The 110130-nt window shown below is 68.1% G+C and carries 107 protein-coding genes and 1 tRNA gene (1 of these 108 only partly in view); 43 read left to right on the top strand and 65 right to left on the bottom strand.

Translation table 11 applies throughout. The features are described from left to right. The 6 genes in view from JHD82_RS04600 to JHD82_RS04575 are tightly spaced (at most 28 nt apart) and all read left to right on the top strand, a layout consistent with a single transcriptional unit that may run on beyond the window. Positions 1-644: the 3' portion of an acyl-CoA carboxylase subunit beta gene (locus JHD82_RS04600; protein WP_199135545.1), read on the top strand. Its footprint begins 904 nt before the window's first position; only the last 644 of its 1548 coding nucleotides appear in the window; the start codon falls outside the window, past its left edge; its stop codon occupies positions 642-644. A gap of 28 nt (positions 645-672) precedes the next feature. Next, a complete protein-coding gene (locus JHD82_RS04595) occupies positions 673-1692 on the top strand; it encodes a tripartite tricarboxylate transporter substrate binding protein (protein ID WP_199135544.1) in 1020 nt (339 codons plus the stop codon). Between the two features lie 10 nt (positions 1693-1702). After that, positions 1703-3820 carry an acetate--CoA ligase family protein gene (locus JHD82_RS04590; RefSeq protein WP_199135543.1) on the top strand — a complete coding sequence of 706 codons (2118 nt, stop codon included), beginning with the start codon at positions 1703-1705 and terminating at the stop codon, positions 3818-3820. Next, the gene (locus tag JHD82_RS04585; RefSeq protein WP_199135542.1) at positions 3817-5178 is read left to right on the top strand and encodes an acetyl/propionyl/methylcrotonyl-CoA carboxylase subunit alpha; all 1362 of its coding nucleotides are present in this window, start codon (positions 3817-3819) and stop codon (positions 5176-5178) included. The genes JHD82_RS04590 and JHD82_RS04585 overlap by 4 nt, the downstream gene beginning before the upstream one ends. Before the next feature lie 11 nt (positions 5179-5189). Then, complete coding sequence (locus tag JHD82_RS04580; RefSeq protein WP_012203026.1) at positions 5190-5414, top strand: acetyl-CoA carboxylase biotin carboxyl carrier protein subunit; 225 nt, start codon at positions 5190-5192, stop codon at positions 5412-5414. Beyond that, complete coding sequence (locus JHD82_RS04575; RefSeq protein ID WP_012203025.1) at positions 5411-5848, top strand: PaaI family thioesterase; 438 nt, start codon at positions 5411-5413, stop codon at positions 5846-5848. The genes JHD82_RS04580 and JHD82_RS04575 overlap by 4 nt, the downstream gene beginning before the upstream one ends. A gap of 7 nt (positions 5849-5855) precedes the next feature. On the opposite strand, the gene JHD82_RS04570 is transcribed toward JHD82_RS04575, so the two are convergent. The 3 genes from JHD82_RS04570 to JHD82_RS04560 are packed head-to-tail and all read right to left on the bottom strand — an operon-like array spanning position 5856 to position 8400. After that, positions 5856-6284, bottom strand: coding sequence for a hypothetical protein (locus JHD82_RS04570; protein ID WP_012203024.1), 429 nt, complete (start codon positions 6282-6284; stop codon positions 5856-5858). A 35-nt stretch (positions 6285-6319) separates the two neighbouring features. Beyond that, positions 6320-7714, bottom strand: coding sequence for a heavy metal sensor histidine kinase (locus JHD82_RS04565; protein WP_199135541.1), 1395 nt, complete (start codon positions 7712-7714; stop codon positions 6320-6322). Further along, a complete protein-coding gene (locus tag JHD82_RS04560) occupies positions 7711-8400 on the bottom strand; it encodes a heavy metal response regulator transcription factor (protein ID WP_169807217.1) in 690 nt (229 codons plus the stop codon). The genes JHD82_RS04565 and JHD82_RS04560 overlap by 4 nt, the downstream gene beginning before the upstream one ends. A gap of 165 nt (positions 8401-8565) precedes the next feature. Between JHD82_RS04560 and JHD82_RS04555 the strand changes: the two genes are divergently transcribed. From JHD82_RS04555 to JHD82_RS04535, 5 genes are all read left to right on the top strand, one after another. Beyond that, positions 8566-8970: a hypothetical protein gene (locus tag JHD82_RS04555; protein ID WP_043780713.1), complete on the top strand. Its 405-nt coding sequence runs from the start codon at positions 8566-8568 to the stop codon at positions 8968-8970. A 167-nt stretch (positions 8971-9137) separates the two neighbouring features. Further along, positions 9138-10472 carry a TolC family protein gene (locus JHD82_RS04550; RefSeq protein WP_034390009.1) on the top strand — a complete coding sequence of 445 codons (1335 nt, stop codon included), beginning with the start codon at positions 9138-9140 and terminating at the stop codon, positions 10470-10472. A 30-nt stretch (positions 10473-10502) separates the two neighbouring features. After that, positions 10503-11885, top strand: coding sequence for an efflux RND transporter periplasmic adaptor subunit (locus JHD82_RS04545; RefSeq protein WP_199135540.1), 1383 nt, complete (start codon positions 10503-10505; stop codon positions 11883-11885). Positions 11886-11908: 23 nt separating this feature from the next. Next, the gene (locus JHD82_RS04540) at positions 11909-15094 is read left to right on the top strand and encodes a CusA/CzcA family heavy metal efflux RND transporter (protein WP_012203018.1); all 3186 of its coding nucleotides are present in this window, start codon (positions 11909-11911) and stop codon (positions 15092-15094) included. Between the two features lie 208 nt (positions 15095-15302). Next, complete coding sequence (locus JHD82_RS04535; protein ID WP_088165902.1) at positions 15303-15653, top strand: DUF4148 domain-containing protein; 351 nt, start codon at positions 15303-15305, stop codon at positions 15651-15653. Positions 15654-15715: 62 nt separating this feature from the next. Here the strand turns inward: JHD82_RS04535 and JHD82_RS04530 are convergent, their stop codons facing one another. Then, on the bottom strand, positions 15716-16138 hold the full coding sequence (locus JHD82_RS04530; protein ID WP_063327414.1) for a hypothetical protein: 423 nt from the start codon (positions 16136-16138) through the stop codon (positions 15716-15718). A 118-nt stretch (positions 16139-16256) separates the two neighbouring features. Between JHD82_RS04530 and JHD82_RS04525 the strand changes: the two genes are divergently transcribed. Continuing rightward, positions 16257-17279 carry a hypothetical protein gene (locus JHD82_RS04525; RefSeq protein WP_199135539.1) on the top strand — a complete coding sequence of 341 codons (1023 nt, stop codon included), beginning with the start codon at positions 16257-16259 and terminating at the stop codon, positions 17277-17279. 90 nt (positions 17280-17369) lie between these two features. Here JHD82_RS04525 and JHD82_RS04520 read toward each other — a convergent pair whose 3' ends face one another. From JHD82_RS04520 to purU, 3 genes are all read right to left on the bottom strand, one after another. Then, positions 17370-18881, bottom strand: coding sequence for an FAD-linked oxidase C-terminal domain-containing protein (locus tag JHD82_RS04520; RefSeq protein WP_199135549.1), 1512 nt, complete (start codon positions 18879-18881; stop codon positions 17370-17372). 151 nt (positions 18882-19032) lie between these two features. Next, entirely contained in the window at positions 19033-19956 is a 924-nt protein-coding gene (locus tag JHD82_RS04515) for a LysR substrate-binding domain-containing protein (protein WP_012203013.1), read from the bottom strand. 19 nt (positions 19957-19975) lie between these two features. Continuing rightward, positions 19976-20824, bottom strand: a complete 849-nt coding sequence (gene purU / locus JHD82_RS04510) for a formyltetrahydrofolate deformylase (RefSeq protein ID WP_013804418.1) — start codon at positions 20822-20824, stop codon at positions 19976-19978. 73 nt (positions 20825-20897) lie between these two features. On the opposite strand from purU, the gene JHD82_RS04505 reads away from it, so the two are divergent. Then, positions 20898-22853 (top strand): bifunctional diguanylate cyclase/phosphodiesterase, encoded by a 1956-nt coding sequence (locus JHD82_RS04505; RefSeq protein ID WP_192812306.1) that lies wholly within the window; start codon positions 20898-20900, stop codon positions 22851-22853. A 79-nt stretch (positions 22854-22932) separates the two neighbouring features. Here JHD82_RS04505 and hmpA read toward each other — a convergent pair whose 3' ends face one another. After that, on the bottom strand, positions 22933-24159 hold the full coding sequence (hmpA, locus tag JHD82_RS04500; protein ID WP_199135538.1) for an NO-inducible flavohemoprotein: 1227 nt from the start codon (positions 24157-24159) through the stop codon (positions 22933-22935). A 120-nt stretch (positions 24160-24279) separates the two neighbouring features. On the opposite strand from hmpA, the gene norR reads away from it, so the two are divergent. Continuing rightward, a complete protein-coding gene (norR, locus tag JHD82_RS04495) occupies positions 24280-25851 on the top strand; it encodes a nitric oxide reductase transcriptional regulator NorR (protein WP_199135537.1) in 1572 nt (523 codons plus the stop codon). Between the two features lie 124 nt (positions 25852-25975). Beyond that, positions 25976-27157 (top strand): Fic family protein, encoded by a 1182-nt coding sequence (locus tag JHD82_RS04490; RefSeq protein ID WP_199135536.1) that lies wholly within the window; start codon positions 25976-25978, stop codon positions 27155-27157. 9 nt (positions 27158-27166) lie between these two features. Here the strand turns inward: JHD82_RS04490 and JHD82_RS04485 are convergent, their stop codons facing one another. From JHD82_RS04485 to JHD82_RS04465, 5 genes are all read right to left on the bottom strand, one after another. Further along, complete coding sequence (locus JHD82_RS04485) at positions 27167-28081, bottom strand: DMT family transporter (protein ID WP_074920764.1); 915 nt, start codon at positions 28079-28081, stop codon at positions 27167-27169. 88 nt (positions 28082-28169) lie between these two features. Further along, on the bottom strand, positions 28170-28589 hold the full coding sequence (locus JHD82_RS04480; RefSeq protein WP_016446675.1) for an FKBP-type peptidyl-prolyl cis-trans isomerase: 420 nt from the start codon (positions 28587-28589) through the stop codon (positions 28170-28172). A gap of 33 nt (positions 28590-28622) precedes the next feature. Next, positions 28623-29765 carry an alanine--glyoxylate aminotransferase family protein gene (locus JHD82_RS04475; protein WP_192367361.1) on the bottom strand — a complete coding sequence of 381 codons (1143 nt, stop codon included), beginning with the start codon at positions 29763-29765 and terminating at the stop codon, positions 28623-28625. Between the two features lie 100 nt (positions 29766-29865). Beyond that, a complete protein-coding gene (locus tag JHD82_RS04470; RefSeq protein WP_199135535.1) occupies positions 29866-33159 on the bottom strand; it encodes a carboxyl transferase domain-containing protein in 3294 nt (1097 codons plus the stop codon). A 16-nt stretch (positions 33160-33175) separates the two neighbouring features. Then, positions 33176-34771: an AMP-binding protein gene (locus tag JHD82_RS04465; protein WP_199135534.1), complete on the bottom strand. Its 1596-nt coding sequence runs from the start codon at positions 34769-34771 to the stop codon at positions 33176-33178. Positions 34772-34930: 159 nt separating this feature from the next. Here JHD82_RS04465 and JHD82_RS04460 point away from each other — a divergent pair, with 159 nt between their 5' ends. Next, positions 34931-35653: a TetR/AcrR family transcriptional regulator gene (locus JHD82_RS04460; protein WP_065345981.1), complete on the top strand. Its 723-nt coding sequence runs from the start codon at positions 34931-34933 to the stop codon at positions 35651-35653. A gap of 26 nt (positions 35654-35679) precedes the next feature. Continuing rightward, positions 35680-36963: a branched-chain amino acid ABC transporter substrate-binding protein gene (locus JHD82_RS04455; RefSeq protein WP_199135533.1), complete on the top strand. Its 1284-nt coding sequence runs from the start codon at positions 35680-35682 to the stop codon at positions 36961-36963. 38 nt (positions 36964-37001) lie between these two features. Here the strand turns inward: JHD82_RS04455 and JHD82_RS04450 are convergent, their stop codons facing one another. After that, on the bottom strand, positions 37002-37727 hold the full coding sequence (locus tag JHD82_RS04450) for a YggS family pyridoxal phosphate-dependent enzyme (RefSeq protein WP_097203976.1): 726 nt from the start codon (positions 37725-37727) through the stop codon (positions 37002-37004). A 37-nt stretch (positions 37728-37764) separates the two neighbouring features. Here JHD82_RS04450 and JHD82_RS04445 point away from each other — a divergent pair, with 37 nt between their 5' ends. The 4 genes from JHD82_RS04445 (at position 37765) to JHD82_RS04430 (ending at position 41763) form a co-directional block, all read left to right on the top strand. Next, entirely contained in the window at positions 37765-38808 is a 1044-nt protein-coding gene (locus tag JHD82_RS04445) for a type IV pilus twitching motility protein PilT (RefSeq protein WP_012202999.1), read from the top strand. Between the two features lie 31 nt (positions 38809-38839). Next, positions 38840-39472, top strand: coding sequence for a cyclic nucleotide-binding domain-containing protein (locus tag JHD82_RS04440; protein WP_012202998.1), 633 nt, complete (start codon positions 38840-38842; stop codon positions 39470-39472). A 117-nt stretch (positions 39473-39589) separates the two neighbouring features. Continuing rightward, the gene (locus JHD82_RS04435; protein WP_012202997.1) at positions 39590-40726 is read left to right on the top strand and encodes a PilT/PilU family type 4a pilus ATPase; all 1137 of its coding nucleotides are present in this window, start codon (positions 39590-39592) and stop codon (positions 40724-40726) included. A 125-nt stretch (positions 40727-40851) separates the two neighbouring features. Beyond that, positions 40852-41763, top strand: coding sequence for an NAD(P)-dependent oxidoreductase (locus tag JHD82_RS04430; protein WP_013804430.1), 912 nt, complete (start codon positions 40852-40854; stop codon positions 41761-41763). A 223-nt stretch (positions 41764-41986) separates the two neighbouring features. On the opposite strand, the gene JHD82_RS04425 is transcribed toward JHD82_RS04430, so the two are convergent. The 3 genes from JHD82_RS04425 to JHD82_RS04415 form a co-directional block, all read right to left on the bottom strand. Beyond that, positions 41987-42718 (bottom strand): BON domain-containing protein, encoded by a 732-nt coding sequence (locus JHD82_RS04425; RefSeq protein ID WP_199135532.1) that lies wholly within the window; start codon positions 42716-42718, stop codon positions 41987-41989. After that, the gene (locus JHD82_RS04420) at positions 42715-43323 is read right to left on the bottom strand and encodes an SIS domain-containing protein (RefSeq protein ID WP_012202994.1); all 609 of its coding nucleotides are present in this window, start codon (positions 43321-43323) and stop codon (positions 42715-42717) included. The genes JHD82_RS04425 and JHD82_RS04420 overlap by 4 nt, the downstream gene beginning before the upstream one ends. 73 nt (positions 43324-43396) lie before the next feature. Then, positions 43397-43813, bottom strand: a complete 417-nt coding sequence (locus JHD82_RS04415) for a YraN family protein (protein ID WP_043820402.1) — start codon at positions 43811-43813, stop codon at positions 43397-43399. On the opposite strand from JHD82_RS04415, the gene rsmI reads away from it, so the two are divergent. Then, positions 43813-44754 carry a 16S rRNA (cytidine(1402)-2'-O)-methyltransferase gene (gene rsmI / locus JHD82_RS04410; protein ID WP_199135531.1) on the top strand — a complete coding sequence of 314 codons (942 nt, stop codon included), beginning with the start codon at positions 43813-43815 and terminating at the stop codon, positions 44752-44754. The two genes, JHD82_RS04415 and rsmI, sit on opposite strands and share 1 nt — an antisense overlap. Here rsmI and JHD82_RS04405 read toward each other — a convergent pair whose 3' ends face one another. The 3 genes from JHD82_RS04405 to JHD82_RS04395 form a co-directional block, all read right to left on the bottom strand. Beyond that, positions 44755-46011, bottom strand: a complete 1257-nt coding sequence (locus JHD82_RS04405; RefSeq protein WP_043783186.1) for an Hsp70 family protein — start codon at positions 46009-46011, stop codon at positions 44755-44757. It lies immediately after the preceding gene. 116 nt (positions 46012-46127) lie between these two features. After that, positions 46128-46967 (bottom strand): VOC family protein, encoded by an 840-nt coding sequence (locus JHD82_RS04400; RefSeq protein WP_199135530.1) that lies wholly within the window; start codon positions 46965-46967, stop codon positions 46128-46130. 25 nt (positions 46968-46992) lie between these two features. Next, positions 46993-47544, bottom strand: coding sequence for an OsmC family protein (locus tag JHD82_RS04395; RefSeq protein WP_013804436.1), 552 nt, complete (start codon positions 47542-47544; stop codon positions 46993-46995). A 252-nt stretch (positions 47545-47796) separates the two neighbouring features. Here JHD82_RS04395 and JHD82_RS04390 point away from each other — a divergent pair, with 252 nt between their 5' ends. From JHD82_RS04390 to JHD82_RS04360, 7 genes are read left to right on the top strand one after another with little or no spacing between them, the layout of a single operon-like run. Further along, positions 47797-49470, top strand: coding sequence for a TIGR04028 family ABC transporter substrate-binding protein (locus JHD82_RS04390; RefSeq protein ID WP_199135529.1), 1674 nt, complete (start codon positions 47797-47799; stop codon positions 49468-49470). Between the two features lie 28 nt (positions 49471-49498). Beyond that, positions 49499-50446 (top strand): ABC transporter permease, encoded by a 948-nt coding sequence (locus JHD82_RS04385; RefSeq protein WP_012202987.1) that lies wholly within the window; start codon positions 49499-49501, stop codon positions 50444-50446. Continuing rightward, positions 50443-51399: an ABC transporter permease gene (locus JHD82_RS04380; protein WP_199135528.1), complete on the top strand. Its 957-nt coding sequence runs from the start codon at positions 50443-50445 to the stop codon at positions 51397-51399. The genes JHD82_RS04385 and JHD82_RS04380 overlap by 4 nt, the downstream gene beginning before the upstream one ends. Further along, on the top strand, positions 51396-53087 hold the full coding sequence (locus JHD82_RS04375; RefSeq protein WP_123694346.1) for an ABC transporter ATP-binding protein: 1692 nt from the start codon (positions 51396-51398) through the stop codon (positions 53085-53087). The genes JHD82_RS04380 and JHD82_RS04375 overlap by 4 nt, the downstream gene beginning before the upstream one ends. Then, complete coding sequence (locus tag JHD82_RS04370) at positions 53068-54198, top strand: putative FMN-dependent luciferase-like monooxygenase (RefSeq protein ID WP_199135527.1); 1131 nt, start codon at positions 53068-53070, stop codon at positions 54196-54198. Before JHD82_RS04375 ends, JHD82_RS04370 begins: the two co-directional genes overlap by 20 nt. Beyond that, complete coding sequence (locus JHD82_RS04365; protein WP_199135526.1) at positions 54195-54899, top strand: CMD domain protein; 705 nt, start codon at positions 54195-54197, stop codon at positions 54897-54899. The genes JHD82_RS04370 and JHD82_RS04365 overlap by 4 nt, the downstream gene beginning before the upstream one ends. After that, a complete protein-coding gene (locus tag JHD82_RS04360; protein WP_199135525.1) occupies positions 54896-55483 on the top strand; it encodes an alkylhydroperoxidase domain protein in 588 nt (195 codons plus the stop codon). Before JHD82_RS04365 ends, JHD82_RS04360 begins: the two co-directional genes overlap by 4 nt. 12 nt (positions 55484-55495) lie before the next feature. Here JHD82_RS04360 and JHD82_RS04355 read toward each other — a convergent pair whose 3' ends face one another. Next, positions 55496-57001 (bottom strand): DASS family sodium-coupled anion symporter, encoded by a 1506-nt coding sequence (locus tag JHD82_RS04355; protein ID WP_034389959.1) that lies wholly within the window; start codon positions 56999-57001, stop codon positions 55496-55498. A gap of 294 nt (positions 57002-57295) precedes the next feature. On the opposite strand from JHD82_RS04355, the gene JHD82_RS04350 reads away from it, so the two are divergent. Then, on the top strand, positions 57296-57613 hold the full coding sequence (locus JHD82_RS04350) for a hypothetical protein (protein ID WP_012202980.1): 318 nt from the start codon (positions 57296-57298) through the stop codon (positions 57611-57613). Between the two features lie 81 nt (positions 57614-57694). Here JHD82_RS04350 and JHD82_RS04345 read toward each other — a convergent pair. The 26 genes from JHD82_RS04345 to JHD82_RS04220 all read right to left on the bottom strand — a co-directional run bounded on the left by JHD82_RS04345 (position 57695) and on the right by JHD82_RS04220 (position 75558). After that, positions 57695-57771: transfer RNA gene (locus tag JHD82_RS04345), tRNA-Met, on the bottom strand. A gap of 21 nt (positions 57772-57792) precedes the next feature. Then, complete coding sequence (gene rplQ / locus JHD82_RS04340; RefSeq protein WP_012202979.1) at positions 57793-58185, bottom strand: 50S ribosomal protein L17; 393 nt, start codon at positions 58183-58185, stop codon at positions 57793-57795. 186 nt (positions 58186-58371) lie between these two features. Continuing rightward, complete coding sequence (locus JHD82_RS04335; RefSeq protein WP_012202978.1) at positions 58372-59370, bottom strand: DNA-directed RNA polymerase subunit alpha; 999 nt, start codon at positions 59368-59370, stop codon at positions 58372-58374. 112 nt (positions 59371-59482) lie between these two features. Continuing rightward, positions 59483-60106, bottom strand: a complete 624-nt coding sequence (gene rpsD, locus JHD82_RS04330) for a 30S ribosomal protein S4 (protein WP_012202977.1) — start codon at positions 60104-60106, stop codon at positions 59483-59485. Between the two features lie 90 nt (positions 60107-60196). After that, the gene (gene rpsK, locus JHD82_RS04325; protein ID WP_012202976.1) at positions 60197-60601 is read right to left on the bottom strand and encodes a 30S ribosomal protein S11; all 405 of its coding nucleotides are present in this window, start codon (positions 60599-60601) and stop codon (positions 60197-60199) included. An 18-nt stretch (positions 60602-60619) separates the two neighbouring features. Beyond that, positions 60620-60985, bottom strand: a complete 366-nt coding sequence (gene rpsM / locus JHD82_RS04320) for a 30S ribosomal protein S13 (RefSeq protein WP_012202975.1) — start codon at positions 60983-60985, stop codon at positions 60620-60622. A gap of 22 nt (positions 60986-61007) precedes the next feature. Continuing rightward, positions 61008-61121 (bottom strand): 50S ribosomal protein L36, encoded by a 114-nt coding sequence (rpmJ, locus tag JHD82_RS04315; protein ID WP_003050535.1) that lies wholly within the window; start codon positions 61119-61121, stop codon positions 61008-61010. Positions 61122-61253: 132 nt separating this feature from the next. Then, positions 61254-62573 (bottom strand): preprotein translocase subunit SecY, encoded by a 1320-nt coding sequence (secY, locus tag JHD82_RS04310; protein ID WP_012202974.1) that lies wholly within the window; start codon positions 62571-62573, stop codon positions 61254-61256. A gap of 24 nt (positions 62574-62597) precedes the next feature. Then, positions 62598-63029, bottom strand: a complete 432-nt coding sequence (rplO, locus tag JHD82_RS04305) for a 50S ribosomal protein L15 (protein ID WP_012202973.1) — start codon at positions 63027-63029, stop codon at positions 62598-62600. An 11-nt stretch (positions 63030-63040) separates the two neighbouring features. Then, complete coding sequence (rpmD, locus tag JHD82_RS04300; RefSeq protein WP_012202972.1) at positions 63041-63223, bottom strand: 50S ribosomal protein L30; 183 nt, start codon at positions 63221-63223, stop codon at positions 63041-63043. Positions 63224-63237: 14 nt separating this feature from the next. Then, positions 63238-63759 carry a 30S ribosomal protein S5 gene (gene rpsE / locus JHD82_RS04295; RefSeq protein WP_012202971.1) on the bottom strand — a complete coding sequence of 174 codons (522 nt, stop codon included), beginning with the start codon at positions 63757-63759 and terminating at the stop codon, positions 63238-63240. A 15-nt stretch (positions 63760-63774) separates the two neighbouring features. Continuing rightward, on the bottom strand, positions 63775-64140 hold the full coding sequence (gene rplR / locus JHD82_RS04290) for a 50S ribosomal protein L18 (protein WP_012202970.1): 366 nt from the start codon (positions 64138-64140) through the stop codon (positions 63775-63777). An 11-nt stretch (positions 64141-64151) separates the two neighbouring features. Next, the gene (gene rplF, locus JHD82_RS04285; RefSeq protein ID WP_012202969.1) at positions 64152-64685 is read right to left on the bottom strand and encodes a 50S ribosomal protein L6; all 534 of its coding nucleotides are present in this window, start codon (positions 64683-64685) and stop codon (positions 64152-64154) included. 24 nt (positions 64686-64709) lie between these two features. Next, on the bottom strand, positions 64710-65105 hold the full coding sequence (gene rpsH, locus JHD82_RS04280; RefSeq protein ID WP_012202968.1) for a 30S ribosomal protein S8: 396 nt from the start codon (positions 65103-65105) through the stop codon (positions 64710-64712). 20 nt (positions 65106-65125) lie between these two features. Further along, positions 65126-65431, bottom strand: a complete 306-nt coding sequence (gene rpsN, locus JHD82_RS04275; RefSeq protein ID WP_012202967.1) for a 30S ribosomal protein S14 — start codon at positions 65429-65431, stop codon at positions 65126-65128. Between the two features lie 8 nt (positions 65432-65439). Continuing rightward, complete coding sequence (gene rplE, locus JHD82_RS04270; RefSeq protein WP_012202966.1) at positions 65440-65979, bottom strand: 50S ribosomal protein L5; 540 nt, start codon at positions 65977-65979, stop codon at positions 65440-65442. A gap of 10 nt (positions 65980-65989) precedes the next feature. After that, on the bottom strand, positions 65990-66310 hold the full coding sequence (rplX, locus tag JHD82_RS04265) for a 50S ribosomal protein L24 (protein WP_012202965.1): 321 nt from the start codon (positions 66308-66310) through the stop codon (positions 65990-65992). A gap of 10 nt (positions 66311-66320) precedes the next feature. Next, positions 66321-66689 carry a 50S ribosomal protein L14 gene (gene rplN / locus JHD82_RS04260; RefSeq protein WP_012202964.1) on the bottom strand — a complete coding sequence of 123 codons (369 nt, stop codon included), beginning with the start codon at positions 66687-66689 and terminating at the stop codon, positions 66321-66323. After that, positions 66686-66847 (bottom strand): hypothetical protein, encoded by a 162-nt coding sequence (locus tag JHD82_RS04255; RefSeq protein ID WP_013804445.1) that lies wholly within the window; start codon positions 66845-66847, stop codon positions 66686-66688. Before JHD82_RS04255 ends, rplN begins: the two co-directional genes overlap by 4 nt. 530 nt (positions 66848-67377) lie before the next feature. Further along, positions 67378-68967 (bottom strand): glycerol-3-phosphate dehydrogenase/oxidase, encoded by a 1590-nt coding sequence (locus JHD82_RS04250; protein ID WP_063327433.1) that lies wholly within the window; start codon positions 68965-68967, stop codon positions 67378-67380. A 343-nt stretch (positions 68968-69310) separates the two neighbouring features. After that, the gene (locus JHD82_RS04245; protein WP_012202962.1) at positions 69311-71044 is read right to left on the bottom strand and encodes an ABC transporter substrate-binding protein; all 1734 of its coding nucleotides are present in this window, start codon (positions 71042-71044) and stop codon (positions 69311-69313) included. Between the two features lie 100 nt (positions 71045-71144). Beyond that, positions 71145-71453: a DUF2160 domain-containing protein gene (locus tag JHD82_RS04240; RefSeq protein WP_043820414.1), complete on the bottom strand. Its 309-nt coding sequence runs from the start codon at positions 71451-71453 to the stop codon at positions 71145-71147. Between the two features lie 160 nt (positions 71454-71613). Further along, positions 71614-72429 (bottom strand): carbohydrate ABC transporter permease, encoded by an 816-nt coding sequence (locus tag JHD82_RS04235; protein ID WP_013804448.1) that lies wholly within the window; start codon positions 72427-72429, stop codon positions 71614-71616. 75 nt (positions 72430-72504) lie between these two features. Continuing rightward, positions 72505-73398, bottom strand: coding sequence for a carbohydrate ABC transporter permease (locus JHD82_RS04230; RefSeq protein ID WP_013804449.1), 894 nt, complete (start codon positions 73396-73398; stop codon positions 72505-72507). Next, positions 73395-74477, bottom strand: a complete 1083-nt coding sequence (locus tag JHD82_RS04225) for an ABC transporter ATP-binding protein (protein ID WP_199135524.1) — start codon at positions 74475-74477, stop codon at positions 73395-73397. The genes JHD82_RS04230 and JHD82_RS04225 overlap by 4 nt, the downstream gene beginning before the upstream one ends. A 1-nt stretch (position 74478) precedes the next feature. Continuing rightward, a complete protein-coding gene (locus JHD82_RS04220; protein WP_199135523.1) occupies positions 74479-75558 on the bottom strand; it encodes an ABC transporter ATP-binding protein in 1080 nt (359 codons plus the stop codon). A gap of 270 nt (positions 75559-75828) precedes the next feature. On the opposite strand from JHD82_RS04220, the gene JHD82_RS04215 reads away from it, so the two are divergent. The 3 genes from JHD82_RS04215 to JHD82_RS04205 all read left to right on the top strand — a co-directional run bounded on the left by JHD82_RS04215 (position 75829) and on the right by JHD82_RS04205 (position 79337). Further along, positions 75829-76593, top strand: coding sequence for a DeoR/GlpR family DNA-binding transcription regulator (locus JHD82_RS04215; RefSeq protein WP_012202956.1), 765 nt, complete (start codon positions 75829-75831; stop codon positions 76591-76593). Positions 76594-76666: 73 nt separating this feature from the next. Beyond that, entirely contained in the window at positions 76667-78163 is a 1497-nt protein-coding gene (glpK, locus tag JHD82_RS04210; protein ID WP_012202955.1) for a glycerol kinase GlpK, read from the top strand. Further along, positions 78132-79337, top strand: coding sequence for an esterase-like activity of phytase family protein (locus JHD82_RS04205; protein WP_199135522.1), 1206 nt, complete (start codon positions 78132-78134; stop codon positions 79335-79337). The genes glpK and JHD82_RS04205 overlap by 32 nt, the downstream gene beginning before the upstream one ends. 7 nt (positions 79338-79344) lie before the next feature. On the opposite strand, the gene JHD82_RS04200 is transcribed toward JHD82_RS04205, so the two are convergent. Next, on the bottom strand, positions 79345-80040 hold the full coding sequence (locus tag JHD82_RS04200) for a GntR family transcriptional regulator (RefSeq protein WP_097205430.1): 696 nt from the start codon (positions 80038-80040) through the stop codon (positions 79345-79347). Positions 80041-80136: 96 nt separating this feature from the next. On the opposite strand from JHD82_RS04200, the gene JHD82_RS04195 reads away from it, so the two are divergent. From JHD82_RS04195 to proC, 4 genes are all read left to right on the top strand, one after another. After that, the gene (locus tag JHD82_RS04195) at positions 80137-81834 is read left to right on the top strand and encodes a thiamine pyrophosphate-binding protein (protein WP_199135521.1); all 1698 of its coding nucleotides are present in this window, start codon (positions 80137-80139) and stop codon (positions 81832-81834) included. 64 nt (positions 81835-81898) lie between these two features. Next, positions 81899-82891 carry a tripartite tricarboxylate transporter substrate binding protein gene (locus tag JHD82_RS04190; protein ID WP_012202951.1) on the top strand — a complete coding sequence of 331 codons (993 nt, stop codon included), beginning with the start codon at positions 81899-81901 and terminating at the stop codon, positions 82889-82891. Between the two features lie 39 nt (positions 82892-82930). Further along, positions 82931-83722, top strand: a complete 792-nt coding sequence (locus JHD82_RS04185; protein WP_199135520.1) for a VOC family protein — start codon at positions 82931-82933, stop codon at positions 83720-83722. Positions 83723-83754: 32 nt separating this feature from the next. Continuing rightward, on the top strand, positions 83755-84594 hold the full coding sequence (gene proC / locus JHD82_RS04180) for a pyrroline-5-carboxylate reductase (protein WP_047326326.1): 840 nt from the start codon (positions 83755-83757) through the stop codon (positions 84592-84594). A 72-nt stretch (positions 84595-84666) separates the two neighbouring features. Here proC and ubiA read toward each other — a convergent pair whose 3' ends face one another. From ubiA to recG, 6 genes are all read right to left on the bottom strand, one after another. Continuing rightward, a complete protein-coding gene (gene ubiA, locus JHD82_RS04175; RefSeq protein ID WP_043783182.1) occupies positions 84667-85536 on the bottom strand; it encodes a 4-hydroxybenzoate octaprenyltransferase in 870 nt (289 codons plus the stop codon). 126 nt (positions 85537-85662) lie between these two features. After that, entirely contained in the window at positions 85663-86460 is a 798-nt protein-coding gene (locus tag JHD82_RS04170) for a phosphatase PAP2 family protein (protein WP_012202947.1), read from the bottom strand. A 59-nt stretch (positions 86461-86519) separates the two neighbouring features. Further along, positions 86520-87125 (bottom strand): Dps family protein, encoded by a 606-nt coding sequence (locus JHD82_RS04165; protein ID WP_043822499.1) that lies wholly within the window; start codon positions 87123-87125, stop codon positions 86520-86522. Positions 87126-87245: 120 nt separating this feature from the next. Then, positions 87246-88211, bottom strand: coding sequence for a LysR substrate-binding domain-containing protein (locus JHD82_RS04160; protein ID WP_012202945.1), 966 nt, complete (start codon positions 88209-88211; stop codon positions 87246-87248). Positions 88212-88437: 226 nt separating this feature from the next. Then, positions 88438-89211 carry an MHYT domain-containing protein gene (locus tag JHD82_RS04155; RefSeq protein WP_012202944.1) on the bottom strand — a complete coding sequence of 258 codons (774 nt, stop codon included), beginning with the start codon at positions 89209-89211 and terminating at the stop codon, positions 88438-88440. Positions 89212-89546: 335 nt separating this feature from the next. Next, complete coding sequence (recG, locus tag JHD82_RS04150; RefSeq protein WP_199135519.1) at positions 89547-91793, bottom strand: ATP-dependent DNA helicase RecG; 2247 nt, start codon at positions 91791-91793, stop codon at positions 89547-89549. 194 nt (positions 91794-91987) lie between these two features. Between recG and JHD82_RS04145 the strand changes: the two genes are divergently transcribed. After that, positions 91988-93247, top strand: a complete 1260-nt coding sequence (locus JHD82_RS04145; RefSeq protein ID WP_199135518.1) for an HD-GYP domain-containing protein — start codon at positions 91988-91990, stop codon at positions 93245-93247. Between the two features lie 98 nt (positions 93248-93345). Further along, positions 93346-94446, top strand: a complete 1101-nt coding sequence (gene queA / locus JHD82_RS04140) for a tRNA preQ1(34) S-adenosylmethionine ribosyltransferase-isomerase QueA (RefSeq protein WP_199135517.1) — start codon at positions 93346-93348, stop codon at positions 94444-94446. A gap of 181 nt (positions 94447-94627) precedes the next feature. Here queA and JHD82_RS04135 read toward each other — a convergent pair whose 3' ends face one another. The 9 genes from JHD82_RS04135 to hpf all read right to left on the bottom strand — a co-directional run bounded on the left by JHD82_RS04135 (position 94628) and on the right by hpf (position 104628). Further along, entirely contained in the window at positions 94628-95386 is a 759-nt protein-coding gene (locus JHD82_RS04135) for an ABC transporter ATP-binding protein (protein ID WP_199135516.1), read from the bottom strand. Next, on the bottom strand, positions 95383-96381 hold the full coding sequence (locus tag JHD82_RS04130) for an iron chelate uptake ABC transporter family permease subunit (RefSeq protein ID WP_199135515.1): 999 nt from the start codon (positions 96379-96381) through the stop codon (positions 95383-95385). The genes JHD82_RS04135 and JHD82_RS04130 overlap by 4 nt, the downstream gene beginning before the upstream one ends. Next, entirely contained in the window at positions 96378-97361 is a 984-nt protein-coding gene (locus JHD82_RS04125) for an ABC transporter permease (RefSeq protein ID WP_199135514.1), read from the bottom strand. The genes JHD82_RS04130 and JHD82_RS04125 overlap by 4 nt, the downstream gene beginning before the upstream one ends. A gap of 46 nt (positions 97362-97407) precedes the next feature. After that, a complete protein-coding gene (locus JHD82_RS04120; protein ID WP_199135513.1) occupies positions 97408-98418 on the bottom strand; it encodes a siderophore ABC transporter substrate-binding protein in 1011 nt (336 codons plus the stop codon). A gap of 14 nt (positions 98419-98432) precedes the next feature. Beyond that, positions 98433-100208, bottom strand: a complete 1776-nt coding sequence (locus JHD82_RS04115; RefSeq protein WP_199135512.1) for an enterochelin esterase domain-containing protein — start codon at positions 100206-100208, stop codon at positions 98433-98435. A 4-nt stretch (positions 100209-100212) separates the two neighbouring features. Further along, complete coding sequence (locus JHD82_RS04110; protein WP_199135511.1) at positions 100213-102402, bottom strand: TonB-dependent siderophore receptor; 2190 nt, start codon at positions 102400-102402, stop codon at positions 100213-100215. A 240-nt stretch (positions 102403-102642) separates the two neighbouring features. Further along, positions 102643-103599, bottom strand: a complete 957-nt coding sequence (gene hprK / locus JHD82_RS04105; protein ID WP_012202934.1) for an HPr(Ser) kinase/phosphatase — start codon at positions 103597-103599, stop codon at positions 102643-102645. Positions 103600-103639: 40 nt separating this feature from the next. Continuing rightward, the gene (locus tag JHD82_RS04100) at positions 103640-104113 is read right to left on the bottom strand and encodes a PTS sugar transporter subunit IIA (RefSeq protein ID WP_013804474.1); all 474 of its coding nucleotides are present in this window, start codon (positions 104111-104113) and stop codon (positions 103640-103642) included. Between the two features lie 155 nt (positions 104114-104268). Beyond that, complete coding sequence (gene hpf, locus JHD82_RS04095) at positions 104269-104628, bottom strand: ribosome hibernation-promoting factor, HPF/YfiA family (protein ID WP_199135510.1); 360 nt, start codon at positions 104626-104628, stop codon at positions 104269-104271. Positions 104629-104992: 364 nt separating this feature from the next. Here hpf and JHD82_RS04090 point away from each other — a divergent pair, with 364 nt between their 5' ends. Both JHD82_RS04090 and JHD82_RS04085 read left to right on the top strand, forming a co-directional pair. After that, entirely contained in the window at positions 104993-105916 is a 924-nt protein-coding gene (locus tag JHD82_RS04090) for a phosphoribosylaminoimidazolesuccinocarboxamide synthase (protein ID WP_088165862.1), read from the top strand. Positions 105917-106074: 158 nt separating this feature from the next. Then, on the top strand, positions 106075-106659 hold the full coding sequence (locus tag JHD82_RS04085; RefSeq protein WP_199135509.1) for a DJ-1/PfpI family protein: 585 nt from the start codon (positions 106075-106077) through the stop codon (positions 106657-106659). Between the two features lie 29 nt (positions 106660-106688). On the opposite strand, the gene JHD82_RS04080 is transcribed toward JHD82_RS04085, so the two are convergent. Continuing rightward, on the bottom strand, positions 106689-107549 hold the full coding sequence (locus JHD82_RS04080; RefSeq protein WP_199135508.1) for a DMT family transporter: 861 nt from the start codon (positions 107547-107549) through the stop codon (positions 106689-106691). 94 nt (positions 107550-107643) lie between these two features. Here JHD82_RS04080 and JHD82_RS04075 point away from each other — a divergent pair, with 94 nt between their 5' ends. Beyond that, a complete protein-coding gene (locus tag JHD82_RS04075) occupies positions 107644-108540 on the top strand; it encodes a LysR family transcriptional regulator (RefSeq protein ID WP_199135507.1) in 897 nt (298 codons plus the stop codon). A 3-nt stretch (positions 108541-108543) separates the two neighbouring features. Here the strand turns inward: JHD82_RS04075 and JHD82_RS04070 are convergent, their stop codons facing one another. Beyond that, a complete protein-coding gene (locus JHD82_RS04070; RefSeq protein WP_199135506.1) occupies positions 108544-109455 on the bottom strand; it encodes a LysR substrate-binding domain-containing protein in 912 nt (303 codons plus the stop codon). 96 nt (positions 109456-109551) lie between these two features. Between JHD82_RS04070 and JHD82_RS04065 the strand changes: the two genes are divergently transcribed. Continuing rightward, positions 109552-110130 (top strand): aminotransferase class IV (locus JHD82_RS04065; RefSeq protein ID WP_199135505.1); only part of this gene is annotated, 579 nt, incomplete at its 3' end.

Below are 110130 nucleotides of genomic sequence, written 5' to 3'. Positions count from 1 at the left end.
TGGAGACGGGCCGCCACTGGGGACGGGCCATCGTCACGGGGCTGGCGCGCATCGACGGCTGGCCCGTGGCCGTGGTGGCCAGCGACCCGTACTTCTACGGCGGCGGCTGGGACGGCCCCTCGGCCGAGAAGTTCACGCGCTTCGTGGACATGGCCCAGACCTTCCACCTGCCCGTGGTCAACCTGGCGGACATCGCGGGCTTCCAGATCGGCGTGGAGGCCGAGAAGGCCGGCGTCATGCGCTACGGCGTGCGCGCCCTGGCCGCCGTCTACCAGGCCACCGTGCCCTGGTGCAGCATCCTCATCCGCCGCGCCTACGGCGTGGCGGCGGCCGGCCACCAGCACATGGGCCGCTTCAACTTCCGCTATGCCTGGCCCTCGGCCAACTGGGGCTCGCTGCCCATCGAGGGCGGGCTGGAGGTGGCCTACAAGGCCGAGATCGAAGGCGCCGACGACCCCGTGCAAAAGCGCGCCGAGATCGAGCAGCGCGTGCGCAGCCTGACCTCGCCCTTCCGCACGGCCGAGGCCTTCGGCATCGACGAGGTGATCGATCCGCGCGACACGCGCGCCCTGCTCAGCGAATTCGTGGAACTGGCCGCGCCGCTGCGCGAGGCCGGAGCGCCGCAGTTCGGCCTGCGGCCCTGAACGCATAAAAACCCAAGGAGACAAAGCAATGGCAACCAGACAACCGAGCGCGCCCTCGCGCCGCACCGCCCTGGCCCTGTGCCTGGCGCCGTGCCTGACCCTGTGCGCCGCGACGGCGGCCCAGGCCCAGGCCCCCCAGGAGGACAAATGGCCCACGCGCCCCGTGCGCATCGTGGTCGGCTTTCCTGCAGGCTCGTTCACCGACACCATTGCACGTGCGCTGTCCGAGCCGCTGAGCAAGTCGCTGGGCCAGCCCGTGGTGGTGGAGAACAAGCCCGGCGCCAACGGCGCCATCGGCGTGGGCGAGGTGGCGCGCGCCGCGCCCGACGGCTACACCCTGCTGGTCACCAACTCCAGCAGCATCACCATCAACCCCCAGATCTACAAGAAGATCACCTACCGCGCCAAGGACTTCGCGCCCATCACCATGGTGCTGGATGCGCCCTTCATCCTCACCGTCAACCCCGAGTGGGCGCAGAAGCACCAGATCCGCTCGGCCAAGGACGTGATCGCCTTCGCCAAGGGCCATCCCGACAAGCTCAGCTACGGCTCTGCCGGCCCCGGCAACATCGCCCACCTGGCCTATGCGGCCTGGAGCAACCGCACGGGCGTGAAGACCACGCATGTGCCCTACAAGAGCGCATCGCAGGCGCAGATGGCCGTGCTCAGCGGCGAGCTGGACACGCAGTTCGACACCTGGAGCGCGCTGCCCCACATCGCCAGCGGCAAGCTCGTGGCGCTGGCCGTCACCGCACCCCGGCGCATGCAGCAACTGCCCGAGGTGCCCACCATGGCCGAGGCCGGCTATGCCGATTTCGACGTCACCTTCTGGGCCGGCCTGCTGGCGCCCGCGGGCACGCCGCCGGCCATCGTCAACCGGCTCTACGAGGCCTCCAGGGGCGTGCTGCAGGACGCCCGCATCCGCGCCGTGCTCAGCAGCCAGGGCGAGCCCGTGATGATGCCGCCCGCGCCGTTCGGCCAGCGCATCGCCAAGGAAGTGGCCGACTGGGGCCAAGTCATCCAGCGCGAAGCCTTGTCTTTGGATTGATGAGGTACGCATGTCTCTGTTGCAAGCACTGAACCCCCGCTCGGTCGCCATCCTCGGCGCATCCGACAACCCCATCAAGGCCGGTGGCCGGCCCATCGACTACCTGCGGCGCCATGGTTTCCCAGGCCGCATCCTGCCCATCAATCCCAAGCGCGCCGAGGTCCAGGGCCTGGCCGCCTACCCCTCGCTGCGCGCGCTGCCCGAGACGCCCGACGCCGTGGTCATCAGCCTGCCCGGCGAGGACGTGGCCGCCGCCATCGACGACTGCGTGGCCGTGGGCGCGCGCCTGGCCGTGATCTATTCCTCGGGCTTTGCGGAGCTGGGCGAGGAGGGTCGCCGGCAGCAGGCCGACCTGGTGGCGCGGGCGGGCCGGGCGCCAGGCGGCGGGCTGCGCCTGTTCGGCCCCAACTGCCAGGGCGTGGCCAACTTCGCCACGGGCGCCATCCTCAACTTCTCGACCATGATCAACGAGAACGCGCCGGCCGACGGCCCCGTGGCCATCGTCAGCCAGAGCGGCGCGGGCGCGGCCATTCTCTACGGCGGCCTGCGCCGCGCGGGCATCGGCGTGCGCTACATGCTGTCCACGGGCAACGAGGCCGATGTCTGCGCAGCCGAGGCCGTGCGCGCCGTGGTCGAGGACGAAGGCATCCGCCTGGTCGTGCTCTACATCGAGACGCTGCGGCAAAGCGCCTGGCTGGCCGAGGCCGCGCGCCTGGCGCATGCGCGCGGCGTCACCATCCTGGCCGTGAAGGCCGGCCGCACGCGCGCAGGCCAGGCCACGGCCAGCTCGCACACGGGCGCGCTGGCGGCCGAGGACGCGCTGGCCGATGCCTTCCTGCGCCAGCACGGCATACCGCGCCTGGCCGACTTCCGCGAGCTGATCGACTACGCGCCGCTGTTCCTGTCCCAGCCTGCGCCGCGCGGTCGCCGCGTGGTCAGCATCAGCAATTCGGGCGCCACCTGCGTGCTGTCGGCCGACGCGGCCGAGGAATACGGACTGGCCCTGGAGCCGTTCGATGCCGCCACGCTGGATGGCCTGTCCCAGGCCCTGCCGTCCTATGTCACGGCGCGCAATCCCATCGACATGACCACGGCCCTGCTGGGCAGGCCGCAGACCTTTGGCGACACGCTGCGGGCCTTGTCGGGCAGCGGTGCGGCGGACCTCGTTCACGTGGGCTTCCCGATCGGCGGCGAGGGCTATGACTTCGCCGACTTCGCGGGCCAGGCCAGCCGCTTTGCGCGCGACACCGGCGTGCCCATTGCGGTCAGCGTCAACCAGGACTGGGTGGCCCAGGCCTTCCAGGACCAGGGCGTGCCCACCTTCTGGAGCGAACGCGCCGCCATGCGCGGCCTGGCGCTGCTGGCCGAGCAGGCCGGTGGCAGGCAGGCACAGGCGCCGTCTGCCGAGGCATCGGTGCCGGTGGCGGCCTCCCGCTCCATCACGCTGGTTACGCTGGACGAGCCCTCCAGCCTGTCCGAACTCGCCCGCGCCGACCTGCCGGTGATGCGCCATCTGGTCTGCAGGAGCGAGGACGAGGTGCGCGCCGCCATCGAGTCCCTGCCACGGCCCCTGGTGGCCAAGGGCGTGTCCGCCGATCTCTCGCACAAGTCCGAGCATGGCCTGGTGCGGCTCAACATCCGCGAGGCGGAGCAGGCGCTGCAGGCCTTTGGCGACTTCGCCGCCACGCTGGCCCGCCTGGGCGCGGCCGATGGCGGCCTGCTGCTGGGCGCCCAGCACAGGGCCGACTTCGAGCTGGCGCTGGGTGCCCATGTGGATGCCGAGTTCGGCGTGGTGGTCATGGTCGGCCAGGGCGGTGTGCTGGTGGAGGCGCTCAGGGACGTGCAGTTCCTCGTGGCTCCCTTCAGTGCGCGGCAGGCGCTGGATGCCCTTGCGCGCCTGGCCATCGCCCCGGCCTTTGGGGCCGTGCGCGGCATGCCTGCCGTGGAGCTGGACGCCGTGGCCGCCATGATGGTGCGGCTGGGCGACTGGATGCTGGCCCAGGGCGGGCGCGTGCAGTCGGTCGATGCCAATCCCGTGCTCGTGGCGCGCGGCGCGCAGGCGCCGGTCATCGTCGATGCGGTGGTGGCCGTGGCCGCCGCGCCAGCGGCGTCCTCGGAGGCGGCATGAGCGGCGCCCCGCACCCCATCCGCCGCGTGCTGGTCGCCAACCGGGGCGCCGTGGCCGCGCGCGTGATCCGCACGCTGCGGCGCATGGGCCTTGAATCCGTGGCCGTGTACTCCGAGGCCGATGCCGGCCTGCCCTATGTGCGCGCTGCCGACCAGTCCGTGTGCATAGGCCCTGCGCCCGCCGCGCAAAGCTATCTGGACCAGGCGCGGCTGCTGCAGGTGGCGCGCGAGACGGGGGCCGATGCCGTGCACCCGGGCTACGGCTTTCTCTCCGAGAACGCGGACTTCGCCGAGGCCGTGCAGCGCCAGGGCCTGTGCTTCATCGGCCCCTCGCTGCACTGGATACGCACGCTGGGCCACAAGACCCAGGCGCGGGCCTTCATGGCCGCCCAGGGCATGCCGCAGGCGGCCAGCTCGGCCGTGCTGCACAGCCTGCAGGAGGCGCAGGCGGAGGCGGCGCGCATCGGCTTTCCCGTGCTGGTCAAACCCGCAGGCGGGGGCGGCGGCATCGGCATGCTGCCCGCGCACGATGCACCGCAGCTGGAGGGCGCCTGGTCCAAGGCCAGCGGCATTGCCGCCAAGTACTTCGGCACGGCCGAGCTGTACCTGGAAAAGCTGATCGAGGCGCCGCGCCACATCGAGTTCCAGGTGCTGGCCGACCGCCATGGCGAGGTGCGCGTGCTGTTCGAGCGCGACTGCTCGGTGCAGCGCCGCCACCAGAAGGTGGTGGAAGAGGCCCGCCCCGCAGGCATTCCCGCGCAGGCCCTGGCCGACATGCGGCAATTGCTGGCCGGCCTGCTGGCGCGCACGGGCTATGACGTGATCGGCACCGTGGAGATGCTCTACACGCCGCAGCACGGCTTTGTCTTCCTGGAGATGAACACGCGGCTGCAGGTCGAGCATGCGGTGACCGAGGAGATCACGGGCATTGACATCGTCGAGGCCCAGATCCGCCTGGCCGCCGGCGAGCGCATGCGGGAGGTGCTGCCCGCCGAACCCGTGGCCCGCGGCCATGCCATCGAGGCGCGCATCTATGCCGAAGACCCCGTGCGCTTCCTGCCCTCGCCAGGGCGCCTGGACCGCTTCGAGATGCCCCAGGGCGAAGGCCTGCGCGTGGAGACCGGCTATGCCCAGGGCTGCAGCGTCACGCCCTTCTACGACCCCATGGTCGCCAAGCTCGTGGCCCATGGCAGCGACCGCGCCCAGGCCATCGCGCGGCTGCGCCAGGCACTGGCGCAGACCCGCATCGAGGGCGTGAAAACCAACATCCCCTTCATCGAACGCATCCTGGGCCACGCCGATTTCCTGGACCTGCGCATCGACACCGGCATCGCCCAGCGCGTGCTGTCCCACCTTTGAAAGCCCTACCCATGACCACCACCCCGAACATGATCACAAGCCCCATCGCCGGCCTCGTGGCCGCTGTGGAAGCCGCCGAAGGCGGCACCGTCGCCCTGGGCGACACCCTCATCATCGTGGAGTCCATGAAGATGGAGATTCCCGTGGAAAGCGAGGTGGCAGGCGTCGTGCGCCGCATGCTCGTGGCCGTGGGCGAGCCGGTGGCCGAAGGCCAGGCAATTGCGGAGATCGGATGAACGCCGTTGGAATTTCCACCGCCCCGGACCTGGAGGCCGCCGCGCTGGCGCGCGGCTACTTCGGCATCGACGTGCCCTTCATGTCCCATATCGGCCTGGAGCCCGTGAGCCTGGCGCCCGGCCTGGCGCGCACGCGGCTGCCCATGCGCCCGCACCTGGCCAACAGCCGGGGGCATGGCCATGGCGGCGCGCTGATGAGCGCGCTGGACTTCACGCTGAGCGCGGCCGCGCGCTCGTCCAACCCGCTGGGGCTGGGCGTGGTGACCATCGAGATGAGCACGCATTTCCTCGCCTCGGCCACCACCGACCTGCTGATCGAGGCCCGCGTGCTGCGCGCAGGCGCGCGCACCGTGTTCTGCGAGGGCAATGTGCTGGACAGCGCGGGCCAGGCCGTGTGCACGGCGCGGGCCGTGTTCAAGCTGATCGCGCTGTAGCCTGGCTTCAGGCGCCTTCGCCTTCGGGCGCCGGCGGCAGCAGGTGCTGGCCGATCTGCTGCCAGGCCTTGGCCGCGTCATGCTGGCCGCCGAACATGTGGCAGCTGGCCGCCGTCATGGCCAGGCGGCCGTTTTCGGGTTCCAGGTCGAACGCCAGCTCGCATTGCGCGGCGGCGTTGCGCCACATCACCACGGCGTCTGGCGATTCTTCCTTTTGCAGCGCATGGGCTTCGGCCATCCAGGCCTGGGCCAGGCGAAACGCGCCCTCGGCCTGGTCGGGGTCGGCCTTGTGGGCCAGGTAGAAGTGCTTGCCGGCCTGCTGCCACAGCGCCCGGGCCTGGGCGAAATCCTGGGTGGCGGCCCGCTGTGCCTGGGCCACCAGGGCATTGCCTTCGGCCAGCAGCGTTGCGTAGGAGGAGGGGGCGTCTTGCGTCATGGGGCGCCATTGTGCCGCCGCTCCGGTGCCTGTGTTCAGGCCGGGGAATCGCGCTGCGGGCTCGGGCTGTCGGGCAGTTCCAGGCCGATGCGCGTGAAGCCGCCTTCGGACTCGGCAAAGCAGCGCCCGCCATGCATGCGCGCGATGGCGGCCACGATGGCCAGGCCCAGGCCATGGTTGCGGTCGGCCTGGCTGCGCGCGGCGTCGGCCCGGTAGAAGCGGTCGAACAGGCGCGGCAGGTCGGCGGGGGCTATGGTCGGGCCCCGGTTGAGCACCGCCAGCGCCACATCACCGGCGCCGCCGTGGTGGGCACAGGGCCGTGCGCCTATCTGCACGGTGATGGTGGAGCCGCGCTGTGCATAGCGTGTGGCATTGCCCAGCAGGTTGGACAGCGCCCGGCGCAGCAGCCGCGCATCGACCTCGGCGGCCGCGTCGCCCTGGACGACGACCTGCAGGTCGGCCTCCTGCAGCGCGGCCTCGTGGAAGTCGATGACCTCATGGGCCAGCGCGGCCAGGCTGGCCCAGGGCGCCAGGCGCGCGCCCTGGCCCCGGTCGGCCTGGGAGAGAAACAGCATGTCGGCCACGATGCCGGCCATGCGCCGCAGGTCCTCCAGGTTGGAGGCCAGCACCTCGCGCAGCTCGGCCTCGCTGCGCGGCTTGCGCAGGGCCAGCTCGCAGCTGCTGATCAGCGTGGTCAGCGGCGTGTTCAGCTCATGGGCCACGTCGGCATTGAAGGCCTCCATCTGCCGGTAGGCCACGGCCAGCCGTTCCAGCAAGGCGTTGAATTGCGCGATCAGCGGGCGCAACTCCTGCGGCTGGCCGCTGTCGTCCAGGCGTCGCTGCAGGTCCTGGGCCGACAGCTTGCGCGTCTGCTCGGTCAGTTCGCGCAGCGGCGCCAGGCCCAGGCGCACCAGCCAGATGCCGGTCAACGACACCAGCAGTGCGCCGCCCACGGCAGCCAGGGCCAGCGTCCAGGCCAGCAGGGACAGCTGCCGGTCATCGTCGGCGCGGTCCAGGGTGAGCTGGGCCTGTGCATGCTGGCCACTGTCGGCCAGCACCACCTCGAAGCTGCGCTGCAGCGTGCGGCCCGGCGTCTTGGGAATGCGCAGGCGCTCGTAGATCACGCGGCCCTGCAGGTCGGTGATGCGCAGCGACATCTCGTCCAGGCCCGTGAGAAAGTCGTCCAGCATGTGGGCCAGACCGGCCTCGTTGTGGGCGCTGCGGCTTTCCGTCATCAGGTGCAGCACGGCCTGCTGCTTGAGGTCCAGCGTCTCGTGCTGGTGCTGCTCCAGCGTCATCGAGGCCACCCCGTAGACGGCCGCGCACACCAGGCCCAGGCCCAGCATGGTCTGCAGCGCCAGCCAGCGCGACAGGCGCCGGCCCAGGTGGGGAATGTCGGCGGCGGGAGGTGCGGCAGGGGCGGCGCTCACGGTGCGCGCGACTCCAGCACGTAGCCCATGCCGCGCACCGTGTGCAGCAGCGGCTGCTCGAAGGGCTGGTCCAGCTTCAGGCGCAGGCGGCGCACGGCCACCTCGACCACGTTGGTCTCGCTGTCGAAGTTCATGTCCCAGACCTGGGAGGCCAGCTCGGTGCGCGACAGCACCTCGCCCTGGCGGCGCAGCAGCAGGCTCAGCAGGTTGAATTCCTTGGCCGTGAGGTCCAGGCGCTGGCCGGCGCGCGTGGCGCGTCGGCGGATCAGGTCCAGCTCCAGGTCGGCCATGCGCAGCATGGTGGCCTCGGCCGCCGGATGCGCCGTGCCGACACTGCGGCGCAGCAGCACATGCATGCGCGCCACCAGTTCGGAGAAGGCAAAGGGCTTGACCAGGTAGTCGTCGGCGCCGCCCTGCAGGCCGCGCACGCGGTCCTCCACCTGGCCGCGCGCCGTCAGCATCAGCACCGGCGTCTGGCGCGACTGGCGCAGCGCCGCCAGCACGGCCAGGCCGTCGATGCCGGGCAGCATGCCGTCGAGCACGATGAGGTCGTAGGCCAGCTCGGTAGCCAGGTGCAGGCCGTCGATGCCGTCGTGCGCGACGTCGACCACGAACCCCTCCTCGGTCAGGCCCTTGCGGAGGTAGTCGGCCAGCTTGATTTCGTCTTCGATGACCAGGACTTTCATGCCGAGCATTGTCGGGGAAGGGCATGGTTTGCCAAGATGACAAATTTGTCATGTGCCCGACAGCCACAGGTCGCCGCACGGCCCTAGACTCGCCGGCTTGGGGGAGTCGTGGTTGTGGGCAAACGCCATGCACGACAATCCCGCACCTGCCCCATGCCCTCCTCCATGACCCGGCCCCGTCTCGCCGCCCTCGCCGTCCTCGTGATCGCGCTGCTGTTCCAGTGGAGCTGGATGGCGGCCGCTGCACTGTGCCGGCACGACGGGCATGAGACCCGGCACTTCGGCCACCATGTCCACGGCGTGAGCCTGCATGGCATGGGCGCCGAGCGCCATGCCAACGCAGATCCGGGCGCTGGCGCCGAACCGGGGCAACCGGCAAAGAAGTCGGACCAGGGCCAGCCGTCGTCGCTCAGCGTCGATTGCTCCATGTGCCATGCCTGGGTGGCCGTCGCCACCCACTACGCCAAGGCCGCGCCGGTGGCGCCTCCCCCCATGCCATTTGCCGAGCCGCTGCGCCGCCATGCCTCGGCCGTGCTGCTGCGCCCCGATCGGCCCCGCTGGCAGGGCTGACGCCCCCTGCAGCCGCCGGCCGGGCATGGCCCTGTTTCTGCCCCGGACCGGCATTCCCCTGAAATCCCCTCGCGCTCAGCGGCCATGGGCCGTGCGCGCCCGCCGCAGCGGCCTGACCGGCTGATGAACGGTCAGGCCTGACCTGCGCGCGGGCAAGGAGTCCGTGTATGTCTTTCCCTTCGTCCTTTCCGTCGAGGACGGCTTCCCACGCACCATGGAGCGCCTGGCCCGGGCCGCGTGCCCTGCTGGTGATGGCCGTGCTGACCGCTTGCGGCGCCGTGCAGGCGGGCGAGCCTGCCGATGCGGCTGCGCCATCTGCAGCCGCTGTTTCCGAGTCCACACCGGCCGGCCCGCCGCTGGATCTGCAGCAGGCCCTGGCCCTGGCGCTGGACGGCAACCCCGGCCTGCGTGCGGCCCGCCGTGCGCTGGAGGCCAGCGATGGCGCCGTGCTCCAAAGCCGTGCCCGGCCCAACCCCGAGCTGGCCTGGTCGCAGGAGGACACGCGCCGCAGCACCCGCACGCTGACCGTGCAGCTGAACCAGACCCTGGAAGTGGGCGGCAAGCGCGAGGCCCGCATGCGCGTGGCCGAGCGCGGGCGCGACCTGGCGCAGGCCGAGCTGGCGGGGGCCGAGGCTGCGCTGCGCGCCGACGTGGGCACCGCCTTCTTCGGCGTGCTGGCTGCGCAGCAGCGCGTGGTCCTGGCCGGGCAGACGCTGGAGATCGCCAGCAGCGCGCGCGAGGCCGCAGCCCGCCGCGTGGCCGCCGGCAAGGTGGCGCCGCTGGAGGAAACCCGGGCCCGCGTGGCCGAATCCGGCGCCCGCCTGGAACAGGCCCAGGCCCGCTCGGGCCTGCGCGTGGCGCGCGGCCAGTTGCAGGCGCTGTGGGGCGAGCGAGTGCGCCCCTTCGGCCAGGCCGAGGGCGCGGTGGACGCCCTGCCCCAGCTGCCTGAGCTGGCAGCCCTGCAGCAGCGCATCGAACAGGCTCCCGCCGTGCTGCGTGCGCGCCAGGCGCTGGAGCAAAGCCGCGCCACGGCCGACCTGGAGCGTGCGCGGCGCCTGCCCGATCCCACCGTCAGCCTGGGCGTCAAGCGCGCCACCGAGGTCGGGCGCAACCAGCTCGTGGTCGGCGTCTCCGTGCCCCTGCCCGTGCTCGACAGCAACCGGGGCAACCAGCTGCAGGCCCTGCGCCTGGCCGACCAGGCCGAGGAGCAGTTGCTGGCCACGCGCGTTCAGCTGCAGGCCCAGCTGTTCGAGGCGCGCGAGCTGCTGCAGGCCAGCCGCGAGCAGGCGCGCCAGCTGGCCGAGGAGGTGCTGCCCACGGCGCGCACGGCCTACGAGCTGGCCTCGCGCGGGTTTGCGCTGGGCAAGTTCGGCTACCTCGACGTGCTGGACGCACAACGCACCTGGTCCGAGGCGCGCAGCCAGTACCTGGACCAGCTGCTGGCCACCCACCGCGCCGCCGCCGACATCGACCGCCTGCTGGGCACCGAATCCGGCCTCTGATTCCGATAGCAACCTGATTGCATCCAGACCATGAACACCAAGCCCTCCTCCTCCCCCCTCGGACCGCGCCGCACCCTTGTGGCCATTGCCGTCATCCTGGCCCTGGGCGCGCTGGCCGCCACGCTGATCCTGCGCAGCGGCACGCCGGGCGCTGCCAAGGCCGACAGCCATGGCCACGGCCACAGCGAGGCCGCAGGCCATGCCGATGGCGAGCACCACGGTGCAGCCGCAGCCGATGGCCACAAGCACGATGAAGGCCATGCCGACGATGAACACCATGAAGACTCCAAGGCGGAAAAAGCCGAGGCCAGGCCTGCCGCCCAACCTGCCGCCCAACCTGCCGCCAAACCGGCTGCAGAAGCCGGCCATGGCGACGACGAAGGCCTGATCGCCATGGACGCCCAGCGCATGCAGGCGGCCGGCGTGCGCTTGGCCGAGGCCGGTCCGGCCACCGTGCGCTCCGTGCTGCAGCTGCCCGGGGAGATCCGCTTCAATGAAGACCGCACGGCCCACGTCGTGCCGCGCGTGGCCGGCATTGCCGAGAGCGTTCCCGCCAACCTGGGCCAGAACGTGAAGAAGGGCCAGCTGCTGGCCGTGCTCAGCAGCGCCGCCGTGTCCGAGCAGCGCAGCGAACTGCTGGCCGCCAGCAAGCGCCTGGAGCTGGCCCGCACCACCTACGCACGTGAAAAGCAGCTGTGGGAGGAAAAGGTCTCGGCCGAGCAGGACTACCTGCAGGCGCGCCAGGCGCTGCGCGAGGCCGAGATCGCCGTCTCCAACGCCCAGCAGAAGCTGGCCGCCACGGGCGCCGGTGCCGGCGGTGGTGCGGGCGGGCTCAACCGCTTCGAACTGCGCGCGCCGTTTGACGGCGTGATCGTGGAAAAGCACCTGTCCGTGGGCGAGGCCGTGCAGGACACCACCCAGGTCTTCACCATCTCCGACCTGCGCAGCGTCTGGGCCGAGATGCGCGTGGCCGCGCCCGACCTGCCCGCCGTGCGCGTGGGCGAGAAGGCCACGGTGCGCGCCACGGCCTTCGACTCCTCGGCCACGGGCGAGGTGGCCTATGTGGGCGCACTGATCGGCCAGGACACGCGCACGGCCCCCGCGCGCATCACCCTGCCCAACCCCGACGGCGTGTGGCGCCCGGGCCTGTTCGTGAACGTGGAGCTGACGGCATCGTCCCGGCAGGCGCCTCTGGCCGTGGCCACGCAGGCGCTGCAGAAGATGGAGCAGCAGACCGTGGTCTTCGTGCCCGTGCAGGGGGGCTTTCGCGCCCAGCCCGTGCGCGTGGGCCGCGCCGACGGCAAGACCACCGAGGTGCTGGAAGGCCTGAAACCCGGCCAATCCTACGTGGCCGAGGGCAGCTTCATGCTCAAGGCCGAGCTGGGCAAGGCCACGGCCGAGCACTCCCATTGATGCGGGCATGAACGGAGAACTCCATGTTTGAACGCATCATCCGATTTGCCATAGAGCAGCGCTGGCTGGTCCTGCTGGCCGTGCTGGCCATGGCAGGGCTGGGCATCTACAACTACCAGCGCCTGCCGATCGACGCCGTGCCCGACATCACCAATGTCCAGGTGCAGATCAACACCCAGGCCAGCGGCTACTCGCCGCTGGAGACCGAGCAGCGCGTCACCTATCCCATAGAGACGGTGATGGCCGGCCTGCCCCACCTGGAGCAGACGCGCTCGCTGTCGCGCTACGGCCTGTCCCAGGTCACCGTGGTGTTCAAGGACGGCACGGACATCTACTTTGCACGGCAACTGGTGGGCGAGCGCATACAGCAGGCGCGCGACAGCCTGCCTGCGGGCATCACGCCCACGCTGGGCCCCATCTCCACGGGCCTGGGCGAGATCTACCTGTGGACCGTGGAGGCCGAGGACGATGCGAAAAAGCCCGACGGCACGCCCTACACGCCCATGGACCTGCGCGAGATCCAGGACTGGGTCATCAAGCCGCAGCTGCGCAACGTGCCCGGCGTCACCGAGATCAACTCCATCGGCGGCTACGCCAAGGAGTACCTGGTGGCGCCAGCGCCCGAGAAGCTGGCGGCCTACGGCTTCACGCTGGCCGACATCGTCACCGCCCTGCAGCGCAACAACAGCAACGTGGGCGCGGGCTATATCGAGCGCCAGGGCGAGCAGTACCTGATCCGCGCGCCGGGCCAGGTCGGCGGCATCGCCGACATCCGCGAGGTCATCGTGGGCTCGGCCCAGGGCCAGCCCATCCGCATCCGCGACCTGGCCGAGGTGGGGCTGGGCCAGGAGCTGCGCACGGGCGCGGCCACCGACAACGGCCGCGAGGTGGTGCTGGGCACGGTGTTCATGCTGATCGGCGAGAACAGCCGCACCGTCTCGCGCGCCGTGGACCAGCGCATGGCCGAGATCAACCGGGGCCTGCCCCCGGGCGTCAAGGCCATCACCGTCTACGACCGCACCAACCTGGTGGACAAGGCCATCGCCACGGTCAAGAAGAACCTGGTGGAGGGCGCGGCCCTGGTGGTGGTCATCCTCTTCCTGTTCCTGGGCAACCTGCGCGCGGCGCTGATCACGGCGCTGATCATCCCGCTGTCCATGCTGTTCACCTTCACGGGCATGGTGCACTACAAGGTCAGCGCCAACCTCATGAGCCTGGGGGCGCTGGACTTCGGCATCATCATCGACGGCGCCGTGGTCATCGTGGAGAACTGCGTGCGCCGCCTGGCCCATGCGCAGGAGGCGCGCGGACGGTCGCTGACGCGCAGCGAACGCTTCCATGAAGTCTTCGCCGCCGCGAAGGAAGCGCGCCGCCCGCTGCTGTTCGGCCAGCTCATCATCATGGTGGTCTACCTGCCCATCTTCGCGCTCACGGGCGTGGAGGGCAAGATGTTCCATCCCATGGCGCTGACGGTGGTCATCGCGCTGGCCGGCGCCATGCTGCTGTCCATCACCTTCATCCCGGCGGCGATTGCGCTGTTCATGGGCGACAAGGTGGCCGAGAAGGAAAACCGCCTCATGGGCTGGGCGCGCCGCGGCTATGCGCCCGTGCTGGCGCGCGTCATGGCCGCGCCCGCCGTGGTGCTCACGGCCGCCGCCGTGGCCGTGGCGCTGAGCCTGCTGCTGGCCACGCGCCTGGGCAGCGAGTTCGCGCCCAACCTCAACGAGGGGGACTTCGCCATCCAGGCGCTGCGCATCCCCGGCACCAGCCTTACGCAGTCGCTGGAAATGCAGATGCAGATCGAGAAGGCGCTCAAGAAGGAGTTCCCCGAGATCGACCGCGTGTTCGCGCGCACCGGCACGGCCGAGATCGCCTCCGACCCCATGCCGCCCAACATCTCCGACGGCTACATCATGCTGAAAGCCCGCAGCGAGTGGCCCGACCCGGCGCGCCCGCGCGATGAGCTGCTGGCCGCCGTGCAGGCGTCGGTGGACCGCATCCCGGGCAACAACTACGAGTTCTCCCAACCCATCCAGCTGCGCTTCAACGAGCTGATCTCGGGCGTGCGCAGCGACGTGGCCGTGAAGATCTTCGGCGACGACATGGCCGTGCTGGAGAAAAGCGCCCAGACCGTGGCCGGCATGCTGCAGCAGATTTCGGGCGCCTCCGAGGTCAAGGTCGAGCAGACCACGGGCCTGCCCATGCTCACCGTGCAGATCGACCGCGAAAAGGCCTCGCGCTACGGCCTGAACATGGGCGATGTGCAGGACGCCATCAGCACCGCCATGGGCGGCACCGAGGCCGGCACGGTATTCCAGGGCGACCGGCGCTTCGACATCCAGGTGCGCCTGCCGGACGCCGTGCGCAACGACCTGCAGGCCCTGAGCCGCCTGCCCATCGCCCTGCCGCGCGGGGCGGACGGGCGCATCGGCTTCGTGCCGCTGTCGGCCGTGGCCACGTTCGAGACCGCGCCCGGCCCCAACCAGGTCAGCCGCGAAGACGGCAAGCGCCGCATCGTGGTCAGCGCCAATGTGCGCGGGCGCGACATGGGCTCCTTCGTGGGCGAGGCACAGCAAAAGCTGCAAGGCCTGTCGCTGCCGCCCGGCTACTGGACGCGCTGGGGCGGCACCTTCGAGAACCTGGAGTCGGCCACGCGCCGCCTGCAGATCGTCGTGCCCGTGGCGCTGCTCATGGTCTTCGTGCTGCTGTTCGCCATGTTCGGCAATGTGCGCGACGGGCTGGTGGTCTTCACGGGCATTCCGTTCGCGCTCACGGGCGGCATCCTGGCGCTGTGGCTGCGCGACATACCGCTGTCCATCTCGGCGGCGGTGGGCTTCATCGCGCTGTCGGGCGTGGCCGTGCTCAACGGCCTGGTCATGATCTCCTGGATCAGAACCTTGCGCGAACAGGGCGCCAGCGTGCCCGACGCCGTGACCGAGGGCGCGCTCACCCGGCTGCGCCCCGTGCTGATGACGGCCCTTGTCGCCTCGCTGGGCTTCGTGCCCATGGCCATTGCCACGGGCACGGGCGCCGAGGTGCAGCGGCCGCTGGCCACGGTGGTGATCGGCGGCATCCTGTCGTCCACGCTGCTGACCTTGCTGGTGCTGCCGCTGCTGTACCGGCTGGTGCATCGCAACGATCCGTCGGAGGGAATGCAAGGGCAGGAGGGACAGCCCGACAGCGAGGGCAAGGGCGCCGTGGCCGCCTGACGGCCAAGCCGCTCCACGAAGGCCACGGAATGCCCGTGGCCTTTTTTTTGGGATGCTTTTGGCGTATGTCGGTTGTATGACAGCAATGTCACCATCCTGTGGGGCTGGTGTGGGCACGTGATTTCTACATTGGAGTCCTCTCCTCGGCGTTCCGCATCGCGGGGCGTGGGGAGAACGAATTACCAACGTGCCTGAAAGGAATCACATCATGTCGCAACGCCGCTTCACCCCCGCCACCCTCATCGCCGGCCTGGCCGCATCGGCAGCGCTGCTGCTGCCCGGCATGGCATCGGCGGCCGGATACATCCACCCGGCCAACAACGAAGCGGGCGCCGTCGTCCACCCCGAGCATTTCAAGAGCAGCAAGACACGCGCCCAGGTGACGGCCGAGGCCGAGGCGGCCGTGCGCCAGGGCGGCACTTCGCGCTTCAATGCCGGCGTCTATCCGGCTCCCGCACCGCAGACCGGCGCGGGCAAGACACGCCAGGAAGTGATCAATGAACTGATCAACGAAACGCCTGCCCAGCGCGATGCACGCCAGCGTGCCATGGGTGGCTGATGCGCAGGCGGGGCCCGTGCCCCGCAGGTGCCGGATCAATGCAAACCCGACGCGCCGCCTGGCTACGAGCCTGCGGCGCGTTCCGCTTCCTCGGCATCATGGGCGCGCGCAATGGCCAGGATCACGTCGCGCGCCAGCCGGCGCTTGGGCACGGGAAGGCGCAGGTAGATCTTGAACAGCTCGTTGTCCTCGTAGCCCAGGCCTGCGGACCAGGTGCTCTTGGGCTCGCGCACCTCGCGAACCTGCTGCGGCGAGCGCAGGAACTCCTCCAGCGGCACCTGCAGCCAGTCGGCCAGCGCAGCGAGTTTCTTGGCGTTGGGCATGGTCTTGCCGACCAGCCAAAGGCGCACGCCGTGCTGGGACATGGGCTTGCCCCAGAAACGGGAATTGAACTCGTGCTCCAGCACGGCAGGCCTGGCTTCATAGCCCTGGGCCTGCATTGAATCACGTAATTTTTGAGCAAACCGCTGCTTTGCATCCTGCATGCGCGAACGCTATGGGATTGGTCTGATTGAGATGTGAGTATTGATAAAAATCACATCTATTTTTGATTGATAGTTAATATCAACCATCGATCTGGAAATCACATGCACGGGGGAGCAAATGCGTTGGCAACGAGTGTGGCTGCTGCCCTCGAGCCTTGTACTGGTGCTGGGCGGTTGCGGCGGTGACGACGGTGATGTCCTGGCGGTCCAGGCCGCGTCCTGGGGCGGTGCATCGGGGGTCTCGATAGGCCAGGTGCTCCAGGAGAGGAACGCATGCGCGCGCAGTGCATGGCGCAGCGTGGGCGATGGAAGCGGCGGGCGCATCGTCGAGTACACCTGCGAGAGATCAGGCACGCATGGATATCTGCAGCTGCGTCTGCGCCAGGATGCCGAGCAGCTGCAGCAAGCGGCCGATGGCGAGCAGGCGCGGTTCGAGGCCCGGCTGCGTGGCGGCTGGCGCGAATTGCTGATGCTGGAGCGCCAGCGCCAGGAGATGCTGGGTCGCCATCGGCTTGAGGCGCAGAAGGACGCGGAACGCATGCGCCTGCACCTGGAAGACCTGCGCATGCTGGAGGAAATGACAGACTGCCGCAGCTTCCGCCCGCAGGGGCTGGGCGCCGAAGCAGCTCCGCAGCGGCTGGTGCTGGCCGCCGACGCTTGCGTGCGTTCCGGGCGCCCCGCCGAGCCTGTCTACGCACGCGAACGCAAGCAGACGCTGGAGCGCATGCGTGCAGCCCTGCCGCGCTATGACGAGGCCCGGCTGGGGCGCGAGGCGGCTCTGCGGGCACTGGAGCGCACGCTAGAGCAGCAGGAGGCGGCGCTGCGCAGACTGGAGGAGGACCGGCCCGAGACAGGGGAGCGCATCCGCAGATCCCTGGCCGAGCGGCTGGAGGCGATGCGCCTGCGGCTGAACCAGGTCGGCCGTGTGCGCGAACTCACGCGCTGGGGCGTGGCCGGCGCGCGCGTGGTCTACCTGGACACCGCCTTGGCGATGGAATGCGGCATGCGCACCCTGTCCCATGCCGTACCACTGGAGGCCATGATCGAAGACCTGGCGGAGGACCTGGCCGTGCCCCGGCAGGAGGCTGCGCTGGCCCGCGCGCTCGACGGGCTGTGGCTGCGCTGCCTGCAGCAGCCGTGACCAGCGGGTTGCATGGTGGTCGTTGCACAGTGCTCGTTGCACGGCGCCGGTTGCACCGCGCCCGTTGCACGGCGCCCGTTGCACGTCGCCTCAGAATCTCGGCAGGTCCGGGTGTGAGATCTGGCCGCCGCGCACCAGCATCTTTCCGTACTCGGCGCAGCGGTTGAGCGTGGGAATCACCTTGCCGGGGTTGAGCAGGGCCTGCGGGTCGAAGGCGGCCTTGAGCGCGAACATCTGGTCGTTCTCGGCCGTGGTGAACTGGGTGCACATGGAGTTGAGCTTTTCCACGCCCACGCCATGCTCGCCCGTGACCGTGCCGCCCATGGCCACGCTGGTCTCCAGGATGTCGGCGCCGAACAGCTCGCAGCGGTGCAGCTCGTCGGGGTCGTTGGCATCGAACAGGATCAGCGGGTGCAGGTTGCCGTCGCCCGCGTGGAAGACGTTGGCGCAGCGCAGGCCGTATTTCTTTTCCATTTCCTGGATGGCCAGCAGGATGTCGGCCAGGCGCTTGCGCGGGATGGTGGAGTCCATGCACATGTAGTCGGGGCTGATGCGCCCGCTGGCGGGAAAGGCGTTCTTGCGCCCGCTCCAGAAGCGCAGGCGCTCGGCCTCGCTTTCGCTCACCGTGATGGCCGTGGCGCCCGCGCTGCGCAGCACCTCGCTCATGTGGGCGATCTCTTCCTCGACTTCCTCGGGCGTGCCGTCGCTCTCGCACAGCAAGATGGCCTCGGCCGTGAGGTCGTAGCCGGCCTTGACGAAGTCCTCGACGGCGGCCGTCATGGGCTTGTCCATCATCTCCAGCCCGGCCGGGATGATGCCGGCCGCGATCACGGCGGCCACGGCGTCGCCGGCCTTGCGCACGTCGTCGAAGCTGGCCATGATGCAGCGCGCCAGCTGGGGCTTGGGGATCAGGCGCACGGTGACTTCGGTGGTCACGGCCAGCATGCCCTCGCTGCCGACCAGGATGGCCAGCAGGTCGAAGCCCGGCGTGTCCAGCGCCGTGGAGCCGAACTCCACCGGCTCGCCCTCCACGGTGAAGCCGCGCACCTTGAGCACGTTGTGCACCGTCAGCCCGTACTTGAGGCAGTGCACGCCGCCCGAGTTCTCGGCCACGTTGCCGCCGATGGTGCAGGCGATCTGGCTGCTGGGATCGGGCGCGTAGTACAGGCCGAAGGGCGCGGCGGCCTCGCTGATGGCCAGGTTGCGCACGCCGCACTGCACCACGGCCGTGCGGCTGGCCGCATCGACCTGCAGGATCTTGTTGAACTTGGCCAGCGACAGCGTCACGCCCATGGGATGGGGCAAGGCACCGCCCGACAGCCCGGTGCCCGCGCCGCGTGCGATCACGGGCACCTGGATGGCGTGGCAGGCTCGCAGCACGGCCTGGACCTGGGCCTCGGTATCGGGCAGGCAGACCACCAGCGGGCGCTGGCGGTAGGCCGTGAGGCCGTCGCATTCATAGGGTGTGGTGTCCTCGGCATTCCACAGCAGGGCGTGGGCGGGCACATGGCGGGCCAGCGCGGCCACGACCTCGGCCTGGCGCCGTGCGCGCTCGGAGACTGTGGGCTGCTGGTGGGCCGCATCGGCGGCGGCCGACGCCATGGCGCCGGGAGCGAGGCTGGCTGGGGAGCTGGCGGAAGTCATGGAGCCTGACTTTAGGCGATGCCGCCGTCTTTGTGCAGCGGGGCTGCGCTGATGTTTATTGCAACGGCGCGTGAAATCCGCGAAATCCGCGAAATCAGTTATGGGCGCCTCAGCAGGCCATCGCCCTCTTCAACCATTCAGCAAAGGCCGCGCATTCCCAGCGGTCCATGGTGCCGGTACGCCAGCACAGGTAGTGGGCATGGGGGCTGGCCGTGTCCACGTCGAACAGGCGCACCAGGGTGCCGTTGTCCAGCCAGGGCGCACCCAGCTTGTGGCGCACCAGGGCGATGCCCATGCCGGCCGAGGCCGCGTCGCACATCAGGCCGATGTCGTTGAACTGCGATCCCTCGTGCGGCTCGGGCCAGTCCAGGCCGGTGGCGCCGAACCAGGTGCGCCAGGGCTCCAGCGGGCTGCGCAGCAGGGGCATGCCTTCCAGGTCCTGGGGCTGCTCGAAGGGGCCGTGCTCGCGGATGAAGGCCGGCGAGGCCAGCGGCGTGACCACGTCGCGCGCCAGCTCGATGTGCTCCACATCGGCATAGTGGCCGGGGCCGAAGCGCACCATCAGGTCGGCATCCTCGGCCACCACGTCCAGCAGCGGGATGGAGACCTGCAGGGCGATGTCGATCTCGGGATAGGTTTCCGTGAACTGGCGCAGGCGCGGGATCAGGATCACGCGCGCAAAGGTGGGCGTGACGGCGAGCTTGAGCCTGCGGCGGCCCGGTGCCGTCACCTCGCCCGGAAAGCGCTGCAGCGCGCCCAGGCCCTCGCGCACGTGGGACAGGTAGGCGCTGCCTTCGGTGGTGAGCGAAAAGTCCGAGCGGCCGAACAGCCGCGTGCCCAGGATCTGCTCGAGCTGGCGCACGCGGTGGCTGACGGCGCTGGGCGTGACGCACAGCTCCTCGGCCGTCTGCGTCACGCTGCGCAGCCGCGCCAGCGCCTCGAAAGTGAGCAGGCACTGTATGGGCGGAATGCGGCGGGCGCCGCTGCCGGGCGGGGCAAAGCCGCTGCCGGCGGCAAGGGTCACGTTCGCCATGGGCGGCCGGGAGCCGGCTTCAGCGGAAGACCACGGTCTTGTGGCCGTTGAGGATGACGCGGTGCTCGCTGTGCCACTTGACGGCGCGGGCCAGCACCTGGCTCTCGGTGTCGCGGCCGCGGGCCGTGAGGTCCTCCACGGTGTCGGTGTGGTCGGCGCGGGCCACGTCCTGCTCGATGATCGGGCCCTCGTCCAGGTCGGCCGTCACATAGTGGGCCGTGGCGCCGATCAGCTTCACGCCGCGGTCATGGGCCTGGTAATAGGGCTTGGCGCCCTTGAAGCTGGGCAGGAAGCTGTGGTGGATATTGATCGCGCGGCCTGCCAGCTTGGTGCACAGGTCGTTGGACAGCACCTGCATGTAGCGCGCCAGCACCACGAGTTCGGCGCCTTCGGCCTCGATGATCTCGAACTGCTTTGCCTCGGCCTGGGCCTTGGTGGCAGCCGTGACGGGGATGTGGTGGAAGGGGATGTTGTAGCTGGCCGCCAGCTGGTAGAACTCGCGGTGGTTGCTGATGATGGCGCGGATGTCCACCGGCAGCAGGCCGCTCTTCCAGCGAAACAGCAGGTCGTTGAGGCAATGGCCTTCCTTGCTGACCATGAGCACGGTCTTCATGGCTTCGGCCTTGGTGTGCAGGCGCCACTTCATCTGGTACTGGCCGCCCAGGTCGGCCAGGGCCGCCCTCAGAGCCGCGGGATCGCAGCCGTTGCAGGCAAATTGCACGCGCATGAAGAACAGTCCGGTGGCCGGGTCGTTATACTGCGCGGCCTCTTCGATGTTGCCGCCTTGCTCGAGCAGAAAGCCCGAGACGGCATGTACCAGACCGAGCCGGTCGGGGCACGAAAGGGTAAGAATATAGGCTTGGGTCATAGCGGCGCAATTGTCGCAGCATGGACACGACCCTGCGCAAGTCACACGTTCTGGGAACGTTCTGAGGAACCACATGCAAGATCAGGGAGAGCAGCCCCGAATACCGCTCTGGGGCGCAATGACCCTGTACGTGTGCGCAGGTCTGCTGTGGCTCTGGGGCGTGGAATGGCTGCTGGCGCACCTGCAGATTCCGCCCGAGGCGGCGGCGCAGCGGCGCATGCTGTCCTCGGTGACCCTGGTGCTGGTCACGGCCGTGGGCGGCGGCTGGCTGCTGTGGCGCATGCGCCGTGGAGAGCGCACTGCCCATGCCGCGATGGCCGCCGGGCGGGAGGCCGACGAACGCCAGCGCCTGGCCACCGCCGTGGTGGACAACACCATGGAGGGCGTGGTCGTCACCGACGCGCGCAGCCGCATCCTCTCGGTCAACAGCGCCTTCACGCGGCTGCTGGGCTATACCGAGCAGGAAATGCTGGGCAAGACCCCGCGCATGTTCAAGTCCGGCCGCCATGACAAGGCCTTCTACGAGGCCATGTGGGACAGCATGCAGGCCACTGGCCACTGGCAGGGCGAAATCTGGAACCGCCGCAAGAACGGCGAGGTCTTCCCCGAGCGCATGTCGCTCAGCGCCGTCAAGGACGCACAGGGCAAGGTCACGCACTACGTGTGCATGTTCACCGACATCTCGGCCGAGAAGGCGCGCGAGGCCCAGCTCGAATTCCTGGCCCACCGCGACATGCTCACCGGCCTGCCCAACAGCGTGCGCTTCACAGCGCTGCTGGAAGACGCCGTGGCCGAGGCGGCCGCCGAGCAGGGCACGCTGGCCGTGATGCTGCTGAACATCGATCGCTTCAAGGACGTCAACGACAGCTACGGCCACGCCATTGGCGACCAGGTGCTGCGCCACATCGCCGCCCGTGTGCACGACTCCCTGGGACCCCAGGACCTCATAGGTCGCATGGCCGGTGACGAACTGGCCGTGCTGTGCAAGGGCATGAGCGAGCGCGGCGACGCCATCGCCCGCGCACGGCAACTGATCGCGGCGGCCGGCCAGCCCTGGAGCTCGCCCGACGGCCTGTCCGTCATGGCCGGCGTCAGCGTGGGCATCTGCATGTATCCCTCCCACGCCGGCAATGCCCAGGACCTGCTGCAGGGCGCGCACGCCGCCGTCTACGGCGCCAAGTCGCGCAGCGGCCGTGCCTGGTGCTTCTTCGAGGAAGACATGACCTCGGCCGCGCGCGAGCGGCTGGCCATGGAGGCACGGCTGCGGCAGGCCATAGACCTGGGCCACCTGCGCCTGTACTTCCAGCCCCAGATCGACCTGGCCACGGGCCGCCTGGTGGGCGCCGAGGCCCTGGTGCGCTGGCTGGACCCGGACGAGGGCCTCATCTCCCCGGCACGCTTCATTCCCGTGGCCGAAAGCTCGGGCGTCATCGGCGCGCTGGGCCTGTGGGTGCTGCGCGAGGCCTGTGCCCAGGGCCGGCGCTGGCGCGATCAGGGCCTGCCCGAGATGACCATCGCGGTCAATGTCTCGCTGCACCAGTTCCTGCTGACCGACATCGCCGGTGCCACCGCCGACGCGCTGGCCGCCACGGGCTTCGCCCCGCACTGCCTGGAGCTGGAAATCACCGAAAGCGCGCTGGCCGAGCGCCCCGAGGAGGCCCTGGCCGTCATGCGCCGCCTGCGCGCCCAGGGCCTGCGGCTGGCCATCGACGACTTCGGCACCGGCTACTCCTCGCTGGCCCACCTCAAGCGCTTCCCGCTGGACCTGCTCAAGATCGACCAGGGCTTCATCCGCGATATCCCGCACAGCGCGGACGACATGGCCATCAGCGGATCGGTGATCGCGCTGGGGCATGCCATGGGGCTCAAGGTTCTGGCCGAGGGCGTGGAGACGGCCGAGCAACTGGCATTCCTGCGCGGCAAGGGGTGCGACTTCTTCCAGGGCTATCTGTGCAGCAAGCCCTTGCCCGCACAGGCGTTTGGGGAGTGGGTGTCGGACAACCAGGGCATGTGGGCCGTGCAGGGCTGATCGCCCGATGCACGGCGGGCCAAGGCCCGGCCCCTGCTCCACCACTCAGGCCAGGGGACCCGGGCGAATCGACGGCAAATCAGGCCAACGCCTCCGCCGGCCCAAAGAATTCATAGCGGACCTGCCCTTCCGGCACCCCCAACACCCGCAATGATTCCTTCACCGACCGCATGAACGGCCGGGGCCCCAGGAAATACACATCGGCATCCACTGAAGGCAGCCACTGACCCAACTGCCGGGCGGTCAGCAGTCCCTGCGCATCGGCCTCATCGCCCTCCTCCACCCGGTCATAGCAGTAGTACCGGCTGAGCTGCGGATGCTCCGCGGCCAGCGCATCCACACGTTCACGGAAGGCGTGAACACCGCGCTCACGCGCGCAGTGGATGAAGACCACGGGACGCTTGCTGGGCAAGGCCGCATCCAGCATGGGCAGGGTCGGCGTGATGCCCACGCCGCCGCTGATCAGCACCAGCGGACGCTCGCCGGGCTGCAGCGTGAAGTGGCCTGCGGGCGGGAACAGCTGCAGCGTGTCGCCGACCTGGAGCCGGTCGTGCAGGAAGTTGGAGACCTTGCCGCCTGCCTCGCGCTTGACGCTGATGCGCAGGCTGCGGCCATCGGCGGGCGCGGACAGCGAGTAGTTGCGCCGCTGCTCCTGGCCGTCCACCACCAGGCGCAGGCCGATGTACTGGCCAGGCTGGTGGGCGATCACGGGGCCGCCATCGGCCGGCACCAGGTAGAACGAGGTGATCTCGGCGCTTTCCGCCACCTTGTCCTCGACCACGAAGGCACGCTCGCCGCGCCAGCCGCCTTCGGCCGCCGCCGTGCGGTCATAGGCCTGGCGTTCGGCGCCGATCAGGATGTCGGCCAGCTGCCGGTAGGCGGCGCCCCAGGCATCGATGACCTCGTCGGTGGCGACCTCGGCGCCCAGCACTTCGCGGATGGCGCGCAGCAGGCAGGTGCCGACGATGGGGTAGTGCTCGGGCTGCACCTGCAGAGCCACATGCTTGTTGATGATCTGCGCGGGCAGATCGCCCAGGGCGTCGAGCCGGTCGATGTGCTTGGCGTACATGAGCACGCTATAGGCCAGGGCACGCGGCTGGGCACCGCTTTGCTGGTGGGCCATGTTGAACAGGGCGCGCACCTCGGGGTACTCGCCCAGCATGGTCTGGTAGAAGTGGGTGATCAAAGCCTCGCCGCCGGTTTCAAGCAGCGGGACGGTGGATTGGACGATGGCACGTTGGCGGTCGGTCAGCACGGGAAACTCCTTGGGTACGGGGACGGGCATGCCCGGTGCGATGCCGGGCATGCCTTGACAAAGGCAAGTGCCGTGCCAGGACTGCAGCCCTTGCAGAACAAGGGTTTGGCGTTTCATGCGTCAATATGACCTTCATCAAATCGAGTCTTTTTGACAGCAATTGCAGTCTTTATGACCACATCCACCGCCCTGCATGCCCTGACCCCTCTGGTGGCCGACCTGGCCCAGGACCTGCCCGAGCGCGAGCGCTTTCGCCGCCTGCTGGCAGCGCTGCGCGCCGTGCTGCCGGCCGATGCCGCCGCCCTGCTGCGGCTGGAAGGCGAGTGGCTGCGGCCCGTGGCCATCGATGGCCTGGTGCCCGATGCGCTGGGCCGGCGCTTTCGCATTGCCGAGCACCCGCGCTTTGCCCAGCTGCTGGCGGCGGGCCAGGCCATGCGCTTTGCGCCCGACAGCCCGCTGCCCGATCCCTATGACGGCCTGGTGGCCCAGGGTCACGGGCCGCTGGAGGTCCACGACTGCATGGGCTGCGTGCTGCAGACGGGTGGCCTGCCCTGGGGCCTTCTCACGCTGGACGCGCTGGACCCGGGGCGCTTTGCCGACCCGGCCGCGCTGGCGGCGCTGCAGGCCTTCAGCAACCTGGCGGCGGCCACCGTGACCACGGCCGAGCGGCTGCGCCGGTTGGCGCGCAGTGCGCGCGCCCTGCCCGCGCCCGGCGCCGCCCCGGGGGGCGAGTCATCGCGTCCGCTGATCGGCCAGAGCCCGGCCATGCGCGCGCTGCAAAAGGACATCGCCCTGGTCGCGGCCAGCGACCTCAACGTGCTGATCACGGGCGAGACCGGCACGGGCAAGGAACTGGTGGCCCAGGCCGTGCATGCGCAGTCGGCGCGTGCAGGCCGCGCGCTGGTCAGCATCAACTGCGCGGCCCTGCCCGACAACCTGGTCGAAAGCGAGCTGTTCGGCCATGTGCGCGGCGCCTTCACGGGCGCGCTGTCCGAGCGCAGCGGCAAGTTCGAGCAGGCCGACCAGGGCACGCTGTTCCTGGACGAAGTGGGCGAGCTGTCCCTGGCCGTGCAGGCCAAGCTGCTGCGCGTGCTGCAAAGCGGCCAGCTGCAGCGCCTGGGCTCGGACCGCGAACACCATGTGGACGTGCGCGTGATCGCCGCCACCAACCGCGACCTGGCCGCCGAGGTGGCGGCAGGCCGCATGCGCGCCGATTTCTTCCACCGCCTGAGCGTCTACCCGCTGCGCGTGCCCGCGCTGCGCGAGCGCGACAGCGACGTGCTGATGCTGGCCGGCTTCTTCCTCGAGGAAAACCGTTCGCGCCTGGGCCTGGGCGGCCTGCGCCTGCACCCCGCCGCGCAATCGGCCTTGCTCGCCCAGGACTGGCCCGGCAATGTCCGGGAGCTGGAGCACCTCATCAGCCGCGGCGTGCTGCGGGCTCTGAGCCGTGCGCCCTTTGCCGCTCCAGCCGGTGGCCGGGCTCGCATGGTCACGCTGGGCCAGGCCGATCTCTGGGATGACGCTCAGCCCCCGGCGACGGCCACACCGACCCTGTCCCTCCCACAGGTCGCATCGCCCGGCGCCAGCCCCCAAGGCCTGCGCGAAGCCGTGGAGAGCTACGAGCGCCATCTGATCGACGCCAGCCTGCAGCGCCACCACGGCAGCTGGGCCGCCGCCGCACGCGAACTGCAGATGGACCGCGCCAACCTGCAGCGGATGGCGCGGCGGCTGGGACTGGCATGAGGGATCATGCGGCCGGCCCGCCACCTTGAGACGAAGGCTTATTTAAGTCTGCTTAACTTGGCGCTCTCGTTATTTAAGAAAAACCGCATTTGCTTAAATAAGCGTCCGAAGCCATAGTCAGCCCATGCCCGATTCCCCTACCAGCCAGCGGCTTGGCCGCTTCATCGAGACGTCCGCAGCGGGCGAAAAGGTGCGCGCCTTCGTGCCGCCATCGCTTCCGCCGGAGCCGGCCATCGATGTGCTCGCGCTCCTGGAAAAGCTCAGCCTTGCCGAGCGGGCGCTGGGACGGCTCGATGGCATCACCATGCTGCTGCCCCGCCAGGAGCTGTTCCTCTACATGTACGTGCGCAAGGAGGCCGTGCTTTCTTCGCAGATCGAGGGCACGCAATCGACGCTGTCGGACCTGCTGCGCTTCGAAGCCGAGGCCCAGGCGGGCCAGCCCATCGACGACATCCGCGAAGTTTCGAACTATGTGGACGCGATGATGTACGGACTGGAGCGCCTGCGGGACCTGCCGCTGTCACTGCGCCTGATCCGCGAGATGCATGGCCGGCTGTTGCAAAGCGCACGCGGCGGCACCAAAAGCCCCGGCGAGTTCCGGCGCTCGCAGAACTGGATTGGCGGCACGCGTCCAGGCAACGCCTTGTTCGTGCCGCCGCCCGTCAACGAGCTCGGCCCCTGCCTCGACGCCTTTGAACGCTTCATGCACGAAGATGCCTCCCGCCTGCCCGCCCTCATCAAGGCGGGCCTGCTGCACGTGCAATTCGAGACACTGCATCCGTTCCTCGATGGCAATGGCCGCATCGGTCGCCTGCTGGTCACGCTGTATCTCTGCATCAACGGCGTGCTGAACAAGCCGCTGCTCTACCTCAGCCTTTTTCTCAAGACGCACCGGGCCGAGTACTACCGGCTGCTCCAGGAAGTGCGCGAGAACGGCAATTGGGAAGCCTGGCTCGATTTCTTTCTCACCGGCGTGGCACAGACCGCGAACCAGGCCTTCGAGGCCGCCACCCATATCGTCGACCTGTTCAGGCAGGACCGCGAACGCATCGCAACCGAAGGCGAGCGCGCCAACTCCACACTGCGCATCCACGACCTGTTCCAGCTCAACCCCTTCCTGACGTCGAACCAACTGGTCCGGCAGACAGGACTGTCCTCGCCCACCGTCAACACGGCGCTCGCCGACTTGCAGCGCCTGGGCATCATCGAGGAAGTGACCGGCCGCAAGCGAGGCCGGGTCTTCAGCTATCGGCGCTATCTTTCCGTGCTCAACGAGGGCACGGGTCCGCTACCCCGGCCGGCCTGATCCCTGGCCTCACCGCCTGAGCGACATCAGCCACCCATACCCGCTCACCAGCAGCACCCCGGCCAGCACCATCAGTGCCCCGGCCAGGAAGTTGGGCTCGATGGGCTCGCTGAGCAGCCAGGCCCCGAAGACCACGCCGAAGATGGGCGTCATGAAAGAGAACACGCCCAGGCGCGAGGCCAGGTATTGCGTGAGCAGCCAGAACCAGACCAGGAAGCTCACGAAGCAGACCAGCACGGACTGGAAGGCCAGGCCGGCCCAGGCCAGCGGCGTGGGCTCGAAGCGGGTCTGGCCCAGCAGGAAGGCGGCGGGCAGCAGCAGCGCAAAGCCGGTGGCCAGTTGGTAGAGCAGGGTCTGCGCGGCGGGCAGCGATGCCAGCCGCGTGGTGCGGATGGCCACCGTGGTGGCGCCCCAGGCCACGCCGGCGGCCAGCGCCAGCAGGTCGCCCAGCAGCATGGCGGCGCCGGCTGCCTTCGAAGGCTTGCCGCCGCCCAGGAAGGCCAGCGCTATGCCGGCAAAGGCCAGTGCGATGCCCAGCCATTGCAGCGGCGCCAGGCGCTCCGAGGGCAGCTTCCAGTGCAGGCCCAGCGCCGCGAACACGGGGGCGGAATACAGGAAGACCACCACATGGGCGGCCGAGGTGTGGTTGATGCTCTCGCCCACCAGCAGGAATTCCAGAGCAAACAGCGTGCCCACGGCCAGGCCCGGGCGCCAGCTGCCGTCGCCCCACTGCACGCGCATGCCGCGCCAGCGCATGAACAGCCACACCAGCACGGCGCCCACGCCCGAGCGCAGCGCGATCTGCAGCGTGGGCGCAATGGCATCGGCCGTGGCCTTGAGCAGGATCTGCTGCAGGCTCCAGATCAGGCACAGCATGAGCATCAGCGCGGCGGCGCGCGCGTCCAGCGGTTTGCGTGAATCCACGGCATATCCCTTTCAACGACCGTAAAAAAGCCGGCCCGCAGGCCGGCTTTGCATCAGGCGGGGGCTGGCCCGGCCAGCGGGCCGCCCATCACTTGATGCCCAGCAGTTCCACCTCGAAGTTCAGCGTGGCGTTGGGCGGGATCACGCTGCCCGCGCCACGGCTGCCGTAGGCGATGGAGGGCGGGCAGGTCAGCTTGGCCTTGCCGCCGACCTTCATCTTCTGCACGCCTTCGGTCCAGCAGGGAATCACGCCGGTCAAGGGGAACTCGATGGGCTGGCCACGCGTGATGGAGCTGTCGAAGTCCTTGCCCGTGTCGGGGAAGTAGCCGCGGTAGTGCACGCGCACCGTGTCGCTGGCCTTGGGGCTGGCGCCTGTGCCTTCCTTGAGGCTTTCATAGACCAGGCCGCTGGCCGTGGTGACGGGTTCGGCCGCATGGGCCGCCACGCCGGTCAGTGCGGCGAGCATCAGGCCGCAGGAGGCGGCCAGGGTGGTGAGGGTCTTGTTCATGAGGGTTCTTTCAATGCAATGTTTGCAGCGGGTTCACGCCTTGGCGGGGACACCGATATCGTCAAGGGCCTTGGCGATGTGGCCGACGGTGCGGTCCACGTTGTGCCATTTTTCCAGGCCGAACAGGCCGATGCGGAAGGTCTTGAAGTCCGGGCCTTCGTCGCACTGCAGGGGCACGCCCGAGGCGGTCTGCAGGCCGGCTTCCATGAACTTCTTGCCGCTCTGGATGCCGGGGTCGGTGGTGTAGCTGACCACGACGCCGGGGGCCTTCCAGCCTTCGGCCGCCACGCTGGGAAAGCCGCGCGACTCCAGCAGGGCGCGCACCTTGGCGCCCAGGGCGATCTGCTCGTCGCGCACCTTGGCGAAGCCGTAGGCACGCGTCTCCAGCATCACGTCGCGCAGGCGGACCAGGGCGTCGGTGGGCATGGTGGTGTGGTAGGCGTGCTGGCCTTTTTCGTAGCCCTCGGCGATCTGCATCCACTTCTTGAGGTCGCAGGAGAAGCTGGAGCTTTGCGTGTGCTCGATGGCTTCGCGCGCACGCTGCGAGAGCATGACCATGGCGCAGCACGGCGAGCTGCTCCAGCCCTTTTGCGGCGCGCTGATCAGCACGTCCACGCCGGTCTTTTCCATGTCCACCCACATGGCGCCCGAGGCCACGCAGTCCAGCACGAAGAGCGCGCCCACCTCGTGCGCGGCATCGGCCACGGTGCGCAGGTAGCTGTCGCTGAGGATGATGCCGCTGGCCGTCTCCACATGGGGGGCGAACACGACCTTGGGTTTTTCAGTGCGGATGGCGGCGGCCACGTCCTCGGCCGCGCAGGGCGCCCAGGGGTCCTGGCTGCCCGGTCCCTGGCGACGCGCCTTGCAGACCACGGCGCCACCGCCCAGGCCGCCTTCCTCGAAGATCTGGGTCCAGCGGTAGCTGAACCAGCCGTTGCGCACGATGAGCACCTTTTCGCGGTTGGCGAACTGGCGCGCCACGGCCTCCATGCCGAAGGTGCCGCTGCCCGGCACCAGCACGGCCGTGTGGGCGTGGTAGACCTCCTGCAGCGTGGTGAGGATGTCCTGCATCACGCCCGCGAAGCGCTTGGACATGTGGTTGAGCGCGCGGTCGGTGTAGACCACCGAGAATTCGAGCAGGCCGTCGGGATCGATATCGGGCAGAAGTCCGGGCATGGGGAGTCTCCAGAGGCAGCGGGGCCTGCACCGCAGGCCCGCCATCATGTTCGTCGGAAAGGCGGCCAGCTTAGCATGCCGTCCGTGGCGTTTTCAGGGCCTACCAGGTGTCCACGAAGCCGGCTTGGGCAGGCGCAACGCGCGCCCCCGCCAGGCCGCGCGACAGCCAGGCGCGCGTGTCGGCGGGGTCGATGACGGCGTCGATCTCCAGCGTGCCGGCCATGTGCATGGCCTCGCCGTGGGCGTACTGCTGGGCCAGCAGCCGGTCGAACAGGGCGTTGCGTTCGGCGCCCTCGGGCAGGGCCTCCAGTTCCTTGCGAAAGCCCAGGCGCACGGCGCCTTCCAGACCCATGGCACCGAACTCGCCCGTGGGCCAGGCCACGTTGAACACCGGCGCATGGAAGCTGCCGGCCGTCATGCCCATGGCCCCCAGGCCGTAGCCCTTGCGCAGCACCACGCTGAAATACGGCACGCGCAGCTTGGCCGCCGTGACGAACAGGCGGCTGACATGGCGCACCTGGGCCGTCTTCTCGATCTCGGGGCCGACCATGAAGCCGGGCGTGTCCACCAGGCTCACGATGGGCAGGCCATGGGCATTGCACAGCTGCATGAAGCGCGCGGCCTTGTCGGCCGCATCGGCGTCGATGGCGCCGCCCAGGTGGGAGGGGTTGTTGGCCATCAGCCCCACGGGCCGGCCTTCGATGCGCGCCAGCGCCGTGTGGATGCCTGCGCCAAAGCCTGTGCGCAGCATCAGCAGGCTGCCTTCGTCCACCAGATGCGCCATGGCCGCACGCGTGTCATAGGCACGCAGCCGGTTCTCGGGCACCACATGGCGCAGGACGCGCGTGTCGGGCGCGGCCCACTCCGTGGTGCGGCCCTGGAAGAAGGACAGGTAGTGGCGCGCGGCGGCCACGGCTTCGGCCTCATCCTCGACCAGCACGTCGATCACGCCATTGGCATGCTGCACGCTGCTGGGACCGATCTGCTCGGGCCGGAAGACGCCCAGCCCGCCGCCCTCGATCATGGCCGGCCCGCCCATGCCGATGCAGCTGGCGCGCGTGGCGATGATCACGTCGCTGCAGCCCAGCAGGGCCGCGTTGCCCGCAAAGCAGCGGCCATGGGTGATGCCGATCACGGGCACCTGGCCCGACAGCGCCGCATAGGCCGCGAAGGTGTGCACATGCAGGCCCGCGACCACGGGCGTGTCGGTGTCACCGGGCCTCCCGCCGCCGCCTTCGGCGAACAGCACCACGGGCAGCTTCTGCGCCAGCGCAATGCCCAGCATGCGGTCGGTCTTGGCATGGTTGCGCGCACCCTGGGTGCCCGCCAGCACGGTGGCGTCATAGGACATGACGACGGCGCGCGAGCGCTCCTGGCCGAACTGCGCGCCGTTGATGGAGCCCATGCCCGTGACCATGCCGTCGGCCGGCGTGTTGGCGATCAGGTCGTCCATGCTGCGCCGGCGCGTCTGCGCGGCAATGGCCAGCGCACCGTATTCGATGAAGCTGCCTGCGTCGCAGAGGTCGGCGATGTTCTCGCGCGCGCTGCGGCTGCCCTGGGCATGGCGCTTGGCCATGGCCTCGGGCCGGGCAGCATCGCGCGTGAAGGCATGGCGGTCGATGACGCGCTGCAGGTCGGCGCGGATGTGGTCCGGGTCCTGTGCGGACTGCTGCGCGCGTGCGTCGGCCTGCACGCCTTCGGCGGCGGCCAGCACCAGCAGGGGCTGGTCCTGGGCCACATAGGCACCGGACTCAGCCAGCAGTCGGGTGATGGTGCCGGCCTGCGGCGCCAGCAGCACATGCTCCATCTTCATGGCTTCGAGCACGCCCAGCTCGGCGCCTGCGGCCACGGAATCGCCCACGGCCACGCTCCACTGCACGATGCGCGCGGGCATGGGGGCCGTGAGGGCGCCTTCGGGGACGGGCGCGCCAGCAGCCTCGGCCGCCGCCGGAACCTCGGCGGCCGCATCCGTGCGGCGCGCGCCTTCGGCCAGCGCCTGGGCGTCCGCCACCAATTCGGGAAGGACCTCTTCAAGCCAGCGTGTGTGCACGGCCTGCGATGCCATCTCGGGCCGCCGGGCCAGCGCCTGCAGCAGCGGCAGGTTGGTGGCCAGCCCGTCGATGCGGCATTCGTCCAGTGCGCGACGTGCGCGGCGAAGCACGTCTTCAAAGCGCGGCCCGCTGCTGTGCACGATGAGCTTGGCCAGCAGCGTGTCGTAGTGCGGCGAGGGGCTGGCGCCCGCCACCGCATGCGTGTCGATGCGGATGCCGGGCCCGGCCGGCCACTGCAGTGCGCCTATGCGCCCGCTGCCGGGGCGCGACTGGCCTGCGGCATCCAGCGTCTCGGCATTGATGCGCCACTGCATGGCATAGCCGCGCGGCGTGGGCGGCGTCCTGGCATCCAGGCCCAGCTCTCCAAGGTGATCGCCGGCCGCCACGCGGATCTGGGCCTGCACGAGGTCGATGCCGAAGACTTCCTCGGTGATGGTGTGCTCCACCTGCAGGCGCGGGTTGGCCTCGATGAAGACATAGGGCAGGGAGTCGGAGGCGGCATCGACCAGGAATTCGAAGGTGCCCAGGCTCTCGTAGCCGATCTCGGCGGCCATGCGCAGCGCGTCGCGCGTGATGCGCTCGCGCAGCGGCTGCGCCAGGCTGGGGCTGGGCGCGATCTCCACCAGCTTCTGGAAGCGCCGCTGCAGCGTGCATTCACGCTCGCCCAGCGCGATGGGGCCTGCGCCGCCGTCGCCCAGGATCTGCACCTCGATATGGCGTGCGCCCGTCATCAGCCGCTCCACATAGACGCCGTCCATGCCGAAGGCGGCGCGCGCCTCGCTGCGGCAGCGCTCATAGGCTGCAGGCAGGTCCTCGGCGCGCGCCACGGCACGCATGCCGCGCCCGCCGCCGCCGCCGATGGCCTTGACCATGATGCCGCTGGCGCCCCCGGCCTGCTGCGCCTCGAAGAAGGCCTGGGCCTGTTCCAGCGTGACAGCCTCGCTGCTGCCCGGCATCAGCGGCACGCCGCAGCGGCGCGCCAGATCGCGTGCGCGGGCCTTGTCGCCCAGCAGCGCCAGGTGCTCCGGCGCGGGGCCGATGAAGCGCAGTCCCGCATCGGCACAGGCCTGCGCAAAGCCCGCGTTCTCGCTGAGAAAGCCGTAGCCCGGATGGATGCCGTCGCAGCCGTGCTCGCGCGCAATGCGCAGCAGGTGGGCGCCGTCCAGGTAGGCCGAGGGGCCGCTGGCGTCCAGGGGCACGGCTGCATCGGCAGCGGATACATGGGGCGCCTGCGCATCGTCTGCGGCATAGACGGCCAGGCTCGGCACACCCAGCTCGCGCAGCGCGCGCACGATGCGCAGCGCGATCTCGCCGCGGTTGGCAATCAGGATCTTCTGGAACATGGGACTTCGGTCTTTCTCATTGATCGCGCAGCAAGCGACGCAGCACTTTGCCCGCGCCGGTGGCGGGCAGCGCCTCGATGAAACGCACCTCGCGCGGCGCCTTGTAGCTGGCCATGTTCTCGCGCGACCACTGCACCAGGTCCTCGGCCGCGATCTGCTGGCCCGGCCGCGTGACGATGAAGGCGCGCACGACCTCGCCCTTGTGCGGGTCGGGCACACCGATCACGGCGGCCTGGGCCACGGCCGGATGCTTGATGAGGATGGCCTCCACCTCCTCGGGGAAGACGCTGTAGCCCGAGACCTTGATCATTTCCTTGAAGCGGCCGATGAAGGTCAGGTAGCCGTCGGCATCGATGCGGCCCATGTCGCCCGTGTGCACCCAGCCGTTCTTCAGGGTCCTGGCCGTGGCCTCGGGCTTGTTCCAGTAGCCCTTGAAGTTGCCGGGGCCGCGGATGGTGATCTCGCCCACTTCGCCGGCCGGCAGCGGCTCGCCGGTCTCGGGGTCGATGATGCGCACCTCGTTGCCGGGCAGCGGCTTGCCGTGCGTGCCCCAGCGGATGGCGTCGCCCGGCATGGAAGTGTCCATGGTGTGGGTCTCGCTGAGGCCATAGGCCGCCTCGCTGGAGATGCAGTTCGGGGTGAAGCGCTTCCACTGCCGCGCCAGCTCCTCGGTGTAGGCAATGCCGAAGCTGGTCACCGTGTTGCGGCGCAGCGCGGAAAAGTCCATGGTCTCCACGCCCGGCAGCTGCATCACGGCCACGTTCATGGGCGCGATGCTGTACCACCAGGTCACGCGGTAGCGCTCCAGCGCCTGGGCCACGGCCAGCGGGTCGAAGCGGTGCAGCAGCACGCAGGTGGCGCCGCTGTGCACGGGCATGTTCACGCCCATGGACATGCCGGCAATGTGATAGAGCGGCGCCACGGCCAGCAGCATGTCCCCGGCGTTCACGCCCGTGGCGCTGGAGGCGCCGGCCGTCTTGCTGGCCGCGTTGCCGTAGCTGAGCATGGCGCCCTTGGGCAGGCCCGTCGTGCCCGAGGTATAGGTCATCAGCGAGACATCGTCCATGGCAACATCGACGGGCACGGGCTTGGCGCCGCTGTGCATGACATCCCAGAACGATTCCACGCCCTCGGGCAGCGGCTGCACGGGGGCCTGCAGTTCGGGCGGCAGCGCCAGCGTGGCCGATTCAGGAAGCCAGTCGCCATAGCGCACGGCCAGCACATGCCTGAGCGCCGTGCTGGCGCGCACCTTGTCCACCACGGGCAGCAGCACATCGGCCGCGACGATGACGCGGGCCTTGAGGTCATCGAGCTGGTACTGCAGCTCATGCTCCTTGTTCAGCGGCCCGCAGGGGCAGACGATGGCGCCGACCTTCTGGATGCCGTAGTGCGCCACGATGTACTGCGGGCAGTTGTTCATGAACAGCGCCACGGGCTCGCCCCGGCCCACGCCCAGCGCCTGCAGCCGCGCGGCAAAGGCGTCGCTGGCCGCATCCACCTCGGCCCAGCTGATGTGGCGGCCATACCAGATGTAGGCGTCGCGGCCGGGGTGGTTGCGCGCATTGCGGCGCAGGGCCTCATGCAGGGGAATGAGGGTCTCGGAATCCGCCATGCTTGTCTCCTGGGTGTCTGGCCATCCCGGAACCAGTCCTAAGGGATAGCCTTGATCTGATTTTTGGATCGGCGTCTTGCCAATATATACCCGCTGGTAGAACATTGCTACCCATCGGTATAACCATCGCAGCCACCGACGCGACACGAGATTTCCCGCATGCCCAAGCCCCCTGTCACCCCGCGCGGCCGCCAGCGCCTTCCCACGGCCGGCTCCGATGAAAAGCGCGAACGCATCCTCAAGGCGGCCGAGGCCCTGTTCGACCGCAACGGCTACGCCAACACCACGATGGAGCAGATCGTCCAGGCCCTGGGCGTGACCAAGCCCTTCGTCTACTACTACTTCCGCAACAAGCAGGAGATCTTCGAGACCCTGTGCTGGGCGCCCACCGAGGCCTGCTTCACGGTGCTGGACTTCGCGGCCGACGATCCGCGCGCCGCGCACGAGAAGGCCGTGGACGGCCTGCAGCGGCTGATCGCGGCCACCATTGCCCACTATCCGGCGGCCTTCTTTCCGTACCGCGAGCCCCAGGCCTTCAGCCCTGCGTACATGAAGGCCTCGCGCACGCTGGCGCGCCAGTTCTACCGCCAGTTCTGCGCGCTGCTCGAAGAAGGCCGCGCCAGCGGCCACCTGGACTTTCGCGAGACACGCATCACCGCCCAGGCCGCCTGCAGCCTGCCGGGCTTTCTCTACAACTGGTACCGCCCCGGCGGCCGCCTGGGCACGGCCGAGATGGTGGCCGAGCTGACCGAGCTGGCCAGCCGCGTGCTGGGCCTGCGCACGGCGCCAGCCACCACGCCCGAAGCCATTGCCGCATCCCCCGCGAAAAAGACGCCTGCACGGCGCAGCCGGCCCCGCGCCGAGCCGCCCGGCAAGGACTGACGACCATTCCTTCGAGGAGACAAGACATGCCGATCCGCCGCCATTGCATCCGACGATATTCCCAACCATCCATCGCTCTCGCCGCCGCTCTGCTGTGCGCCACGGCCGCCCACGCCCAGGGCGGCGAGACCTTCAAGATCGCCTTCATCGACCCGCTGTCCGGCCCCTTCGTCAGCACGGGCGAGCTGATGCGCGACCACGTGCAATACGCGGTCGAGGACGTGAACGCCAAGGGCGGGCTGTTCAACGGCGCGAAGCTGCAGCTGCTGCAGTTCGACAGCAAGCTCTCGGCCCAGGAGAGCCAGGCCGCGCTGCAGGCGGCCATCGACCAGGGCGCGCGCGTGGTGGTGACGGGGGGCTCGGGCTCGTCGGTGGTGGCGGCCCTGGTGCAGGCGGCATCGCGCCACAACCAGCGCAATCCGGGCAAGGAGGTGCTGGTGCTCAACCACTCCTCCATCGACCCCGAGCTGACGGGCAAGGCCTGCAGCTTCTGGCACTTCATGTTCGATGCCAACACCGCCATGCGCATGCAGGCGATTGCCAGCTATATCAAGACCCAGCCCGGCATCCGCAAGGTCTACCTGCTCAACCAGGACTACGCCCACGGCAAGCAGTGGGCGGCCTATGGGCGCCAGATGGTGAGCGCGGCCCGGCCCGACATCCAGTTCACGGGCGAGATGCTCCACCCCATAGGCCGGGTCAAGGACTTCGCGCCCTATGTGGCCAAGATCAAGGAAACGGGTGCGGACTCGGTGATCACGGGCAACTGGGGCCAGGACCTGACCCTGCTGCTCAAGTCGGCCGCCGACTCGGGCTATGACCTGCGCTACTTCAACCACAGCGCGGGCGGCATGCCGGGCACGGTGACATCCTTCGCCCAGACCCGCATCGGCCAGCTGACCTGGGTGGCCGAATGGCACCCGGGCCAGGCCGGCCGCCCGCTGGCCGACGCCCGCGCCCAGGAATACAAGGCCCGCATGGGCAAGGACTTCCTGGCCCCGCGCATGGACCTGGTGCCGCGCATGCTGGCCGCCGCCATGGCCAAGGCACAGTCCACCGAACCCGTGAAGATCGCGCTGGCCATGGAGGATTTGCAGATGGACACCGTGGTCGGCCCCGTGCGCATGCGCGGCAAGGACCACCAGCTGCTGCTGCCCCAGGTGGTCAACACCATCGCGCCCGTGGACGGCAAGCTGGTCAAGGCCGGTTGGGAAGGCACGAACTACGGCTTTCGCACCGATGCCGTCTACACGCCCGAGCAGGTGGAATTGCCCACGGACTGCCAGATGAAGCGGCCCGGCGGGCGCTGAGGCGGCCTTCCCCGCCAGCCAAGCCAGCTACGCCCCGCTCAATGCGGGGCGTAGTTTCGTTGGCCAAAGATGCCGCTGCCCACGCGCACCATGGTGCTGCCTGCGGCCACGGCCGCTTCCAGGTCGCCGGTCATTCCCATGGAAACCGTGTCGAAGCGCTCCAGCCCCGGCAGGCCGCTGGCGCGGATCTGTTCGAAGACGGCCGTGGCGCGCGCATGCACCTCGCGCTGGGCCTCGAAGCCCGGCGCATCGTCGGGAATGCTCATCACGCCGCGCAGCGCCAGGCGCGGCAGCTGCACGATGGCAGCGGCCAGCTCCAGCGCCTGCTGCGGCGCCACGCCGGCCTTGGTCTCGCCGCCATCCACGTTCAGCTGGATGCAGACCTGCAGCGGCGCCAGGCCCTCGGGGCGCTGGGCCGACAGGCGCTCGGCGATCTTCAGGCGGTCCACGGTCTGGGCCCAGTCGAAATGCTCGGCCACCAGGCGCGTCTTGTTGCTCTGGATGGGGCCTATGCAATGCCATTGCAGGGCCTCGCCGCCCGGCAGGCCCATGGCGCGCACGGCGGCGATCTTTTCCACGCCCTCCTGGATGTAGTTCTCGCCGAAGCTGCGCTCGCCGGCCAGCACGGCCTCGCGCACGGCGTCGGCGCCGAAGGTCTTGGAGACGGACAGCAATTGCACCGAGCCGGACGCCCTGCCCGCCTGCGCGCAGGCCGAGGCAATCCGTTCGTGAATCTGTTGAAGCTTGTTTTCAATCGTCGTCATAATTGCCGCCAGCGTACCAAACGAGGGAGCGAACTCCGTGGACATCACCCAATTGCTGGCATTCAGCGTCAAGAACAAGGCCTCCGACCTGCACCTGTCCGCGGGGCTGCCGCCGATGATCCGTGTGCACGGCGATGTGCGCCGCATCAATGTCGATCCGCTGGACCACAAGACGGTCCACGCCATGGTCTACGACATCATGAGCGACTCCCAGCGCAAGGCCTACGAGGAGTTCCTGGAGGTGGACTTCTCGTTCGAGATCGAGGGGCTGGCGCGCTTTCGTGTCAACGCCTTCAACCAGTACCGGGGCGCGGCCGCCGTCTTCCGGACCATTCCCAGCAAGATCCTGACGCTGGAGCAGCTCAACGCACCGCGCATCTTCGGCGACCTGGCCCTGAAGCCGCGCGGCCTGGTGCTGGTGACCGGCCCCACGGGCTCGGGCAAGTCCACCACGCTGGCCGGCATGGTCAACCACCTCAACGAGACCGAGTACGGGCACATCCTGACGGTGGAGGACCCCATCGAATTCGTGCACGACTCCAAGAAGTGCCTGATCAACCAGCGTGAAGTCGGGCCGATGACGCAGTCGTTCTCGGCCGCACTGCGCTCGGCACTGCGCGAGGACCCGGACGCCATCCTGGTGGGCGAAATGCGTGACCTGGAAACCATCCGCCTGGCCATGACCGCAGCCGAGACGGGCCACCTGGTCTTCGGCACCCTGCACACCTCCAGCGCCGCCAAGACCATCGACCGCATCATCGACGTCTTCCCCGCCGAGGAAAAGGAGATGGTGCGCGCCATGCTCTCCGAATCGCTGCAGGCCGTGATCTCGCAGACGCTGTGCAAGACCAAGGACGGCCAGGGCCGCATCGCGGCCCACGAAATCATGCTGGGCACCAGCGCCATCCGCAACCTGATCCGCGAGGCCAAGGTGGCCCAGATGTACTCCACCATCCAGACGAGTCAGAATGTGGGCATGCAGACGCTGGACCAGAACCTGACCGATCTGGTGCGGCGCAACCTGATCAGCCCCGCGGAAGCCCGCGCCAAGGCCAAGATACCGGACAACTTCCCGGGCTGACCGCCACCCGCCCAGCCTCTCGCCACGCGCCATGAAAAGCATTTTCCGCAAGCTGCGAAGCGGCCAGGAGCCTTCGGCCCCGGCCTCCGAGTCGGCCTTCTTCACGACCACGCTGGCGGCGCATGGCTTCATGGACCCGCACACTCCTCCCGTTCCCTGGGAGGCGCGCGCCATCGAGGTAGGGGCCACGCGGCTGCCGCGCGGCGGCGGGGGCCAGCTGGAGCAGCTGTGGTCGCGCGACCGCTACCTGGGCCAGCTGGATGCGGCCAGCCTGCAGCGGCTGAGCGAATATTTCATCTACGCAGCCGTGGCACCGCAACGCGACGTGATCCGCCAGGAAGAGAACGGCAGCTTCATGGCCGTGGTGCTGTCCGGCCAGATCGCCGTGGAGCGCCAGCAGCCCTGGGGCGAGCGCATGCGCCTGGCGCAGACGCGGCCCGGCGACATCCTGGGCGAGATGTCCCTGCTGGACGGCGGTCCGCGCTTTTCCAGCTGCACCACGCTGACCGACTGCGAGATCGGCGTGCTCAGCGCCGAGGCGCTGGACGAGATGATGGCCAAGGACGCCGCGCTGGCCGCCAAGCTGATGGCGCTGCTGGCGCGCAAGCTCTCGTTCCGGCTGCGCGCCATCAGCGTGCGCCTGGGCGAAGAGCAGCACACATAGACAGTGAGTGAGTTGAATATGAGGACGCCTGGCCCCTGCGGGCCGGACCGGCCTACCTGCAAATAACAAAACAACCTGTGCGCCACAACGGCGCGCAATGCCCGGGGGAATACGGCAATGGAAAGAGATCAGGCCACCAAGTTCATCAACGACCTGCTCAAGCTCATGGTCAGCCGCAACGGCAGCGACTTGTTCATCACGGCGGAATTCCCGCCGGCGATCAAGATCGACGGGCGCATCACCAAGGTGTCGCCGCAGCCGCTGTCGCCCGTGCACACGCTGACGCTGGCGCGCTCGGTCATGAGCGACAAGCAGATCGCCGATTTCGAGCGCACCAAGGAGTGCAACTTCGCCATCTCGCCGCCGGGCATAGGGCGCTTTCGCGTCAACGCCTTCATCCAGCAGGGCCGCGTGGGCATGGTGATGCGGACGATTCCGCTGGCCCTGCCCACCATCGACAGCCTGGGCGTGCCCCAGGTGCTCAAGGAGGTGGCCATGACCAAGCGCGGCCTGTGCATCCTGGTCGGCGCCACGGGCTCGGGCAAATCCACCACGCTGGCCGCCATGGTGGACTGGCGCAACGAGAGCTCCTACGGCCACATCGTGACCATCGAGGACCCCATCGAATTCGTGCACCCGCACAAGAACTGCGTGGTCACGCAGCGCGAAGTGGGCCTGGACACGGACAGCTGGGACGCGGCGCTCAAGAACTCCCTGCGCCAGGCGCCGGACGTGATCCTGATGGGCGAAATCCGCGACCGCGAGACCATGGAGCACGCCATCGCCTTCTCGGAAACCGGCCACCTGTGCCTGGCCACGCTGCACGCCAACAGCGCCAACCAGGCGCTGGACCGCATCGTCAACTTCTTCCCCGAAGACCGCCGCCCGCAGCTGCTGATGGACCTGTCGCTGAACCTGCGCGCCATGGTCTCCCAGCGCCTGCTGCCCAAGCAGGACAGCAAGGGCCGCGTGGCCGCCATCGAGGTGATGCTCAACTCGCCGCTGATCTCCGACCTGATCTTCAAGGGCGAGGTCACCGAGATCAAGGAGATCATGAAGAAAAGCCGCAACCTGGGCATGCAGACCTTCGACCAGGCGCTGTTCGACCTGTTCGAGTCCAACCTGGTCACCTACGAGGATGCACTGCGCAATGCCGACTCGGTCAACGACCTGCGGCTGCAGATCAAGCTGGGCAGCCAGCGCGCCAAGTCGCTGGACCTGGCGGCGGGCACCGAGCATTTCGCCATCGTCTGAGGGGCGTGCCATGCACGCCCTGACCGCGCCTTCAGTGCGCTGAGCCGGCATGCCGGCTCCTTCCAGGGCCGCGCCGGACGCGGCCCTGCGCCACCCGCCTCCCACCACCTCTCAGGATTGCTTCCATGTCCGACTCCTCCATCGCCGCCCGCAGCTATGCGGACACCGCCCCTCTTTCCGTGGCCTTCCTCGGGCTGGGCGTCATGGGCTACCCCATGGCCGGCCACCTGGCCACGGCGGGCCACCGCGTCACGGTCTACAACCGCACGCCGGCCAAGGCCCGCGCCTGGTGCGAGGAGTTCAACGGCGGCCATGCGGCCACGCCGCGCGAGGCCGTGGCCGGCGCCGACATCGTGTTCAGCTGCGTGGGCAATGACGATGACCTGCGCTCGGTCGTGCTGGGGCCGGATGGTGCCTTCGCTGGCATGCGCCGCGGCGCCATCTTCGCCGACCACACGACGGCATCGGCCGAAGTGGCGCGCGAGCTGCATGCGGCCGGGCTGGAGCTGGGCCTGCAGTTCATCGACGCACCCGTCTCGGGCGGCCAGGCCGGCGCCCAGAACGGCCAGCTCACCGTGATGTGCGGCGGCGACCAGGCCGCCTTCGCCACCATGCAGCCCGTGGCCATGGCCTTCTCGCGCGCCTGCACGCTGATGGGCGACAGCGGCGCCGGCCAGCTCACCAAGATGGTCAACCAGATCTGCATCGCGGGCCTGGTCCAGGGCCTGTCCGAGGCCATCGCCTTCGGCCAGCGCGCGGGACTGGACATTCCCAGCGTGCTCGATGTCATCGGCAAGGGCGCCGCCCAGAGCTGGCAGATGGACAACCGTGGCCGCACCATGGCCGAAGGCAAGTTCGACTTCGGCTTTGCCGTGGACTGGATGCGCAAGGACCTGGGCCTGGTGCTGGCCGAAGCCCAGCGCAATGGCGCGCGCCTGCCCGTCACGGCCCTGGTGGACCAGTTCTATGCCGATGTGCAGCAGATGGGCGGCAGGCGCTGGGATACCTCCAGCCTGATCAAGAGGCTCACCCCCTGAGCGGCTTACGCCGCTTCCCCCTCGTTGCACGGCGCCTCTCTACCCGCTTCGCGGGGGAGGGGGACGACGCCCTCGGCTAGGCGCCCCCGCCGCGAGGCGGCTCTTGCTCGGCGTCCCTGGCTTTTTGGTCGCGCCGGTTTCAAAGGTCGGTTGCAGTGGCTGACTCAGTAAGCAATGAAAAAAGCCGGAACATGTTCCGGCTTTTGCTTTCAGGCGGCGGTGATCACTTCACCGGGGTGGCGGTGACGCCTGCGGGGGTGGACAGGCTGCTTTCCGAGAGGCTGGTGGGAGCGCTGGCTGCGGCGGCCTTGCCGGAGTCGTCGGTGACCACGGGGGCGGACTGGGGCTGCATGCGGGCCAGTTCGTCCTCGGAGATGACTTCCACCACGCGCACGACCTTGGTCACGTCGTTGATGCCGCGTGCAATCTCGGCGCCGCGCTTGGCTTCGCGCGGGGTGACGATGCCCATCAGGAAGACGACCTTGTTCTCGGTCACGACCTTGAAGGCCGAGGCCTGGATGTCCTTGGCGTCCAGCAGGCTGGCCTTGACCTGGGTGGTGATCAGCGTGTCCTTGGAGCGCTGGCTCAGCGTGGAGGTGAAGGGAGCCACCACCACTTCGTTGAAGACATTGCGCACCGTGGGCTGCTCGCGCACGAGCTTCTCGATGGTCTGGCGGTCGGCCTCATTGCCGGCCTCGCCGGTCAGCAGCACCTGGCGGTTGTAGCTGGTGACGTTGACATGGGCCTTGTCGCCCAGCACTTCGGCGATGCGGTTGTTGGCGCGCAGCTCGATGCCCTGGTCTTCCACCTGGGTGCCGGTGGTGCGGCGGTCCGCCACCGACATGCCGGCCATCACGGCGCTGCCGCCCACCAGGGCGACGCAGCCCGACAGGGCGGCGCCCAGGGACGCGACGGCGAGCACGGCGCAGGCGGCGCGGGACCAACGGAACTTCATAGAGGCATCTCCTGTTCACCAAGTAACTGGGCATCCACGCCGTCGCACAGGCAGTGCAGCACCAGCGTATGGGTTTCGCGCACGCGCGCCGCACGGTCGTGCGGCACGCAGATCAGAACATCGGTCTCGCGCACGCGGCCGGCCAGGGAGCCGCCCGTGCGGCCGGTCAGCACCACGGCCATCATGTCGCGCTCATGGGCGGCATCCAGCGCCTCCAGCACGGCCACGTCGTTGCCCGTGGCGGACAGCACCAGCAGCAGGTCGCCGGGCTGGCCCAGCGCGCGTATCTGGCGCGCCAGGTACTGGGTGGCGTTGCCGCCCGAGCCCGTGGCGCCCACGGTGCCCAGCAGGCCGCCGTCGGAGACCAGGGCCACGGCAGCCAGCTCGGGCCGGTCGCGTTCGAAGCCGGCCACGCACAGGGCGGCGAAGAGTTGGGCATCGCTGGCAGAGGCGCCCGCGCCGCAGGCCAGAACCTTGCCGCCACTGGTCACGCAGGCCAGCATGGCCTGCACTGCCGCCGCAATGGGCTGGCTCAGCGCCTGGGCGGCCTGGTATTTCAGGTCGGCGCTGTCGATGAAATGCTGTTGGATACGTTGCTCAAGCATGGAGGCCCGATGATAACTGCCGCCCTTGAAGTCTTTCGTAGCCAGGCGTTATTTGTGCTGCAGCGGTAACGGATCAGGCGCCTTCGGCGTCAAAGGCGGCCTGCAGCCACTGCACGGAGGGCCCGGCGCCGGGCTCGACCAGCACCACGTCGAAGCGGCAAGGTGGCGGCGCGGACCAGCGCATCAGGTAGTGGCGCGCCGCAAATACGATGCGCCGCTGCTTGGTGGCACCGATGCTGGCGCCGGCACCGCCGAACGCGCGCGTGCCACGGCTGCGCACCTCGACGAAGACCACGGTGCCGTCGCGCGCCTGCACGATGAGGTCGATCTCGCCGCCGCCGCGGCCCGGCGTCCGATAATTGCGCTCGACCAGACGCAGGCCGGCCGCCTGCAGATGGGCCAGCGCCGCATCCTCGGCCTGCTGGCCCCGATGCCGGGTCGTGAGGGCAGACGGCCCCGCGCCTGCCGGCTTTTTCGCAAGGAAACCCATTGACTACCTCTTTCGCCACCGCGCTGGGCGCAGCCAAGGATGCTGCGGCATCCCAGCATTATCCGCAGGGCGCCCTCTACGTGGTGGCCACTCCCATCGGCAACCTGGCCGACATCAGCCTGCGCGCCCTGCATGTGCTGCAGCTGGTGGACTGCGTGGCCTGCGAGGACACGCGCCACACGCAGGGCCTGCTGCGCTCCTATGGACTGGACCGGCCCGGCAGCCAGCTGCTGGCCGTGCACCAGCACAACGAGGCCGAGGCGGCCCAGCAGATCGTGGCGCGGCTGCAGCAGGGCCAGCGCATCGCCTATGTCAGCGATGCGGGCACGCCCGGCGTCAGCGACCCCGGCGCACGCCTGTGCGCCGCCGTGCAGGCCGCGGGCCTTCGCTGCATTCCGCTGCCCGGCGCCAGCAGCATCACGGCCGCCATCAGCGTGGCCGGCGCGGTCACGCCTTCACAGGGCGAGGGAGGTTTCGTCTTCGCAGGCTTTCTGCCCACCAAGTCGGCCGAGCGCCTGGCCGCCGTGCAGCAACTGGCCCTGCAGCCGCGCTGCACCGTGCTGCTGGAGGCGCCCCACCGCATTGCCGACCTGGCCGCCGCGCTGGCCACGCTGGGCGAGCGCCCGGTGACCCTGGCACGCGAGATCACCAAGCAGTTCGAGGACATTGCCACCATGCCCGCCAGCGCGCTGCCGGCCTGGCTGCAGGCCGTGCCCCAGCGCAGCAAGGGCGAATTCGCCGTGGTGCTGCACCCGGTGGCCCTGGGTGGCGATGAGGCCGACGGCGACGCCCTGCGCGTGCTGCGCCTGCTGCTGGCCGAGCTGCCCACCAAGACCGCCGTGCGCCTGGCCGCCGAGATCACGGGCGCACCGCGCAACCGCCTCTATGACGCCGCGCTGGCGATCAAGCAGGCCGCCGAGGAGGACGGCGACGCGGATTGATCAGGCATACGCGAGGCCGGTGGCCACGCCACCGAACAGGTCGCCTTCGACCTGCGGCACGCCCGGGAAGGCCTCGCGCAGCGCATCACGCAGCGTGCGCAGGGCCGATGAGCCGCCCGTGAGGTAGATGGCGTCCAGCGCCTGGGGCGCCACGCCGGCCAGGCGCAGGCAGTCCTGGGCGCAGGCCACGACCTGTTGCAGCGGGCCTTGCAGCTGCTCGTGCAGTACCTCGGGCGAGATGGCGGCGGACAGGCCCGATTCCAGCCAGCCCAGCTCGATGGCCGCTTCGGCATGGCGCGTGGAGGCCTCGATCTTGGCCTGCTCCACCACGGCGGCCAGGCGGTGGCCTTCGCGCAGTTCCAGCACTTCCATCAGGCGCTTGTGCAGGCGCTGGTCGCTGTAGTCGGTGCGCAGGTTGCGCGCCTCGGCCAGGGCCTTGGGCGAATACAGCCACTGGATCAGGTGCCAGGTCGAGAGGTCGAAGAACACGCGGCTGGGCACTTCGCGGCCGCTGGGGCCGATGTGCCGGTAGCCCAGCAAGGGCATGAGCTGGGCCAGGTTGAGCCGGTGGTCGAAGTCCGTGCCGCCGATGTGCACGCCGCTGGTGGCCAGGATGTCGTCGCGGCGGTCGCTGCGGCCAGCCTGCTCGGGACCCAGGCGCACGACGGTGAAGTCGGAGGTACCGCCGCCGATGTCCACCACCAGCACCACGGATTCCTGCGTGAGGCGCTGCTCGTAGTCCAGCGCGGCGGCAATGGGCTCCATCTGGAAATCCACTTCGCCCAGGCCTGCGGCGCGCGCGGCATCGGCCAGAGCTTGCTGCGCCTGGCGGTCGCGCTCGGGATGGTCGTCCACGAAATGCACGGGCCGGCCCAGCACCACGCGCTCGGGCAGGCGGCCGTCCAGCGAGGCACGCGCCCGGTCGGCCACGCGGCGCAGGAACAGGCCGATGATGTCCTGGTAGCTCACGAACTGGTCGTGCACCGCCGTCTTTTCCTGCAGCAGCGCACTGCCCAGCAGGCTTTTGAGGGAGCGCATGAGCCGGCCCGGCTCGCCGTCCAGGTACTGGGCCATGGCGTCGCGCCCGAAATGGGTGCTGTGCTCGTCCGTATGGAAGAACAGCGCCGTGGGCATCCCGCAGGCATCGCCCTCCAGTGGCAGCAGGCGTGCGGTCTGGCCGGGGGCGCGCCAGGCCATGGCGGAGTTGGAGGTACCGAAATCTATGCCCAGCGTGGCAGGAGTGGAAGCAGTCGTCATGGCAAGCAGCGCCGCGCCGCGGCACCCCTCAAGGAAGGCCGCGGCTGCAACGAAAACGCCCACCGGGGTGGGCATGGGTGTCAGCGGGGCGCCATTCTAGCGCCCACGCATTTCGCCTAGGCGGCGGCGGTTTCCCTGGCCGGGGAAACCTGGGCCAGCACGATGCGCGCGCCATGCGTGGCGGTCTCGTCCAGCGCCAGCGCAGACGCGGGCTGGCGTACCTCCAGCTCGATGGCATAAGGGCCTTCACCGCGCGTGGCCAGACGGTGGCCCAGGGCGCCCGTGGCAACGCCCTGGGCGGGCGCAGCCAGCACCAGCTCGGTGGCGCCCAGTTCGGTAGCGCCCAGCCTCAGCGATGCGCGGTAGGCGCTGCCGTCGTCCGACAGCCGGGCCTCGCCAATGTCTGCGCCCTCGCCCAGCAGCGCGCGCCAGCGTGCCAGGCTGGCGCGCAGGTCATGCACGGCCACGTACAGCCGGGCCACGCCGGTGGCGCCGTTGGGGTGCACGCGCGCCTCTCCTTCGGGCACACGCAGGGCGCGCGGCGTGAGGTCGCCGCAGAGAAAGGGCAGGTCCTGGCTGCGGGCGCGTGCATTGCGCCAGCGCAGCTGCGCGCCGTCGGGGCGCAGGCGGCCGCCTTCGTAGGGCGCCTCGTAGTCCAGGCCGCGCGCCTGGGCGGCGGCAACCACGGCGCCGGTCTCGGTGGGCAGCAGCGCGAAATCGACAATGCCCTCGCCATGGCGCTGCAGCTGCTGCCACCAGCGCTCCTCGGGCGCGGGCGCTCGCCAGGCGATGAGTTCGAAATAGGCGCCGTCGGCAAACACCACCAGGGCGTTGTGCGTGGAGCGGCCCGGATGCTCGCCGCCGCGCAGCACGTTGAAGCCCAGCGCGGTGTAGTCGGCAATGGTGCGTTCCAGGTCCTGGACCGCGATGACGATGTGGTCGAGTGGCAGGGTCATGGCAGGGGTGCTTTCCGCACGGTGTTCAGGCTGCCAGGCGCGCGGCGGCGCTGGAGTCGGTGTGGCGCACTTCGGCGCGGATGTTCTGCGGATTGCGCAGCAGGTTGAGGATGGGGCAGGTGCGCTCCACGGCCTCGAACAGCGCATCGATCTCGGCGCGGCTGGCGGGCGAGTCGATGTGCACGGTGTAGCCGATCTCATGCGGCCAGATGGGCGTGGCCTCGTGGCCGGGCTTGCCGCCGCGCGGGTCGATGATGCCCGTGACCTCGACCTCCAGGCTCTCCACGGGCACCTGGCGCTCGGCCGCCTGGATCAGAAAGATGTGGGTCACGCAGGTCCCCAGCACGCCCAGCTGCAGCTCGGGCGAGCTGGGGCCGAGGTTGTAGCCCGCGAAGTCGGGCGGGCTGTCGCTGATGACCTGGTGCTCGCGGATGCGCAGGCGGCGCACGCCGCTGCGGCCCTCGGCGCGCACATGGGCCTTGAGGTGGGCGGGCTGGGCCGTGCCGGCCGCGACGGCGGCGCTGCGGGCGAGCACGGCGGCACGCTTTTCGGCGAGGTATTCGTTGAGATGGCTCATGGACGGGCTTTCGGTGAAGGAAGTACCAGCCCATTGTTGGGACCGCCGCATGCGCGGCAAACAAACGAATCCGTCTGCGCTTATGCACTGGGCAGATATGCAGGGGCTCCCATCCCTTAGTCGTTTTCCAAATAACGATGCAACTCGATATATGAGCGCAAATATTTGGCATCGATAGCATGAAAAACATGGAGCCGGTCCTGTGGCCGGCAGTCTTGTTTTTCAGCGCCCCAGCGGCGGCGAGGTACGAACGTGTTTTCCCAATCGAAGGCGGCTCAGGTGGCATGGAAGGCCGCGATAGCGGTATTGGCGGGCAGCAGCCTGCTGCTGGCGGCGTGCTCCAGGCAGGCCGATACGGCCCAGGCGGGCGCGGCTGCCGGCCCCGTGGAAGGCGGCACCCTGGTTTACCTGGAGCAGCAGGCCCATACCAACCTCTATCCGCCGGCCGGGGGCTTCTACCCCAATGGCGGCGTGCTCAACCAGATCACCGACAAGCTGACCTACCAGGACCCGAAGACGCTGGAGATCCAGCCCTGGATCGCCGAGTCCTGGACCGTGAATGCCGACGCCACCGAGTACAGCTTCAAGCTGCGGCCCGGCGTCACCTTCTCCGACGGCACGCCGCTGGATGCGGCGGCCGTGGCGCGCAACTTCGACACCTATGGCCTGGGCAACAAGGCGCTCAAGCAGCCCGTGTCCGAGGTGATCAACAACTACGAGCGCAGCGAGGTGGTCGACCCGCTGACGGTGAAGTTCTTCTTCAGAAAGCCTTCGCCGGGCTTCCTGCAGGGCACTTCGGTGATCGGCTCGGGCCTGGTCTCGCCGGCCACGCTGGACCGCCCCTTCGAGGAGCTGGGCGACGCCACGCGCATCATCGGCTCCGGCCCCTTCGTGGTGGCCAGCGAGACGCTGGGCAAGGAGCTGGTGCTCAAGGTGCGCAAGGACTATGCCTGGGGTCCCGCCAAGCTGGCCCACCAGGGCCGCGCGCGGCTGGACGAGGTGAAGTTCATCGTCACGCCCGAGGACAGCGTGCGCATCGGCGCGCTGCTGGCCGGGCAGGCCGGGCTGATCCGCCAGATCCAGGCCTATGACGAAAAGCGCGTCGAGGACCAGAAGTTCAGCATCTACGCCCCGCCCACGCGCGGCGTGAACAACAGCGTGGCCATCCGCCCGGACAACGCCCTGGTGGCCGATCTCAAGGTGCGCCAGGCGCTGCTGCACGGCACCAATGCCAAGGAGATCGTGGATACGCTGTTCTCGCCGCGCTATCCGCAGGCGCGCTCGGTGATTGCCTCCACGGCGGCCGGCTTCGTGGACCTGTCGGCCAAGCTGGCCTATGACGAGGCCAAGGCGAAACAGCTGCTGGACGAGGCCGGCTGGACGCTGGGCGCCAGCGGCCTGCGCCAGAAGGACGGCCGCGATTTCGTGCTGTCCACCTACGAGTCCCTGCCCCAGCCGCAGAACAAGGAGACGCTGCAGCTCGTGGCCCAGCAGTGGGCGCGCATCGGCGTCAAGCTCAACGTGCTCTCGGGCGACGCGGGCAGCCGCGCCGTGGACACGCTGGACCCCGACAAGACCGGCGTGCTGCCCGGCATGGTGGGCCGCGCCGATCCCGACGTGATCAAGAGCAACTACTACCCGACCAACCGCAACGTGCTGCTGCAAAAGGGCGGCGTGAGCCAGAAGGTCAAGTCCTTCGAGGACACCAGGCTCAACGGCCTGTTCGACGCCATCGCGGCCGAGACCGATGCCGCCAGGCGCCTGGCGCTGGCCGGCGAGGTGCAGAACTACCTGATCGACCAGGCCTATGTGATCCCCATCTTCGAGGAACCCCAGGCCTTTGCGGGCGCGGGCTGGGTGCGCGACGTGGGCTTCGAGGCCGTGGGCCGGCCCAGCTTCTACAGCACCTGGCTGGCCAGGCGCTGACCGGAACGCTCCCTGAGGAACCACTCCCATGCCGCGCCGCTATCTGCTCAGCCGCATCGCCCAGGCCGCCCTGGTGCTGTGGGCGGCCTTCACGGTCTCGTTCATCCTGCTGCAGCTGCTGCCGGGCGACGCCGTGCTGATCAAGTTCCTGAACCCCGAGCTGGGCCTGGGCCCGCAGGAGATCGCCGACATCCGCGCCGCGTACGGCTCGGACCAGCCCGTGTGGCAGCAGTACCTGCACACGCTGGGCCAGTTCCTCACGGGCCATTTCGGCTATTCGCTGCAGGCCGGCGTGCCGGTGAGCCAGGGCCTGGCCACCAGCCTGCCGCCCACGCTCAAGCTCGCGGCCCTGGGCTTTGCCGCAGCCGCGCTGCTGGCCGTGGCGCTGGCGGCGGCTGCCAGCCTGGCGCCCTTTGCCTGGCTGCGCAACGCGCTGTATTCGCTGCCTTCGGTCTTTGTCTCGGTGCCCGTGTTCTGGCTGGGGATCATGCTGATCCAGGTGGTGTCGTTCCGCCTGGGCTGGATCGCCGTGATCAATCCCGGCCCCTGGGAAGGACTGGTGCTGCCCACGCTGACCCTGGCCGTGCCGATCTCGGCGCCGCTGGCCCAGGTGCTGCTGCGCAATATCGACGCCGTGCTGGCCCAGCCCTTCGTGGCCGTGGCACGGGCCAAGGGCGCCTCGCGCCGCTGGGTGCTGCTGCGCCATGTGGCACGCAATGCCCTGCTGCCCACGCTGACCATTGCCGGCGTGCTGTTCGGCGAGCTGCTGGCCGGCGCCGTGGTGACGGAGGCCGTGTTCGGCCTCAACGGCCTGGGCACGCTGACCCAGCAGGCCGTGGGCAATCAGGACACGGCCGTGCTCCAGGCCGTGGTGGTCGTCTCGGCCGCCGCCTTCGTACTCATCAACCTCGCCGTGGATCTGCTGTACCCGCTGCTTGATCCGCGCCTGCGCCATTCCGTGGAGAACCGGCCATGAACACTGCCGTCTCAAGCGCTCTTTCCCCGGCCCTGGATGCCCAGGCCGCGCCCGCCACTTCTACTCCCATTCCCACGGCGCTGCCAGCGTCGTCCCTGGCCCCTGCGCCAGCCGCCCCGCGCCGCAGCTTCGCCTTGCCGGCCCGCCTGCAATCCCTGAAACGCCTGCCGCCCACGCTGGCCCTGGCCTGGCTGGTGATTGCCGTGGCCGCGCTGTGGGCGCTGGCGCCCGGCTGGTTTGCCCACCAGAACCCGATCGCGGGCCAGGCCGGCCAGCAGTTGCTGGCGCCCAGCGCCGCGCACTGGCTGGGCACGGACGCGCTGGGGCGCGACCTGTGGGCGCGCGTGGTGCATGGCGCCGTGCATTCGCTGTCGGGCGCCTTCGTGGCCGTGGGCGTGGGCCTGGCCGTGGGCACGCTGATCGGCCTGCTGGCCGGGGCCACGGGCGGGCGCACGGAAGATGCGCTGATGCGCCTGGTCGATGTGCTGCTGGCCGTGCCTTCGCTGCTGCTGTCGCTGACCATCATCATCGTGCTGGGCTTTGGCACCATCAACGCGGCCATTGCCGTGGGCGTGGTCTCGGTGGCCAGCTTCGCGCGCCTGGTGCGCTCGGAGGTGGTGCGCGTGCGCCGCTCCGACTACGTGGAGGCCGCTTTCGGCAGCGGCGGGCGCTTTGCCGCCGTGCTGTGGCGCCATGTGCTGCCCAACTCGCTGACGTCGGTCATCGCCATGGCGGCGCTGCAGTTCGGCTCGGCGATCCTTGCGATTTCCACGCTGGGTTTTCTGGGCTACGGCGCGCCGCCGCCCACGCCCGAATGGGGGCTGCTGATCGCCGAAGGCCGCAACTACATCGCCACCGCCTGGTGGCTGACCACGGCGCCGGGCCTGATCGTGGTGGCCGTGGTGCTGGCGGCCAACCGCATCGCCACGGCCTTCGCACGGAGGCCTGCATGAGCGCCGCCATCGAGGAGCGCATCCACGCCGCACCAGCGGTGGCAACGACCGCCCCCGTGCTCGAAGTGCAGGACCTGGCCGTGGCCTACCGCGATGCCGCAGGCCAGGCGCAGCGCGTGGTGCACGGCGTGTCGTTTTCCGTGGCGCCGGGCGAGGTGGTGGCCCTGGTCGGCGAATCGGGCTCGGGCAAGACCACCACGGCCCAGGCCGTGATCGGCCTTTTGGCCGACAACGGCCACCGCGAGCACGGCAGCATCCGCCTGCAGGGCACCGAGGTCTCTGGCTGGCCGGCCGCACGCTGGAACGCCATCCGCGGCCGCGTGGTCAGCCTGGTGCCGCAGGACCCCACCATGTCGCTGAACCCCGTGCGCACGGTGGGCGACCAGGTGGGCGAGATCCTGCGCATCCACGGCCTGCGCGACCGCACGGCCGTGGAGGCGCGCGTGCTGGAGCTGCTGGCCCGCGTGGGGCTGTCCCAGCCCGCGCTGCGCGCACGCCAGTATCCGCACGAGCTGTCGGGCGGCATGCGCCAGCGCGTGCTGATCGCCATCGCCATCGCGCTGCGGCCCGCCCTCATCATTGCTGACGAGCCCACCAGCGCGCTGGACGTGACTGTGCAGCGGCGCATCCTGGACCTGATCGACGCGCTGCGCCGCGAGACCGGCACGGCCGTGCTGCTGGTCACGCATGACCTGGGCGTGGCGGCCGACCGCTCGCACCGCCTGGTCGTCATGCAGGGCGGCCGCATCCAGGAGCAGGGCCCCACGCTGGAGCTGCTGCGCAATCCGCAAAGCGCCTATACGCGGCGGCTGCTGGCCGATGCGCCTTCGCTGGCGCCCGCGCCGCGCCGCACGCCCAGGCCCGCCACGGCCGATGACTGGGCCATCGAGGTCGAGGACCTGGTGCACGAGTTCGCGGCGCCCGGCCATGCATCGGCCCACGGGCGCGGCATCTTCCGTGCCGTGGACGGCGTGTCGCTGCGCGTGCGCCGGGGCAGCACGCATGCCATCGTGGGCGAGTCGGGCTCGGGCAAGACCACCACCATCCGCGCCATCGTGGGCCTGGGCCGGCCCACGGCGGGCCGCATCCGCATCGAAGGCACCGAGGTCACGGGCCTGCGCGGCGAGGCCCTGCGCCAGCTGCGCCGCCGCGTGCAGCTGGTCTACCAGAACCCGTTCAGTTCTCTGGACCCGCGCCAGAGCGTGTTCGACATCATCGAGGAGCCCCTGCTGAACTTCGACCCGCTGCCGGCCGATGAGCGCCGCCGGCGCGTGCACGACATGCTGGAGCGCGTGGGCCTGCCTGCCGCCGTGCTGCAGCGGCGCCCGCATGCGCTGTCGGGCGGCCAGCGCCAGCGCGTGGCGATTGCGCGCGCCCTGGTGCTGCAGCCGCAGGTGCTGGTGCTGGACGAGGCCGTATCGGCCCTGGACGTGACGGTGCAGGCGCAGATCCTGGCCCTGCTCGCCCAGCTGCAGCAGGACCTGGGGCTGACCTATCTCTTCATCTCGCACGACCTTGCCGTGGTGCGCCAGATTGCCGACACGGTGTCGGTGCTGCGCGCGGGCCGGGTGGTGGACGCGGGCAGCGTGGAGGAAGTGTTCCAGCGCCCCACCAGCGACTACACGCGCGAACTCATGGACGCCATTCCCGGCAAAAGGAGCATTGATTTTGTCCCTCACCCCGCCTGATACCAACCGTGGCCACGGCTCCCGCAGCGGCCCGCGCCTGGGCTTTTTCAGCCGCCTGCTCGACGATGCGCCGGCCGGCGAGCGCTACCGCCTGGTGGCCGAGCAGATCGCCCATGCCGAGGCCCAGGGCTTCGACTCGGCCTGGGTGGCCCAGCACCATTTCCATGAAAGCGAGGGCGGCCTGCCCTCGCCCTTCGTCTTTCTGGCCCATGTGGCGGCGCGCACGCGGCGCATCCGCATCGGAACGGGCGTGATCACGCTGCCACTGGAAAACGCGCTGCGCGTCGCAGAGGACGCGGCCGTGCTGGACCTGCTGACCGGCGGCCGCCTGGAGGTGGGCCTGGGCACGGGCGGCACGGCCGAATCCTTCGAGGCCTTTGGCGTGCAGGGCGCCGAGCGCGGCGCCGTCTTCGCACGCAACTTCGGCGTGCTGCAGGACGCCTGGGCCGGGCGCGCGCTGGCCGGCGGCGTGCGCCTGTACCCGGCCGCGCCGCAGCTGCTGGAGCGCGTCTGGCAGGCCACGTTCTCGGCCGAGGGCGGCGCGCGGGCCGGGGCCAACGGCGACGGCCTGATGCTGTCGCGCACCCAGCCACGGCCCGAAGGTGCGCCGCAGGCCACGCTGTCCGAGATCCAGAACCCCATCATCGACGCCTACCTCGCCCGCCTGCCCGCAGGGCGGGCGCCGCGCATCCTGGGCTCACGCACGCTGTTCGTGGCCGACCGCCGAGACGAGGCGCTGCGCTGGGCCGAGGCCGGCCTGCGCCGCGTGGCCCTGCGCCATGCGGCCCAGCCCTCGCAGTGGGCGGCCCGTGTCGATCCGCAGGCGCCGCTGGCCGATCTCATCGCCGCCTACGACGTGCATGTGGGCACGCCCGACGAGGTCATCGCATCGCTGCGCGCCGACACGGCGCTGGCGCGCGTGAGCGACATCGTCTTCCAGGTGCATTCCATCGACCCGCCGCACGACGCCATCCTGCGCTCCATCGAACTGACGGCCGCCCATGTGGCACCGGCCCTGGGCTGGCGCCGTGCCGATGAGTCCACATCCACGTCCACCCCAGCGCCCTCTTCCCTCCCCGCAGTCCGGGCCGCACTGCTGCAAGCCGCATGACCATGAACACCACCGCAACGCCCCGCTTTCCCGGCGACGTGATCGACCACCTCGCCGACATCACACCCGGCAGCGCCCTGGACCGCGTGCGCCGCCACCGCTCCGAGGCACGCACGCAGGCCCAGCAAAGCTTTGCCGCCCTGTTCACGCCCGCCGAGCCCGTGCCCGGCACGGTCTCGCTGCGCGAGCGGCTGGCCCTGGCCGCCTTCACGGCCGGGCTGCATGGCGAGCCGCGCAGCGCCGTCTTCTATACACGCGCGCTGGCCACCGAGGATGCGGAACTGGCCGCCGTGGTGGCGTCCGAAGTGGTGCGTGGCCGCGCCCAGAGCCTGCAGGCCGGCAGCGGCCCGCACGGCCCCTACGGCCCCTACGGCAGCTACCCGGCAGGCCCGCTGAGCCGCGAGGACCAGCCCGGCCCCGCCTATGCCGTGGACCCGGCCCACGCCGCACTGCTGGGCCCGCGCCTGGCCGCGGCGCTGGCCCATGCCCACCTGCTGGCCTACCACCCGCGCGACGCCAGCGCCGGGGCCCTGCAGGCGCTGCAACAGGCGGGCTGGAGCGAGACGGACATCGTCATCCTGTCCCAGCTGGCGTCCTTCCTGTCCTTCCAGATCCGCGTGGTGGCGGGGTTGCGCGTGCTGGCTGCACGCCCCGCGCCCCAGGCAGCCCATCAACCCACCACCCTGCAAGCCCAGCCATGACCTCAACGAACTCCGCCGCTCCCCAGGTCTTCACCCAGGAACAGCTCGACTGGCTGCCATGGATTGAGCCGCTGGAAGAAAGCGAGCTGACCGAGCGCCACCAAGCAGGCCTGGTCGATGCCTCACGCGCGCAGTCGCCCTACTTCCGCCTGCTGGCGCGGGACCCCGACACGCTGGGCGCGCGCACGCGCACCGACAAGGACATCTTCTACAACCCCGACGCCGGCCTGCCGCGTGCCGAGCGCGAGCTGGCCGCTCCGGCCACCTCGCGCGCCAATGGCTGCATCTACTGCGCCTCGGTCCATGCGCGCTTTGCCACGCACTTCTCGCGCCGGGGCGGCGACGTGCAGCGCCTGCTCGACGAAGGCCCGGGCACGGACCTGGGGCCGCGCTGGAACGCCATCGTCACGGCGGCCGTGGCGCTGACCCAGACGCCGCCTGCGCTGGAGCCCGCCCACATCGATGCGCTGCGCACCGCAGGCCTGGACGATGCCGCCATCTCCGATGTGCTGCACGGCACGGCCTTCTTCAACTGGGCCAACCGGCTCATGCTGTCGCTGGGCGAGCCACGGACCACGGCTTGAGGGCGCCCGCCCTCACCACAGGCCCAGCAGCTTCCACCAGACACTGCCGACCACGGCAAAGATCAGCAGCTCGATCACGCACATGGCCGCACCCACACGCCACCAGTTGCCCAGCGTGACGTAGCCGCTGCCGAAGATGATGGGCGAGGTGCCGGTGGCGTAGTGGGTCAGCGTCATCATGATGGCCGAGCCGGCCGTCATCATCAGCATGAAGGGCACGACATAGTCGGCCGGAATCAGCTGCGCACCCACGGTCAGGAAGGCCAGCATCATCGCGCTGATGTGGGCCGTGGTGCTGGCGAACAGGTAGTGCGAGAACACGAACACGCCCACCAGGATGGCCGCCACCGGCAGCCAGTCCAGGCCGCTGGCGACGATGGCGTTCTTCATGCCCACGGCAAACCAGGACACCACGCCGAGCTTGTTGAGCTGCTCGGCCAGCATGACCAGGGCGCCGAACCAGACCAGCGTGTCCCATGCGCTTTTCTCGGACAGCACGTCATCCCAGTCGATGGTGCCCGTGATGATCAACACGAACAGGCCCAGGAAGGCGACCACGGTGGGGTCCAGCACGAAGGCCGGGCCGAACAGCATCTGCGGCACGTTGGCCCACAGCAGCAGCATCAGGCCGAAGGTGCCCAGCATCACGCGCTCCTTGCCCGACAGCGGCCCCATGCGCGCCATCTCGCTGCGCGCGTACTCCACGGCATTGGGCGTGGCCTTGAGCTCGGGCGGCGACAGCAGGTAGATCACCAGCGGCATCAGCAGCAGGCACAGCAGGCCCGGCAGCAGCATGTACAGCGCCCAGGTGGTCCAGCTCAGGTGCAGGGCCTGGCCCGTGGCCTTGGCCACGAAATCCACCACCAGCGGGTTGGGCGCGGTGGCGGTCAGGAACATGGCCGAGGTGATGGGATTGGCGTGGTAGTTGACCAGGGCCAGATAGGTGCCCACCTTGCCCTGCGTACCCTTGGCCGGGTCCGACTCGAAGGCATTGGCGATGGACTTCATGATCGGGTGCACGATGCCGCCGCCGCGCGCCGTGTTGCTGGGGGTGAACGGTGCCAGCACCAGCTCGCAGATCGCCAGGCCGTAGCCGATGCCGATGGTGCGCTTGCCCAGCAGGGCGATGAACATCAGGCCGATGCGGCTGCCCAGCCCCGTCTTCTTGAGGCCGCGCGAGATCAGGATGGCCACCACGATCAGCCAGATCAGCGGGCTGGAAAAGCTGCTCAGCGCATCGGTGATGGCACCCTTGGACGAGCCGGAGGTGACCTGGGACAGCGAGACGATGACGATGGCCATCAAGGCCATCACGCCGATGGGCATGACCTTGAGGATGATGGCCACGATGGTGGTCAGGAAAATGGCGACCAGCTGCCAGCCCTTGGGCGTCAGCCCCTCGGGCACGGGCATCAGCAGCAGGCCGAACAGCACGGCGGTGGCAATCAGTGCCGGCACCAGCCGGAACGGCACGGCCGCCTTGAAATAGCGGAACAGCGAGGCGATCTTCTCGAGCATGTGGATCCTTTGCGTTGCCGGAGCGGCGCCGAGAGAGCATGGCCTGCCGGGAGCAAAAGCCCACCAGCCTGCACGGGCACTGGCGGCCGCGCCGCATGACTGACATCATGATGCAGTGCAGCATGAGCCCGGCTTCCAGCGGGCGCCTGCGCCACCGAAGTTTGACAGGCATCAAGGCCGGGCCAGTAAACCTGGCGACCCAGGCCACCGAGCCCCGCTCACATGACAGCATCCCCAGACCGGGTGCCTTTCGCCCCGGTGTACCCATGCAGTGAAAAAAGGAGAAAAGCCGACATGCCAGCCAACCGATTCTTGCCCGAGGAATGGGAATGCCGGCTCCAGGAAATCGACCTGGAGATCGCCCGCCACGCCGTCATCTGCAAGATCCCGCTGCTGCAGGCCGGTGTGGTGGAGCGCGTGCTGGCCAATGACGCCAGCGTCTGCGGCGCCGAGCACGAGGCCGCATTCAAGACCCTGCGCGGCCTTCTGTACATGCACTACACCGAGCTGCTGCACATCAGCGAAGTGCTCAGCCCCGAGGTCGCCCAGGAAATCGCCCACCGCGTGCGCCTGCGGCTGGGCCAGCGCATCGGCAACCAGCTGGGCGGCTGATGCCGGGCTGTCCGCCTGGCCTTTGCCCTGGCGCGAGGGCATGAAAAAAGGGCTACGACAGTGTCGTAGCCCTTTTCAATTTGGTTGCGCGAGAAGGATTTGAACCTCCGACCTTTGGGTTATGAGCCCAACGAGCTACCAGACTGCTCCATCGCGCGGTAGTCCAAAATTATAGCAGATTATTCAGCTGCCTTGGCTTCGGCGGCGCCTTCTTCAGCGCGCTCGACCAGTTCCACGAAGGCCATGGGGGCGTTGTCGCCCACGCGGAAGCCCATCTTCAGGATACGGGTGTAGCCACCAGGACGCTTTGCGAAGCGGGGGCCCAGCTCGTTGAAGAGCTTGGTCACGCTGTCGCGGTCGCGCAGGCGGTCGAATGCCAGACGGCGGTTGGCAACGGTGTCGACCTTGGCCAGGGTGATCATGGGCTCGATCACGCGGCGCAGTTCCTTGGCCTTGGGAACGGTGGTCTTGATGGCTTCGTGCTCGATGAGCGAATTCATCATGTTCTTCAGCATCGCCAGGCGGTGCGAAGAGGTGCGATTGAGTTTGCGGAGGCCGTGACCGTGACGCATGGTGCTTTATTCCTAAAATATGTAATTAGGGCTTGCGCAAACAAGGATGCAAGCCTGGAACCGTTACCGGATCTGCAGCTTGCCTCAACCGAATTTGCGCAAGTTGTTGATTAATTCGTGCAGCCGTATCAGGTACTGCCCGAGGCACTGAGGCTCTCCAAAAAGGAGAGCCCGCAATTATAGTGCTTAGCGCTTTTCCAGGCCAGCAGGCGGCCAGTTCTCAAGCTTCATGCCCAGCGTCAGACCGCGGGAAGCCAGGACTTCCTTGATCTCGTTGAGCGACTTGCGACCCAGGTTGGGGGTCTTGAGCAGCTCGTTTTCGGTACGCTGGATCAGGTCGCCGATGTAGTAGATGTTCTCTGCCTTGAGGCAGTTGGCCGAACGCACGGTGAGTTCCAGCTCGTCCACGGGACGCAGCAAGATGGGATCAAAGGCGGTTGCGGCACCACGGCCACCGGCCGGAGCATCGAAGACGCTGGCGATATCGCCGCCGTCCAGCTGAGCGAACACGGCGAGCTGTTCCACCAGGATCTTGGCGGATGCGCGCACGGCGTCCTCGGCAGTGATCGCACCATTGGTTTCGATCTCCACCACCAGCTTGTCGAGGTCGGTGCGTTGTTCAACGCGGGCCGATTCGACGGCGTAGCTCACGCGCTTGACGGGCGAGAACGAAGCGTCCAGCACAATGCGGCCGATCGACTTCGTGGACTCGTCGCCATAGCGGCGCACGTTGCCGGGCACATAGCCGCGGCCCTTCTCCACCTTGATCTGCATGTCCAGCTTGCCGCCTTGCGACAGGTTGGCGATGACATGATCAGGGTTGATGATTTCCACGTCGTGGGGCGTCTGGATGTCGCGCGCCGTCACGACGCCTTCGCCATCCTTGCGCAGCGAGAGCGTGACCTCATCGCGGTTGTGCAGCTTGAACACCACACCCTTGAGGTTCAGCAGGATGTTGACCACATCTTCCTGGACACCGTCGATGGACGAGTACTCGTGCAACACACCAGCAATCGTCACTTCCGTCGCTGCGTAACCCACCATGGACGAGAGCAGGACACGGCGCAGGGCGTTGCCCAGCGTATGGCCGTAGCCACGCTCAAACGGCTCCAGAACAACTTTGGCGCGATTGTGGCCAAGCTGCTCGACATTGATCGTCTTGGGCTTCAGCAAATTGGTTTGCATGCAGACTTCCTCTCAATACCCCCGGCTCGTTACACCGGTAAGGCTGGTGAAGCACCCCAGCGCGATGCCTCGCGGCTGGGGGACGGTTTTACAGAAATGTCGCTGCGCGGAATTAACGCGAGTACAACTCAACGATCAGGGATTCGTTGATGTCTGCACCGAACTCGTCGCGGTCAGGCGACTTCTTGAACGTGCCTTCAGCCTTGTCGGCAGACACTTCCACCCATGCGGGGAAACCGACTTGACCAGCCAGTTGCAGGGCTTCGACGATACGAGCCTGCTTCTTGGACTTTTCACGCACGGCGACCACGTCACCCACCTTCACCATGTAGGAAGGGATGTTGACGGATTGGCCGTTGACCGTGATGGCCTTGTGCGACACCAGCTGACGCGCTTCCGAGCGGGTCGAGCCGAAGCCCATGCGGTACACCACGTTGTCCAGACGCGACTCCAGCAGCGACAGCAGATTGGCACCGGTGTTGCCCTTCTTCTTGTCAGCGGCTTCGAAGTAGCGGCGGAATTGCTTTTCCAGCACGCCGTACATGCGCTTGACCTTCTGCTTTTCACGCAGCTGCAGGCCGAAGTCGGAAGTACGCTGACCGGAAGTGCGGCCGTGCTGGCCGGGCTTGGTGTCGAACTTGGACTTGTCGGCGATCGAGCGACGTGCGCTCTTCAGGAACAGGTCAGTGCCTTCACGGCGGGAGAGTTTGGCCTTGGGGCCGATATAGCGTGCCACTTGATTTCCTTTGTGTCATCTGCCGTGCACAAGCACGGGAGCCGCCCGCGATGTTACACATCTGGGCGGCGGTGGGCTTGGTGAAAAAGCTTAGATACGACGGCGCTTTTGAGGGCGGCAGCCGTTGTGGGGAACCGGCGTCACGTCCGCGATGGAAGTGATGCGGATGCCCAGGGCGCCCAGGGCGCGAACCGAGGATTCACGGCCAGGACCCGGACCCTTGATTTCGACGTCCAGGTTCTTGATGCCCTGTTCGATGGCAGCACGACCAGCCACTTCCGAAGCCACCTGGGCAGCGAAGGGAGTCGACTTGCGCGAACCCTTGAAGCCCTGGCCACCCGACGAGGCCCACGACAAAGCGTTGCCTTGGCGGTCGGTGATGGTGATGATCGTGTTGTTGAACGAAGCGTGCACGTGGGCAATGCCGTCCGAAATGTTCTTACGGACTTTCTTGCGAACGCGCTGTGCAGCGTTGTTTGCGGGAGACTTAGCCATAGTGATCTTTCAATCTCTTTATTTCTTCAAAGCCGCGGCACCCTTGCGCGGACCCTTGCGGGTACGTGCATTCGTGCGGGTACGTTGACCACGCATGGGCAGGCCACGACGATGACGGAAACCGCGATAGCAACCGATGTCCATCAAACGCTTGATGTTCATCGTTGTTTCGCGACGCAGATCACCTTCCAGAGTCAGGGAAGTCAGCTGATCACGGATCTTTTCCAGATCACCGTCAGTCAGTTCCTTGATTTTCTTGGAATATGCGATGCCAGCGGCTTCGCAGATCTTGCGTGCAGTGGTGCGACCGATCCCATAGATAGCGGTCAGGCCGATTTCAGCGTGCTGATGCGGCGGGATGTTAATGCCAGCGATACGTGCCATTATTCGTCCTCAAACTTTCCTATCAACCCTGGCGCTGCTTGTGGCGCTGGTCCGTGCAGATCACTCGCACCACACCTTTGCGGCGGATGATCTTGCAGTTACGGCAGATTTTTTTGACCGAAGCCGAAACTCTCATTTCATTCTCCTAAAACTCTACATCCGTTACGGCCTATCGACCGGGAAACATGCCCGCGATGGATAGATCGAGTGGGCGTCTACTAACTCTTACTGGACCCGCCGGCACCGCCGGCCAGGCCCATCACTTAGTTCAATTGCCAAGTGTCGCTTTGAAGTTCGCCTTTTTGAGGAGCGATTCGTACTGTTGCGACATCATGTAGTTCTGCACCTGGGCCATGAAGTCCATGGTCACCACCACAATAATCAGCAGTGATGTGCCACCGAAGTAGAACGGAACGTTGTACTTCAGGATCAGGAACTCGGGCAACAAGCACACGAATGTGATGTACACCGCGCCAGCCAGGGTCAGGCGAACCAGGATCTTGTCAATGTAGCGGGCCGTCTGGTCACCGGGACGGATCCCGGGGATGAAGGCACCACTCTTCTTCAGGTTGTCGGCGGTTTCCCGGCTGTTGAACACCAGGGCCGTGTAGAAGAAGCAGAAGAAGATGATGGCAGTGGCGTAGAGCATCACATAGATCGGCTGACCGGGGGTCAGCGTGCTAGCAATGTCCTTCAGCCAGCGCATGGATTCCCCTGCACTGAACCAGTTCACAACGGTCGCCGGCAGCAAGATGATCGAGGAAGCGAAGATGGGAGGAATGACCCCCGCCATGTTCAGCTTCAGCGGCAAGTGCGAAGACTGGCCACCATACACCTTGTTACCCACCTGACGACGCGCATAGTTCACCAGGATCTTGCGTTGTCCCCGCTCGACAAACACGACGAAGTACGTCACGGCTGCCACCACGAGAACGATGAAGATCGCGGCCAGGATGCTCATGGCACCGGTGCGCACCAGCTCCAGCAGACCACCGATGGAGCTCGGCAGACCTGCGGCGATACCTCCAAAGATGAGGATCGAGATGCCGTTGCCCAGACCACGTTCCGTGATCTGTTCACCGAGCCACATCAGGAACATGGTGCCGGCCGTCAGGCTGACCACCGCCGTGAGGCGGAAGCCGAAGCCAGGGCTCAGAACCAGACCTGCGGAGCTTTCCAGAGCCACGGCAATTCCCAGGGACTGAAAAATCGCCAGGCCCAATGTGCCGTAGCGGGTGTACTGGGTGATCTTGCGACGACCCGATTCACCTTCCTTTTTCAGCTGCTCGAATGTAGGGACCACGTAGGTCATGAGCTGCATGATGATCGATGCCGAGATGTACGGCATGATCCCCAGTGCGAACACCGTGAAGCGCGAGAGCGCCCCACCCGAGAACATGTTGAACAGATTGAGAATGCCGCCCTGCTGGCCATTGAACAGCTGCTGCAGCTGCGCTGGATCGATGCCCGGCACGGGGATATGAGCCCCGATCCGGTAAACGACCAGCGCGAGCAACAGAAAAACCAGACGGCGGCGAAGATCGCCGAATTTTCCGGTTTTTGCAATTTGAGCTGCGCTAGTAGCCACGGATGTCTTCTTTCAGATCATTAATCAGGCGATGCTGCCACCGGCAGCTTCGATGGCAGCCTTGGCGCCGGCGGTAGCGCCGATGCCGTTGAGCTTGACAGCCTTGCTGATTTCACCGCTCTTGATGATCTTGACCACCTTTGCGATTTCACCAACCAGACCGGCTTGCTTCAGAGCTGCCAGATCGACTTCGGCCAGGCCCAGCTGTTCCAGAGCGGACAGAGTCACTTCTGCATTGAACTTCAGCAGATGCGACTTGAAGCCACGCTTGGGCAGACGGCGCTGCAGAGGCATTTGACCGCCTTCGAAGCCCACCTTGTGGTAGCCACCCGAACGCGACTTCTGACCCTTGTGACCACGGCCGGCAGTCTTGCCCAGGCCGGAGCCGATGCCGCGACCGACACGGCGCTTGGCGTGCTTGGAGCCCTCTGCAGGCTTGATGCTATTGAGTTCCATCATCAATCCTTTCAGAGAACTTTGACCAGGTAGCTGATCTTGTTGATCATGCCGCGCACGGCAGGCGTGTCCTGCAGTTCGCTGATGCTGTTCAGCTTGCGCAGGCCCAGGCCACGGACGGTGGCGCGGTGCGATTCCTTGGTGCCAATGGGGCTGCGCACCAGTTGCACCTTCACGGTTTGTTGCGTTGTCATGTGATTGACTCCGATCAGGCGGTGAAGATGTCTTCAACCGACTTGCCGCGCTTGGCTGCCACTTCCGAAGGGGTCGTGGAGTGCTTCAGAGCGTCAAAAGTCGCGCGGACCATGTTGTAGGGATTCGACGAACCATGGCTCTTGGCCACGATGTCGGTGATGCCCAGCACTTCGAAAACGGCGCGCATCGGGCCGCCGGCGATGATGCCGGTACCCTTGGGAGCGGGGTTCAGCATCACGGATGCTGCGCCATGCTGACCCATCACGGTGTGATGGATCGTGCCGTGCTTCAAAGACACCTTGATCATGTTGCGACGGGATTCTTCCATCGCCTTTTGCACGGCTGCAGGCACTTCCTTCGACTTGCCCTTGCCCATGCCAACGCGGCCATCACCATCGCCAACCACGGTCAGTGCAGCGAAGCCGAGGATACGACCGCCCTTCACAACCTTGGTGACGCGGTTCACCGCGATCATTTTTTCGCGCAGACCGTCGTCACGACCTTCGTCTTGCACCTTGGGAGAAAACTTTGCCATTTCTATCCGCTCCGCTTAGAACTGCAGGCCGGCTTCACGAGCGGCTTCTGCCAAAGCCTTCACGCGGCCGTGGTATGCGAAACCAGCGCGATCGAAAGCCACTTTCTCCACGCCGGCAGCCTTCGCCTTCTCGGCAATGCGCTTGCCAATCAGCGTAGCGGCAGCCACGTTGCCACCCTTGCCGATGGCGCCCAGTTGGGTGCGCACTTCGGCTTCGGCGGTGGAGGCCGAAGCCAGCACCTTGGTGCCGTCTTCCGACACCACGCTTGCGTAGATGTGGAGGTTCGTACGGTTCACGCTCAGACGTGCCACGCCTTGCTGTGCAATGCGGATGCGGGTCTGGCGGGCACGACGGAGACGCTGCTCTTTCTTGGTCAACATAATGCAGCTCCTTACTTCTTCTTGGTCTCTTTGATCACGACCTTCTCATCCGAGTAACGGATGCCCTTGCCCTTGTAGGGCTCGGGAGGACGAACGGCACGGATCTCAGCAGCCATTTGGCCAACGGCCTGGCGGTCAGCACCCTTGACCAAGATTTCGGTCGGTGTGGGGGTGGTGACAGTGATGCCGGCCGGCATTTCGAAGTTCACCGGGTGCGAAAAGCCGATCGCCAGGTTCAGCTTGGAGCCCGAGGCCGAAGCCTTGAAACCCACGCCAACCAGCGACAGCTTCTTCTCGAAGCCCTTGCTCACGCCCACCACCATGTTGTTCACCAGCTGACGCATGGTGCCGCTCATGGCGTTGGCTTCGCGCGAGTCATTGACGGGCTCGAAAGACAGCTTGCCTTCGTTGTTGGAGATCTTCACCAGAGCGTTCTGGGCTTGCGACAGCGCGCCGCCGGTGCCCTTCACATTGATCTGGTCGTCTTTGATGGACACATCCACGCCTGCGGGGATGGCCACGGGAGTCTTTGCTACGCGAGACATTTCAGTATTTCTCCTTAATGTCCGTTAGGCCACGTAGCACAGCACTTCGCCGCCCACGCCAGTGGCGCGTGCCTTGCGATCCGTCATCACGCCCTTGGGAGTGGTGACGATGGCAACGCCCATGCCGTTCATGACCTGGGGGATTGCGTCACGGCCCTTGTACACGCGCAGGCCGGGACGGCTCACGCGCTCGATGCGCTCGATCACCGGACGGCCGGCGTAGTACTTCAGGGTAATTTCGAGTTCGGACTTGCCAGCGTCGGTCTTCACTTGGAAGCCGTCGATGTAGCCTTCATCCTTCAGCACCTGGGCGATGGCAACCTTGACCTTGGAGGAAGGAGCCGTCACGGTGGTCTTGGAGACCATTTGTGCATTGCGGATGCGGGTCAGCAAGTCAGCGATGGGATCACTCATGCTCATGTTTAATCTCTCCTGCTTGCTTACCAGCTGGCCTTGGTGACACCGGGGATGTCGCCAGCGAAGGCCAGTTCACGGATCTTGGCGCGGCCCAGACCGAATTGACGGAAGGTGCCACGGGGACGACCCGTGATCTCGCAGCGGTTGCGCTGGCGAGTGGGGTTCGCGTTACGGGGCAGCTTCTGCAGGCCCAGGCGAGCGGCGTCGCGCTCTTCGTCGCTGCGCTTTGCGTCAGCGGCGATTGCCTTCAGTTCTGCGTATTTGGCAGCGTACTTGGCTGCCAGCTTTTCGCGCTTGAGTTCGCGCTGGATCAATGCAACTTTAGCCATGCGCCACCTCAGTTCTTGAAGGGGAAACGGAAAGCGGCGAGCAGTGCCTTGCACTCATCGTCGGTCCGAGCTGTCGTCGTGATGCTGATGTTCAGACCACGCAGAGCGTCCACCTTGTCGTACTCGATTTCGGGGAAGATGATCTGTTCCTTGACGCCGACGTTGTAGTTGCCGCGACCGTCGAAAGAACGGCCGGAGATACCACGGAAGTCACGCACGCGGGGCAGAGCCACGGTGACGAAACGGTCCAGGAATTCATACATCTGAACGCCACGCAGGGTCACCATGCAGCCAATGGCCTGGCCTTCACGGATCTTGAAGCCGGCGATAGCCTTCTTGGCCTTGGTCACCACGGGCTTCTGACCAGCAATCTTGGTCAGGTCAGCCACGGCGTTGTCCATCACCTTCTTGTCGGCCACGGCTTCGCTCACACCCATGTTCAGGGTGATCTTGGTCAGACGGGGCACTTCCATGGAGGAGGTGTAGCCGAACTTTTCCTTGAGTTCAGCCGCGATCTTTTCGCGATACAGTTTTTGCAGTCGTGCCATGTGTTACCCCTTAGGCCGCCTTGATTTCGGCGCCGCTGGACTTGAACACGCGAACGCGTGTGCCGTCGGCCTGCACCTTGATGCCCACGCGATCAGCCTTGCCGGTCGCTGCATTGAAGATGGCCACGTTGGATTGGTGGATAGGCATGGCCTTTTCCACGATACCGCCGGTGGTGCCCTTCATGGGGTTCGGCTTGACGTGCTTCTTCACCATGTTGATGCCATCGATCAACAGGTGGGAGTCGTCCTTGCGTGCCGAGACCACGCCTTGCTTGCCCTTGTCACGGCCGGTCAGCACGATGATTTGGTCGCCCTTGCGAATCTTGTTCATGGTGCTTCCTTTAGAGAACTTCAGGTGCCAGGGACACGATCTTCATGAACTTTTCGTTGCGCAGTTCACGAGTCACGGGGCCAAAGATGCGGGTGCCGATAGGCTCCAGCTTGGCGTTCAGCAGAACGGCGGCGTTGCCGTCGAACTTGACGAGCGAGCCATCAGCACGGCGAATACCCTTCGCCGTACGCACCACGACCGCGCTGTAGACCTCGCCTTTTTTGACGCGTCCACGCGGTGCAGCTTCCTTGATGGTCACCTTGATGATGTCACCAACACTCGCATAGCGACGATGAGAACCGCCCAGCACTTTGATGCACTGAACAGACTTCGCGCCGGTGTTGTCGGCAACCTCTAACCGAGATTCTGTTTGGATCATTTCAATATTCCCAACTTGCTCCAGCAAACACTCGACAGCCCCAGAGTCTTCTCAAGGGCCGCGAGCAGCCAGTCAGTCTTGGGCCCGTCGTCCACGCCGAAAACCATTTCTCGGCGCTTCCACTGGGCAGATAACTTCACGATTTTCACGTGAAGCATGGGATTGTCCCAGAAATTCCTTTGCGCGTCAAACCCTTAGCTGCCTTTTCCACCCCTGGCCGGCAGCGTTGCGCAACCCCCACAAGAGCGCTATCAACCCAGGAGCAAGCTGGGCCTGCCGATGGCCGCACACCATCGGAAACGCCCATAAAAAAGCCGAGCCTGGCGGGCTCGGCAAAGGGTGGCAGACTCAACGCAATCGTCTGCTGCGGGCTGACCGCGCGTGCAACGGCGGCGCAGACATCGCAGCGGCTTGGGGCCACCGCGTTGGGCTCGGGCACGGCCCTTGCCCTGCGGAAAACGGACTTTCAAGCGCTTTCTTCATCATTTCCCCCTCCCTCGTCAGCCTTGTGCTGGCTGCTGTTCGCTGGCACCGCTACGAGATGCCATGAGCAGCATTTTGATTCATAAAAACAATCATAGATATATATCCATAAATTTTGACAATCTTTCCCTGGCTTGTATCTGCCTCCAAAAGCAAAACGCCCTGCAGTGCAGGGCGTTTTGCTTGAGAGGGACTTCAGCCGCAATCAGGCCGGCAGGTACTGGGCCGCCAGCGGCATGAAGTCCGCCAGGCCGGCGTCCTGCCCCAGCTCCTCCTGAAGGATGGCTGCCACGCGCGGCGCCACCTCGGCGGCCTTGCGCGCATCGAGGAACAGCAGGCGGCTGCGGCGCGCCAGCACGTCTTCCACGGTGCGCGCGTATTCGAAGCGCGCGGCAAAGCGCACCATGGCTTCGTTCAGGCCATCTGCCAGCCATTCGTCGTTGCCCGGCAACGCCTCCACCGCCGGGGCTTCCGTGCCATAGGAGTGCAGGCCCTGGACCTGGTTCATGCGGTGGTGCACGGCGGATTCGGCCGGGGCGCCGGCCAGCGGCAGGCGGGCCGTGACGCCACCCGGGCGGTGTGGCAGGCGGCCGATGGCAAAGCACTCGGAGAGCACGTCTTCGGCCATGGCGCGGTAGGTGGTCCATTTGCCGCCCGTGACGGTGACCAGGCCGGTGCGGCTGGACATGACCGTGTGCTCGCGACTGATCTTCTTGGTGTTTTCGCCGTCGTCGTCCTGGGGCTTGACCAGCGGGCGCAGGCCGACCCACATGCTGCGCACGTCGGCCAGCGTGGGCTGGCGCGTGAGGTAGCGTCCGGCCTCGGTGAGGATGAAGTCCAGCTCCTCGGGGAACGGCAGGGGCTCGCGTGCCAGGTCGTTGCGCGGGGTGTCGGTGGTGCCCAGGATGACCTTGCCCAGCCAGGGCACGGCAAAGAGCACGCGGCCATCGGCCGTCTTGGGCACGAGCAGGGCGTGGTCGCTGGGCAGGAAGTCGCGGTCCACCACCACGTGCACGCCCTGGCTGGGCGCGACCATGGGCTTGACGGGACGGCCCTGGGCCTCGGCGTCCTGCTGGCGGAACAGGTCCACCCAGGGGCCGGTGGCGTTGACCACGCACTTGGCGCGCAGCGTGAAGCGCCGGCCCGATTCCGTGTCTTCGCAGACCAGGCCGGCGACCTTGCCGCCTTCGTGCAGCAGTTCAAGCGCGGGGCAGTAGTTGACCAGCAGCGCGCCCTTGGCAGCGGCCGTGCGGGCCAGCGCCAGCGCCAGGCGGGCATCGTCGAACTGGCCGTCCCAGTATTTGACGCCGCCCTTGAGGCCTTGCTGGCGCACGGTGGGCAAACACTTGACGGTGCTGGAGCGCGAGAGGAATTCGGTGGCGCCCAGGCCTGCCTTGCCGGCCAGCGCGTCATACATCTTGAGGCCGATGCCATAGAACGGCGTGTCCAGCAGCTTGTAGGACGGCATGACAAAGGCCAGCGGCTGCGCCAGGTGGGGCGCGTTGTGCAGCAGCGTGGTGCGCTCGTGCAGCGCTTCGCGCACCAGGGCGATGTTGCCCTGGGCCAGGTAACGCACGCCACCATGGACCAGCTTGGTTGCACGCGAGGACGTGCCCTTGGCGAAGTCATGCGACTCCACCAGCACGACCTTGAACCCGCGCGCCGCCGCGTCCAGGGCCACGCCCAGGCCGGTGGCACCGCCGCCGATGATGGCCAGATCGTAGGTTTCAGGCTGGGCCAGGCGTTCCAGCAGGGCGGCGCGGCCGGTGGGCAGAGGGGAAGCAGCGAGGGACATGGATCTTCGACGAAGGAATGTGGGGCAAGTTAACAGGGCGCCATGTAGCCGCCATGTCAGCACCCGGGACGCCACGCCTGCGCCCAATGCGAAGGGGACGGAATCGGGTTTTCCGCTATTTTCGCTCGTTTTTGTATTTTTTTCTTCGCTATCTTTCGTTTTGTGTTTTTGACGACCCAGGACGCCCAACGATGGACTGTGATGCCAGCGCAGGGTATTGCGCCCAAAACCGGCGCGGCCCAACTCAGGGACGCCGAGCAAGAGCCGCCTCGCGGCGAGGGCGTCGTCCCCCTCCCGCGAAGCGAGAGAGGGGGAAGGCGCGTCAGCGCCTCAGGGGGTGCTTTTACCGAACTTTTCCGTTTTTCCAGGCATTGAGCAGCGTGTCATACGCAATCGTCTCGCCCTTGGGCTTTTCATTGGCCAGCTTCTTCCACGGCGCCTGCTTGTCGCTGAGCCACTTGGCCGGGTCACCCTTGGGGTTGAGCTTGGGCGCGCAGTGCGCCATGCCGGCACGCTGCAGGCGGGACATGACCTGGTCCATTTCCTCGGCCAGGTTGTCCATGGCGCCCTGGGGCGTCTTCTCGCCGGTGACGGCCTGGGCCACGTTCTTCCACCACAGCTGGGCCAGCTTGGGGTAGTCGGGCACGTTGTTGCCGGTGGGCGTCCAGGCCACGCGGGCGGGGCTGCGGTAGAACTCGACAAGGCCGCCGAGCTTGGGCGCCATGTCGGTCATGGCCTTGGAGCGGATGTCGCTTTCGCGGATGGGCGTCAGGCCGACGATGGTCTTCTTGAGGCTGGTGGTCTTGGCGGTGACGAACTGCGCGTAGAGCCAGGCAGCGGCCGTGCGGTTGGCGTCATGGTCCTTGAAGAAGGTCCAGCTGCCCACGTCCTGGTAGCCGTTTTGCATGCCGTCCTTCCAGTACGGGCCGTTGGGGCCGGGCGCCATGCGCCATTTGGGCGTGCCGTCGGCATTGACCACGGGCAGGCCGGGCTTGGTCATGTCGGCCGTGAAGGCGGTGTACCAGAAGATCTGCTGCGCGATATGGCCCTGGGCCGGCACGGGGCCGGACTCGCCGAAGGTCATGCCCATGGCTTCCTTGGGCGCGTATTTCTTCATCCAGTCCACGTACTTGGTGAGCGCGAACACGGCGGCCGGCGAGTTGGTGGCGCCCCCGCGCGAGACCGATGCGCCCACGGGCGTGCACTTGTCGTCGGCCACGCGGATGCCCCATTCATCGACGGGCATGCCGTTGGGAATGCCCTTGTCGGCCGCGCCGGCCATGGACAGCCAGGCATCGGTGAAGCGCCAGCCCAGCGACGGGTCCTTCTTGCCGTAGTCCATGTGGCCGTAGATGGGCTTGCCGTCGATCTGCTTGACGTCGTTGGTGAAGAACTCGGCGATGTCCTCGTAGGCACTCCAGTTCAGCGGCACGCCCAGCTCGTAGCCGTACTTGGCCTTGAACTTGTCCTTGAGGTCCTTGCGCTCGAAGAGGTCGGCGCGGAACCAGTAGAGGTTGGCGAACTGCTGGTCGGGCAGCTGGTAGAGTTTGCCGTCGGGCGCGGTGGTGAAGCTGGTGCCGATGAAGTCCTTGATGTCCAGGCCCGGATTGGTGAAGTCCTTGCCGGCGCCGGCCATGTAGTCGGTCAGGCTCATGATGCGGCCGTAGCGGTAGTGCGTGCCGATCAGGTCGGAGTCGGAGATCCAGCCGTCATAGATGGACTTGCCCGACTGCATCGAGGTCTGCAGCTTCTCGACCACGTCGCCTTCCTGGATCAGGTCGTGCTTGACGGTGATGCCCGTGATCTCGGTGAAGGCCTTGGCCAGCGTCTTGCTCTCGTACTCGTGCGTGGTGATGGTCTCGGAGACCACGGCGATCTCCTTGACGCCCTTGGCCTGCAGCTTCTTGGCCGCCTCGATGAACCACTTCATCTCGGCCATCTGCTGGTCCTTGGACAGCGTGCTGGGCTGGAACTCCGCGTCGATCCACTTCTTGGCTTCCGCCTCTCCGGCCCAGGACGCCTGCCCCGCCGCCAGCAGGGCCGCCGCGAGGGCGATGGTATGAAGTCGTTGTTTCATCTGCCGTCTCCTAGATTCTTGCTGTCTCCCCGACATGCACATGCACCAGCGGGCCCCGGGGGAGCTTCGGACCCGGCTGTCGATAAATGGAATGAAGTGATCAGCCTTTGCGCATCACGACGGCCAGCACGAGCATGGACAGCACCAGGCTGATCCACACCGAAGGCTCGGCCTCCAGCGAGAACCACTGCACCATCCTCTCGCCCAGGCCCACCCAGGCCAGATTCACATAGGCCGCCAGCAGCAGCCCGATGAACAGCCGGTCCCCGCGCGTCGTCGCCATCGGCAGCCAGCCCTTGCGCATCACGGTCGGGCTGCGCAACTCCCACAGCGTCATGCCCACCAGCATCAGCACGATGCAACTGAAGAACACCGCCACCGGCAGCGTCCAGGCCATCCAGGAAAACATTGACGAGTCCTTTCAGAAACAAAAACCACTGCCCGTCGAAACTGGCGCGACCCCAAGCGAGGGACAGCGAGCAAGGGCCGCCCCGCCGCGAGGCTGTCGTCCCCCTCCCCCGCGAAGCGGGTAGAGAGGGGGAAGGCGCGCAAGCGACTCAGGGGGTGCCTCAAACCCTCCCCATGGCGAACCCCTTGGCGATGTAATGCCGCACGAACCAGATCACGATGGCGCCCGGCACGATGGTCAGCACGCCGGCCGCCGCCAGCGTCGCCCAGTCCATGCCCGAGGCCGAGACGGTGCGCGTCATGGTCGCCACGATGGGCTTGGCGTTCACGCTGGTCAGCGTGCGCGCCAGCAGCAGCTCCACCCAGCTGAACATGAAGCAGAAGAAGGCCGCCACGCCCACGCCGGCCTTGATCAGCGGCAGGAAGATGGTGAGGAAAAAGCGCGGGAAGGAGTAGCCGTCGATATAGGCCGTCTCGTCGATCTCGCGCGGGATGCCGCTCATGAAGCCCTCCAGGATCCAGACGGCCAGCGGCACGTTGAACAGCAGGTGGGCCAGGGCCACGGCGATGTGCGTGTCCATCAGGCCCACCGTGGTGTAGAGCTGGAAGAAGGGCAGCAGGAAGACGGCCGGCGGCGTCATGCGGTTGGTCAGCAGCCAGAAGAACACATGCTTGTCGCCCAGGAACTGGTAGCGCGAGAACGCATAGGCCGCCGGCAGCGCCACCGTCAGCGAGATCACGGTGTTGATGGCCACGTAGATCAGGCTGTTGATGTAGCCCGAGTACCAGGAGGCGTCGGTGAAGATGGTTTGGTAGTTGGCCCAGGTGAAATGCTGGGGCCACAGCGAGAAGCTCGACAGGATCTCCTCGTTGGTCTTGAAGCTCATGTTGACCATCCAGTAGATGGGCAGCACGGCGAACAGCAGGTAGGCGACGAGGAACAGCGTGCGCTTGTGGAAACGGCGGTCTTCAGTCATGTCCGGCCTCCCGCAGGGCCGCCCCAAGGGAGGCCGAGCCCCCTCGGGGGGCAGTGAACGAAGGGAGCGTGGGGGTCATTCTTTTGCCCCTTCCTTGTCTGCCGTGCCCACGCGCTGCATCCAGTTGTAGAGGATGAAGCACAGCAGCAAGATGATGAGGAAATAGATCAGCGAGAAGGCAGCCGCCGGCCCCAGGTCGAACTGGCCCACGGCCTTTTGCGTGAGGTACTGCGACAGGAAGGTGGTCGCATTGCCGGGCCCGCCGCCCGTGAGCACGAAGGGCTCGGTGTAGATCATGAAGCTGTCCATGAAGCGCAGCAGCACGGCGATCATCAGCACGCCGCGCATCTTGGGCAGCTGGATGTAGCGGAACACCGCGAACTTGCTGGCGCCGTCGATGCGCGCGGCCTGGTAGTAGGCGTCGGGAATGGAGCGCAGGCCCGCGTAGCACAGCAGGGCCACCAGCGGCGTCCAGTGCCAGACATCCATGACCAGCACGGTGAGCCAGGCATGGGTGGCATTGCCCGTGTAGTTGTAGTCCACGCCCAGCGCGTTGAGCGCCGCGCCCAGCAGTCCGATGTCGGCGCGGCCGTAGATCTGCCAGATGGTGCCGACCACGTTCCACGGAATCAGCAGCGACAGCGAGACCACGACCAGCACGGCCGAGGCCTTCCAGCCCTGGGCCGGCATGGACAGGGCCAGCGCGATGCCCAGCGGGATCTCCACCAGCAGCACGGCTAGCGAAAAGCCGATCTGGCGCAGCAGGGCCGAGTGCAGTTCCTCGTCGCGCATGACCTGGGCAAACCATTCCGTGCCCACGAACACGCGCCGGTCGGGACTGATGATGTCCTGCACCGAGTAATTCACCACCGTCATCAGCGGGATGATGGCCGAGAAGGCCACGCAGATGATGACCGGCAGGATCAGCAGCCAGGCCTTCTGGTTGACGGGCTTGACGGTCTGGCTCATGCCTGCAGCTCCTCGTTGACGTAGTAGCAGGTGTGGGGGCCCTGCAGCTGTACCCATACCGTTTCACCCACGGCGGGCAGGAAAGCATCGGCGCCGCAGCGCAGCTTGAGCAGCCGCTCGCCCAGGCGCGCCACCAGCAACTGGTGCGTGCCCACGTCCTGCACGCGCTCCACCGTGCAGGCCACGGCGCCGGGCGCGTCGGCCGAGGCCAGTGCCAGGTACTCGGGGCGTATGCCCAGGCTCAGCGGCAGGCCGGGCGCCACGCTGGCCAGTGCGGCGGGCAGGGGCAGGTACTGGCCCTCGGCCAGCAGCCGGCCGCCGTCCTGCTGCAGCGGCACGAAGTTCATGCCCGGCGAGCCGATGAAGTGGCCGACGAAGGCGTGGCTGGGCCGCTCGAAAAGCTGGGCGGGCGTGCCCACCTGCACGGCGCGCCCACGCGTCATGACCACAACGTGCTCGGCAAAGGTCAGGGCCTCCACCTGGTCGTGCGTCACATAGATCAGCGTGAGCCGCAGTTCATGGTGGATCTGCTTGAGCTTGCGGCGCAGCTGCCACTTGAGCTGGGGGTCGATCACCGTGAGCGGCTCGTCGAACAGCACGGCCGACACATCGGGCCGCACCAGGCCCCGGCCCAGCGAGATCTTCTGCTTGGCATCGGCCGACAGGCCGGCCGCGCGCTGGTCGAGCTGGCCGCTCATCTCCAGCATCTCGGCGATCTGGCCGACCCGCGCGCGGATGCGCTCCTCGGGCATGCGGCGGTTCTTCAGCGGAAAGGCCAGGTTCTCCGCCACGGTCATGGTGTCGTAGATCACCGGGAACTGGAACACCTGGGCGATGTTGCGTTCCTGGGGCGTGGCGCGCGTCATGTCGCGGCCGTCGAACAGCACCTTGCCCTGCGAGGGGACCAGCAGGCCCGACATGATGTTGAGCATGGTGGTCTTGCCGCAGCCCGAGGGGCCGAGCAGCGCATAGGCGCCGCCGTCCTCGAAGACCATGCTCAGCGGCAGCAGCGCATAGTCGCTGTCCTGCTGCGGGTTCGGCTTGTAGGAGTGGGCCAGATCGAGTTCTATGCGGGCCATCTCATCGTCCTCCGGGCCGCGCCGGCGCCAGCAGCAGCGCGCCGTCCGTGCCGAACACGTAGGCATGGGCCGGATCCAGGTGCAGCGTGACCGCGCTGCCCAGGTCCAGGTGGTGCACGCCCGTGACCTGGGCCACCAGCTCGCCCCAGGGCGTGGTGGCATGCACGAAGGTGTCTGAGCCCGAAATCTCGGCCAGTTCCACCACGCCCTGCAGCGCCAGATCGCCGGGCCGGGACTGCAGGCGCAGGGCGCTGGCGCGCAGGCCCAGGGTCAGTGGGCCGGACGCGGCCAGGTCCGCAGGCAGCGCCACGGGCAGCCGCGCGCCGCCCGGCAGTTGCAGCCCGCCCTCCACGGCACTGGCCACGATCAGGTTCATGGGCGGATCACTGAAGGCGCGCGCCACGCGCAGCGAATTCGGCTGATGGAAGACCTCGGCCGTGGGGCCGTACTGCAGCAGTTCGCCCTCATGCAGCACAGCCGTGTAGCCACCCAGCAGCAGGGCCTCGCCGGGCTCGGTGGTGGCATAGACCACGGTGGAGTCGCCCGTGGCGAACAGCTGGGTCAGTTCCTCGCGCAGTTCCTCGCGCAGCTTGTAGTCGAGGTTGACCAGGGGCTCGTCCAGCAGCATCAGCGGAGCGCCCTTGGCCAGGGCGCGCGCCAGCGCCACGCGCTGCTGCTGGCCGCCCGACAGCTCGGCCGGGTAGCGGTCCAGGAACATCTCGATGTGCAGCCGCTCGGCCAGGGCGCGCACGCGCTGCGCCACGTCGCGGTCGCCGCGCAGCTTGAGCGGCGAGGCGATGTTGTCCGCCACCGTGAGCGAGGGATAGTTGATGAATTGCTGGTAGACCATGGCCACGTTGCGCTCGCGCACGGGCATGCCGGTCACATCGACGCCATCGGCGCGCACACGGCCTTCGGTGGGCACGTCCAGGCCGGCCATGATGCGCATCAGGCTGGTCTTGCCGGCCTGCGTGGCACCCAGCAGCACGGTCACCGCGCCGCTTTCCAGTTCAAGGTGCATGGGGTGCAGCCAGGTCTGGCCGCCCACGCGTTTGCTGATTCTCTCCAACACCAGTTCCACGACCGCCCTCACTGACGAGGCCGCCTCGGGGGCAGCGATTGAACAAGGAGAAACATCTCGCTCAAGGCGGCGATTGCGCGCCATCCGAAAGCAAGAACGTGATCATTTTTGTTCTTTCCAGATCGCAGCCCATCAACACATACCCTAGGTGCTGTTCTTTTTTCTTCGTTTTAAAGTTCCCCAACCCACGGCCGGCCAGGGGCAAATGCGCTATAAACCGGTCGCCCCGCCTTGTTTGCCTGAGAACGCACCAGATCTGGAATCGCCGCCGTGAACACCAATCCCCGACAACTACAGCTGCTCGACGAAGTGCGCAGCCGCCAGTCCACTTCGGTGGAGCAGCTGGCCGAGATCCTGGGCGTGACCCTGCAGACCGTGCGCCGCGACATACAGAAGCTGGCCGATGCGGGCCTGATGGTGCGCTTTCACGGCGGCGTGCGCGTGCCCAGCGCCACGGTGGAGAACCTGGGCCACACCCAGCGCCAGGTGCTGCATGCCGAAGGCAAGTCGCGCATTGCGCGCGCCGTGGCCGAGGCCATTCCCAACGGCTGCTCGCTGATCCTGAACATCGGCACCACCACCGAGGCCGTGGCCCAGGCCCTGCTCAAGCACCGGGGCCTGCGCGTGATCACCAACAACCTCAACGTGGCAGCCATCCTCAGCTCCAACGCCGACTGCGAAGTCATCGTGGCCGGCGGCGTGGTGCGCACGCGCGACCGGGGCATCGTGGGCGAGGCGGCCGTGGACTTCATCCGCCAGTTCAAGGTGGACATCGCCCTGATCGGCATCTCGGCCATCGAGCCCGATGGCAGCCTGCGCGACTTCGACATGCGCGAAGTCAAGGTGGCCCAGACCATCATTGCCCAGTCGCGCGAGGTCTGGCTGGCCGCAGACCACAGCAAGTTCCACCGCCAGGCCATGGTGGAGCTGGCCCGCCTGGACCAGATCGACCGCCTGTTCACCGATACCGCGCCCCCCGCCCCGTTCGATGCACTCCTGCGCGAAGCAGAAGTGCAGTGCGTGGTGGCGCAATAAGTTTTCCGCAGCCGCTGCGCCACTGCCCGCACAGGACACGCGCACCGGCCCTGCTTTTCCTGGATACCGCACCATGACCTATCTGCTTGCCCTGGACCAGGGCACCTCCAGCTCGCGCAGCATCGTCTTCGACACCCAGGGCCGCATCGTGGCCTCGGCCCAGCTGGAGCTGCCGCAGATCTATCCGCGCCCCGGCTGGGTCGAGCACGATCCGCGCGAGATCTGGCGCACCCAGCTGGCCACGGCGCGCGAGGCCCTGGCCAAGGCCGGGCTGGCGGCGGCCGACATCCGCGCCCTGGGCATCACCAACCAGCGCGAGACCACCGTGGTCTGGAACCGCGCCACGGGCCAGCCCATACACCACGCCATCGTCTGGCAGGACCGCCGCGCCGAGCCGCTGTGCGCCCAGCTGCGCGAGGCCGGCCATGCCGACACCATCCAGCGCAAGACCGGCCTGCTGATCGACGCCTATTTCTCGGGCACCAAGCTGCGCTGGATTCTGGACAACGTCAACGGCGCGCGCGCCGCCGCCGAGCGCGGCGAGCTGGCCTTCGGCACCGTGGACAGCTGGCTGATCTGGCAGCTCACGGGCGGGCGCCGCCATGTGACCGATGTTTCCAACGCCAGCCGCACCATGCTGTTCAACGTCCACACCAACCAGTGGGACGACGATCTGCTGGCGCTGCTGGAGATTCCGCGCGCGCTGATGCCCGAGGTGCTGCCTTCCGCCGCCGATTTCGGCCGCACGGCTGCCGAGGTGCTGGGCGGCGAGATCGCCATCGGCGGCGTGGCCGGCGACCAGCAAAGCGCCCTCTTCGGCCAGGCCTGCTTTTCGGCCGGCATGGCCAAGAACACCTATGGCACGGGCTGCTTCATGCTCATGCACACGGGCGGCGTGTTCCAGACCTCCGCCAACGGCCTGCTGACCACCGCTGCGGCACAGCCCACCGCTGCGCCGGCCTATGCGCTGGAAGGCAGCGTCTTCGTGGGCGGCGCCGTGGTCCAGTGGCTGCGCGACGGGTTGCGCGCCATCGAGCACAGCGGCCAGGTGCAGCAACTGGCCGAGAGCGTGCCCGATTCGGGCGGCGTGATGATGGTGCCGGCCTTCACGGGCCTGGGCGCCCCCTACTGGAAGCCCGATGCGCGCGGCACCATCACGGGCCTGACGCGCGGCACCACCATCGCCCACATCGCGCGGGCCGCGCTTGAATCCATCGCCTTCCAGAGCGCCGCACTGCTGCTGGCCATGAGCCGCGACGCGGTGGCCAGCGGCGGCGCGCCGGTCAGCGAACTGCGCGTGGACGGCGGCGCCTGCGTCAACAACCTGCTCATGCAGTTCCAGGCCGACCTGCTGGGCATTCCCGTCGTGCGCCCGGCCTGCGTGGAGACCACGGCCCTGGGCGCTGCCTACCTGGCGGGTCTGTCCTCGGGCGTGTACCAGAGCACCGAGGAACTGTCGGCGCTGTGGAAGGCCGAGCGCCGCTTCGTGCCCACGCTGGACAAGCACCGCGCCGACGAGCTGATGGCGCGCTGGGAGCATGCGGTGGCCCAGACCGCGCTGGCGGCCTGACAACGGGCTCACGGCCTTGTTCAAGGCGGCCAGCCTGGTGCTTTCCGGCCTGCTGCTGGCCGGCTGCGCCGCGCCGCCCCAGGCCCTGCCGGCCCCGCAGCCCACGGCATGCGCGCGCCTGCAATGGCTGGGCAGCACCACGATTGCGCGCGAGGAGCCCATCCATGGCGCCACCACCGGCGGCATCTCGGGCCTGGACTACGACGCCCGGCGCGGCGACTTCTTGGCCATCAGCGATGACCGCTCGGCGCGCGGCCCCGCGCGCTGGATGCGCCTGCGCATAGAGCCGCTGGACGCGGGCCAGCGGGCCGGCCCCAACCCCTGGCAGGCGCAGGTCACCGAAGTGCACCCGCTGCTGGATGCCGAGGGCCGCTGGCTGCGCCCGCGCCATGCCGCGCCCGCCACCCAGCCCGTGCCCGACCCCGAAGCCATCCGCCTGCTGCCGGACGGCGGCATGCTGTGGACCGATGAAGGCGACCCGGGCCGGGGCTTTGGCACCTCGCTGGTGAGGACCGACGCCACGGGCCGCCAGATCGCGCGGTGGTTCTACGCATTCAAGGACGAGGACGGCAGGCCGGGCCTGCGCTCGAACTTCGGCTTCGAGGGGCTGGCCGTGACGCCGGACGGCCAACAGGCCTGGCTGGCCCTGGAAGCGCCGCTGCGCCAGGACGGCCCGCGCGCCAGCGCCGCCACGGCAGGCGCGCCCGTGCGCATCAGCCTGGTCAGCCTGGACGATGGCCGGCTGCTGCGCCAGATCGCCTACCAGCCCGATGCCGTGCCGGCCGCCAGCTGGGCCCTGCCCCAGCGCGAGGTCAACGGCATCAGCGAGATCCTGCTGGACGGCCCCGGCCACCTGCTGGTGCTGGAGCGCTCCTACAGCCCGGGCCACGGCTTTGGCGCGCGGCTGTACCGCATCGGCCTGGATGCGCCTGACACGCTGGCCCTGGCCAGCTTCGCGCAAACGCCGCCACAAGTGGCCGTCAAGCATCTGGTGGCCGATCTGTCCACCGTGCAGCCCGGCCGGATGGACAACATGGAAGCCATGTCCTGGGGCCCGCCGCTGCCCGATGGCACCCGAGTGCTGGTGTTCGCCAGCGACGACAACTTCAACCCGGCGCAGGCCAACCAGATCCTGATCACCGCCTATCGGCCCTCGCCGCCCTGCGCACCCTGAAGGCGCTTCAGGGCGTGGCCTGCACCTGCTCCTTCGGCAGGTAGATGCGCGTCAGCCCGCGCGCAATGGCCTCCACGATCTGCTCGCGCCGCAGGCCGATGTGCTCGGCCATCAGGCGCTCGCTGGCCTGGGCGTCGCGCGCGCGCAGGGCCTGCAGGATTTCCAGGTGCTCGTGCTGGGTGGAGGCGCGCCCCACGCTCTCCATGTCGATCCACCGGATGAAGCGGATGCGCTCGTTCAGGCTCGCCAGCATGCGCCGCAGCTCGGCGTTGCCGGCCATGTCGGCAATGCGCAGGTGGAATCCCTCGTCCAGGTCCACCAGCTGCCGGATCGGCGTATCGGAGGCCACGCGCTGGCTCTGCTCCAGGTAGGCCAGGGCCTCATCGAGCTGGGCATCGGTGGCGCGCTCCACGGCCAGCCGCACGCATTCGCGCTCCACGGCCACGCGGGCCTCGTACAGGTCCAGCGACTCCTTCACGTCCAGTTCGCGCCGCATGTAGCCGCGGCTGGCCGGCAGCAAAAAGCCATCGGCCACCAGCCGCGTCAGTGCCTCGCGCACGGGCGTGCGGCTCACGCCCAGGCGCAGCGCCAGTTCGCTCTCGCTCAGGCGCTCGCCCGGCTTGAATTCGTAGGAGATGGCCATGTCACGCAGCGTGCTGTAGACGCTGGAGCCCCGTTCATGGCGGATGTTGGAGATTTTCATGGCGCCATTGTGCCCTTTGGCGCTGCGCATTCTTTTAAGTATACTGAAATGGATTCTTAAAAATCCCGTCACCCAACCTGCCTGGAGACTCCCGACATGACCACCGCTTTCAATGGCGCCGACGCCATGGTCCGCATGCTGCAGCTCAATGGCGTCAAGCACATCTTCGGCCTGTGCGGCGACACCAGCCTGCCCTTCTACGACGCCATGGCGCGGCTGGACCACGGCATGGACCACATCCTCACGCGGGACGAGCGCAGCGCCGGCTACATGGCCGACGCCTATGCGCGCGTCACAGGCAAGGTGGGCGTGTGCGAAGGCCCCAGCGGCGGCGGTGCCACCTACCTGCTGCCCGGCCTGGCCGAGGCCAACGAGTCCTCGGTGCCCGTGCTGGGTATCACCTCGGACGTTTCCGTGGGCGCACGCGGCAAGTTCCCGCTGACCGAACTCGACCAGCAGGCGCTGTACAAGCCGCTGACCAAGTGGAATACCACCATCGACCGCGTGGACCAGATTCCGCACGCCGTGCGCAGCGCCTTTCGCGCCATGACCACGGGCCGGCCCGGCGCCACCCATATCTGCCTGCCCTATGACGTGCAAAAGCACACGCTGGATCCGGCCGATGTCTGGGCCCAGCCAGGGCATGACCACTATCCGGCCTATCGGTCCGCCCCCGATCCGGCGGCCGTGGCCGAGGCGGCCGACCGCCTGGTGGCGGCGCGCTGCCCCGTGCTGATCTGCGGCGGCGGCGTGCTCATCGCAGGCGCCAGCGCCGCACTGGACGCGCTGGCCACCTTGCTCAATGCGCCCGTGTGCTCCAGCGTCAGCGGCCAGGGCAGTCTTGCCGGCAGCCATCCGCTCAATGCCGGCGTGGTGGGCACCAATGGCGGCGTCGAGGCCACGCGCGCCGTGGTGGCGCAGGCGGACCTGGTGATGTTCATCGGCGCTCGGGCCGGCTCCACCACCACCGAGCACTGGCAGATGCCCTCGCGCAAGGTCACCATCGTCCACCTGGACGTGGACGCCATGACCATAGGCACCAACTACCGCACCGACGTGGCCCTGGTGGGCGACGCCCTGCTGGGCCTGCAGGCGCTGCACGCGGCCGTGCAGCAGCGCATCGCCCGCCGCCCCGCCGATGCCGCGGACGGCGCCTCGCTGGCGGCCACCGCGCGCGCCGCCAAGCAGGCCTTCTTCGCACCGCTGGCCGCCTCGCTGGAGCGCCCCATCAAGCCCGAGCGCGTGGTGGACACGCTCAACCGCCTGCTGCCCGCGCGCGCAATCGTGGTGGCCGACCCCGGCACGCCCTGCCCCTACTTCACGGCCTATTTCGACGCGCCCCAGGCCGGCCGGCACTTCATCACCAACCGCGCGCACGGGGCGCTGGGCTTTGCCATGTCCGCCGGCTTTGGCGCCGCCATCGGCCAGCCCGATTCCGTGGTGGTCGCGGTCATGGGCGACGGCAGCTTCGGCTTCACCTGCGGCGAGCTGGAAACCATCGTGCGCCGCAACGTGCCGCTGAAGATGATCGTGTTCTCCAACAGCGTGTTCGGCTGGATCAAGGCCAGCCAGAAGTCCGGCTACGATGAACGCTACTTCTCCGTCGACTTCAACCGCACCCACCATGCCCGCGTGGCCGAGGCCTTCGGCGTCAAGGCCTGGCAGGTGCATGACCCGGCAGATCTCGAAGCCGCGCTCAAGGCCGCGCTGATGCACGACGGCCCGGCGCTGGTGGATGTGATCTCGCAAGAGCTCCAGGACACGGCCGTTCCGGTGAGCCAGTGGATGGGTTGACTCCAGGCCCCACGCACAGACCCCTCTCCCCTCTGCCCGTCAATGCGCTTGAAAAGGAGTTTCCATGCCCTGCCCCCCTTCACGCCACCTTTCCCGCCGCCAGCTGCTGCTGGCCACGGCCGCCGCATGCCTGCTGGGGCCGTCCGGCACGGCATCCGCGCAGGGCGCCACCCCGCTCAAGCTGGTCATCACCTTCCCGCCGGGGGGCAGCACCGACATCGCCGCCCGCATACTGCAGCCGCGCCTGGGTGAGGTGGCCGGCCGCCCGGTGATCGTCGAGAACCGCCCCGGCGCCGCCAGCCAGATCGCCACCCAGTACGTGGCCAAGTCGGCCCCGGACGGCAACACCCTGCTGTTCAGCTTCGACACCCATGCCATCAACCCCATCGCCAAGTCCCGGCTGCCCTACGACACCTTCAAGGACTTCACGGGCGTGTCGCTGGCGCTGCGCTTTCCGCTGGTGATCGGCGCTTCGGCCTCGGTGCCCGCCAAGGACCTGGCCGGCTTCCTGGAACTGGCGCGCCGCAACCCGGGCAAATACAGCTACGCATCGACCGGCCTGGGGTCCATGAACCACCTGGTGATGGAGGACATCAAGCGCCGCTCGGGCACCTACGTGCTGCACGTGCCCTACGGCGGCGGCGGCCCGGCCGTGCAGGCCGTGCTCGGCAATGTGTCCGACCTCACCCTGCTCAGCTATGCGGCGCTGCGCGGCCAGATTTCGGCGGGCAAGATCAAGCCGCTGGCGGTGACCGGCCTCAAGCGCCTGCCCGAGCTGCCCGACGTGCCCACCGTGGCCGAGTCCGGCTTCCCGGGCTTCGAGGCCTATTCGTGGATCGGCGTGTTCGCGCCTTCCGCCACGCCGGCAGCCACGGTGCACAAGCTCACCGAAGACTTCCAGGCCACGCTGAACACGCCCGACATCCGCAGCAAGCTCATGCAGTCGGGCTTTGAAGTCATGGCCACGGACGGACCCGCCCTCGACCGCTGGGTGCGCCAGGAATATGAGCGCTGGGGCCGCTTCGTGCGCGACAACAAGGTCCAGCTCGAAGACTGAGAATCCGGACGGCCCCCCTTACACCACACAGGAGCATTCATGGCACTTCCGCTGGACCACATCGTCATCGCCGTGCAGGACCTCGAGGCCGCCGTGGCGGACTACCGCGCGCTGGGCTTTCAGGTCGCCATCGGCGGCCGTCATCCGGGCCGCACCTCGCACAACGCACTGGTCGTGTTTGCCGACGGCGCCTACCTGGAGATCATTGCCTGGACCGCCCCGGCGCCCGAAGAGCGCTGGTACCGCACGCTGCGCGACCATGGCGAGGGGCTGGTGGACTTCGCCCTGCTGCCCCAAAGCACCGCCCAGGCGCTGGCCGAGGCGCGCGGGCGGGGGCTGGATACCCTGGTCGGCCCCGTGGACGGCGGCCGCGTGCGCCCCGATGGCGCGCAACTGCTGTGGCAGACGGCGCGCCACGCCACGCCCGACCTGCCCTTCCTGTGCGGCGACGTCACGCCGCGCGCCCTGCGCGTGCCCGAGGGCAGCGTGCGCGAGCATCCCAACGGCGCGCTGGGGGTGGCCTCGCTGACCGTCGCCGTGCACGACCTGGACGCCAGCCTGGACCGCTACCGGGCGCTGCTGGGCCCGGGCCTGAAGCTGCAGAGGCTGGACAACCAGGGCGCGCGGCTGGCATTGCCGGGGTTCGATCTGCTGCTGCGAGGCGCGCAGGCACTGGCGGCCTCCGACGCACTGCGCCAGCGCCTTGCCACGCGCGGAGAGGGCCCTTGCGCGCTCACCCTGCGCCAGCGGCCCGGCGCCCCGGCACAGCCCCTGGACCTGGCCACCAGCCATGGCGTGGACATGTGCTGGCACGGTGGGAACACGCTCTAAACTCTTCGTTTTCCTTCTCCACCGCCACCAGCATGAACACCGTTTCCACAGCCTCCCCTGTCATCGCCTTCATCGGTGGCGGCAACATGGCCAGCGCCATCATCGGCGGACTGATCGGTCAGGGCCAATCCGCAGACCGCATCGTCGTCGTCGAACCCTTCGAGGCTGCACGCGACGCGCTGCGCACGAACTTCGGCATCACGGCGCATGCCGATGCCGCGGCCGCCGCCAGCGCGCTGGACGGTGCCGGCATCGTGGTCTGGGCCGTCAAGCCCCAGACCTTCAAGGAAGCCGCCCAGGCCGTGGCGCCGCATACCGCCCAGGCCCTGCACCTGAGCGTGGCCGCCGGCATTCCCACGGACTCCATCGCCCAGTGGCTGGGCACGGGCCGCATCGTGCGCGCCATGCCCAATACGCCGGCCCTGGTGGGCAAGGGCATGACGGGCCTGTTCGCATGCGCCCAGGTCGATGCCGCAGGCAAGAGCGCCATCGAGCAGGTGGTAGCCACCACGGGCCAGTTCGTCTGGGTCGACCAGGAAGCGCACCTGGACGCCGTGACCGCACTGTCGGGCTCGGGCCCGGCCTATGTCTTCCTGTTCCTCGAAGCCATGACACAGGCCGGCGTGGACATGGGCCTCACGGCCGAGCAGTCCTACCGCCTGGGCGTGGCCACCTTCCAGGGCGCATCGGAACTGGCCGCCCGCTCCACCGAAAGCGCCGACGTGCTGCGCCAGCGCGTGACCAGCAAGGGCGGCACCACCCACGCCGCCATCACCCACATGCAGGCGCAACAGGTGCCCGAGCATTTCGTGGCCGCCATGCGGGCAGCGGAAACACGGGCCAAGGAGCTGGCCGCCGAATTCGGCCGCTGAGCCCGGCGCAGCGCCCCAGGCTTCATGCAAAAGGGAGGCACCGGCCTCCCTTGTTTTTTCAGCGCTGAGCCCTCAGCGCAGCGCAAACCCCAGCGCCACGCCCGCGAACAGGCTGGCACCGATCCAGTGGCTCTTGCTGAACGCCACGAAGCAGCCCTCGCGCGTGCGGTGGCGGATCAGGGTGAAGTGCCAGATCACCTGGGCCGCGGCCACGGCCAGGCCCAGCCAGAAAGGCCAGGCCAGGCCATAGGGCGCCAGCGCCCAGACGGTGAGCAGGCCGCAGAGCACGAAAAAGCCCATGACGGCCACCACGTCGAAGCGGCCCAGGGTGATGGCCGAGGTCTTCATGCCGATCCTGAGGTCGTCGTCGCGGTCCACCATGGCGTATTCGGTGTCATAGGCCAGCACCAGGAACATGTTGGCGAGCCACAGAATCCAGGCCGTGGCCGGCACCTGGCCCTGCACGGCGGCGAAGGCGATGACGATGCCGAAGTTGAAGGCAATGCCCAGGAAGGCCTGGGGCATGGCGAAGAAGCGTTTGGTGAACGGGTAGAGGATGGTGAACAGCACGGCGGGCACGGACCAGGCCACGGCCTCCCAGCGCGTGGTCAGCACCAGGCCCAGCGAGACCAGGGCCAGGGCCGCGCCCAGCAGCGCGGCCTCCTTGACCGAGACCTGCCCCGAGGTGATGGGCCGCTGCGTGGTGCGCTTGACGTGGCGGTCGAAATCGCGGTCGGCGATGTCGTTGATGCAGCAGCCGGCGCTGCGCATCAGCACCGTGCCCAGCACGAAGACCACCAGCAGATGCCAGCCCGGAAACCCGCCCGCTGCCACCCACAGTGCGGCCAGCGTGGGCCAGACCAGGACCAGCCAGCCGGCCGGCCGGTTGAAGCGGACCAGGTCCAGATAGAGCGACAGTTTGCTGCGCCGGGGCGCAGGCATGGGCGTGGAGGAGGTGGTGGGCATGGCGTCTGGGCGCCGATGGCGGCCGTGGGCCGACCATCGCACGCATCACATTCGAAAATGCCCGCATTGTCGCCGCTGGACGGGCGGGCTCGGCGGCGCGCCTCAGCAGCGCCTGCCGGCAACGCGGGTTTGCGCCCACTCCACGGCACAGATCACCAGCGCCATCCAGGCCAAGCCCAGCAGCCAGCCGGCCAGCACATCGCTGGCATAGTGCACGCGCAGCACCACGCGGCTGGCGCCCACGCCCAGGGCGACAGCCAGGGCCGCCAGGCCCACGGGCCAGCGCCAGGCCGGGCGCAGGTACGGCAGCAGCAGCCAGGCCAGCATCAGATAGAGCACGAAGGTGCCCGCACTGTGGCCGCTGGGGAAACTGAAGCCGCCTTCAGGCACCCAGCCACCCACGGGGCGCGGACGGCCCACGCTGGTCTTGATGGCGCGTATCCACAGGCCCACGCCAGCCGTGGCCACCACCCAGGCGGCCGCATGCAGCCAGTCGCGCCGCCACAGCAGCAGCGCCAGCACGGCGGCCGACAGCGACACCATCCAGGCCACATTGCCCAGTTGGGTGAAGGCGACCACGGGGCGCACCCAGGCATCGGTGGCATGGCCGGCCAGCCACAGGTGCAGGGCCTCGTCGAGCACCGGCCAGTCGGTGCAGGTGGCGCAGCCTGCGGGCTGGGCCAGGCCCAGCATGTCGCGCACCATCACGGCCAGTGCCAGCAAGGCCAGCACGCCGGCGGCAGCCAGGCCCAGCCATGCGGCCCGCGGCATGGGCAGGCCTGCGTGGCGCAGCCGGGCCGTGGCAGGCAGGCGCAGATAGAAAAAAAGGCCGCCCAGGGCGGCCAGTACCAGGCACAGGCCGCCCGTGGCGGCGTGTGCGTCAATCCAGGTCCAGAGCATGCGGTGGCATCACTCCCGGGCCAGGGTGGGTACGCGGGAAGACTGGGGTTTGCGCAGCATCAGTCTTCGAGCAGGGCGCGCAGCATCCAGGCGGTCTGCTCGTGCACGGTCAGGCGCTGGGTCAGCAGGTCGGCCGTGGGTTCGTCGCTGGCCTTGTCGGCCAGGGGGAACAGGCTGCGCGCCGTGCGGGCCACGGCCTCGTGGCCGGCGACCAGGATGCGCACCATCTCCAGGGCCTTGGGCGGGTCGTGGGGCACGTCGGCCAGGCTGGTGAGCTTGCCGAAGTCGGCATAGGAGCCCGGCGCGAAATGGCCCAGCGCACGGATGCGCTCGGCGATGGGGTCGACGGCGTTCCACAGCTCCGTGTACTGCCCCATGAACATGGTGTGCAGCGTGTTGAACATCGGGCCGGTGACGTTCCAGTGGAAATTGTGCGTGGTCAGATACAGCGTGTAGGTGTCGGCCAGCAGGGCCGACAGGCCCTTGGCGATGGCCGCACGGTCCTTGTCGCTGATGCCGATATGGATGGCGGAGGAGCGCACGGACGCCGGTGCCACGTCGGCCAGTGCGGCCTTTGCAGGCTGCACTGCCTTGTCCGCCTTGTCGGCCTGCACGGCCTCTGGCTTCTTTGCACCGGACTTGTCTTTGCTGGCATTTTTGGCCATGGGATCCCTTTCAGCTTCGTACAAACGGAAGATGCTCCCGGCAGGTCGCCCGGGAGCCAGTTGCAACGATAACGCAAGCGCAGCGGCCCCACAGGCCCGGAGCGCGCGCCGGTGCGGTCATCAGGATAGGCGTTTGACGCCGGGCAAGGCGCAGGCGTAGACCGCGTTGCGCAGGGCGGCGATGGCCTCGTAGCGCGTGAAGCTGCGGCGCCAGGCCAGGACCACGCGGCGTGTCGGCGGAGGCGAGCCGTCGTCCTCGAGGATGGGCAGGTAGCGGATGTGCGGCTCGTCGGTCTTGCGACGGCGCGCCGTGGTCTCCAGCGCATCGGCGGGCACGGACAGGCGCGGCACCAGGGTCACGCCCATGCCGGCGGCCACCATGTGCTTGATGGTCTCCAGCGACGAGCCTTCGAAGGTGCGGCGAATGCCTTCGGCATTGCTGGCATAGCGTGCGAACTCGGGGCAGACCTGGAGCACATGGTCGCGGAAGCAGTGGCCCGAGCCCAGCAGCAGCATGGTCTCGTTCTTGAGATCGCTGGTGGAGACATGGTCCTTCTGGGCCAGCGCATGGGTGCTGGGAACGGCGGCCATGAAGGGCTCGTCGTACAGCGGCGCCAGCGCCAGGCCGGTGTCGGGGAAGGGCTCGGCGACGATGGCGCAGTCGATCTCGCCGGTGCGCAGCATCTCCAGCAGCTTGATGGTGTAGTTCTCCTGCAGCATCAGCGGCATCTGCGGCGTGCGCATGATGGAGTTGCGCACCAGGTCCGGCAGCAGGTAGGGGCCGATGGTGTAGATCACACCCAGGGTGAGCACGCCGGACAGCGGGTCCTTGCCGCGCTTGGCGATTTCCTTGATCTCGGCGGCCTGCTCCAGCACGCTTTGCGCCTGACGGATGATCTCCTCGCCCAGCGACGTGACCGACACTTCGCCGGCACTGCGCTCGAAGAGCTTGACATCGAGCTCCTCCTCCAGCTTCTTGATCGCCACGGACAACGTGGGCTGGGACACATAACAGGCTTCGGCGGCGCGGCCAAAATGCTTTTCACGTGCCACGGCCACGATGTATTTGAGTTCGGTAAGTGTCATTGGCGAGCTGTGTCTGGGAGGGAGCCTCGGAAAATACGATGGTCTTACACCAAGAACCTGTGCCGGAACCTTTGTGCAATCAGGCCTTGCGGCCGGCTTGCCGGGGTGCTCCCCTCAAAAGTTCCTGCACAGGTTCTAGGATTTGTCCTAATTCGATTGTGCCAGTCCTCGTCCGCGCATGACCACTGCGCGCTCCCCGACCCGCCGGCTTTTTGTATTTATCCACCTAGTGCAACGGCCGGCGCATCCGGTCGCGTTGCTGCATGAGCTGGTCCATGCCTATCAATGCAGCCAAGCCTATGGCCACGATCACGGTAAAGACCGGAAGGTCCAGGGCGCTGATCACGGCAAAGCCTTGCGGCCTAGCATAACGCTGTGCCTCTGAAATGCATACGAAGTCCGCTGCGGCCATGCCGGTGTAGTGCATGGAACAGACCGCCGCGCCCATGACGGCGGCGGCCAGCGCACGCATGCCCGGCGAGCTGGTGCGAAACGAGAGCCACAGCGCGGCGCTGGCCGCGGCCACGGCGATGCCCACGGACAGCAGCACGGTGGGAACGGACCAGACGATGAAGCCCGGAAAGCGCATGCCATACATGCCCAGGTAATGCATGAAGGCCACGCCCAGGCCCAGCAGGGTGCCCGCGCCCAGCACGCGCGCCCCGCTTTCGGGCCGCCGCGCGACAAAGGCCAGCGCCACCGAGGTGGCGGCAACGGCGGCGCACAGGGACGCCAGGGTTTCGACCATGGAGTAGCCCGAACCCATGCCCAGGTTCAGCGCCAGCATGCCCGTGAAATGCATGGACCACACGCCGATGCCGCCCAGCGCCGTGCCCGCCGCCAGCAGGTTCAGCCAGCTGAGGCCCTCGCGTCCCCGGATGCGCTGCGCCGCAGTCAGGGCCACGAAGGAGCCCAATACGGCAATGCCATAGGACAGGGCCACCAGGCCCATGCGCCAGGAGGTCTCGACGATCTCATTCGCTTGAACGGCTTCATTCATGTTGGCAGCTCCTCATTCGCAGAAAAATGGGACAACACAAGAGTGATCGCGGCCGTCCTCCCCGTGGGGGAGGCTTGGCAGGCCATCCCCTCCCGGATGGAGCTACCCTGTTTTTTGTGACTCAATGTACCAAAAGGTCACAAATATTCAATGCCGTAACGGGACGGTGCTGTCACCGCCAGGACGGCGTGAAGCGCTCCATTTCGATGGCTACAACGCGCGTGGAAACCATGTCTGGCGCGGGCTGCAGGCCTGCGGAAGATGACATTGCCAGGCAGCGCCTGGACACGTAAAAATACGTAACACAACCACCCGGCAGGAATGGAACGGGCCGATCAGGCCTTGAGGAATTCGGCCTTGCCGCCCAGCCAGCGGCCCACATGGCGCTGGGCCAGTTGCGGGTGCTGCTCCAGCATGCGCGGCGCCAGCTCGCGGGCCCAGTCAAGCAGCATGAGGTCCTGCTCCAGATCGGCGAAGCGCAGCATGGGAGCGCCGGACTGGCGCGCGCCCAGGAATTCGCCGGGGCCGCGGATCTCCAGGTCGCGCCGCGCGATCTCGAAGCCGTCGTTGGTCTCGGCCATGGCGCGCAGCCGGTCCTTGGCCGTCTCGCCCAGGCGCCCACTGTCTCCCACCGAATACAGCAGCACGCAGGCCGAGGCCGCCGCACCCCGCCCCACGCGCCCGCGCAGCTGGTGCAGCTGCGACAGGCCGAAGCGCTCCGCATGCTCGATGACCATGAGCGAGGCGTTGGGCACGTCCACGCCCACTTCGATCACCGTGGTGGAGACCAGCACGCCCATGACCCCGGCGGAGAACAGTTCCATCACGGCCTTCTTCTCGGCCGTGGGCATGCGCGAGTGCAGCAGGCCGACCATGACGTCGGGCAGCATCTCGCTCAGATAGGCATGGGTGGCCGTGGCGTTGGACAGGTCCAGCGCCTCGCTTTCCTCGATCAGCGGGCAGACCCAGTAGACCTGGCGCCCTTCCGCGACCTGGGCGCCTATGCGCTCGATGACCTCGTCCTTGCGGCTGTCGGCAATGAGCTTGGTGACGATGGGCGTGCGGCCCGGCGGCAGCTCATCGATCGTGGACACATCCAGGTCGGCGTAGTAGCTCATGGCCAGGGTGCGCGGGATGGGCGTGGCGCTCATCATCAGCAGATGGGGCTCCATGCCCGAGGCCGCGAGCTTCTGGCGCAGCGCCAGCCGCTGGGCCACGCCGAAGCGGTGCTGCTCGTCGATGACGGCCAGCGCCAGGTTCTTGAACTGCACCTGGTCCTGGATGACGGCATGCGTGCCCACGACCAGGGCCGCCTCGCCGCTGTGGACCAGCTCCAGCATGGCGGTGCGTTCCTTCTTCTTCTGCGCGCCGGCCAGCCAGGCCACGCGCTTGCCCAGCGGGGCCAGCAGCGGCTCCAGCCAGCCGACCAGCTTGCCGAAATGCTGCTCGGCCAGGATTTCGGTGGGCGCCATCAGCGCGCACTGCCAGCCGGCCTCGATGCAGGCCACGGCCGACAGCGCCGCCACCACGGTCTTGCCCGATCCCACATCGCCCTGCAGCAGCCGGTGCATGGGCATGCGGCGCTCCATGTCGGCAAGGATCTCGGCCACCACGCGCTGCTGGGCGCCGGTCAGGCCAAAGGGCAATTGGTCCAGGAACTGGCGCGCCAGGCCCTGGGCGCTGTCCATGGGCTGGGCGCGCAGCACGGGTGCCCTGAGCCGCGCGCGTTCGCGCTTGGCCTCGTATTGGGACAGTTGCTGGGCCAGCAGCTCCTCGGCCTTCAGGCGCTGCCAGGCCGGGTGCGAATGGTCTTCCAGCGTGGCCAGGGCCACATCGGGCGTGGGGTGGTGCAGGAACTGCAGCGCATCGCGCAGGCTGAACAGCGGCGGCAGCCCGCCGTTGCCATGGAACTGCGCCACGGGCGGATGCTCGCCCTGGGGCAGCGTATCGGAGAGATCGGCGCGCAGCATGGCCGTGGCTGCCGCGCGGCGGATGTAGGCCTGGGGCAGGCCCGCCACCGTGGGATAGACGGGCGTGAGCGCCGTGGGCAGTTCGCCGCCCGCCGCGCGAAACGCCGGGTGCAGCATCTGCCGGCCCCAGAAGCCGCCCTTGACCTCGCCGCGGATGCGCAGCCGCGCGCCCACGGACAGGGTCTTCTGGTGCGAGGGGTAGAAGCTGAAGAAGGTCAGCACGCACTCGGCCGTGCCATCGTCCACCGTGACCTTGAGCATACGGCGCGGGCGCAGTTGCACCTCGCTGTGGGTCACCGTGGCCTCGATCTGCACCGTATCGCCCTCGCGGGCATTGCGCAGCGCGGTGATGCGCGTCTCGTCCTCATAGCGCAGCGGCAGATGCAGGGCCAGATCGATGTCGCGCACCAGGCCCATCTTCTGCAGCGCCTTCTGCGCGGCGCTGGCTGCGGGCTTGGCGGGCGCTGCGGGCTTGTCTCCTGCCTTGTCTCCTGCCTTGCCCGCTGCCTTGCCGCCCTTGCCTGCGGCTTTTCCCTTGCCGGCACGCGCGGCCTTGCCGCCGGGGGCGTCGCGCCCCAGATCTGGGAAGGCAGAGGAGACGTTCAAGGGCATGGGCTATCCTGTTTCAGAGCATGCGCATGGGCATGGGCGGGCATGCAGCATAGTGTATGAATATACAGGTGTAGGCAACACGCCACGTTCATGCCGGATGCCCTTGCCCAAAGCACCCTTGAGGCCCCGGGTCTCTGGGGAAGCCGCTACCATGCACGCTGACGTTACGTAGTGTTACCCCGCCACCGAATGCCATGTTGAAGCGTATCAATGTCCAGCATGTCACTCTGGGCATGTTCCTGCACGAGTTCTGCGGCTCCTGGATGGAGCATCCTTTTTGGCGAACCCGTTTCCTGCTCCGCTCCGAGGCCGACCTCCAGCGCCTTCGTTCCACCTCCATCCAGGAGGTCTGGATCGACGTGCGCAAGGGCCTGGACGTAGGTGTCCAGGTGCCTTGCCTGCGCTTTGACCCGCAGGACGAGCTTCGCCACCAGATCCCGGACAGCGCCCGCCCTGTCTCCGAGCAGAGCACGGCCCCCATTTCCACCGCCACCGAGCTGCGCCGCGCCGCCCAGACCTGCGTGCAGGCCAGGCAATTGCTCAACCGCCTGTTCAGCGACGCGCGGCTGGGCCGGCCCGTGGACGCCACGGCCGCCGGGCAGCTGGTGGACGATGTGACGGCCTCCGTGGCGCGCAATCCCCATGCCCTGATCGGCCTGGCACGGCTGAAGACGGCCGACGACTACACCTACATGCACAGCCTGGCCGTGTGCGCGCTGATGGTGGCGCTGGCCAAGCGCATGGGCCTGGACGACCACAGCCTGCGCAAGGCCGGCATGGCCGGTCTCATGCACGACCTGGGCAAGACCGCGATTCCGGTCGCCGTGCTCAACAAGCCCGGGCCGCTGGACGATGCGGAATGGGCGCTGATGCGCGCCCACCCACGCCATGGCGAGCAGCTGCTGCGCCCGCTGGGCCTGGACGACGAGGTCATCGATGCCTGCCTGCACCACCACGAAAAGGTGGACGGCAGCGGCTACCCCGACGGACTGCAGCAGGGCGACATCGGCCTGCTGGCGCGCATGACGGCGATCTGCGATGTCTACGACGCCATCACCTCGGACCGGCCCTACAAGAAGGGCTGGCCGCCCTCGGAGGCGCTGCGGCGCATGGCCGAGTGGAGCCCCCGCCATTTCGACAAGCGGCTGTTCGAGCAGTTCGTGCAGACCGTGGGCATCTATCCGCTGGGCTCGCTGGTGCGCCTGCATTCGCAGCGCCTGGCCGTCGTGGTCGATGCCTCGCCGGGCAGCCTGCTGGCGCCGCGCGTCAAGGTGTTCTATTCGCTGCGCCAGGCCTGCCGCATCACGCCCGAGATCGAGGACCTGTCCGAAAGCCAGGGCAACGACCGCATCATCGCGCGCGAGGACCCGGCGAACTGGGACTTCCCGGATCTGGAGACGCTGTGGCTGGAGTTCGAGCGCCAGCCCCAGACACAGGCCCAGATGGCCAAGTGACCGCCGCGAAATTCCGGGGATGACCCCAGGGTTTGCGACAATGGCGGACTTCCGTTCAACGAACTTGGAACGGGCCCTGTCCGGCCCTCAAGCACTGCATGTCCTCCCTGTCCCGTGTGTTTTCGCTCAGCGATTTCGACTTCGAGCTTCCTGAGAACCTGATCGCCCAGCATCCTGCCGCCCAGCGCAGCGCCTCGCGCCTGCTCGACGGCCGCGACGATGCCACCCCGCCCACCGACCGCATCTTCCACGAGCTGCCCGACCTGCTGCAGCCCGGCGACCTGCTGGTGTTCAACGACACGCGCGTGCTCAAGGCGCGCATCTTCGGCGAGAAGGCCAGCGGCGGCCGGCTGGAGCTGCTGGTCGAGCGCGTGCTCGAGGGCAACGATGTCGTGGCCCACATGCGCGTCAGCAAGAAGCCCCTGCCCGGCTCGCGCATCCACCTGTGCGGCGGCAAGAACCGCGGCGGCTTCGACGCCGTGCTGCGCGGCCGCTGGCCCGACGAGAACGGCCCGCTGTTCCACCTGAGCTTCGAAGGCCCGCGCGGCGAGACGCCGCACGAACTGATGGAGCGCTTCGGCCACCTGCCGCTGCCGCCCTATATCGAGCGCCACCAGGACACCGGCAACGACCCCGACGCCGCCGAAGACAGCGAGCGCTACCAGACCGTCTTCGCGGCCCGCCCCGGCGCCGTGGCCGCGCCCACGGCCGCCCTGCACTTTGACGACGCCGTGCTGGCCCGCCTGGCCGAGCGCGGCATCGAGCGCGCCAGCGTCACGCTGCACGTGGGCGCCGGCACCTTCCAGCCCGTGAAGACCGAGAACCTGGCCAACCACCAGATGCACAGCGAGTGGTACGAGATCCCGCTGGCCACGCTGGCTGCGCTGGAACGCTGCCGCCAGCGCGGTGGCCGCGTCGTCGCCGTGGGCACGACCACGGTGCGCACGCTGGAGTCCTGGGCCCAGACGGGCCAGTTCTCCGGCGACACACGCATCTTCATCACGCCCGGCTTCGAGTACCAGGTGGTCGATCTGCTGATCACCAACTTCCACCTGCCCAAGAGCACGCTGATGATGCTGGTCAGCGCCTTCGCGGGCTACGAGCAGGTGATGGCGCTGTACCGCCATGCGATTGCGCAGGAGTACCGCTTCTTCAGCTATGGCGATTCCATGCTGTTGAAGAAGAAAAGCACCCCCTGAGTCGCTTCGCGCCTTCCCCCCGTTGCACGGCGCCTCTCTACTCGCTTCGCGAGGGAGGGGGGCATACGGGCAGCAGGCGACACCCTCGCTGCGGGGCGGCGCGGCCGGCTTAGGCCCTTGCTTGGTGTCCCTCGCCTCAGGCCGCGCCAGGTTCAAGCGCCAAGCCCGAAACACCGCATGTTCAACCAAAGTAATGGCAGAGCCTGCGGCCCTTGACCTCGTGCACGCTGACGGGGATGCCGTAGAGGCTGCTGAGGACCTCGTCCTGCACGACCTCGGCCGGCGTGCCCGCCACGGCCAGGCGGCCGTCCTTGAGCGCGATGATGTGGTCGGCGTAGCACGAGGCGAAGTTGATGTCGTGCAGCACCATGACCACGGTCTTGCCGCGCTCGGTGACGGCGCGGCGCAGCAGGCCCATCATGCTGACGGCGTGGGCCATGTCCAGGTTGTTCAGCGGCTCGTCCAGCAGGATGAAGGGCGTGTCCTGGCACAGCACCATGGCGATGTAGGCGCGCTGGCGCTGGCCGCCTGACAGCTCGTCGAGAAAGCGCTCGGCCAGCGGCGTGAGCTGCAGGTACTCCATCGCCTCGTCCACATGGCGCAGGTCTTCGGGGCCCAGCCGGCCCTTGCTGTGCGGAAAGCGGCCAAAGCCCACCAGGTCGCGCACCGTCAGGCGCAGCGTGCTCTGGTTGTCCTGGCGCAGGATGGCCATGATGCGCGCCAGCGCCTCGGTGGGCGTGGTGGCCACGTCGAGGCCGGCCACCCGCACCTTGCCCGCCGTGATGGGCATGAGGCGGCTGACCAGGGACAGCAGCGTGGACTTGCCCGCACCGTTGGGCCCGATGATGGCCGTCAGCGTCCGCTCGGGCACATCGAAATTGAGCTCCTGCAGCACTGCCGTGCCGCCATGGCGCTTGAGCAGATCACGCACCTCGATCATTGGGTCCCCTTGCGCATGAGCAGCACGATGAAGACGATTCCACCCAGGAACTCCACCACGATGCTCAGCACGGTATTGAATTGAAAAAGCTGCTCCAGCAGCACCTGCCCGCCCATGAGCAGCACGCAGCCCCAGAGCACGGCCGCAGGCAGCACCCAGGCATGGCGGCGCGTGCCCATGGCGTGATAAGCCATGTTGCTGACCAGCAGGCCGAAGAAGATCACCGGGCCGACCAGGGCCGTGGACACGGCCACCATGCAGGCCACCACGGCGAGCAGCCGCAGCACGCGGCCCTCGTAGTCCAGGCCCAGGCTGACGGCGGCATCGCGCCCCAGCGAGATCACGTCCAGCACGCGGCGCTGGCGCCAGATCCAGGCGCTGCCCAGGGCGATCAGCAGCAGCGACGGCAGCAGCAGCTGCAGGTTCACCGCGTTGAAGTTGGCGAACATGCGGTCCTGCAGCGCCGTGAACTCATTGGGATCGAGCACGCGCATTGCCAGCCCGGCCAGGCTGCGAAAGAAGATGCCGCCCACCATGCCCACCAGCAGCATCAGGTGCAGGCTGCTGGCATGGCCCACGAACAGCCAGCGCATCAGCAGCACGCTGAAGCCCATCATCAGCACGATGTTGAGCGCATAGCGCCCGACCTCGCCCATGGCGGACACGCCCGCCGCGCCCAGCATCAGCACCATGGACGCCTGCACGAACAGGTACAGCGCATCCAGCCCCATGACGGAAGGCGTGAGGATGGTGTTGTGCGACACGGTCTGGAACACCACGGTGGACAGGCCGATGGCACAGGCCACCAGCGCCATGGTCAGCACCTTGGCGCCCCGGTGCTCCAGCACGAAGGCCCAGTCGGTCTTGACGCCCACGGTCATGAAGGCCAGCAGGCACAGCAGGGCCAGCGCGCCCAGCAGCGCCAGGCGCGCGCCATGGCCCCAGCTGCGCGCTGCAGGCTGATCGGAAGCCACGGATTGCGGCAGGCTGCTCATGCACGGTCCTTGCGGCGGCGCAGGATCAGCGCCAGGAACAGGGCACTGCCCAGCACGCCCAGCACGGTGCCCACGGGGATTTCATAGGGAGCGATCAGCAGCCGCCCGACCAGGTCGCACAGCACGGTCAGGCCCGCGCCGATCAGCGCCACCCACAGCACGCTGCGGCGCACGTTGTCGCCCAGGACCAGGCGCACCACGTTGGGCACGATCAAGCCCACGAAGGGCAGGCTGCCGGCCGTGACCACCACGGCCGAAGTGGCCACGGCCACCACCACCAGCCCCTGCCAGACCAGGCGCCGGTAGTTCAGGCCCAGGTTGGTGGCAAAGCTCTCGCCCAAGCCCGCCACGGTGAAGCGGTCGGCCGCCAGGCAGGCCAGGGCCGTGACGCCCAGCGACAGCCACAGCAACTCGTAGCGGCCTTGGACCACCAGCGAGAAATCGCCGTTGGACCAGGACTTGAGCGCCTGCATCATGTCGAATTGCAGCGCCAGAAAGCTGGCGGCTGCCTCCAGCACGCCGGCCAGCACCAGGCCGACCAGGGGCACCATCCACGACGAGCGCAGCCGGATGCGCGAGAGCACGGCCAGGAACAGCGCCGTACCCAGCAGCGCCGCCACGGCCGAAATCCCCATCTTGGCCATCACCGGCCAATGCGGCACCCAGAGGAACGCGGCCAGCATGCCCAGGCTGGCCGACTCCACCGTGCCCACGGTGGAGGGCTCCACGAAGTGGTTGCGCGCCAGCATCTGCATGAGCAGTCCGCAGACCGCCATCGATGCGCCGGCCAGCACCAGGGCCAGCGTGCGCGGCACGCGGCTGTACACCAGCACCTGGCTGGCCAGGTCGTCCTCGCTGCGCGACCACAGCACGCTCCAGTGCATGTCGCCCGCGCCCACCATCAGGCTGGCCAGCGACAGCGCCAGCAACAGGCTCAGCGCGAAAAGCCAGGCAAGGGCCTGGCGAGAGGGGCGTGACATGGGCGCGGCGTGCGCGGTGGCGACAGGCGGGCTCAACGCTTTGAGGTCATGCGCGGGCAAAGGCATCCGACAGTTGCTGGATATTGGCCTTCAGCGCGCCCGGCCCGGCGTTGGACAGGGTGTACCAGTTGGCTGCGTTCAGATAGACCACCTGCTTGCCGCGCCAGGCCTTGGTGGCACGCACCAGCGGGTTGTCCAGCAGTTGCTGGGCGGTCTTGCCATCCTGGCCGATGGCCACGTCGCGGTCGATGACGAACAGCCAGTCGGGATTGGTCTTGAGCAGGAACTCGAAGGAGACCACCTGCCCATGGCGCGCCACCGTGAGGTTGTCGATGGCCGGCTTCACGCCGAACACATCGTGCAGCATGCCGAAGCGCGAGCCCGGACCGTAGGCACTGAGCTTGCCGCCCGAGGTCAGCAGCACCAGCCCCTTGCCCGCGTTCTGCGCCTTGCCATGCAGCGCGGCGATGGCCTGCTCAACGGCCCGGACCTCGGCCTCGGCCTTGTCCTGCAGGCCGTAGACGGCGCCCAGCGTGCGGATGTTGCGGTAGATGTCGGCCATCTGGTGCTGGTCGCTGACACTGAGGTCCAGCACGGGGGCGAAGCGCGACAGCTCCTTGTACTTGGCCTCGGAGCGGCCGCCCACGATGATGAGGTCGGGCGACAGCGCCTTGATGGATTCGTAGTCAGGCTCGAACAGGCTGCCGATGCGTGCGTATTTCGCATCGGCATAGCGGGCCAGCAGCGGCGGCATCTTGAACTCGGGCACTCCCCGCACCTCGCCGCCCAGCGCCTGCAGCGTGTCCAGCGCCGCCAGCTCGAACACCAGCACGCGCACGGGCTTGAAGGGCACCTGGACCTCGCCCTTGGCATGCGGCACGGTCACGGTCTTGCCAGCCGCTGCCGTCTGGGCATGGGACATCTGCGCCGCCAGCGGCAGCGTGACCAGCACGCCCAGGCCCTGGCCCATCTTCGCCAGGATCCGGCGACGGGAATGATTTGCATTCATGGTGTTCATCTTTACAGTGATTGCTGTATTGACAGGAAGTTCAAACATTGGCCTTTGCGACATCAGGGAAGTGCCGACGTGCCGTCGGGCATGCGCTCGCAGGCCGGCAGGCCCTGGGCAAAGCGCCCAGGGTTGAGCAGGGCCACCAGGCCGCAGGCCAGCGAGCCCTGCCACTGCAGGTAGTCATGGCTGGTCTCGTGCTCGGCCTGGGTGACCTCGTAGCCCCTGGCGCGCAGCACATCGGCCAGGTGGCGGTTGGTTTCCAGGATGCCGTCCTGCCCGCCGCGTGCGCGCTCGTAGCGGCCCGCATCCAGATAAAAGCGCACGGGCTGGCGTGGCTCCTGGGCATAGCGGCGCTGCACCCAGCCCGGCACCTCGCCGGCCGGCGACCACCAGAACGATCCCGACATGCTCAGCACGTTGCCGAACCAGCGCGCATTGACCAGACCCGCATAGGCCGAGGCCAGGCCGCCAAAGCTGGAGCCACCGATCACCGTGCGCGCCGCCGGCTGGCCCAGGCCCTGTTCACCCACCCAGGGCATCAGTTCCTCATCCAGAAAGCGTGCGAAGGCAGTGTTGGGCGGCAACTCCTTGCCGCGCGCCTGCGGGCTGGCGTTGTCCACCAGCACCACGGCCGTGGGCGGGATCAGGCCGTCGGCCATGAGGTTGTCGATAAGGGTGGGCGTGGACACCTGCTTCGCATAGGCGTTGCCGTCGAACAGCACCAGAAGCGCCTCGGGCGCCTGGCCGCCCGCCGGGCGGTAGGTCCAGACATCACGGCTGTTGCCCAGCACGCGGCTGGACAGGCGGTGCTGCACCAGAGCCCCCTGGGCCACGCCCGCGCGCGGCGCCACCCAGGGCTGGGGCGGAGCCTTGGGCAGCTCCAGCACGGAGGCGCCCTGGAAGGCGTCGATGAAGCCGCCCTGAGGCGACTTTGGCGGCTGCGGAAACACCTTGGGATTGAGCGGATCGCGCTGCGCCGTGGCCAGCAGGGCGCGGCGCTGCTCCATGGCCGAGCCTGCGATCAGCGGCACATCGGGCGCCAGGCGGTAACTGAGCCGCGCGTTGTCGGCCATGCGGAAGCTGGCCCACCAGACATCGCTGCCGTCGAGGTGCTGCAAGGGATCGTGATTGCCGGCCGGGCTGCCGAACAGGCGAACCCCCTGCATGCCGGCGCGCGGCTGGCCACGCCACAGGAAGGTGACCAGGGACTGGCCGCCGGGCAGCGGCTCCACCATCGGCGTGCCCTCCTCCTGCACGCGCCGCCAGAAGGCTTCTGCCGCCACGCCCGAACCCGCGCCGCGCTGGATGGCCTGGGCCAGGGCCTGCAGGCGTGGGCTTTCCAGCGCAGGCCGCTCCAGGGCCTGCACAGCCTTGGCGCCCAACGGCGCAAGACTGGAGGTCAAACGCAGCGCAAAGCGGCCGGCTGCGGATTTCACCTCGCCGGCCATCAGCGCGTCCGTTGCGATGTGGCGCGCCACCAGCCTTTGCCTGCCGGCTCCCTCCGTGACCCACATCAGCGACTGCGCGCCGCCATCGGGCCGCGCCAGGCGGCGCAGGTGCCGGCCCTGGGCATCCTCCAGGTCCAGGGCCACGCCCTGCCCTTCGAATTCACCCTGGACCACGTGGCCGGCTGGCAGATCGACGCGCCAGGACTCGCGCCCACCGGCAGCCAGGACCCCTGTGGCCGCCTGGCCCGGCGCCAGCGTGCCCGGCCGTGCGGCCAGGGCCTGCCGCGATGCGGCTGCCGCCATGTCTTCACCGGCATGGACGGCTGCGCCCAACAGGCACAGCAGCGAGGCGGCCACGCACAGGCCTTGTCGTGCAGCTTGCGCCATGGCGTCAGAAGTCCACCGTGGCCGAGACACGCACCGTGCGCGGGCCGCCCGTGGTGGCGAAGTTGTCGTTGAAGCTGCCGGCCCAGTAGGACTTGTCGAACAGGTTCTCCACCGTGGCGCGGAAGGTGACGGGTTTGGCCGCGATGCGGGTGGCATAGCGCGCGCCCACGTCCACGCGGGTCCAGCTGGGCATCTTCAGCGTGTTGGCCGAATTCACCCACTGGGCGCCCGTGTAGATCAGGCGACCGGTGAGCGTGGCGCCCGGGAGCGCGGGCACGTCCCATTCGCCGCCCAGGTTGGCCGTCCAGCGCGGCACGCCGTAGACGCCGAAGCCATCGCGCGCGCCGCCCTGAGTCTTGCTCTGGATGGCCTGGGTGTAGGCCAGGCCGCCCAGCACGCGCGTGCCGCGCAGCGGCTCGCCGAACACATTCCACTCCAGGCCCCGGTTGCGCTGCTCGCCATCCATCAGCAGGCGGTTGGTCGCGGTCTCCACCACGGACGAGGGCCGCTCGATCTGGAACAGCGAGACCGTCTGCGTGAAATCACCCGTGCGCCACTTGGCGCCGATCTCGAACTGCTTGGTCTTGTAGGGCGCGAACACTTCGCCGGCATTGGCATAGGTGGCGCCGACGATGGAGCCCGCGCTCAGGCCCTGCACATGGTTGGCGTACAGCGAGACCGCATCGCCCCAGGGCTTGACCACCAGGCCCAGCGCGGGCGAGACGGCCTGCTCGTTGTAGCCCGCCATCTTCTGGTTCACGCGCTGCAGGCGTGCGCCCACGGTCAGTTGCACGGCATCGCCCCCCCAGCTCAGCGTGTCGGCCAGGGCCAGGCTGCTGAGCACATCGTCGCGCTCCTGCTTGATGGCGCCGTAGGGGCCGGCCAGCGTGATGGGCGCGGGGTTGTAGATGTTGGTGATGTAGCTGGCGCTGGTGGCCACGGCCGCGCGTCCGCCCTTCTGGTTCATCCAGTTCAGGGAGGCCACCAGCAGGTGGTTCACGCCGCCCGTGCGCAGGCGCCCGCGCACGCCGAACTCGGCCGCGGTGCTGTCGGTATAGCCGTACTGGTTGTAGGTCTGGCCCACGGCCGAGCCGTCGCCCTGGGCGCGCAGCACCACGCGCGTGCCGTTGAGCATGCCGTCGTAGGCATGCTGCGCCGTGCCTGCGGAGCCGAACAGCGTCCAGTCCGCGCCCAGGTCCACCGAGCCGCGCAGCATCAGCGCATCGCTTTGCTGCTTGGCGTGTATGCCGGGAAACAGGTTGGTCGTGGCGTCGGGCGCCGCGATGACCTGCTTGAGGTTCTGCATGCTGACCATCATCGGGCTGCCATCGCGGATGGTGGAGCGGTAGCTGTAGGCATCCAGCCCCAGCGTGAAACCGTCGCCCTGGTAGTCCAGCGCCAGCGCGCCCAGGCCATGGCGGCGGTTCTGGCCGTCGATCTCGGTGTCGCCGCTCGAGGTGCTGCCGTTGACGCGTATGCCCAGGCGGCGCTCGGGGCCGAAGCGGCGCGAGACATCGGCCTGCAGGCCCAGCTGCGAGCCGCTGCTGAACATGGTGGTCACGCGCGTGAGATCCTGGGCCAGCGGGCGCTTGGTCACCAGGTTGATGGTGCCGCCCACGGCGCCGCCGGGCGTCATGCCGCTCATCAGCGCACCGGGGCCCTTGAGCACCTCCACGCGCTCGATCATCTCGACGGGCACGTGGCCGTCGGGCGCCAGGCCATACAGGCCGTTGAAGCCCAGCTCCGAGGCATTCACCCCCAGGCCTCGGATGGTGAAGTTCTCGTAGGCATGGCCGGTGTTGGTGGTGAAGCGCACCGAAGGATCGTTTTCCAGCACCGACATCAGCGTGGCCGCGTTCTGGTTGGCAATGCCTTCGGCCGTGTAGGAGGTGATGTTGAACGGCGTGTCCATCACATCGCGCTGGCCCAGCACGCCCAGGCCCGCACCCTTGGCCACCTGGCCGCCCGGGGCCACCGTGGGAAGGGTCTGGGGATCGGTGGTGCCCCGCACCGTGACCTCGCCCAGCTCGGCGTCAGCGGCCCAGGCGCCCGCGGGCAGCGCCGCGGCGGCCACCATGGCGCAGACACGGGCGATGGTGCCCAGGCGGTGGAGCGTGCAAACAGGGGGGCAAACAGGGGTGAAGGGGCTGACGGCGCCTGCGCGCGGCAGGCCGATGCGGGTACGGGAAGACATCCGGGAGGGCTTTCGAGACGGAAGGAAATGCGCCGCATCCAGCCCGGAGCCACTCGGACACACTCGGACACAGGCCGGATACGGCATCTGCCCGAATTATAGAAAATGAGAATTATTCTTATTAAGAAAGCAGCAACAACGCACCGCGCGCAAACATGGGCGCACGGCCAGCAAACAATCGCGTTGAAAACAGTGGGGGCCAGGCAACAGGCGGCCCGGCCTCGGCGACGCCAGAGGTCGCTAGAAGGTGTCGCCGCGCTCCATGGCGCGGCGGTGGCGCTGCACGAATTCCTGGTAGGTGTCGATGCCGCGCAGCTGCAAGATGGCATTGCGCACGGCGGCCTCGACCAGCACGGCGATGTTGCGGCCCGCCACCACCTGGATCACCACCTTGCGCACGGGCACGCCGAGCACATCCTGCGTCAGCGGCTCGGCCGGCAGGCGCTCGTACTCGCGCTCCATGGTTTCCTTGCGCACCAGGTGCACGATGAGCTTGAGGCGCATCTTGCGGCGCACGGCCGTCTCGCCAAAGATGGCGCGGATGTCCAGCAGGCCGATGCCGCGCACCTCCAGCAGGTTCTGCAGCAGCTCGGGGCACTTGCCCTCGATCGTGGTCTGGTTGATGCGATACAGGTCCACGGCATCGTCGGCCACCAGGCCGTTGCCGCGCGTCACCAGTTCCAGCCCCAGCTCGCTCTTGCCCAGGCCCGACTCGCCCGTGATCAGCACCCCCATGCCCAGGATGTCCATGAACACGCCGTGCATGGTGGTGCGGTCGGCGAAATGCTTGGCCAGGTAGGCGCGCAGCACATCGATCACGAAGGCCGACTGCTCGCGCGTGGAGAACATGGGAATGTGGGCGCGCTCGCACATGGACAGCAGCGCCTCGGGCGCCGTCTGCCCGTCGGCCAGCACCAGCACGGGCGGCTCCAGCGTGACGATGCGTGCCACGCGGCGCTGGCAATCCTGCGGCGTGGCATTGCTCAGATAGGCGATCTCGCGCTCGCCCAGCACCTGCAGCCGGTAGGGATGGATGTAGTTCAGGTAGCCGACGAGGTCCGCGCCGGAGCGCGCCGAGCGCACGGCCATCTCGTCGAAACGGCGCTCCGAAGCTCCCAGGCCCGCCACCCACTCCCAGCGCAGGCTGGAGCGGAACTCCTCGAACAGGACATCGGCGCTGATGGCACTGGGTCTCATGGCAAGGCCCGTGAAAAGGGGAAGGAAAAAGTCTGGAAGACTAGACCAGGGGCGCAGCGGAGGACTGCCAGCCGGCAATCATTCCATGCAGCCGGGCCGCATCGGCGCAGGACTTCAGGCGCTCGCGCAGCTGGCTGTCGCTGAGAAGCTCGGCGATTTCGGACAGGATTTCCAGATGCTTCTGAGTGGCCGCTTCGGGCACCAGCAGAAAGATCAGCAGGCCCACGGGCTGCTCATCGGGGGCATCGAAACCAATGGGATTGTCCAGTTGGAACACAGCCGCCATGGGAGCGGTCAGGCCCTTGATGCGCCCATGGGGAATGGCCACGCCGTGGCCAAGCCCCGTCGAGCCCAGGCGTTCGCGTGCAAACAGGCTGTCGGTGATGAGTGCGCGGGACAGGCCATGCAGGCTCTCGAAGAGCAGACCTGCTTCTTCGAAAGCGCGCTTTTTGCTGGTGACGTCGACGCTCACGAGCACTTGAGCGGCGGGCAGGATGGAGGCAAGACGGTTCATGGTTCGGGAAACAATTATGCACCGCAGTGCCGGAAACCGTGGGGAAACCCTGACCCCCATCAAAAACCGCCCCGAAGGGCGGTGGTCGTGCGTGGCTCATCAGCCACATAAGCGCAGGTATTGTAAGCGCCCGCACAGGGCTGGCGCCTTACCTGTCACCCGACTGACGCCAAGGTCAGCCCAGCATCATCGAGTCGCTTGGCCGAACCATAGCGGCTGCCCTGCTGGCGGGTCTTGTAGCGCACCACCACGCGGTCCAGCTTGTCAGCCAGCGCATCGACGGCGGCGTAGAGATCGAAGTGAGAGGTCCCGACAAAAAGATCCTGGCCCTTGACGCGCAGCGTGCAACCGGCACGTTGGCGCTTTTCCTTCTCCTTTTGGTTATGAACGGTCAGCAAGACCTTTACATCCACCACCTGGTCAAAGTGTCGAAGAATGCGTTCGAGCTTGGCCATGACGTAACTGCGCAGCGAGGGAGTGACCTCCAGGTGATGCCCACTAATCGTCAGATTCATATCTAAACACTCCTTGCTCTGGATGAAAACAGCCCGGTCCACCGGGAGACGATCCGCAGGGACAGGTGCTTGCAGGCCGGAATGCGCATTCGTTTGCTTGCGAATCCACTATGCGCCGGGGTCTGCCCAAAAGCAACGCCGCAAGCCGATAGCGCAGGACGGTGCAGGGCCTTGGAGGCGGGTTTTGCGCGCCATGCAATTGGGCGCACAATCGGCGGGTTTGCCAGGCTGCGCCCCTGGGGTGGGGCTTGCCAAGGGCCGCCCGTCACCGTGAGGCGCCGTTGGTTAGAATCGCGCTCCTGCGCGTGCCGCTTGCAGCCATCCGGCCGCTGCAGCCTCTTTGCCAGATTGCCCCTTGCCTCACATGACCACCCAGTCCCGCCCCTCCGCCCTGCACACTTCCAACATTGCCTCGCTGCCGCTGCTCGCGCGCGGCAAGGTGCGCGACAACTATGCCGTGGGCGATGACCGCATCCTGATGGTGGCCTCGGACCGCCTGTCGGCCTTCGACGTGATCATGGGCGAGCCCATCCCCGGCAAGGGCGAGCTGCTGACGCAAATGGCGCTGTTCTGGTTCGACAAGCTCGGCCACATCTGCCCCAACCACTTGACCGGCGAAGCGCCCGAGTCCGTGGTCACGCCCGCCGAAGTGCCCCAGGTCACGGGCCGCTCCATGCTGGTCAAGCGCCTCAAGCCCGTGCTGATCGAGGCCGTGGTGCGCGGCTACCTGGCCGGCAGCGGCTGGAAGGAATACCAGGAATCGCGCTCGGTCTGCGGCGTGCCCCTGCCCGAAGGCCTGACCAACGCCGCCAAGCTGCCCGAGCCCATCTACACCCCGGCCGCCAAGGCCGAGATGGGCGACCATGACGAGAACATCACCTACGAGCGCACGGTGGAGATGGTCGGCGAGAAGCTGGCCTCCCAGATCCGCGATACGGCCATCCGCATCTACAAGGAAGCCGCCGCCATCGCCCTCGAAAAGGGCATGATCATTGCCGACACCAAGTTCGAATTCGGCCTGGACGAGAACGGCGAACTCGTGCTGATGGACGAAGTCCTCACGCCCGACAGCTCGCGCTACTGGCCCGTGGAAGGCTATGCCCAGGCCCTGGCCAATGGCGAGAACCCGCCCAGCTATGACAAGCAGTTCGTGCGCGACTGGCTGGAGCAGGCCCAGGTCAACGGCAAGCCCTGGGACAAGAGCGCCCCGGCCCCGCGCCTGCCCCAGGAAGTGACCGAGAAGACGGCCGCCAAGTACCGCGAAGCCCTGCAGCGCCTGACGGCCTGACGGCCCGCCATAGCCCGGCCCCGCGCGCCTTTCCCCGCAAAAGAGAGCTTCGGCTCTCTTTTTCGTTGCGGGCCTGCGTTTTTGCAGCCGGTCATGCCTGCGTCACCGACGCTGCCACAATGCTCGCTTCCTCTGACTTTTTCTGAAGGAGCAAGCACATGGCTGGCAAGAAGATTCTGATGATCTGCGGCGACTACTGCGAGGACTACGAAACCATGGTCCCCTTCCAGGCCCTGCAGGCCGTGGGACACACGGTGCATGCGGTCTGCCCCGACAAGAAGGCCGGGGAACACATCAAGACGGCCATCCATGATTTCGAGGGCGCGCAGACCTACAGCGAAAAACCCGGCCACAACTTCACGCTCAACGCCAGCTTCGCCGACATCAAGCCCGAGCAGTACGACGCCCTGGTGATCCCCGGCGGACGCGGCCCCGAGTACCTTCGCAACTACGACGCCGTGCGCGCCGCCGTGCGCCACTTCTTCGACAACAACAAGCCCGTGGCCGCCGTCTGCCATGGCGCCCAGCTGCTGGCCGGAGCCGGCGTGCTCAAGGGCCGCACCTGCTCGGCCTACCCGGCCTGCAGTGCCGAGGTCGAGCTGGCCGGCGGCACCTACGCCGACATCGGCGTGGACCAGGCGCATACCGAAGGCAACCTGGTCAGCGCCCCCGCCTGGCCCGCACACCCGGCCTGGATCGCCCAGTTCCTGACGCTCCTGGGCACGCGCATCAGCCACGGCTGAGCACGCAGCGGCCGTTGGCGCCGGGCGGCTCAACCGCCCCAGCGCACCAGCACGATGCCGCCGAACACCAGGGCCGAGGCCAGCATGCGCACGCGGCCCAGGCGCTCGCGCATCAGCCAGGCGGCAATCCAGCCCGCAAACAGCACGCTGCTTTCACGCAGCGCAGACACCAGCCCCATGGGCGCCTGCGACAGCGCCCAGGTCGCCATCCAGCTGGCACTCAGCTGCATGGCGGCGGCCAGGGCGCACAGGCGCCAGGTGCGTGCATCGGCACGCAGCACGGCGGGGCCGCGCCGCCAGGCGACGATCAGCACCGTGGCCAGGCCATCGCCCAGCGTGAGCAGGGCCGCATAGAGCAGCGCGGAGCCGGATGCGCGCGCACCCAGCCCGTCGATGACCGTGTAGCAGGCAATCATGGCGCCCGTGGCCAGCGCATAGCCGCTGCCGCCATAACCGCTGGCCGCGCCGCTGCGCACCGACAGCGCCAGCACGCCCAGCGACAGGCACAGCACGCCGGCCAGCCCGGCCGCGCCCGGCCACTCACCGGCCAGCAGCGCCGCGCCCAGCGTGACGAACAGTGGCGCACTGCCCCGCGCCACCGGGTAGACCACGCCGAACTCGCCATGCTGGTAGGCGCGCGGCAGCACGAAGTGGTAGACGGTGTGCACGGCCACCGAGGCCGCCAGCCACCACCACACCGATGCGTCCCACAACCCCGCCGCGCGCCAGTCCAGCCAGGGCAGCACCAGCAGCGACCACAGGCTGGCCAGCCCCGTGGTCAGCGCCATGGCGACCATCTTGTCGCCGCCCAGCTTGATGGCGCTGTTCCATCCCGCATTCATCAGCGCGGCCCCCAGGGCCGCGGCCAGCACCGCATTGCTCAATTCCATTCCATGGCCTCGTTCTTGATACGGGACGGGATGATGGATTCACACCCAGATTAGATAAAGTCGAATCTTCGGAACCTCATCTTCAGGAAACCTGATGCGACGCCTGAACCTTGACCAGCTCCAGACCCTGGTGGCCGTGGCCGACCTGGGCACGCTGGCTGCCGCCGCCCAGGCCCTTCACCTGTCGCCGCCCGCCGTCAGCCTGCACATCCAGGAGCTGGAAGCGCGCCTGGACACACCGCTGCTGGTGCGCGGCAAGCGCCAGGCGCAGCTGACGCCCGCAGGCGCTCTGCTGGCCGAAGGCGGACGCCGCCTGCTGGCCGATAGCGAATCCCTGCTGCGCCAGGTCCGCAAGCGTGCCGAGGGCTTTGGCGCCAGCGTGCGCATAGGCGTCTCGGCCGGCGTCAGCCCCTTGCTTTTGCCCGAACTGCTGCAATGGCTGGCCGAGCACGCGCCCGGCGTGGAACTGCGCCTGGAAGTCGTGAGTTCCGCCCAGGCCATGCAGCGCCTGGCGACTGGCCACCTGGACCTGGCCCTGGTCGGGCTGCCCCAGCCCGTGCCTTCCGGCCTGGAAATGCGCGCCTGGCGCAACGACCCCATGGAGCTGTTTGCCCCGCCGCAGATGCCGCTGCCCGACCAGATCACGCCCGAATGGCTCAACGCCCAGCCCTGGATAGGCTTTGCCGCCGGCACCCAGATGCACCGCCTGCTGTCCCAATGGTTCGCCCAGGCCGGCCTGCTTCCCCAGCCGCGCATGGAAATGAGCTTTCCCGAGGGCATACGCGCCCTGGTCGCCGCAGGCCACGGCCCCACCGTCCTGCCGCGCGAGGAGCCCATGGACGCCGTCAGCCGCACGCTGCAGCAGCGCGGACTCAGCCCCGCCCTGACACGCCCGCTGGGACTGGCCTGCCGCAGCGCCGCGCAACAAGACCCGGCCGTGCAGGCCGTGGTGCGCGGGTTGATGCGATTTGCCGACCCCGTACGGCAGTAAGCGCTACAGCCCGGCCTCCCGCAGCACCCACGCATGCAGCGCCTCGATGGCCGGCTGGCCCTGGCTGCGTTGGGGGTAGAGCAGATGGTAGGCGTAGGCCGGGCCCAGGCCCACGGCGATGTCGAACAGGCGCACCAGGCGGCCACGGGCCAGGTCTTCGGCCACCAGGTCCTGCTCGACCAGGCCCACGGCGCCGCCGTCCAGCACGGCCTGCACCACGTGGCTGGAGTCGGTGAAGGCGATGCAGCGGCCTACGTCCAGGCCCTCCACGCCGGCCGCCGCCATCCACATCGGCCAGTTCGGCCAGACCTGGCCGTCCACCCTGCAATCGACATGGCACAGCGTGTGCGCCAGCAGGTCAACGGGCCGGGCCAGCGGCGGGCCGGACTGCAGCAGGGCCGGGCTGCAGACGGGGATCACCCTGGCATCGAACAGGCGCACCGCCAGGGTGTGCGGATCACGGCCGGTGCCGAAGCGGATGGCGGCGTCGATGTCATCGGCGTCGAAGTCGCGCACCTCGTCGCAGATGTCGAAGCTCAGTTCGATCTGCGGATGCGCAGCGCGAAAGCGCGGCAGCCGGGGCAGCAGCCACTGCGTGGCAAAGCGCGCGCCCAGCGACAGGCGCAGCCGCGTCTCGCCCCGGGCCAGCTGGCGCGCCCGGCCCGTGGCGCGCCGCAGCAGGCCCAGCGCCTCGGCCGTGGCCTCCAGCAGCACGCTGCCTGCGGGCGTGAGCTGCATGCTGCGGCTGTTGCGCGTGAAGAGGACGAGGCCCAGCTGTTCCTCCATCTCCTTGATCTGGTGGCTGACCGCCGCCGGGGTCAGCCCCAGTTCGTCGGCCGCGCGCGTGAAGTTCAGGTGGCGCCCTGCAGCCTCGAAGCTGCGCAGGGCGCGCGTGCCGGGTGGAAGCTGGCGCATGGATCTTCAAATTTTTCTTGATGAAGCGCCGAATACTACTTGCTTCCTCTTTTGGGACCGCCATCGAACAATCAAGAAAACTTGATGGATGAACCCATGGAAACCGCCTCTTTCTTCACCAGCCTTATCGATGGGCGGCCCGCTACGGCGGCCGAACTCGCCGCCCTGGCCTTTGCCGGCCATGCCCATTTCACGGCCATGCAGGTGCGCGGCGGCCGGCTGCGCGGGCTGGACCTGCATCTGCAGCGCCTGCGCCAGGCCTCGCTGGAGCTGTACGGCCAGGCCTTGTCCGATGACCATGTCCAGGCACAGCTGCGGGCGGCGCTTGCCGACGGCCCGCAGGATGTGTCGCTGACCGCCACGGTGTACTCGCCTGCCGGGGAATTCACGGCCGCCGATGCGCGGCCGCGCATGCTGGTGCGCAGCTCGGCACCCGCCTCGGGCCCCGCCGGGCCCTTGAGCCTGGCGCTGTTCGAGCATGAGCGCATGCTGCCCCACCTCAAGCATGTGGGCGAGGTGGCCAAGACGCATCTGCTGCGCCGCGCCGTGGCCCAGGGCTTTGACGACGCCGCCTTCGCCGACCGCCACGGCCGCATTGGCGAGGCCACCATCTGGAACCTGGCCTTCTGGGATGGAGACGCCGTGGTCTGGCCGCGCGCCCAGGTGCTTCCGGGC

The sequence above is a fragment of the Delftia sp. ASV31 genome, from assembly GCF_016428765.1.
GTDB lineage: Bacteria > Pseudomonadota > Gammaproteobacteria > Burkholderiales > Burkholderiaceae_C > Comamonas > Comamonas acidovorans.
This window is presented reverse-complemented; position numbering and strand designations above follow the sequence as displayed.

What these genes read in the sequence shown, in the direction of transcription:
- JHD82_RS04070 (WP_199135506.1), bottom strand. Translation starts at nt 109,455, where the DNA reads ATGCGCCAGCTTCCACCCGGCACGCGCGCCCTGCGCAGCTTCGAGGCT.
- JHD82_RS04575 (WP_012203025.1), top strand. Translation starts at nt 5,411, where the DNA reads ATGAACGCCGTTGGAATTTCCACCGCCCCGGACCTGGAGGCCGCCGCG.
- JHD82_RS04475 (WP_192367361.1), bottom strand. Translation starts at nt 29,765, where the DNA reads ATGCCCGGACTTCTGCCCGATATCGATCCCGACGGCCTGCTCGAATTC.
- JHD82_RS04195 (WP_199135521.1), top strand. Translation starts at nt 80,137, where the DNA reads ATGACCACCGCTTTCAATGGCGCCGACGCCATGGTCCGCATGCTGCAG.
- rpsH (WP_012202968.1), bottom strand. Translation starts at nt 65,105, where the DNA reads ATGAGCATGAGTGATCCCATCGCTGACTTGCTGACCCGCATCCGCAAT.
- JHD82_RS04535 (WP_088165902.1), top strand. Translation starts at nt 15,303, where the DNA reads ATGTCGCAACGCCGCTTCACCCCCGCCACCCTCATCGCCGGCCTGGCC.
- JHD82_RS04515 (WP_012203013.1), bottom strand. Translation starts at nt 19,956, where the DNA reads ATGGCGAACGTGACCCTTGCCGCCGGCAGCGGCTTTGCCCCGCCCGGC.
- queA (WP_199135517.1), top strand. Translation starts at nt 93,346, where the DNA reads ATGTCCTCCCTGTCCCGTGTGTTTTCGCTCAGCGATTTCGACTTCGAG.
- JHD82_RS04420 (WP_012202994.1), bottom strand. Translation starts at nt 43,323, where the DNA reads ATGCTTGAGCAACGTATCCAACAGCATTTCATCGACAGCGCCGACCTG.
- JHD82_RS04350 (WP_012202980.1), top strand. Translation starts at nt 57,296, where the DNA reads ATGCCAGCCAACCGATTCTTGCCCGAGGAATGGGAATGCCGGCTCCAG.
- glpK (WP_012202955.1), top strand. Translation starts at nt 76,667, where the DNA reads ATGACCTATCTGCTTGCCCTGGACCAGGGCACCTCCAGCTCGCGCAGC.
- JHD82_RS04525 (WP_199135539.1), top strand. Translation starts at nt 16,257, where the DNA reads ATGCGTTGGCAACGAGTGTGGCTGCTGCCCTCGAGCCTTGTACTGGTG.
- JHD82_RS04400 (WP_199135530.1), bottom strand. Translation starts at nt 46,967, where the DNA reads ATGACCCTGCCACTCGACCACATCGTCATCGCGGTCCAGGACCTGGAA.
- proC (WP_047326326.1), top strand. Translation starts at nt 83,755, where the DNA reads ATGAACACCGTTTCCACAGCCTCCCCTGTCATCGCCTTCATCGGTGGC.
- JHD82_RS04205 (WP_199135522.1), top strand. Translation starts at nt 78,132, where the DNA reads ATGCGGTGGCCCAGACCGCGCTGGCGGCCTGACAACGGGCTCACGGCC.
- rplE (WP_012202966.1), bottom strand. Translation starts at nt 65,979, where the DNA reads ATGGCACGACTGCAAAAACTGTATCGCGAAAAGATCGCGGCTGAACTC.
- rplF (WP_012202969.1), bottom strand. Translation starts at nt 64,685, where the DNA reads ATGTCTCGCGTAGCAAAGACTCCCGTGGCCATCCCCGCAGGCGTGGAT.
- JHD82_RS04160 (WP_012202945.1), bottom strand. Translation starts at nt 88,211, where the DNA reads ATGACACTTACCGAACTCAAATACATCGTGGCCGTGGCACGTGAAAAG.
- JHD82_RS04435 (WP_012202997.1), top strand. Translation starts at nt 39,590, where the DNA reads ATGGAAAGAGATCAGGCCACCAAGTTCATCAACGACCTGCTCAAGCTC.
- rpsE (WP_012202971.1), bottom strand. Translation starts at nt 63,759, where the DNA reads ATGGCAAAGTTTTCTCCCAAGGTGCAAGACGAAGGTCGTGACGACGGT.
- recG (WP_199135519.1), bottom strand. Translation starts at nt 91,793, where the DNA reads ATGCCCTTGAACGTCTCCTCTGCCTTCCCAGATCTGGGGCGCGACGCC.
- purU (WP_013804418.1), bottom strand. Translation starts at nt 20,824, where the DNA reads ATGACCCAAGCCTATATTCTTACCCTTTCGTGCCCCGACCGGCTCGGT.
- JHD82_RS04595 (WP_199135544.1), top strand. Translation starts at nt 673, where the DNA reads ATGGCAACCAGACAACCGAGCGCGCCCTCGCGCCGCACCGCCCTGGCC.
- JHD82_RS04540 (WP_012203018.1), top strand. Translation starts at nt 11,909, where the DNA reads ATGTTTGAACGCATCATCCGATTTGCCATAGAGCAGCGCTGGCTGGTC.
- JHD82_RS04170 (WP_012202947.1), bottom strand. Translation starts at nt 86,460, where the DNA reads ATGCTCTGGACCTGGATTGACGCACACGCCGCCACGGGCGGCCTGTGC.
- JHD82_RS04100 (WP_013804474.1), bottom strand. Translation starts at nt 104,113, where the DNA reads ATGAACCGTCTTGCCTCCATCCTGCCCGCCGCTCAAGTGCTCGTGAGC.
- JHD82_RS04415 (WP_043820402.1), bottom strand. Translation starts at nt 43,813, where the DNA reads ATGGGTTTCCTTGCGAAAAAGCCGGCAGGCGCGGGGCCGTCTGCCCTC.
- rpsN (WP_012202967.1), bottom strand. Translation starts at nt 65,431, where the DNA reads ATGGCTAAAGTTGCATTGATCCAGCGCGAACTCAAGCGCGAAAAGCTG.
- JHD82_RS04560 (WP_169807217.1), bottom strand. Translation starts at nt 8,400, where the DNA reads ATGAAAGTCCTGGTCATCGAAGACGAAATCAAGCTGGCCGACTACCTC.
- JHD82_RS04245 (WP_012202962.1), bottom strand. Translation starts at nt 71,044, where the DNA reads ATGAAACAACGACTTCATACCATCGCCCTCGCGGCGGCCCTGCTGGCG.
- JHD82_RS04120 (WP_199135513.1), bottom strand. Translation starts at nt 98,418, where the DNA reads ATGTTTGAACTTCCTGTCAATACAGCAATCACTGTAAAGATGAACACC.
- JHD82_RS04460 (WP_065345981.1), top strand. Translation starts at nt 34,931, where the DNA reads ATGCCCAAGCCCCCTGTCACCCCGCGCGGCCGCCAGCGCCTTCCCACG.
- JHD82_RS04125 (WP_199135514.1), bottom strand. Translation starts at nt 97,361, where the DNA reads ATGTCACGCCCCTCTCGCCAGGCCCTTGCCTGGCTTTTCGCGCTGAGC.
- JHD82_RS04225 (WP_199135524.1), bottom strand. Translation starts at nt 74,477, where the DNA reads ATGGCCCGCATAGAACTCGATCTGGCCCACTCCTACAAGCCGAACCCG.
- JHD82_RS04145 (WP_199135518.1), top strand. Translation starts at nt 91,988, where the DNA reads ATGTTGAAGCGTATCAATGTCCAGCATGTCACTCTGGGCATGTTCCTG.
- JHD82_RS04355 (WP_034389959.1), bottom strand. Translation starts at nt 57,001, where the DNA reads ATGCTCGAGAAGATCGCCTCGCTGTTCCGCTATTTCAAGGCGGCCGTG.
- rplQ (WP_012202979.1), bottom strand. Translation starts at nt 58,185, where the DNA reads ATGCGTCACGGTCACGGCCTCCGCAAACTCAATCGCACCTCTTCGCAC.
- JHD82_RS04395 (WP_013804436.1), bottom strand. Translation starts at nt 47,544, where the DNA reads ATGAGCCATCTCAACGAATACCTCGCCGAAAAGCGTGCCGCCGTGCTC.
- JHD82_RS04555 (WP_043780713.1), top strand. Translation starts at nt 8,566, where the DNA reads ATGACCCGGCCCCGTCTCGCCGCCCTCGCCGTCCTCGTGATCGCGCTG.
- JHD82_RS04365 (WP_199135526.1), top strand. Translation starts at nt 54,195, where the DNA reads ATGACCATGAACACCACCGCAACGCCCCGCTTTCCCGGCGACGTGATC.
- JHD82_RS04115 (WP_199135512.1), bottom strand. Translation starts at nt 100,208, where the DNA reads ATGGCGCAAGCTGCACGACAAGGCCTGTGCGTGGCCGCCTCGCTGCTG.
- rplN (WP_012202964.1), bottom strand. Translation starts at nt 66,689, where the DNA reads ATGATCCAAACAGAATCTCGGTTAGAGGTTGCCGACAACACCGGCGCG.
- JHD82_RS04470 (WP_199135535.1), bottom strand. Translation starts at nt 33,159, where the DNA reads ATGTTCCAGAAGATCCTGATTGCCAACCGCGGCGAGATCGCGCTGCGC.
- JHD82_RS04425 (WP_199135532.1), bottom strand. Translation starts at nt 42,718, where the DNA reads ATGAAGTTCCGTTGGTCCCGCGCCGCCTGCGCCGTGCTCGCCGTCGCG.
- JHD82_RS04230 (WP_013804449.1), bottom strand. Translation starts at nt 73,398, where the DNA reads ATGAGCCAGACCGTCAAGCCCGTCAACCAGAAGGCCTGGCTGCTGATC.
- rplR (WP_012202970.1), bottom strand. Translation starts at nt 64,140, where the DNA reads ATGTTGACCAAGAAAGAGCAGCGTCTCCGTCGTGCCCGCCAGACCCGC.
- JHD82_RS04155 (WP_012202944.1), bottom strand. Translation starts at nt 89,211, where the DNA reads ATGAATGAAGCCGTTCAAGCGAATGAGATCGTCGAGACCTCCTGGCGC.
- JHD82_RS04250 (WP_063327433.1), bottom strand. Translation starts at nt 68,967, where the DNA reads ATGTCCCTCGCTGCTTCCCCTCTGCCCACCGGCCGCGCCGCCCTGCTG.
- JHD82_RS04190 (WP_012202951.1), top strand. Translation starts at nt 81,899, where the DNA reads ATGCCCTGCCCCCCTTCACGCCACCTTTCCCGCCGCCAGCTGCTGCTG.
- JHD82_RS04200 (WP_097205430.1), bottom strand. Translation starts at nt 80,040, where the DNA reads ATGAAAATCTCCAACATCCGCCATGAACGGGGCTCCAGCGTCTACAGC.
- JHD82_RS04075 (WP_199135507.1), top strand. Translation starts at nt 107,644, where the DNA reads ATGCGACGCCTGAACCTTGACCAGCTCCAGACCCTGGTGGCCGTGGCC.
- JHD82_RS04580 (WP_012203026.1), top strand. Translation starts at nt 5,190, where the DNA reads ATGACCACCACCCCGAACATGATCACAAGCCCCATCGCCGGCCTCGTG.
- JHD82_RS04520 (WP_199135549.1), bottom strand. Translation starts at nt 18,881, where the DNA reads ATGGCGTCGGCCGCCGCCGATGCGGCCCACCAGCAGCCCACAGTCTCC.
- JHD82_RS04450 (WP_097203976.1), bottom strand. Translation starts at nt 37,727, where the DNA reads ATGACGACGATTGAAAACAAGCTTCAACAGATTCACGAACGGATTGCC.
- JHD82_RS04550 (WP_034390009.1), top strand. Translation starts at nt 9,138, where the DNA reads ATGTCTTTCCCTTCGTCCTTTCCGTCGAGGACGGCTTCCCACGCACCA.
- JHD82_RS04490 (WP_199135536.1), top strand. Translation starts at nt 25,976, where the DNA reads ATGCCCGATTCCCCTACCAGCCAGCGGCTTGGCCGCTTCATCGAGACG.
- norR (WP_199135537.1), top strand. Translation starts at nt 24,280, where the DNA reads ATGACCACATCCACCGCCCTGCATGCCCTGACCCCTCTGGTGGCCGAC.
- hmpA (WP_199135538.1), bottom strand. Translation starts at nt 24,159, where the DNA reads ATGCCCGGCATCGCACCGGGCATGCCCGTCCCCGTACCCAAGGAGTTT.
- JHD82_RS04135 (WP_199135516.1), bottom strand. Translation starts at nt 95,386, where the DNA reads ATGATCGAGGTGCGTGATCTGCTCAAGCGCCATGGCGGCACGGCAGTG.
- hpf (WP_199135510.1), bottom strand. Translation starts at nt 104,628, where the DNA reads ATGAATCTGACGATTAGTGGGCATCACCTGGAGGTCACTCCCTCGCTG.
- JHD82_RS04085 (WP_199135509.1), top strand. Translation starts at nt 106,075, where the DNA reads ATGGCTGGCAAGAAGATTCTGATGATCTGCGGCGACTACTGCGAGGAC.
- rpsM (WP_012202975.1), bottom strand. Translation starts at nt 60,985, where the DNA reads ATGGCACGTATCGCTGGCATTAACATCCCGCCGCATCAGCACGCTGAA.
- ubiA (WP_043783182.1), bottom strand. Translation starts at nt 85,536, where the DNA reads ATGCCTGCGCCCCGGCGCAGCAAACTGTCGCTCTATCTGGACCTGGTC.
- JHD82_RS04090 (WP_088165862.1), top strand. Translation starts at nt 104,993, where the DNA reads ATGACCACCCAGTCCCGCCCCTCCGCCCTGCACACTTCCAACATTGCC.
- JHD82_RS04110 (WP_199135511.1), bottom strand. Translation starts at nt 102,402, where the DNA reads ATGTCTTCCCGTACCCGCATCGGCCTGCCGCGCGCAGGCGCCGTCAGC.
- JHD82_RS04530 (WP_063327414.1), bottom strand. Translation starts at nt 16,138, where the DNA reads ATGCAGGATGCAAAGCAGCGGTTTGCTCAAAAATTACGTGATTCAATG.
- JHD82_RS04360 (WP_199135525.1), top strand. Translation starts at nt 54,896, where the DNA reads ATGACCTCAACGAACTCCGCCGCTCCCCAGGTCTTCACCCAGGAACAG.
- JHD82_RS04545 (WP_199135540.1), top strand. Translation starts at nt 10,503, where the DNA reads ATGAACACCAAGCCCTCCTCCTCCCCCCTCGGACCGCGCCGCACCCTT.
- hprK (WP_012202934.1), bottom strand. Translation starts at nt 103,599, where the DNA reads ATGAGACCCAGTGCCATCAGCGCCGATGTCCTGTTCGAGGAGTTCCGC.
- rpsK (WP_012202976.1), bottom strand. Translation starts at nt 60,601, where the DNA reads ATGGCTAAGTCTCCCGCAAACAACGCTGCACAGCGCGTTCGCAAGAAA.
- JHD82_RS04430 (WP_013804430.1), top strand. Translation starts at nt 40,852, where the DNA reads ATGTCCGACTCCTCCATCGCCGCCCGCAGCTATGCGGACACCGCCCCT.
- JHD82_RS04590 (WP_199135543.1), top strand. Translation starts at nt 1,703, where the DNA reads ATGTCTCTGTTGCAAGCACTGAACCCCCGCTCGGTCGCCATCCTCGGC.
- JHD82_RS04440 (WP_012202998.1), top strand. Translation starts at nt 38,840, where the DNA reads ATGAAAAGCATTTTCCGCAAGCTGCGAAGCGGCCAGGAGCCTTCGGCC.
- rplO (WP_012202973.1), bottom strand. Translation starts at nt 63,029, where the DNA reads ATGGAACTCAATAGCATCAAGCCTGCAGAGGGCTCCAAGCACGCCAAG.
- rpmD (WP_012202972.1), bottom strand. Translation starts at nt 63,223, where the DNA reads ATGACAACGCAACAAACCGTGAAGGTGCAACTGGTGCGCAGCCCCATT.
- JHD82_RS04240 (WP_043820414.1), bottom strand. Translation starts at nt 71,453, where the DNA reads ATGTTTTCCTGGATGGCCTGGACGCTGCCGGTGGCGGTGTTCTTCAGT.
- JHD82_RS04380 (WP_199135528.1), top strand. Translation starts at nt 50,443, where the DNA reads ATGAACACTGCCGTCTCAAGCGCTCTTTCCCCGGCCCTGGATGCCCAG.
- JHD82_RS04375 (WP_123694346.1), top strand. Translation starts at nt 51,396, where the DNA reads ATGAGCGCCGCCATCGAGGAGCGCATCCACGCCGCACCAGCGGTGGCA.
- JHD82_RS04585 (WP_199135542.1), top strand. Translation starts at nt 3,817, where the DNA reads ATGAGCGGCGCCCCGCACCCCATCCGCCGCGTGCTGGTCGCCAACCGG.
- JHD82_RS04405 (WP_043783186.1), bottom strand. Translation starts at nt 46,011, where the DNA reads ATGACGACTGCTTCCACTCCTGCCACGCTGGGCATAGATTTCGGTACC.
- JHD82_RS04255 (WP_013804445.1), bottom strand. Translation starts at nt 66,847, where the DNA reads ATGCTTCACGTGAAAATCGTGAAGTTATCTGCCCAGTGGAAGCGCCGA.
- JHD82_RS04385 (WP_012202987.1), top strand. Translation starts at nt 49,499, where the DNA reads ATGCCGCGCCGCTATCTGCTCAGCCGCATCGCCCAGGCCGCCCTGGTG.
- JHD82_RS04335 (WP_012202978.1), bottom strand. Translation starts at nt 59,370, where the DNA reads ATGCAAACCAATTTGCTGAAGCCCAAGACGATCAATGTCGAGCAGCTT.
- JHD82_RS04505 (WP_192812306.1), top strand. Translation starts at nt 20,898, where the DNA reads ATGCAAGATCAGGGAGAGCAGCCCCGAATACCGCTCTGGGGCGCAATG.
- JHD82_RS04465 (WP_199135534.1), bottom strand. Translation starts at nt 34,771, where the DNA reads ATGGCGGATTCCGAGACCCTCATTCCCCTGCATGAGGCCCTGCGCCGC.
- JHD82_RS04570 (WP_012203024.1), bottom strand. Translation starts at nt 6,284, where the DNA reads ATGACGCAAGACGCCCCCTCCTCCTACGCAACGCTGCTGGCCGAAGGC.
- JHD82_RS04080 (WP_199135508.1), bottom strand. Translation starts at nt 107,549, where the DNA reads ATGGAATTGAGCAATGCGGTGCTGGCCGCGGCCCTGGGGGCCGCGCTG.
- JHD82_RS04185 (WP_199135520.1), top strand. Translation starts at nt 82,931, where the DNA reads ATGGCACTTCCGCTGGACCACATCGTCATCGCCGTGCAGGACCTCGAG.
- JHD82_RS04235 (WP_013804448.1), bottom strand. Translation starts at nt 72,429, where the DNA reads ATGACTGAAGACCGCCGTTTCCACAAGCGCACGCTGTTCCTCGTCGCC.
- rplX (WP_012202965.1), bottom strand. Translation starts at nt 66,310, where the DNA reads ATGAACAAGATTCGCAAGGGCGACCAAATCATCGTGCTGACCGGCCGT.
- JHD82_RS04480 (WP_016446675.1), bottom strand. Translation starts at nt 28,589, where the DNA reads ATGAACAAGACCCTCACCACCCTGGCCGCCTCCTGCGGCCTGATGCTC.
- rpmJ (WP_003050535.1), bottom strand. Translation starts at nt 61,121, where the DNA reads ATGAGAGTTTCGGCTTCGGTCAAAAAAATCTGCCGTAACTGCAAGATC.
- JHD82_RS04130 (WP_199135515.1), bottom strand. Translation starts at nt 96,381, where the DNA reads ATGAGCAGCCTGCCGCAATCCGTGGCTTCCGATCAGCCTGCAGCGCGC.
- JHD82_RS04165 (WP_043822499.1), bottom strand. Translation starts at nt 87,125, where the DNA reads ATGGCCAAAAATGCCAGCAAAGACAAGTCCGGTGCAAAGAAGCCAGAG.
- JHD82_RS04455 (WP_199135533.1), top strand. Translation starts at nt 35,680, where the DNA reads ATGCCGATCCGCCGCCATTGCATCCGACGATATTCCCAACCATCCATC.